This window comes from Breznakibacter xylanolyticus (genome assembly GCF_003254275.1).
Taxonomy (GTDB): Bacteria; Bacteroidota; Bacteroidia; order Bacteroidales; family Marinilabiliaceae; genus Breznakibacter; species Breznakibacter xylanolyticus.
This window is the reverse complement of the sequence record NZ_QKZK01000004.1, coordinates 1-115343: the sequence shown is the minus strand read 5'-3', so window position 1 is coordinate 115343 and position 115343 is coordinate 1. Positions and strand designations below refer to the sequence as shown.

Annotated in this window: 106 protein-coding genes (1 of these 106 running past the window's edge); 43 read left to right on the top strand and 63 right to left on the bottom strand. The window is 45.3% G+C overall.

The window, feature by feature from the left end; translation table 11 throughout:
• Nucleotides 1–14 carry the final stretch of a radical SAM protein gene (locus tag LX69_RS03565; protein ID WP_111444448.1) on the top strand. 1018 nt of this gene lie to the left of the window's left edge, so the window shows 14 of its 1032 coding nt (coding positions 1019–1032); its start codon lies off the left edge, out of view; its stop codon occupies nt 12–14.
• 27 nt (nt 15–41) lie between these two features.
• On the opposite strand, the gene LX69_RS03560 is transcribed toward LX69_RS03565, so the two are convergent.
• Together LX69_RS03560 and LX69_RS03555 are read right to left on the bottom strand one after the other, a co-directional pair.
• The gene (locus tag LX69_RS03560; RefSeq protein ID WP_111444447.1) at nt 42–440 is read right to left on the bottom strand and encodes an HU family DNA-binding protein; all 399 of its coding nucleotides are present in this window, start codon (nt 438–440) and stop codon (nt 42–44) included.
• A gap of 214 nt (nt 441–654) precedes the next feature.
• The gene (locus LX69_RS03555) at nt 655–1359 is read right to left on the bottom strand and encodes a phosphoadenylyl-sulfate reductase (protein WP_111444446.1); all 705 of its coding nucleotides are present in this window, start codon (nt 1357–1359) and stop codon (nt 655–657) included.
• Nucleotides 1360–1514: 155 nt separating this feature from the next.
• Between LX69_RS03555 and LX69_RS03550 the strand changes: the two genes are divergently transcribed.
• Together LX69_RS03550 and LX69_RS03545 are read left to right on the top strand one after the other, a co-directional pair.
• Nucleotides 1515–1757: a hypothetical protein gene (locus LX69_RS03550; RefSeq protein WP_111444445.1), complete on the top strand. Its 243-nt coding sequence runs from the start codon at nt 1515–1517 to the stop codon at nt 1755–1757.
• Complete coding sequence (locus LX69_RS03545) at nt 1754–2062, top strand: hypothetical protein (protein WP_111444444.1); 309 nt, start codon at nt 1754–1756, stop codon at nt 2060–2062. Before LX69_RS03550 ends, LX69_RS03545 begins: the two co-directional genes overlap by 4 nt.
• A gap of 203 nt (nt 2063–2265) precedes the next feature.
• Here LX69_RS03545 and LX69_RS17695 read toward each other — a convergent pair whose 3' ends face one another.
• Nucleotides 2266–2406, bottom strand: coding sequence for a hypothetical protein (locus LX69_RS17695; protein WP_170124219.1), 141 nt, complete (start codon nt 2404–2406; stop codon nt 2266–2268).
• Nucleotides 2407–2445: 39 nt separating this feature from the next.
• A complete protein-coding gene (locus tag LX69_RS03540) occupies nt 2446–2916 on the bottom strand; it encodes a Dps family protein (RefSeq protein ID WP_111444443.1) in 471 nt (156 codons plus the stop codon).
• 183 nt (nt 2917–3099) lie between these two features.
• Here LX69_RS03540 and LX69_RS03535 point away from each other — a divergent pair, with 183 nt between their 5' ends.
• From LX69_RS03535 to LX69_RS03525, 3 genes are all read left to right on the top strand, one after another.
• Nucleotides 3100–4335: a hypothetical protein gene (locus tag LX69_RS03535; RefSeq protein ID WP_111444442.1), complete on the top strand. Its 1236-nt coding sequence runs from the start codon at nt 3100–3102 to the stop codon at nt 4333–4335.
• Nucleotides 4336–4409: 74 nt separating this feature from the next.
• On the top strand, nt 4410–6740 hold the full coding sequence (locus tag LX69_RS03530; protein WP_146260628.1) for a TonB-dependent receptor: 2331 nt from the start codon (nt 4410–4412) through the stop codon (nt 6738–6740).
• 6 nt (nt 6741–6746) lie between these two features.
• Nucleotides 6747–7628, top strand: a complete 882-nt coding sequence (locus tag LX69_RS03525) for a DUF4249 family protein (RefSeq protein ID WP_111444440.1) — start codon at nt 6747–6749, stop codon at nt 7626–7628.
• Here LX69_RS03525 and polA read toward each other — a convergent pair.
• The 4 genes from polA to LX69_RS03505 form a co-directional block, all read right to left on the bottom strand.
• Entirely contained in the window at nt 7622–10390 is a 2769-nt protein-coding gene (gene polA, locus LX69_RS03520) for a DNA polymerase I (RefSeq protein ID WP_111444439.1), read from the bottom strand. The two genes, LX69_RS03525 and polA, sit on opposite strands and share 7 nt — an antisense overlap.
• Nucleotides 10391–10534: 144 nt before the next feature.
• Complete coding sequence (locus tag LX69_RS03515) at nt 10535–11284, bottom strand: RDD family protein (RefSeq protein ID WP_111444438.1); 750 nt, start codon at nt 11282–11284, stop codon at nt 10535–10537.
• A gap of 134 nt (nt 11285–11418) precedes the next feature.
• Nucleotides 11419–12405 (bottom strand): DUF6976 family protein, encoded by a 987-nt coding sequence (locus tag LX69_RS03510; protein ID WP_221621263.1) that lies wholly within the window; start codon nt 12403–12405, stop codon nt 11419–11421.
• Between the two features lie 10 nt (nt 12406–12415).
• Complete coding sequence (locus LX69_RS03505) at nt 12416–12640, bottom strand: hypothetical protein (RefSeq protein ID WP_111444436.1); 225 nt, start codon at nt 12638–12640, stop codon at nt 12416–12418.
• A 181-nt stretch (nt 12641–12821) separates the two neighbouring features.
• On the opposite strand from LX69_RS03505, the gene LX69_RS03500 reads away from it, so the two are divergent.
• The gene (locus tag LX69_RS03500) at nt 12822–15185 is read left to right on the top strand and encodes a penicillin-binding protein 1A (protein ID WP_111444435.1); all 2364 of its coding nucleotides are present in this window, start codon (nt 12822–12824) and stop codon (nt 15183–15185) included.
• A 69-nt stretch (nt 15186–15254) separates the two neighbouring features.
• On the opposite strand, the gene LX69_RS03495 is transcribed toward LX69_RS03500, so the two are convergent.
• Nucleotides 15255–15944 (bottom strand): response regulator transcription factor, encoded by a 690-nt coding sequence (locus LX69_RS03495; protein ID WP_111444434.1) that lies wholly within the window; start codon nt 15942–15944, stop codon nt 15255–15257.
• Entirely contained in the window at nt 15937–17199 is a 1263-nt protein-coding gene (locus LX69_RS03490) for a sensor histidine kinase (protein ID WP_111444433.1), read from the bottom strand. The genes LX69_RS03495 and LX69_RS03490 overlap by 8 nt, the downstream gene beginning before the upstream one ends.
• A gap of 234 nt (nt 17200–17433) precedes the next feature.
• Here LX69_RS03490 and LX69_RS03485 point away from each other — a divergent pair, with 234 nt between their 5' ends.
• The 11 genes from LX69_RS03485 to LX69_RS03435 all read left to right on the top strand — a co-directional run bounded on the left by LX69_RS03485 (nt 17434) and on the right by LX69_RS03435 (nt 27966).
• The gene (locus tag LX69_RS03485; protein ID WP_111444432.1) at nt 17434–17643 is read left to right on the top strand and encodes a hypothetical protein; all 210 of its coding nucleotides are present in this window, start codon (nt 17434–17436) and stop codon (nt 17641–17643) included.
• Between the two features lie 133 nt (nt 17644–17776).
• Nucleotides 17777–18529, top strand: a complete 753-nt coding sequence (locus tag LX69_RS03480; RefSeq protein ID WP_111444431.1) for an SH3 domain-containing protein — start codon at nt 17777–17779, stop codon at nt 18527–18529.
• 360 nt (nt 18530–18889) lie between these two features.
• Nucleotides 18890–20155 carry a glycosyltransferase family 4 protein gene (locus LX69_RS03475; RefSeq protein ID WP_111444430.1) on the top strand — a complete coding sequence of 422 codons (1266 nt, stop codon included), beginning with the start codon at nt 18890–18892 and terminating at the stop codon, nt 20153–20155.
• Nucleotides 20152–20898, top strand: a complete 747-nt coding sequence (locus tag LX69_RS03470; protein ID WP_111444429.1) for a glycosyltransferase family 2 protein — start codon at nt 20152–20154, stop codon at nt 20896–20898. Before LX69_RS03475 ends, LX69_RS03470 begins: the two co-directional genes overlap by 4 nt.
• Before the next feature lie 497 nt (nt 20899–21395).
• Entirely contained in the window at nt 21396–23408 is a 2013-nt protein-coding gene (locus LX69_RS03465) for a methyl-accepting chemotaxis protein (protein WP_111444428.1), read from the top strand.
• 170 nt (nt 23409–23578) lie between these two features.
• Nucleotides 23579–23947 carry a hypothetical protein gene (locus LX69_RS03460; RefSeq protein WP_111444427.1) on the top strand — a complete coding sequence of 123 codons (369 nt, stop codon included), beginning with the start codon at nt 23579–23581 and terminating at the stop codon, nt 23945–23947.
• Nucleotides 23948–24082: 135 nt separating this feature from the next.
• Nucleotides 24083–24706 carry a hypothetical protein gene (locus LX69_RS03455; RefSeq protein ID WP_111444426.1) on the top strand — a complete coding sequence of 208 codons (624 nt, stop codon included), beginning with the start codon at nt 24083–24085 and terminating at the stop codon, nt 24704–24706.
• 22 nt (nt 24707–24728) lie between these two features.
• Complete coding sequence (locus LX69_RS03450) at nt 24729–25349, top strand: TlpA family protein disulfide reductase (protein WP_111444425.1); 621 nt, start codon at nt 24729–24731, stop codon at nt 25347–25349.
• 95 nt (nt 25350–25444) lie between these two features.
• Nucleotides 25445–27280 carry a glutamine--fructose-6-phosphate transaminase (isomerizing) gene (gene glmS / locus LX69_RS03445; RefSeq protein ID WP_111444424.1) on the top strand — a complete coding sequence of 612 codons (1836 nt, stop codon included), beginning with the start codon at nt 25445–25447 and terminating at the stop codon, nt 27278–27280.
• A 138-nt stretch (nt 27281–27418) separates the two neighbouring features.
• Complete coding sequence (locus LX69_RS03440; RefSeq protein ID WP_111444423.1) at nt 27419–27661, top strand: hypothetical protein; 243 nt, start codon at nt 27419–27421, stop codon at nt 27659–27661.
• Nucleotides 27652–27966: a type II toxin-antitoxin system RelE/ParE family toxin gene (locus LX69_RS03435; protein WP_111444422.1), complete on the top strand. Its 315-nt coding sequence runs from the start codon at nt 27652–27654 to the stop codon at nt 27964–27966. The genes LX69_RS03440 and LX69_RS03435 overlap by 10 nt, the downstream gene beginning before the upstream one ends.
• A gap of 156 nt (nt 27967–28122) precedes the next feature.
• On the opposite strand, the gene LX69_RS03430 is transcribed toward LX69_RS03435, so the two are convergent.
• Together LX69_RS03430 and LX69_RS03425 are read right to left on the bottom strand one after the other, a co-directional pair.
• A complete protein-coding gene (locus LX69_RS03430) occupies nt 28123–28572 on the bottom strand; it encodes a 6-pyruvoyl trahydropterin synthase family protein (RefSeq protein ID WP_111444421.1) in 450 nt (149 codons plus the stop codon).
• A gap of 131 nt (nt 28573–28703) precedes the next feature.
• A complete protein-coding gene (locus LX69_RS03425; protein ID WP_111444420.1) occupies nt 28704–29006 on the bottom strand; it encodes an ArsR/SmtB family transcription factor in 303 nt (100 codons plus the stop codon).
• A gap of 264 nt (nt 29007–29270) precedes the next feature.
• On the opposite strand from LX69_RS03425, the gene LX69_RS03420 reads away from it, so the two are divergent.
• Nucleotides 29271–30245 (top strand): polyprenyl synthetase family protein, encoded by a 975-nt coding sequence (locus LX69_RS03420; RefSeq protein WP_111444419.1) that lies wholly within the window; start codon nt 29271–29273, stop codon nt 30243–30245.
• A gap of 12 nt (nt 30246–30257) precedes the next feature.
• Here the strand turns inward: LX69_RS03420 and LX69_RS03415 are convergent, their stop codons facing one another.
• Nucleotides 30258–30878: a YkgJ family cysteine cluster protein gene (locus LX69_RS03415; protein ID WP_111444418.1), complete on the bottom strand. Its 621-nt coding sequence runs from the start codon at nt 30876–30878 to the stop codon at nt 30258–30260.
• 225 nt (nt 30879–31103) lie between these two features.
• Between LX69_RS03415 and LX69_RS03410 the strand changes: the two genes are divergently transcribed.
• Nucleotides 31104–33008, top strand: a complete 1905-nt coding sequence (locus LX69_RS03410) for a DUF4954 family protein (RefSeq protein WP_111444417.1) — start codon at nt 31104–31106, stop codon at nt 33006–33008.
• Between the two features lie 213 nt (nt 33009–33221).
• Nucleotides 33222–34088, top strand: a complete 867-nt coding sequence (locus LX69_RS03405; RefSeq protein ID WP_111444416.1) for a universal stress protein — start codon at nt 33222–33224, stop codon at nt 34086–34088.
• A gap of 75 nt (nt 34089–34163) precedes the next feature.
• Here LX69_RS03405 and LX69_RS03400 read toward each other — a convergent pair whose 3' ends face one another.
• From LX69_RS03400 to LX69_RS03370, 7 genes are all read right to left on the bottom strand, one after another.
• Nucleotides 34164–34925 carry a sulfite exporter TauE/SafE family protein gene (locus tag LX69_RS03400; protein WP_111444415.1) on the bottom strand — a complete coding sequence of 254 codons (762 nt, stop codon included), beginning with the start codon at nt 34923–34925 and terminating at the stop codon, nt 34164–34166.
• A gap of 4 nt (nt 34926–34929) precedes the next feature.
• Nucleotides 34930–35466, bottom strand: a complete 537-nt coding sequence (locus tag LX69_RS03395; RefSeq protein WP_111444414.1) for a GNAT family N-acetyltransferase — start codon at nt 35464–35466, stop codon at nt 34930–34932.
• 10 nt (nt 35467–35476) lie between these two features.
• Entirely contained in the window at nt 35477–36193 is a 717-nt protein-coding gene (locus LX69_RS03390; protein ID WP_111444413.1) for a tRNA threonylcarbamoyladenosine dehydratase, read from the bottom strand.
• Nucleotides 36194–36217: 24 nt separating this feature from the next.
• Nucleotides 36218–36832 carry a TatD family hydrolase gene (locus tag LX69_RS03385; RefSeq protein WP_170124218.1) on the bottom strand — a complete coding sequence of 205 codons (615 nt, stop codon included), beginning with the start codon at nt 36830–36832 and terminating at the stop codon, nt 36218–36220.
• A 51-nt stretch (nt 36833–36883) separates the two neighbouring features.
• Nucleotides 36884–38509 (bottom strand): asparagine synthetase B family protein, encoded by a 1626-nt coding sequence (locus LX69_RS03380; RefSeq protein ID WP_111444411.1) that lies wholly within the window; start codon nt 38507–38509, stop codon nt 36884–36886.
• A 120-nt stretch (nt 38510–38629) separates the two neighbouring features.
• Entirely contained in the window at nt 38630–39532 is a 903-nt protein-coding gene (locus tag LX69_RS03375; RefSeq protein WP_111444410.1) for an AAC(3) family N-acetyltransferase, read from the bottom strand.
• Nucleotides 39533–39577: 45 nt separating this feature from the next.
• Nucleotides 39578–40264, bottom strand: coding sequence for a hypothetical protein (locus tag LX69_RS03370; protein ID WP_111444409.1), 687 nt, complete (start codon nt 40262–40264; stop codon nt 39578–39580).
• A 340-nt stretch (nt 40265–40604) separates the two neighbouring features.
• On the opposite strand from LX69_RS03370, the gene LX69_RS03365 reads away from it, so the two are divergent.
• Nucleotides 40605–41624, top strand: a complete 1020-nt coding sequence (locus LX69_RS03365) for a 6-phosphofructokinase (protein WP_111444408.1) — start codon at nt 40605–40607, stop codon at nt 41622–41624.
• A gap of 81 nt (nt 41625–41705) precedes the next feature.
• Here LX69_RS03365 and deoC read toward each other — a convergent pair whose 3' ends face one another.
• From deoC to dtd, 3 genes are all read right to left on the bottom strand, one after another.
• The gene (gene deoC / locus LX69_RS03360; RefSeq protein WP_245934932.1) at nt 41706–42596 is read right to left on the bottom strand and encodes a deoxyribose-phosphate aldolase; all 891 of its coding nucleotides are present in this window, start codon (nt 42594–42596) and stop codon (nt 41706–41708) included.
• Nucleotides 42597–42726: 130 nt separating this feature from the next.
• Nucleotides 42727–43071, bottom strand: coding sequence for a nucleotide pyrophosphohydrolase (locus tag LX69_RS03355; RefSeq protein WP_221621262.1), 345 nt, complete (start codon nt 43069–43071; stop codon nt 42727–42729).
• A 4-nt stretch (nt 43072–43075) separates the two neighbouring features.
• Nucleotides 43076–43528, bottom strand: coding sequence for a D-aminoacyl-tRNA deacylase (gene dtd, locus LX69_RS03350; RefSeq protein ID WP_111444407.1), 453 nt, complete (start codon nt 43526–43528; stop codon nt 43076–43078).
• 144 nt (nt 43529–43672) lie between these two features.
• Here dtd and LX69_RS03345 point away from each other — a divergent pair, with 144 nt between their 5' ends.
• Entirely contained in the window at nt 43673–44644 is a 972-nt protein-coding gene (locus LX69_RS03345; RefSeq protein WP_111444406.1) for a lipoate--protein ligase family protein, read from the top strand.
• Here the strand turns inward: LX69_RS03345 and uvrC are convergent.
• From uvrC to nadA, 12 genes are all read right to left on the bottom strand, one after another.
• Nucleotides 44641–46458, bottom strand: coding sequence for an excinuclease ABC subunit UvrC (gene uvrC, locus LX69_RS03340; RefSeq protein WP_111444405.1), 1818 nt, complete (start codon nt 46456–46458; stop codon nt 44641–44643). The genes LX69_RS03345 and uvrC overlap by 4 nt on opposite strands.
• Before the next feature lie 6 nt (nt 46459–46464).
• Complete coding sequence (gene ade / locus LX69_RS03335) at nt 46465–48096, bottom strand: adenine deaminase (protein WP_111444404.1); 1632 nt, start codon at nt 48094–48096, stop codon at nt 46465–46467.
• A gap of 69 nt (nt 48097–48165) precedes the next feature.
• Complete coding sequence (gene mnmG / locus LX69_RS03330) at nt 48166–50043, bottom strand: tRNA uridine-5-carboxymethylaminomethyl(34) synthesis enzyme MnmG (protein WP_111444403.1); 1878 nt, start codon at nt 50041–50043, stop codon at nt 48166–48168.
• Nucleotides 50044–50117: 74 nt separating this feature from the next.
• A complete protein-coding gene (gene ybeY, locus LX69_RS03325) occupies nt 50118–50537 on the bottom strand; it encodes an rRNA maturation RNase YbeY (RefSeq protein ID WP_111444402.1) in 420 nt (139 codons plus the stop codon).
• A gap of 3 nt (nt 50538–50540) precedes the next feature.
• Nucleotides 50541–50945, bottom strand: coding sequence for an ATP-binding protein (locus LX69_RS03320; protein WP_245934931.1), 405 nt, complete (start codon nt 50943–50945; stop codon nt 50541–50543).
• 102 nt (nt 50946–51047) lie between these two features.
• Nucleotides 51048–52214, bottom strand: a complete 1167-nt coding sequence (locus LX69_RS03315; protein ID WP_111444401.1) for a murein hydrolase activator EnvC family protein — start codon at nt 52212–52214, stop codon at nt 51048–51050.
• On the bottom strand, nt 52192–53013 hold the full coding sequence (locus tag LX69_RS03310; RefSeq protein WP_111444400.1) for a DUF4292 domain-containing protein: 822 nt from the start codon (nt 53011–53013) through the stop codon (nt 52192–52194). Before LX69_RS03310 ends, LX69_RS03315 begins: the two co-directional genes overlap by 23 nt.
• Nucleotides 53014–53033: 20 nt before the next feature.
• Nucleotides 53034–54806 (bottom strand): tetratricopeptide repeat protein, encoded by a 1773-nt coding sequence (locus LX69_RS03305; RefSeq protein WP_111444399.1) that lies wholly within the window; start codon nt 54804–54806, stop codon nt 53034–53036.
• Nucleotides 54807–54817: 11 nt separating this feature from the next.
• A complete protein-coding gene (gene dut, locus LX69_RS03300) occupies nt 54818–55252 on the bottom strand; it encodes a dUTP diphosphatase (RefSeq protein ID WP_111444398.1) in 435 nt (144 codons plus the stop codon).
• A 9-nt stretch (nt 55253–55261) separates the two neighbouring features.
• Nucleotides 55262–56281 (bottom strand): Holliday junction branch migration DNA helicase RuvB, encoded by a 1020-nt coding sequence (gene ruvB, locus LX69_RS03295; protein ID WP_111444397.1) that lies wholly within the window; start codon nt 56279–56281, stop codon nt 55262–55264.
• Nucleotides 56282–56299: 18 nt separating this feature from the next.
• The gene (locus LX69_RS03290; RefSeq protein WP_111444396.1) at nt 56300–56689 is read right to left on the bottom strand and encodes a response regulator; all 390 of its coding nucleotides are present in this window, start codon (nt 56687–56689) and stop codon (nt 56300–56302) included.
• Between the two features lie 51 nt (nt 56690–56740).
• On the bottom strand, nt 56741–57733 hold the full coding sequence (nadA, locus tag LX69_RS03285; protein ID WP_111444395.1) for a quinolinate synthase NadA: 993 nt from the start codon (nt 57731–57733) through the stop codon (nt 56741–56743).
• A gap of 682 nt (nt 57734–58415) precedes the next feature.
• On the opposite strand from nadA, the gene rpiB reads away from it, so the two are divergent.
• From rpiB to LX69_RS03270, 3 genes are read left to right on the top strand one after another with little or no spacing between them, the layout of a single operon-like run.
• Complete coding sequence (gene rpiB, locus LX69_RS03280; RefSeq protein WP_111444394.1) at nt 58416–58853, top strand: ribose 5-phosphate isomerase B; 438 nt, start codon at nt 58416–58418, stop codon at nt 58851–58853.
• A gap of 32 nt (nt 58854–58885) precedes the next feature.
• Entirely contained in the window at nt 58886–60256 is a 1371-nt protein-coding gene (locus LX69_RS03275; protein ID WP_111444393.1) for a lactate utilization protein B, read from the top strand.
• Nucleotides 60257–60295: 39 nt separating this feature from the next.
• Nucleotides 60296–60739: an RrF2 family transcriptional regulator gene (locus LX69_RS03270; protein WP_111444392.1), complete on the top strand. Its 444-nt coding sequence runs from the start codon at nt 60296–60298 to the stop codon at nt 60737–60739.
• Here LX69_RS03270 and LX69_RS03265 read toward each other — a convergent pair.
• A complete protein-coding gene (locus tag LX69_RS03265; RefSeq protein WP_111444391.1) occupies nt 60729–61136 on the bottom strand; it encodes a VanZ family protein in 408 nt (135 codons plus the stop codon). The two genes, LX69_RS03270 and LX69_RS03265, sit on opposite strands and share 11 nt — an antisense overlap.
• A gap of 106 nt (nt 61137–61242) precedes the next feature.
• On the opposite strand from LX69_RS03265, the gene hemW reads away from it, so the two are divergent.
• Both hemW and LX69_RS03255 read left to right on the top strand, forming a co-directional pair.
• A complete protein-coding gene (gene hemW, locus LX69_RS03260) occupies nt 61243–62370 on the top strand; it encodes a radical SAM family heme chaperone HemW (protein ID WP_111444390.1) in 1128 nt (375 codons plus the stop codon).
• Between the two features lie 112 nt (nt 62371–62482).
• On the top strand, nt 62483–63547 hold the full coding sequence (locus LX69_RS03255; protein WP_111444389.1) for an acyloxyacyl hydrolase: 1065 nt from the start codon (nt 62483–62485) through the stop codon (nt 63545–63547).
• Between the two features lie 8 nt (nt 63548–63555).
• Here LX69_RS03255 and LX69_RS03250 read toward each other — a convergent pair whose 3' ends face one another.
• Nucleotides 63556–64332, bottom strand: coding sequence for a carboxypeptidase-like regulatory domain-containing protein (locus LX69_RS03250; protein ID WP_111444388.1), 777 nt, complete (start codon nt 64330–64332; stop codon nt 63556–63558).
• Between the two features lie 479 nt (nt 64333–64811).
• Here LX69_RS03250 and LX69_RS03245 point away from each other — a divergent pair, with 479 nt between their 5' ends.
• The gene (locus LX69_RS03245) at nt 64812–65642 is read left to right on the top strand and encodes a hypothetical protein (RefSeq protein WP_111444387.1); all 831 of its coding nucleotides are present in this window, start codon (nt 64812–64814) and stop codon (nt 65640–65642) included.
• 145 nt (nt 65643–65787) lie between these two features.
• On the opposite strand, the gene LX69_RS03240 is transcribed toward LX69_RS03245, so the two are convergent.
• From LX69_RS03240 to LX69_RS03210, 7 genes are all read right to left on the bottom strand, one after another.
• Entirely contained in the window at nt 65788–66876 is a 1089-nt protein-coding gene (locus LX69_RS03240; RefSeq protein ID WP_111444386.1) for a 3-oxoacyl-ACP synthase III family protein, read from the bottom strand.
• Nucleotides 66877–66890: 14 nt separating this feature from the next.
• Nucleotides 66891–67682: a UDP-2,3-diacylglucosamine diphosphatase gene (locus LX69_RS03235; protein ID WP_111444385.1), complete on the bottom strand. Its 792-nt coding sequence runs from the start codon at nt 67680–67682 to the stop codon at nt 66891–66893.
• Between the two features lie 193 nt (nt 67683–67875).
• Nucleotides 67876–69228 carry a glycoside hydrolase family 28 protein gene (locus tag LX69_RS03230; protein ID WP_111444384.1) on the bottom strand — a complete coding sequence of 451 codons (1353 nt, stop codon included), beginning with the start codon at nt 69226–69228 and terminating at the stop codon, nt 67876–67878.
• Nucleotides 69229–69600: 372 nt separating this feature from the next.
• On the bottom strand, nt 69601–70065 hold the full coding sequence (locus tag LX69_RS03225; RefSeq protein WP_146260627.1) for a hypothetical protein: 465 nt from the start codon (nt 70063–70065) through the stop codon (nt 69601–69603).
• Between the two features lie 156 nt (nt 70066–70221).
• Nucleotides 70222–71436 (bottom strand): hypothetical protein, encoded by a 1215-nt coding sequence (locus tag LX69_RS03220; RefSeq protein WP_146260626.1) that lies wholly within the window; start codon nt 71434–71436, stop codon nt 70222–70224.
• Nucleotides 71437–71655: 219 nt separating this feature from the next.
• Nucleotides 71656–74073 carry a DUF2339 domain-containing protein gene (locus tag LX69_RS03215; protein ID WP_111444381.1) on the bottom strand — a complete coding sequence of 806 codons (2418 nt, stop codon included), beginning with the start codon at nt 74071–74073 and terminating at the stop codon, nt 71656–71658.
• A 26-nt stretch (nt 74074–74099) separates the two neighbouring features.
• A complete protein-coding gene (locus LX69_RS03210; protein ID WP_111444380.1) occupies nt 74100–74498 on the bottom strand; it encodes a VOC family protein in 399 nt (132 codons plus the stop codon).
• 125 nt (nt 74499–74623) lie between these two features.
• On the opposite strand from LX69_RS03210, the gene LX69_RS03205 reads away from it, so the two are divergent.
• From LX69_RS03205 to LX69_RS03175, 7 genes are all read left to right on the top strand, one after another.
• Nucleotides 74624–75238, top strand: coding sequence for a hypothetical protein (locus tag LX69_RS03205; RefSeq protein WP_146260625.1), 615 nt, complete (start codon nt 74624–74626; stop codon nt 75236–75238).
• A 242-nt stretch (nt 75239–75480) separates the two neighbouring features.
• On the top strand, nt 75481–75984 hold the full coding sequence (locus LX69_RS03200; RefSeq protein ID WP_111444378.1) for a YfiR family protein: 504 nt from the start codon (nt 75481–75483) through the stop codon (nt 75982–75984).
• A gap of 26 nt (nt 75985–76010) precedes the next feature.
• A complete protein-coding gene (locus tag LX69_RS03195) occupies nt 76011–78329 on the top strand; it encodes a TonB-dependent receptor plug domain-containing protein (RefSeq protein WP_146260624.1) in 2319 nt (772 codons plus the stop codon).
• Between the two features lie 204 nt (nt 78330–78533).
• A complete protein-coding gene (locus LX69_RS03190; protein WP_111444376.1) occupies nt 78534–79040 on the top strand; it encodes a YfiR family protein in 507 nt (168 codons plus the stop codon).
• A gap of 31 nt (nt 79041–79071) precedes the next feature.
• A complete protein-coding gene (locus LX69_RS03185) occupies nt 79072–81375 on the top strand; it encodes a TonB-dependent receptor plug domain-containing protein (RefSeq protein WP_111444375.1) in 2304 nt (767 codons plus the stop codon).
• Nucleotides 81376–81529: 154 nt separating this feature from the next.
• A complete protein-coding gene (purE, locus tag LX69_RS03180; RefSeq protein WP_245934930.1) occupies nt 81530–82039 on the top strand; it encodes a 5-(carboxyamino)imidazole ribonucleotide mutase in 510 nt (169 codons plus the stop codon).
• A 143-nt stretch (nt 82040–82182) separates the two neighbouring features.
• Nucleotides 82183–83079: a patatin-like phospholipase family protein gene (locus tag LX69_RS03175; protein WP_111444374.1), complete on the top strand. Its 897-nt coding sequence runs from the start codon at nt 82183–82185 to the stop codon at nt 83077–83079.
• On the opposite strand, the gene LX69_RS03170 is transcribed toward LX69_RS03175, so the two are convergent.
• A complete protein-coding gene (locus LX69_RS03170; protein ID WP_245934929.1) occupies nt 83071–83688 on the bottom strand; it encodes a phosphatase PAP2 family protein in 618 nt (205 codons plus the stop codon). The genes LX69_RS03175 and LX69_RS03170 overlap by 9 nt on opposite strands.
• 19 nt (nt 83689–83707) lie before the next feature.
• On the bottom strand, nt 83708–85159 hold the full coding sequence (gene rpoN / locus LX69_RS03165; protein WP_111444373.1) for an RNA polymerase factor sigma-54: 1452 nt from the start codon (nt 85157–85159) through the stop codon (nt 83708–83710).
• Between the two features lie 75 nt (nt 85160–85234).
• On the opposite strand from rpoN, the gene LX69_RS17690 reads away from it, so the two are divergent.
• Complete coding sequence (locus LX69_RS17690) at nt 85235–85396, top strand: hypothetical protein (protein ID WP_170124217.1); 162 nt, start codon at nt 85235–85237, stop codon at nt 85394–85396.
• Nucleotides 85397–85743: 347 nt separating this feature from the next.
• Entirely contained in the window at nt 85744–88368 is a 2625-nt protein-coding gene (locus LX69_RS03160) for a valine--tRNA ligase (RefSeq protein WP_111444372.1), read from the top strand.
• Nucleotides 88369–88581: 213 nt separating this feature from the next.
• Here LX69_RS03160 and leuB read toward each other — a convergent pair whose 3' ends face one another.
• The 11 genes from leuB to LX69_RS03105 form a co-directional block, all read right to left on the bottom strand.
• Nucleotides 88582–89652, bottom strand: a complete 1071-nt coding sequence (leuB, locus tag LX69_RS03155) for a 3-isopropylmalate dehydrogenase (protein WP_111444371.1) — start codon at nt 89650–89652, stop codon at nt 88582–88584.
• A gap of 116 nt (nt 89653–89768) precedes the next feature.
• A complete protein-coding gene (locus LX69_RS03150; RefSeq protein WP_111444370.1) occupies nt 89769–91304 on the bottom strand; it encodes an alpha-isopropylmalate synthase regulatory domain-containing protein in 1536 nt (511 codons plus the stop codon).
• 137 nt (nt 91305–91441) lie between these two features.
• Complete coding sequence (leuD, locus tag LX69_RS03145; protein WP_111444369.1) at nt 91442–92038, bottom strand: 3-isopropylmalate dehydratase small subunit; 597 nt, start codon at nt 92036–92038, stop codon at nt 91442–91444.
• Between the two features lie 30 nt (nt 92039–92068).
• Nucleotides 92069–93469: a 3-isopropylmalate dehydratase large subunit gene (leuC, locus tag LX69_RS03140; protein WP_111444368.1), complete on the bottom strand. Its 1401-nt coding sequence runs from the start codon at nt 93467–93469 to the stop codon at nt 92069–92071.
• 22 nt (nt 93470–93491) lie between these two features.
• Nucleotides 93492–95000, bottom strand: a complete 1509-nt coding sequence (locus LX69_RS03135; protein WP_111444367.1) for a 2-isopropylmalate synthase — start codon at nt 94998–95000, stop codon at nt 93492–93494.
• Between the two features lie 588 nt (nt 95001–95588).
• The gene (ilvC, locus tag LX69_RS03130) at nt 95589–97064 is read right to left on the bottom strand and encodes a ketol-acid reductoisomerase (RefSeq protein ID WP_111444366.1); all 1476 of its coding nucleotides are present in this window, start codon (nt 97062–97064) and stop codon (nt 95589–95591) included.
• A 237-nt stretch (nt 97065–97301) separates the two neighbouring features.
• A complete protein-coding gene (locus LX69_RS03125; protein ID WP_111444365.1) occupies nt 97302–98192 on the bottom strand; it encodes a helix-turn-helix domain-containing protein in 891 nt (296 codons plus the stop codon).
• Nucleotides 98193–98269: 77 nt separating this feature from the next.
• Complete coding sequence (gene ilvN, locus LX69_RS03120) at nt 98270–98812, bottom strand: acetolactate synthase small subunit (RefSeq protein ID WP_111444364.1); 543 nt, start codon at nt 98810–98812, stop codon at nt 98270–98272.
• Between the two features lie 89 nt (nt 98813–98901).
• Nucleotides 98902–100635, bottom strand: coding sequence for a biosynthetic-type acetolactate synthase large subunit (gene ilvB, locus LX69_RS03115; RefSeq protein ID WP_111444363.1), 1734 nt, complete (start codon nt 100633–100635; stop codon nt 98902–98904).
• A gap of 125 nt (nt 100636–100760) precedes the next feature.
• Entirely contained in the window at nt 100761–102590 is a 1830-nt protein-coding gene (ilvD, locus tag LX69_RS03110; protein WP_111444362.1) for a dihydroxy-acid dehydratase, read from the bottom strand.
• Nucleotides 102591–102695: 105 nt separating this feature from the next.
• Nucleotides 102696–103004: a hypothetical protein gene (locus tag LX69_RS03105; protein WP_111444361.1), complete on the bottom strand. Its 309-nt coding sequence runs from the start codon at nt 103002–103004 to the stop codon at nt 102696–102698.
• A gap of 34 nt (nt 103005–103038) precedes the next feature.
• Here LX69_RS03105 and LX69_RS03100 point away from each other — a divergent pair, with 34 nt between their 5' ends.
• From LX69_RS03100 to murA, 3 genes are all read left to right on the top strand, one after another.
• Nucleotides 103039–105318 (top strand): ATP-dependent helicase, encoded by a 2280-nt coding sequence (locus tag LX69_RS03100; protein ID WP_111444360.1) that lies wholly within the window; start codon nt 103039–103041, stop codon nt 105316–105318.
• Between the two features lie 257 nt (nt 105319–105575).
• Nucleotides 105576–106211 carry a DUF4290 domain-containing protein gene (locus tag LX69_RS03095; RefSeq protein ID WP_111444359.1) on the top strand — a complete coding sequence of 212 codons (636 nt, stop codon included), beginning with the start codon at nt 105576–105578 and terminating at the stop codon, nt 106209–106211.
• Between the two features lie 123 nt (nt 106212–106334).
• A complete protein-coding gene (murA, locus tag LX69_RS03090; protein WP_111444358.1) occupies nt 106335–107639 on the top strand; it encodes a UDP-N-acetylglucosamine 1-carboxyvinyltransferase in 1305 nt (434 codons plus the stop codon).
• 605 nt (nt 107640–108244) lie between these two features.
• On the opposite strand, the gene LX69_RS03085 is transcribed toward murA, so the two are convergent.
• From LX69_RS03085 to LX69_RS03060, 6 genes are all read right to left on the bottom strand, one after another.
• Entirely contained in the window at nt 108245–109525 is a 1281-nt protein-coding gene (locus tag LX69_RS03085) for a peptidylprolyl isomerase (RefSeq protein ID WP_170124216.1), read from the bottom strand.
• Nucleotides 109526–109557: 32 nt separating this feature from the next.
• Nucleotides 109558–110364 carry a peptidylprolyl isomerase gene (locus LX69_RS03080; protein ID WP_111444512.1) on the bottom strand — a complete coding sequence of 269 codons (807 nt, stop codon included), beginning with the start codon at nt 110362–110364 and terminating at the stop codon, nt 109558–109560.
• A gap of 68 nt (nt 110365–110432) precedes the next feature.
• Nucleotides 110433–111242, bottom strand: a complete 810-nt coding sequence (locus LX69_RS03075; protein WP_111444356.1) for a peptidylprolyl isomerase — start codon at nt 111240–111242, stop codon at nt 110433–110435.
• Nucleotides 111239–111589: a hypothetical protein gene (locus LX69_RS03070; RefSeq protein WP_111444355.1), complete on the bottom strand. Its 351-nt coding sequence runs from the start codon at nt 111587–111589 to the stop codon at nt 111239–111241. The genes LX69_RS03075 and LX69_RS03070 overlap by 4 nt, the downstream gene beginning before the upstream one ends.
• A gap of 51 nt (nt 111590–111640) precedes the next feature.
• On the bottom strand, nt 111641–112876 hold the full coding sequence (locus LX69_RS03065) for a T9SS type B sorting domain-containing protein (RefSeq protein ID WP_111444354.1): 1236 nt from the start codon (nt 112874–112876) through the stop codon (nt 111641–111643).
• A gap of 87 nt (nt 112877–112963) precedes the next feature.
• Complete coding sequence (locus tag LX69_RS03060) at nt 112964–113665, bottom strand: phosphatase PAP2 family protein (RefSeq protein WP_146260623.1); 702 nt, start codon at nt 113663–113665, stop codon at nt 112964–112966.
• 126 nt (nt 113666–113791) lie between these two features.
• On the opposite strand from LX69_RS03060, the gene LX69_RS03055 reads away from it, so the two are divergent.
• Entirely contained in the window at nt 113792–114031 is a 240-nt protein-coding gene (locus LX69_RS03055; RefSeq protein ID WP_111444352.1) for a hypothetical protein, read from the top strand.
• A 12-nt stretch (nt 114032–114043) separates the two neighbouring features.
• The gene (locus LX69_RS03050; protein ID WP_111444351.1) at nt 114044–115033 is read left to right on the top strand and encodes a DUF6976 family protein; all 990 of its coding nucleotides are present in this window, start codon (nt 114044–114046) and stop codon (nt 115031–115033) included.
• Nucleotides 115034–115343: the final 310 nt, after the last annotated feature.

Below are 115343 nucleotides of genomic sequence, written 5' to 3'. Positions count from 1 at the left end.
AGGCACGCCGATAAGCGTCATCGCCCCGCATGAGGCAACGGTTATTTGTCGTCATCACTGACCTTGACAAACTTCGCGCCTTTGAGCTCTTTCTGAATTCGCTTGGAGGGACGAAAACGCATTTTCACGGCATTAATCATCCGACTGTTGACCTTGTCGGGGGCATCGACCGATTGCACACTGGCATGCAAACTGAAGGTTCCCAGCTCGTCGAGGTTCACGGTGCACCCCTGCATGAGCAACTCGGGAATGAGCTGCACCAGCCCGTTGACAATCATGAGCACATCGCCCTCGGTAGCACTTGAATTGCGCTGAATTAACCGCGCCACCTCGCGGATGTCCACCCGTTGGGTGCCGGTGATTTTGGGAAACCACACCTTTGAACCTTCTTTTCCTGCGCCCGGGGCGTAGGTGGATGCTACTTTGTATTTGACCGACATGACAGTAGGATGAATGAAACAGATGGTTAAAGGTAATAAATTTCATGCGCATCATTATATTTTTTGATGCGCATGAAAATATTTTTTAATGCGCATCATATTATAATTTCATCAGCATCAAAAAATAAAAACCAAACGTTCCCCTGCCGCACGGGACGCTAAAAAAGGCTGATGAACAAACGTCATCAGCCTTTAACATCGCCCACAGCGACAGTTATTTCTTGTGCAGTCCACACTCTTTGGTGTCGGGGTTTTCCCACCACCAGCGGCCGGCACGCACGTCTTCGCCCTCCATCACGGCACGGGTGCAGGGCAGGCAGCCAATGCTGGGATAGCCCTTGTCGTGCAAGGGGTTGTAGGGAATTTTGTTGGCCTTGATGTAGTCCCACACCTGTTGTTCGGTCCAGTGGGCCAGGGGGTTTATTTTGATGAGTTTGTTGCCTTCGTCCCACTCTACCACACCAATTTGCTGGCGGGTCACGGATTGCTCGGCACGAAGGCCGCAAATCCAGGCCTGAAGGCCGGCAAAGGCGCGTTTGAGGGGCTCGAGCTTGCGCACGCCGCAACAGAGTTTGCGGTGTTCGATGCTGTCGTAAAACAGGTTGATGCCGTGCTTGTTGACCATTTCCTGCACTTTTTCGGCCTCGGGAAAATAAACCTGAATGTTGATTTTATAGCGTTTGGAGGTGCGGTCAATGAGGTCGTACGTTTCGGGAAAAAGACGCCCCGTGTCGAGGGTAAAAATTTTGGTTTCGGGATGGATGCCGGCCACCATGTGGGTGAGCACCTGATCTTCGGCACCCAGGCTCGACGAAAGGGCAATTTTACTGCCCAAGTGCTCAATAAAATAGGTCAGAATGGTTTGCGGGTCGCTGTTGCGAAACCGCTCGTTGAGTATTTGAATATCGGACTGTTGCATAATGAATGGATTTGCCCCCAAAAATACGAAAATTGGGATGCTTAAACAGTGCCCGACACACGAATAATTCATACCACAAGAGAAGCCGAAATGAGGAATTAAAAATTGACAAGCCAGAAGAAAAGGCATAATTTAGCAAAAAAAAGAAACAAGCCATGAACCGCAGCACCCCCACCCCCGACCACCTCAAACAACTGCTTGAGAAAATACAAGCCCTGGCACCCGACGAAAAAGAAACCCTGCTCGACATCTTAGAAACAGATCCCACCAGCAAAACCTACACCATCCCCGAAGCGCAACAAATGATGGTGATGGAACGCATCCGGGCATACGAAAAGCAACCCGACAAATACCTGACGTGGGAGCAACTAGAACAACAACTGCAGTCGGGTAAATGATTTACACCATTGTTTACAACCCGCGTCTATACGATGACGTGAAAGAAGCCGTTGAATGGTACAACGACCATCACCCCGGCTTGGGCGATGAGTTCATGACTCTGTTTAAAAGAAAATCGACCCTGTTGGCCAACTGCTGCCACTTGTTTGCCGTGCGATATCACACGGTGCGATGCATGCCCATGGGCAAATTCCCTTACCTGATTCACTATCGAATAGATAACGCCTTTCAGCTGGTGGTGGTAGAAGGGGTTGTACACACCAGTCGCAACCCCGACAAGGGACGACAACAAAACTCCAAATAGCAAAGCCCGACACGAATATTTTTCGCGCCGGGCTTGTTGTTGATGGGTGGAATGAAAAATTGGCTCTATTCTGATTTGTGTGGGTAATCATAAGTATAAATTCAGACACCCCAATATTTCGTGCCCTCAAGCCGGGCGGGCTCTTACTTTTTGGCTACAGCCCCAAAAAGTAAGCAAAAAAGGCCGCCGCTGACGTAAAATGGCTAAAAATCATAGGCCTTCTCTAAAATCTGCGAACTCGCATGCTCAAACAGCGCATCTTTTTTAACGCTCAGGCCTATGATTTTTTTAACGCCATTTTCCGAAGGCGGCTTAGTTACTTTGTGTTGATTTCGTACTTTCATATTTTGTTTAACCACAGAATTCGACATAGAACCGAAAAATTACCCCCGATTGAGATAAGCCGAATACATCCAAACCAATTTTTCCTGTTCGCGAATGTAATCGCTCATCAGGGCGTTGGTGCCTTCGTCGTTGGCATCGGCAGCCATGGCGAGGAGTTCGCGTTGCAACAGCAGTACTTTTTGAAAACCGTCGAGGATGTTTTCCACGGCTGTTTTGCCGTCGGAAACGCCACTCACGGGCTTCACCACGCTGACCGCCAGATAGTCGGTGTAAGTATGCAGCGGCTCCTTGCCCAGGGTGAGGATGCGCTCAGCGATGTCATCGATCTTTAGCTGAAAATCGTTGTAAAGCTCCTCAAACTTCAGGTGGAGTTCAAAAAATTTCTCGCCCTTGATGTTCCAATGAAAGCCGCGGGCATTCATGTAAAAGACCTGATAGGCCGACAGTAAATGGTTTAATTTGACAGCCAATGCGGCCGATTTGTCGATGTTTAATCCGATTGCATTCATGATGTGATGTTTTAAATTTATCAACTAAGAATCATTCTCTTTCATTGATGACAATTTGAATGGGGGAATTGTTCAGGGGAGGATGAAAAACATCAAAAATTTAATAGCATCCGTCAAAATAAAAGAGCAAACAACGGAACAAAACTCTATTTTCACACACGAAATTTTAAAACTTTAATTCGTATGAAAAAAACACTTTTTTACACAGCACTGTTATTTGCAGGCACTGTGTTGATGACCGGATGTGGAAAAGATGATGAAAAAGGGGAAACTTTTTCAGATCAAACAGTTGAACAACACAAAGCGAATCTTGAAAAAGATGGCATAGCAGTTATTCAAGAAATGGAAGGCATTTCAAATCTTCAAGCCGTAAAAGCAGCACAAGCGTTTATGGAATTGATGAACAACGACAATGCAAACCTGTCAGCAACAAAGGCGATGGCAGCATTGGCCAGTGAAAACGACACCCAACTGCCCCTGAAAGTTGCAGCTGCGTTAACTCAATCTCAGATGGAGTTTAACGAACAAGCGGGTATTTACACCTGGACACCTGCCAAAAATGACTTTGTTAAAACAACAAATACAGGCGAAATCACTTATCTGTTTCCCTCCGAGGGCAGCTCGACCAACGATTTAAGCTTTACCATCAACAATTTGAAAACATCGGTTCCATCAAAAATAACCGAAGATGTGTATGAATTGCTGAAATCGGTCACCATGACCGTAAAATCGAACAACACAGCCATCCTCACGTTCTCAATAATAGGTGAATACAACAGCAACGACGAACCTACGTTACTGAAAGAAAGCTTGTTGTTCACCGAAGGTTATGAATTATCAAACACCATCACCAACAACGGCTCGAAGGTATCAATGGAACAAGCTTTTAAAAAAGGAACCTCGAACATCATCTCCTATTATTTCGAAGTGAATGGAAATATCAACTACAACGATGCCAGCAACACCATGGAGGGAGAAGATTCGAATATGCTGGAACAAGATGTGGTCAACAGCACCCTGATGTACATTGCCGTGGGCAACTTTAAGGCCGAAGGCAGCATCAACATCAATGGCATGCTGAATGATATGAAAAACAACGAAACGATGATCACCAAATTATATGTAGATGAAGAGCAAGCCAATAAAGGCACGTCCATGCTCAACAACTATGTAAATTTGGCAGTTAAGTATTACGACAGCAACGACATCATTTGCAAATGCAAATTCTTTACCGACGAAGAATATGACGAGTGGAGTGAAACAACTTACTATTCTAACGATATGGCCATGGAGTTTGCCGATGGTTCAAAAGTAGATGACTCATTTTTTGGTAAGGGCTTTACCGATTTCATTAACGATGTAAACGAGCTGGTAGATTCCATCAACAATAACTACGAAACAGATCTTGATATTGACTAAAACAATAATATCATACTACGAAAAGATTGAAAGCCTTCGCTTTCAATCTTTTTTTGTTTCAACAAACAAACCACATGGTTCGCTATCTTTTCACCAATATTACTATGCTCTTCATCGTGTGTGGAGCGTTAGTTTCACAACCCTACATCAAAGGACGGGTCACGGAACAAGGCCACGGGATTGGTCTGGCAACGGTGAGAATTGCACATAGCCATGAAGGCACAACCACCGACTCAACCGGCCGTTTTATATTATACCACAATACCGAGCAAACAACTATTCTTCTGGAAGTGTCGCACGCCGCCTACGAAACGGCCTGGATCTCGGTTCCTGCCAATACGACCCAAGAGATACCAATAAATCTCACCCCAAAAAACATACGCACCGACGAAGTTATCATCATCAGTCAAGGCAAGAGTGGCATCCAACAAACCTTTGCCGGCAAACAAACCCTAAGTCAGAAAGAAATATTGGGGTTGCCAACCTTTTTGGGAGAATCGGATGTTATCAAAGCGGTGCAGCTGACCGCCGGGATTCAGTCGGTGAGCGAGGGACATGGCGGGGTTTTCGTGAGAGGAGGTGGTGCCGGTCAAAACCTCTTTTTGCTCGACGACATGGAGCTGCTGAACCCATCGCACCTCATGGGCATCTACTCAGTGTTTAACCCTCTCACGACAGGCGAAGCAGAAATACACAAAGGGCATGCACCCATACACATGCAAGGACGGCTCTCATCGACCATCGCCGTCAGAAGCAGAACACCCCAACCCGAGAGCCAGGGAGTGGAAGGGCACATCGGCAACATCAGCTCAAATGTGGTGTGGTCAACGATTTCGAAGGATAACAAAATAAGTCTGATCACGGGTTTCAGACGTAGTTATCTGGAAGGACTGGGCGCAGTGGCCTCATTATTTATGAAAAATGAAAAAAACTACTTCAAAACAAACCACTATGCCTTTTACGACTGGAACGGAAAAATCAACTTCAAAATGGGTTATTCGTCGCAGTTATCGCTAAGTTGGTACCTGGGAAACGACGATTTTTACATCAAAAACCCGGGCATCACCTACAACGCCGGCACCCAATGGGGCAACCGATGTGCCGCACTGTCATTCAGACATACCACCCCAAGAGGGATGGTGATGAAACACAGTATCGACGTGACCCATGCCTATTCAGGTTTTGAAGGCAGCTTGCTCGAGAATCTCATTGGCATAGACAGTCGAATGACACAATGGAACCAAAAAAACCAATGGACATATTCAAACGAAGCGCATCTGTGTGATTTTGGACTCGAAACAAGTTATCAATCAACCACTCCTGAAGATTTCCGATACATTTACATCAATGATTCAATCAAACGTGAAACATCGTTTCGAAATGCAATCATGAGCATCTATGCAGGAGATAAAATCAAGCTCACGCCCCAAACAGAGCTATATGCAGGCATTCGAGTAGGGACAAACCAATGCCTGGGTCCTTACCAATACCACCACGCCGATGAAACCGACACTGACATAGCGGCATGGAATCAAGCAAAAAACTATATGTATTGGTCAACGGTAGTGGCACTTTCCGTTAAAACACGGGAAAATGAATGGATTAAAGCAGCATTTTCAAAAAATGTGCAACAGGTACATCTGGCTTCCATCAGTTCCATTCCCTTACCCAACGACTTATGGGTCAGTGCCACACCGCGTCTTCGCCCCGAAAACAGTTACCAACTTTCGGCAGGCTACTATTTTAAACACAAACAGATAGAGCTATCAATTGAAGCCTACGGAAAATATCTTGACAACCAACTTATTTATAAAGTCAATCAGAGCAAAGAAGAACGCCAAAACTTTGAAGATGACTTTTTTCATGGAGAAGGATTTGCATACGGAACCGATATTTCCCTGTCAAAAAAGAAAGGCCTATGGACAGGTTCAATCAACTACTCGTTGGCTCAATCGAGGCGATCGTTTCCTGACATATACAACGGTCAATGGTTTGACGATAAATACGATCGAAGACATGACTTAAACTTGACGTCCAATTACAGAATCAACCCGAAGTGGGATATCGGGATGGTATGGATATTTGCAACCGGTAACACCACCACCTTGCCCAGTGGCCGATGGTGGATGATGGGCAGCGTGATGAACGATTATATCGGGTACAACAACTTCCGTTTCCCGCCCTATCACCGACTCGATCTCTCGGTGAATCGAACATTTCAATCAAAACGGTTTAAGGAATCCATTCTCAACTTTTCTATCATCAACCTTTACAGCAGAGCCAACCCCTACTTCATGTTTTACAAAGTGTACAAAGGAACATCGCAATACGACATAGACATCCGTGCCACCCAAATTTCCCTTTTCCCCATCATGCCATCAGTAAGTTGGCGATTTAAATTTTAAGATGACATGAGACACATCTTGATTCTATTATTTAGCATATTAGCTCTTAGCTGTTCCAAAGAAATAGACATAGACCAACCCGACTATCAACCTCAAATTGTGGTGGATGGTTGGATTGAAAGCGACCAGTCAGCACATATCTTTCTCACACAGAGCTCCCCATTCCTGACGCATTATGACTCGGCATCTATTCGCAACACCTTTCTCAACTATGCCAAAATTACCCTCACCTCCTCCGAAGGAGAATCAGAGATCCTCACCCTTTATCGTGAAAAACAGTTTTTCCCTCCCTTTGTGTATAAAAGCGTTGCCATCAAAGGGAAATCAGATGTTCGTTATGACATAAAAATTGAAGTAAAAGGCAAAACACTTGAGGCGAGTACCACCATTCCCAAAAACCCAAATCCCATAAAACTGAGCATGAATGCATCGACCGATAGCAGCGGGATTTTAAACGCGCTCATCACCCCCTCGATTGATTCAACCATCTATTTATATACACAGGTTAAATCACTCAAGAGCAAAGAAAACTACCATGCCTCGTTTATGCCTTGCTACCAGGTTCAACCCACCCACGCCCCTTTTGATTTACCCGTGTGGCGCGTAAGGGAAACAAACCTCTACCTGAGCGACCCTCAAAGCCACCCCTACTACAAATGGCCCCGATATCAATATGCCATTGACGACACCGTCTATGTTAAAATAGGAGCCACTGATGCCACATCTTTCAGGGTGTTGAAAAGCCTTTTTACCGATCATGCCAGCATGGACAATCCCTTTTCCTTTAACGGTTCCCGACTGGAAACAAACATTAAAGGAGGGATTGGTCGTTGGACAGGAATTGCCACCAACAGAATATTAATATATACAGGCCAAGAAAATCAGTGAGCTTCTAACCAATTGTTACCTTGCCCCATATCAGCAACCAACGGCACCTTTAATTCGAATGCAGACTCCATTTCACGTCGAACAATTTCTTTTACCAGGTCAAGCTCCTCGCGCAGCACGTCAAAGTTCAATTCATCATGTACCTGAAGTATCATTCTTGACTGAATATGATGCTCCTGAAAGGCCTTATCAATACGAACCATGGCTATTTTGATAATGTCAGCCGCAGTTCCCTGAATGGGTGCGTTGATGGCGTTACGCTCGGCCACGCCACGAACCACAGCATTACGAGAATTGATATCAGGCAAATAACGTTTGCGACCACTCAGGGTGGTGACAAAACCCAGTTCACGCGCAGTGGCAATGGAGGCATCCATAAAACGCTTCACACCGGGAAAACTCTCAAAATAACCATCAATTAAAGCCTTAGCCTCTCCTCGAGGAATCCCCAATCGTTCCGACAACCCAAAAGCCGAAATCCCGTAAATAATGCCAAAATTGGCTGTCTTGGCCTTGCGCCGCATGTCGGAAGTCACCTCAGCGACCGGCACATTATAAATGCGCGAAGCCGTGGCCGCATGGATGTCTTCACCGCGCTTAAACGCTTCAATCAGATGTTCGTCGTCACTCATGTGCGACATAATGCGAAGCTCAACCTGAGAGTAGTCAGCCGAGAGGAACAGATGATTATCATCAGCAGCCACAAAAGCCTTGCGGATTTCCTTCCCGTCCTCATCACGAATGGGAATGTTTTGCAGATTGGGATTGTTGCTACTCAAACGCCCCGTCACCACAAGAGCCTGGTTATATGATGTATGAATCCGACCGGTTTTAGTATTAATCAAAGTCGGCAAAGCCTCGGCGTATGTCGACAAAAGCTTCTTTAACCCACGATGCGTCAGAATTTCATCCACAATGGGATGCTTACCTTTCAGTTTTTGTAAGGTCTCCTCATCGGTACTGTATTGCCCCGTTTTGGTCTTTTTAGCTTGGGGATCGAGCGACAAACGATCAAAAAGCAGCTCACCCACCTGTTTTGGACTGGCGATATTAAACACCTCACCTGCGAGCTCAAAAATTTGTTGTTCAATGGATTCGATGCGAGCACGCAATTCCCCGGCAAAACGATTTAATTCCCCGGCATCGACCCGCACGCCGGCGTGTTCCATTTTTTCAAGCACCTTCATTAAAGGCATTTCCACCTCATCAAACAATGTCGCAAGACCAGCCTCACTGAGTTCAACAGACAATTTCTGGTACAACTGAAATGTGACATCAGCGTCTTCACCAGCATATTCCTTAATTTTATCTAAAGCAACATGACGCATACTGCCTTGTCCCTTTCCTTTTTTCCCGATCAACTCCTCGATGGCCACCGGTCGATAATTAAGGTAAGTCTCAGCCAGGAAATCCATATTGTGTTTCAACCCCGGATGCAAAAGATGATGCGCCACCATGGTATCGAAAAATGGCCCCTGCACATCAATGCCGTAACGGCGCAGCATCAGCATATCAAACTTAAGGTTTTGACCAATTTTAAGAATAGAACCGTCCTCAAGTATTGGTTTAAACAACAAAAGTAATTCATCAGCCTTATCACGACTTGAAGGCACCGGAACATACCAGGCTTCACCCTGTTTCCAACAAAATGAAAGCCCCACCAGTTCGTCACGCTCCGTATCGAGCCCCGTGGTTTCGGTATCGAAGCAAATGCGCTTTTGCACACTCATCTCGGCCAACAGTGACATCAAGGCCAATTCGCCTTCCACAAGATAATATTGGTGCGCAACGTCAGCAATGGTTTTAAACGATGAAGGCGCATGATGTTCAGCAGGCACCGCCATATCGAATAGGGTGGCTTGACGGGGAGCAGGCATAAACAACTCACGAATGCGCGAGGCCAGGTTTTTAAATTCCAACTCATCGAGCAAAGGATTAAGCAAGTCAAAATCCGGTTTTTGAAACACCAATGACTCATCACTCCACGACAAGGGCACATCGGTACAAATGGTGGCCAAATGACGCGACAACTCAACCTGTGCACGAAACTCTATTAACTTCTCCTTCTGTTTCCCTTTTTGTTGATCAATATTATCATAAATGGCATCAATTGAACCATAAGCTGAAATTAGTTCTTTGGCCTTTTTCTCCCCAATCCCCGGGCACCCGGGGATATTATCAGCCGAATCGCCCCACAATCCAAGGATATCAATCACCTGAGCAGGCTCTTGCACCGAAAAAATTTCACAAACCTGAGGCACCCCGATAATCTCCGCGCCATTTCCCATCGCAGCGGGCTTATAGATGCAAATCCGATCGGTGACCAACTGAGTATAGTCCTTATCGGGCGTCACCATAAACACCTCAAAACCTTGAGCTTCGGCCTGCTTCGCTAAAGTACCAATCACATCATCAGCCTCGTATCCGGGCTGCTCAATCACAGCCACACGAAAAGCCTTAAGCATCTCTTTAATGAGAGGCACGGCACGCTTGATATCCTCAGGCGTTTCATCGCGATGTGCTTTGTACTCGGGGTACATATCGTGCCGAAAAGTCGGCCCCGAAGGATCGAAAGCCACCGCAATGTGCGAGGGTTTCTCCTTGGTCATAATTTCGAGCAGAGAATTCAGAAACCCAAAAACGGCAGAAGTATTCGCACCCTTTGAGTTCACACGAGGATTGCGGATAAAAGCATAATAAGCGCGATAAATCAGCGCGTAAGCATCCAGAAGATAAAGACGTTTAGCAGAAGTTTCACCCATGACGGATTATTTTTAAGAAGGTGAAAATGGGGAAAAATAAACAAACGGCAAACAAAGCCTATCAATAAAGCAGCCGCACCACCAAATGCAAGAAAACATCACATAGAGACAGAAGAAAGCAAACGACGACAATAAAAAGCACACTCACCAATCATAGTGATGATTAAACCCAACCACTTCCCAATTACCTTTAACATCACGACACAATCTGACATCGACCATCACATCGCGTCGATCCCCATCAACCAGCATGCGCACTTTGGCCTGGCCAATGCCATCGACCACCGAAAGTTGACCGGAGGCAAACCAGCCCAGCTGCTTCACACCACCGGCAATTTCATCTATCTGAGCATCGCTCTTTAAAAATGCTGAAGCCACGGCGTAAGGCTCCGACCTCATCAAGAAAGTTTCGGGAGTAACGAGAAAAAAACTAAAAACCGATAAAACAACCACCGCAGCCAAACCAAGACGCACCAAACGCATGGCTCTTTGTGAAGAATAAAGCACCACGGTTCGGGCGAAACGATCGCCCAATCGACGACCATCGCGACGCATCACCACCCATAACAAATCCAAAGGCCACAATAAAGCAAACAGGTTACGCAGCATCAATCGAAAAGTCCCCGGAGAACGATGCGGGATAAATACATCACGCACCACAATGCCGGAAGCGAATCGGCCAATGCTGACCCCATCAAAAGCATCGCGACACAAAAACATCCCTATTGCCCCCATTGCCACCAACAGCCACACCCAACTAAAAAGAGAACTACCGGGCACCAATCGAACCAGGGAATCCATAAATATCATAGCTAACAACATCAATACCAGCGCTAGGATAAACAAATCCAATAAAAATGCAGCGACACGACGACACCAACCAGCAGGATTCATAAAACAGGATTAGATTAGAACATAAAACAGGCTCAGTGGCCAGATAAAAATAAATAAAATAGCCCAAACGAACGAAAAACAAAGCCCGGATGTCGCAAACAACCCGGGCTATGCCAACTATGAATCATCTAACACTAAACCAAATATTCAACAGATAAAACAGAAAGCGTTTGATTGACTAACACATAAGCAATCTCACCAAAAGTAAAAGGTCCGGTCAGAGCGCCTGTTTTTTTGCCCTCCAAATCGGAATACAAATAATTGAGAATGCAATTACAGGCACCCACCACATTGGCAGTAGACTTAGGAATCAATTTTTTGAAATCAGTCACATAATCCTTCACCGGCATGGCAAATTTATAAACCTGATTCTTCACCACGGGGGCATAAAAAGAAACCTTCCCATCATCAACCTGCTGAATGCTGATGTTGATCATGGCACCACTATAATTGGCCACCAATGGGAGACGAGTGTCGATTTTATGCTGCTTCAAATAATCGGCAAAAATCATTTTTTCGCCATTCACCATGCATTGTGTGGCAGAAAAGCCGCTCTCGGGAAACGTAATGATATCGCCATCACCCTGCTGAAAGAGGTTGACAATATCGAGCTTGGCAAACTTACTGTCGGGTAACTGACAATGAAGCGCAATGGCCCTGTTGTCATAAAACTGCCCCGACTCACCATCCAGAATCTTGGGTGAGACCTTGCCAATATCAGCCAAATCGACACCGGTAATCCACCCCATCAGAGGGGCATCGAATACCCCCGGATAATCGTTCACATCGAGGGCAAAGCGAAAGTGAATATCAGAAAACCCGGGCACGAGCAACCACGAGAAACCATTTCGATACCTGTCGGCAGTTAGTCCGAACAACTGTCGATCATCATATCGACGAATGCGAGCATCAGACACCAGATGCGTCAAATCGGTGACAAACACTTTATCATTGGACATGCACCCCCCTTCCACGTCCATGAAATAAGGAATGGTTCCGCCAATCCAACGCCCCTTTTCAATCTGGGCAAGTACGTTTTCATTGGCTGCCAGCACCATAATGTGATTATCCCGCACCAATGCATTAACTTCAGGTAGGGACATTAATTGATTATTCTTCATCAGCTTAAGGTTAGGAAAGATTAAAAATCGTGTTAACATCTTTTTGATACATGTGCGCATTATTGGCACAAAACCGATACAAATCCTCAATGGCCTCGTCAAGACTAATTTTGTTGTACTTGACGGCAAACTTGAGCGCATTGAGTTTCATCTGCAACGACAAACTACTTAAAGTGGGTTGATGCTTTTCGGTGAGCAAATCATTCCACAGTTGATGACTTGAGTTAGGAATCATAGTCAGAAAAATTATAGGTTAGATGCAATACAGAAATCCAAGTTACCGCCGTCAGAAAGAGAAATCAACCCCCCTTTTGTAGGGAAAAGCAGCACAAACAAAAGGGGGCTGAATTAATGATTTTTCACGCCAAATGATTTCATTCCTTTTTACCTTTGCGGCAACAAAAACAATTAGGACAATGGCATTGAAGGAGAAACAGCCCAAGGGAACTAAAAACACGAAGAAAACAGGTAATTGGAAACGCAAAGCACTGATATGGTCACTACGCGTGGTGGCTGCCATGACAGCTTTTTTCTTTTTGCTGATTTTGATGGTTTACATTGGCGTGTTTGGCAAACTGCCTTCAACAGACAAGCTGAAAGGAATTGAGAACTACACGGCATCCATTGTCTATTCTGTTGACGGAAAAATCATGGGGGGTTACTACGTTCAAAACCGCCAAACCATTCCCAAGCAGGAAATACCACAAAGCGTAAAAGACGCGTTAATCGCCACCGAGGATAGCCGATTTTTCGAACACAAGGGGCTCGACTTCATTGGCATAGGGCGCGTGGTGGTGAAAACATTTTTGTTTGGCGATAAAGCCCAGGGCGGTGGCAGCACCATCAGCCAACAGCTGGCCAAGAACCTCTACCCGCGACGCGACCTGGGCATTCTGTCAATGCCGGTCAACAAAATTCGCGAAGGATTCATTGCCGGCCGACTCGAAAAAGTGTTCGAAAAAGAAGACATCCTGGCCATGTACCTCAACACGGTGCCCTTTGGTGAGGACATTTACGGCATTGAAGCCGCCGCGCAACGTTTTTTCAGTAAAAAGGCACGCTTCCTCAACCCGGCCGAATCGGCCACCCTGGTGGGGATGCTGGCGGCCAACACGGCTTACAACCCACGTCTAAACCCCGACAAATCGACCGCTCGCCGCAACATCGTCCTCACCCGCATGGAAACCAACCGCTTTCTGACGAGTGAAGAGGCTGAGAAATGGCGCAACACGCCGATGAAAGTCAACTACACCCGCATCGACCAAAACAGCGGCGTGGCACCTTATTTCAGAGAACGCATCCGCGTGAAAGCGGTCGAAATTTTGAACGATGAATATGGTGACCGCTACGACATCTACACCGACGGTCTCAAAATATACACCACCATTGACTCACGCCTGCAAAATTATGCCGACCAGTCGTCGCAACAACACATGGCTGCGCTGCAAAAAGAATTTAATGATCATTGGAAAAACAAAGAGCCCTGGCACGCAACGCCCAACATATTGAAAGATGCCATCCGAAAAAGTAACCGATACACGGCAGCCAAAAAACAGGGACTGAGTCACGACGACATCATGAAACAAATGAAGCGTCCCGTAAGAATGAACATCCTCGCCCACGACGGATATAAAGTTATGGAGATGAGCCCCATTGACTCCATCAAGCACTATTTAAAAATCCTCAACACCGGCTTCATGGCCATGGATGCCCGCACCGGCTACATCCTGGCTTGGATTGGCGGTGTGGATCACCGAGCCTTTCAATACGATCATGTGACCTCGCAACGACAGGTGGGATCGACCTTTAAGCCATTTGTGTATGCCACTGCGTTGCTCAACGGCGCCGAACCCTGCGACTACTACCCCAACGTGCAGGAGACCTACCGTGAATACAACAATTGGTCGCCGGCCAACTCCGACGGCAAATACGAAGGCTACTACACGCTCAAGGGAGCCCTGGCCAACTCGGTGAACACCATTGCCGCGCAGCTCATTGTCAAAACAGGCCCCGACGAGGTTGCCGACGTGGCTCATGCCATGGGCATTGACAGCGATATCCCGGCTTACCCGTCGATCGCGCTGGGCACAGCTTCGCTTTCGCTCTACGAAATGGTGAAGGCCTATGCTCCCTTTGTCAACCACGGCAAAAAGGTAGAACCCATTGGCTTACTGAAAATTGAAGATAAGAACGGGAACGTCCTTTACAAACATCCGGCACTCAAAGAACAGGAAACCGTGCTCGACCCCGATGTGGCGCGCAGCATGGTCGAAATCATGAAAGGCGTGATTAACGAAGGCACAGCCCGTTCGTTACGGGGCGTATATGGCCTCAACAGCGATCTGATAGGGAAAACCGGCACTACGCAGGACAATACCGACGGCTGGTTCATCGCCTGCACGCCCACTCTGGTCGCCGGAGTGTGGGTGGGCAACGACATCCCGGCCATCCGTTTCCGCAGCACAGCATTGGGACAGGGCGCTCACACGGCACTGCCCATTTTTGCCCGTTTCATGAGACGCGTGGAGGCCGATCCGCGCTTCAACAAGTATTCACAAGCACGTTTCGACTCGCTGCCCGAATACCTTGCGTATCGTTTCGACTGCGAACCTTTTGTGCTCGAAAATCCGGAAAAAGGATTCATCGAACGCCTGTTCGACAAACAGGACAAACCTGCCACCCCAACTGTGCGAAAAGAACAAAACGAAAACAAACCCAAAAGCGAACAAGAGCGTCAATCGTTGCTGGATAAAATGAAGGATTTGTTTAAAAAGAAGTGACAAAGGAACTAAGCAGCAGAGTGCCAAAGCATGAGAGAATAGACATTCGCCCGATTAAAAAATTAACTTTCAGCAATTCAACACAAACCCGACTTTGGGAATATTTTCGATGTTGACGCGAGGATCGTCCTGAAGGTATTTGCGCAGTTTGGTGATGAACACATCCATGCTGCGCCCGTTGAAGTAATCAATTTTGCCCCAAACGGCACCCAATAAATCATCGCGTCGCACCACCTGGTTTTTGTGACGGCAAAGATATTTGAGCACTTCATTCTCCTTTTGGGTCAGGCGACGCGACACCTCATTGATGACAAGCAATTGATTGTCGGCATCAAACCGAAAAGAACCGATGGAATGAACACTATCGGTTTCGGATACAGTGGGTAGCCCCGTCCGATTAAGAATGGCACGGATGCGACAAAGCAGTTCATCCTCATCAAAAGGCTTGGTCACATAATCGTCGACACCCAGGTTGAAACCCTTAATTTTATCGACCTTTAAAGTCCTTGCTGTCAAAAAAATGATAGGCACCGTTTTATTACGGGCTCTGATATTTTCGGCCAGGGTAAACCCATCCATTTCGGGCATCATCACATCAAGAATGCAAAAATGGAACGATCGACTCTGAAAAGCCGCCAATCCATCGCGACCATTGACACACAGAACGACCTCAAAACGGTTCGACTCCAAAAAATCGACCAACAAAAAACCCATCGAAGGGTCGTCTTCAACCAAAAGAATGGACGTGTTATCAGACATAAACCAACGGAAATTTGAGAGTAAAAGTGGTGCCTTTACCCACACGGCTGGACACCTCAACACTACCATGATAAAGTTCCGTGATTTTTTTCACATACGCCAGCCCCAAGCCAAAACCTTTCACATTATGAACATTGCCGGTGGAGACGCGATAATAACGATCGAAAACAAAAGGCAGTTCACGAGCATCGATGCCAATACCGTTGTCACTTACCGTTATCTCAATAAAATGGTTGTCGACTTTCGAGGTAAGGCGAATATGGGGCGTTCCCATAGAATATTTCAATGCATTGTCAATCAAATTGGAGAGCATCAACTCAAAATGCTCCCAGGCACCAAACACCTTGTCGTTGGCGGCATCCCAAGATGTTTCAATGCTCCCATTGCTGTTGGATACCCGAAACATAAACTGCTGCACCACCGAGTCGCCCACCAAGTGCATCGATACAGGTTCAAGAGATTGATCTTCACGATGAAGCGTGGCCAGTTGAAGGATGCGCTTCACGTTGCCTTCCATCTTATTATTCTCATTGACAATCACATCAAGATAATCGTTGATTTTTGATGAGACCGGCAAATCGTTCTTTTTACGAATGAGTCCGGCTGCCAAACGCATATTGGCCAGCGGCGTTTGAAACTCATGCACCATGTTATTGATAAAATCAGTGGTATGAGTCAATTGTGCCTGCTGTCGAACGAACATACGCAGCGTGATAAAAAACGAAGCGGCCACAAATAAAATAAACAAAATAGAAATCACAAACCAACCTTTCATTTGAGCCATGATGAACTCATTACGGTCGGGAAAACGCATGTTGAGACGGATGCCATCCTTTTGTATCAAACCATTGAGCGACTGCACATAACAAACCTGCTTAGGCAAAGACATGGCAGAGAGGGTAACCGAATCGCCAATCATAAATTCGTATTGCAGCTCAATGTGATGAGCTTCCAAATTAGTGCGAATAATGCTGTCTACTTCAGCAACCTTACTTTGCTTGATTTTGTCAGGACAGCTGTTGCCGCTTAAATAATCCATCATTTGATGGCAATCGACAGCCCTTTTCCCAATCTCCTCGCGGACACAGTACATGGCTTTGGCCACCCGATAGTTAAAATTTTTCTGCTCGAGCATGGCCGCACGATGAATCCAGATGACCTGAATAACCACCAATAGCAGCAACACAGCAAACGTAAAAACGGCCACAACCGAAAACCGACCTGTACCGGAAGATAACAAACGCTTCAAAACCATCGACAAGATGCTAAAGGGAAATAACCGACCATTGCATCGGCATACCCGGATTATACGCACAAAAGCAAACGCAAAGTTATGGATTAGAAGGGTGCTACAATAGCATTAACAACAACTTAACACAAAACACCTATTTTCGCACCTAAAACTCCTTTATTTTTACAAAAACGAATTCAACCCTAATTGGGTCATGATTGTTTAAGTTAATGAATCAAATATTTTAAAATTGTTGCCATGAAAAAATTGATGATTGCTGCCATGATGGCATTTATGGTTGCTGCCGTTGCTCCTGCCATTGCACAAGAACCTGCAAAAAAGGAATGCACCAAAGAAGAAAAAAAATGCTGTAAAAAAGATACAGCTGACTGCACAAGTGCAGAGAAAAAAGCATGCGACAAAGCCGAGAAAAAAGCATGTTGCAAAAAAGATGCGGCTCAAAAATAATGAGTCATTACCCCCAAAAAACCCGAAGCGAATGCTTCGGGTTTTTTTATTGGTTGAAACTTACTCCCATTGCCACAAACAATAAAATCATAAATTTGTACCATTAAACAAATTAAAAATAAACTTATATCCTATGAAGTTATTGAACATGATGCTCACCCTCATGGTGCTGAGCCTACTAACAACGTCATGCGGTTCGGGCAAATCCGGCGAAGCCGACACAGCCGTATGTGTTTGGAACAAAGTTTCACTGCGAACAGAACCCAACGAAAGCAGCAAATGGATTACCGCCATTAACTTGGGCGAAAAAGTGACCTATCTAAACGAATCGGCGACCGACTCATCGGGCAAAAAACCCGTTGAATACTACAAAGTAGGTCTTCAAGATGGCAAAGAAGGATGGGTGCGTGCCGATTTTATTGTCCTCAACAGCCAACCGGCCGTGCTCATTTACTCAGCTCCTCTCTACAACCGTCCCGACCTGCTCACCAAAAGTGACAAGAACTTCCTCCCCATGGACATTGTAGCCGTGAAAAATGGAGACCACGAAGGTTGGATAGAAGTGACAGGCAAAAGTAACGAAGGCAAATGGATTGATAAAGGATGGATAAAACCTGAAAATCTCTCATACGTTGATGTAGACATGGCCGTGGCTGTTTTTGCCAAGGCAGCCATTGACGAAAAAAATGACGAGAAAAAACTGACCATGCTTCGTGAAATTGCCAACAACAGCGACCTTTCCAATTCTGCTTTCATGGATCACATTTACGAAATGATTAGCTATCTTGATGGTGGTGAAGAAGAATATTATGAGGCAGAAACAGAAGACGAAACAGCCGTCGTCGCATCCGAAAGTGATTCATCGGAAGTATATGTGGTCGATTAACGATGACTCTAAATACAAACCATGATTATCGAAAAAGGCGCTCAATGAGCGCCTTTTTTACGTCTCCAAGTCATAAACACACTCAATGTTTGGGCTAAACATCAACAAAAAACAGCCATTGGTCAAATTATCCACAGGCACCCACCACAGGAATCGATAACGCTGAAAAAAGGACTATCAAGCAATGAATCAACACAAAACAAGCGCCGGCAATCAAATCCACACAACATAGAGGTCTCATTCCGAAAGAGAACCGAGACGGCAAAAGCATCACCACCTTTGTTTTGTCCGATTAAATGGGATAATTTTGATTTCTGAAAAAATCTGCACAACCTTCACAACGAACCAAAGCAACCAATCGTGAAAGTAGTATTGATCAACAAGAGCGATAGCGTGGGCGGAGCTGCTGTAGCGGCCTTTCGACTAACCGCCGCCTTGCATAACCAAAACGTTGATGCCCGCATGTTGGTTTCCGATGGCATGGACGGCATGCTGGTTGAAGTGGCCAACAAAACCATGTGGTCACACAAAATGGCCTATGCCCGTTTTTTATGGGAACGCCTGCGTTTTTGGCCATACGAAAAAAGTGCCCTCGAGCGATTTGCCTTTTCACCGGCCAATACAGGCATGGATTTGTCGGTGCATCCATTGGTGAAAGAAGCGGACATCATTCACCTCCACTGGGTCAACCAAGGGTATTTGTCGCTCAACAGCATTCAAAAACTTCTGAACATGGGTAAACCCGTGGTGTGGACCCTTCATGATATGTGGCCTTTCACCGGCGGATGCCATTACAACGGCAACTGTCATGAATTTCTGGAATCGTGCGGCCATTGTCCATTTTTGAAAAACCCTTCGGCCAAAGACCTCTCGTGGCAACAATTAGCTACCAAAAAGAAAATATACAAATCGGCCAACCTGCACATTGTCACCTGCAGCAAATGGCTCAAATCGCTGGCCAGCGAAAGCACGTTGTTCCGCAACAAGCCTTGCACGGTGATTCCCAACCCCATCGACACCGACTTTTACCATCCGATGGACAAGCAGGAATGCCGCGCCAAGCTCAAACTACCGGCAGATAAAAAGTTGCTCATGTTTGGTGCCGCCAACATCAATGATCCGCGTAAAGGAATCCGCTATCTGGTGGAAGCCCTCAACTTGTTGCACGATAATTTTCCGGTACTACACGACAAGCTCGAAGTCATCATTTTTGGAAAAACCAAGCATGGTGAGCACCTCAACATTCCCTTTAAAACGCATTTTATGCGTTACATCACCAACACCAAAACGCTGGTGCAGCTATATAGCGCAGCCGATGCTTACGTGTTGCCATCGTTACAGGACAACCTGCCCAACACCGTGATGGAAGCCATGTCGTGTGCCACGCCCGTAATCGGGTTCCGCATTGGAGGCGTTCCCGAGATGATTGAACACGAAAAATCGGGCTACCTGAGCGAAGTGCGCAACTCTTTGAGTCTGTCAAACGGCATCTACCAAACCCTGTTTATCAACGACACCGATAAAATGGCCGACGCAGCACGCACCCGGGTCCTCGACAATTATTCGGAACAGAAAGTGGCTGCCCGCTACATCGACATTTACCGACAAGCATTAGCCAATTCATGACACAACCGGTCATCAGCATCATCACCATCGTTTACAACGGCGCTGCCACACTGGAGAAAACCATTCAAAGCGTGGCAGCCTTGCATTACAAAGGCATTGAATACATTGTGGTTGATGGCGGTTCACGCGATGGAACCCTTGACATTATTCGCCGCCACGAAGCATCTATCACGCGGTGGATCAGCGAACCCGATCGAGGCCTGTACGATGCCATGAACAAAGGCATCGACCTGGCCACGGGCGATTACCTGTGGTTCATCAATTCGGGCGACGAACCCGCTTCGCCCGATGTCATCGAGCGTATGCTGACCGCCTGCCCCAATGCCGATGTGTATTACGGCGATACGATGATGATTGATGATAACGGGCAGGCGTTAGGAAAGCGCCGCCTCACACCTCCGGCGAAACTTACCTGGCGTGACTTTCGCAATGGCATGCGCGTGAGCCACCAGTCGTTTATTTGCAAAAAAACGTTGGCACCCTATTACAACCTTCAGTACCACTTTTCGGCCGATTACGAATGGTGTTTACTGGTGCTCAAAAAATCGCAACACATTTGTAACACGCAACTTGTGCTGTCACACTTCTTAGATGGCGGTCTGACTAAAAAAAACATCGTGCCGGGGCTCAAAGAACGTTTCCGCATTATGCGACAACATTTTGGATTACTGCCAACCATCGCCACACACATCCCACTGGGCATCAACCTCATCGGGTACATTTTGCGACACAAAAGGTTTTAAACACAACCGGAATCACACCCGGCAGGATCAAACTTTTTTTCCACTTGTAATTCAATGTCGTTTAGTTAAGAGAAAAAGACATAAGACGATGAGACGATGATGAGATGAAAACAGATGTTTAGATGCGTTCTCTTCGTCTCTTCAGTCTAATCTATCTGTCTTTAGTCTAATCATCTTCTTGTCTCTTTTGTGAATCGCATTCACTTAACGACATCCACTTGTAATTACAAAAAGCCAGAAAATACAAGGGAAAGAACCTTATATGCGCATTTAATACCTGTTTTACCTAATCACAACACGCTATATCATAACACATTAAACGCTTGCCTGAACTTTTGAACATTTGGCGTAAAAGTCAGAACGATTGGTGTAAAAAATACATTTCATATCTGTTTTACGAATACTTTCGCAGACATAACCCCTTGCCGTTATTTACTGATGGAGCAATTTGCCCAAGAATTAAATATCAGTAAAAACAATCCATTACACCCTCAGGCATGAAAGGGATGACACTCAAAACCCGCATCAACACACTGATTGCCAGCATTCTGGTAATCATCTTCACCTCATTAGGCATCACGCTGTTTCAAACCATTCGACACGATTTGGTAACTGAGACCGACCAACGCATGCGCGACCTCGTGGAGGACTTGCACACCATTTTGAACGACCACGTGAAGATGAAACAGGAACAGGTCAACATTTCAATGAACCTGGCACAGGAGATGATGAAAAGTGCAGGCACGCTGAAGGCCTCATCCGATCTGTTAATGATTAATGGCACCAACCAATCCACTGGAGGCACAAAGGCCTACAGCGTCAATCGCTGGGTCATCGGGAACGAAACCATCCATGGAAGCAACCGATTGGTGGATCTGATTCAGTCGCAGTCGGTGGAAGCGGTTACCATTTTCCAAAAAATTGATGATGGCTACCTTCGCATTGCCACCAACGTTAAAAACCATGACGGCAGCAGAGCCATCAACACCTTTATTCCCAACGATTCGGACGTCATCAAAACCGTTGAAAAAGGAGAAACCTACCGAGGACGTGCCTGGGTGGTGAACGATTGGTACCTCACTGCTTATCAGCCCATCGTGATGGACGGAATGGTAAAAGGGATGCTCTTTGTGGGTGTGCGCGAGAAGAACTACGAAACATTGAAAGGCATTTTTGCCTCAAAAAAATATTACAACAATGGATACCCATTCATTGTAGACGAAACGGGAACCTTTGTGATCCATCCAAACCAGGAAGGGAAAAATATGGCCGAAGCCAGCTTTTTTCAACAATTAAAAACAGCATCGCCCAACGAATTTAAAACCGAATACCGCTGGCCCGACAACAAGGATGGCAAAATGAAAACTCAGTATTTCAAATATTTTGCACCCTACAAATGTTACATCTCCACATCAATATACAACGACGACCTTTACGCTCGTATTTCACGATTGATGAACGTATTGCTCATCGGCATGGTGGTTAGCCTGGTGCTCTTTTTTGCCTTGCTGAGCTGGGTGCTCAACCCCATCATCAACAAAATTAAAGAGATGGCAGCCATGGCCAAACGCATTGCCGAAGGAGATCTCACGGTTCATATTGTAAACGATCGCCACGACGAAATAGGGGTGTTGGCGATTGCCTTGCAACAGATGAGTGAGCGCTTAAAGGACATCGTGAGCAATCTGAACGTGAGCATACAAACCCTGGCACAGGCGAGCGAGGAACTAAACGTGGCCGCCCAAAAAGTCTCCATTGGCTCAAATGAGCAGGCCTCGTCGGCCGAGGAGGTGTCGTCGGCCATGGAAGAAATGGCATCGGCCATCGACCAAAATGCCGAAAACGCTTATAAAACCAGCAGTGCAGCTACCCTATCGAGCCAAAACATCGAAAAAGGGAATCTTATTGTGCAGGAAACAGTAAAGTCGATGAGCCAGATCGCCGACAAAATAAAAAACATCAACAACATCGCCATGCAAACCAACATATTGGCGCTAAATGCGGCCGTGGAAGCTGCCCGTGCCGGCGAACATGGCCGAGGCTTTGCCGTGGTGGCAGACGAGGTATGCAAACTGGCCGAAATGAGCCGTGGTGCCGCCGACGACATTTTAAAATTATCATCGCAAGGGGTCACCATCTCCACACAGGCGGGCGATATCCTCAACCAGTTGGTACCCGAAATGCAAAAAACATCTGCCATGGTGGATGAAATAGCAGCATCGAGCCTGCAACAGCAAAGTGGTGCCGAGCAAATCAACGTGGCTGTGAACCAACTATCGAGCATCATCCAGCAAAACTCAGCATCAGCCGAAGAGATGGCCGCCACCTCCGAAGAACTCACCCAACAGGCCGAGGAGCTGAGCAAACTGATCGGGTTTTTCAAAACCGATCAGCTACATTCAGCCCCCATTACGGTTAACGAACCTCCCCTCTCCTACCGCCCCCCTCAGAAACCGGGTGGCATCAACCGCAAAAAACTCAAACAGGAACTCATTCTCGAAATGAACTAAATATTGAAACGCCCGCAGAATATCACTTCTGCGGGTATTTTATTGTTTGTTTTCAATGCTAAAACATGAAAGCGAGGCGCTTTTGAATCTGTAAATTTATAATGAAGATTATAGGACTCCCCAAGCAAAGATGTAACTTCGCAGACAAAAGATAAAAAAGCGCGAAAAGCATGATGACACCCGAAGAGCTCCATTACATGGGCATCAAAGTGGCTTACAAAGAACTGGTTGACAAAGGCTACGAAGTTCTGAACGTTCGTAAAGAAATAGACGTAAATCCACAGATATTGGCACGCAAGAACGATCGCTACATTCTGGTGGTGGTCAAAACAGCCTGCTACCCACACATGGGCATCTTAGAACCTGAAGTCGCCGCCGAGGTGGCTAAGCTGGCAATTAAACACCAAGCTCTCTGCTATTTTGCATCCGTTGGCATTGCCAATGCCAACGGAGAAACCGAGGAGGAAATGGCACGCCCGATCGTTGGGGGTGAATATTACATCAACTATGATGGAATGCAACCGCTGCCCATTGGTTAAGGAGAGTGAATGAGGGAGGAAAGTGCAGGAGTGAAAGAGTGCAAAAGGACAGAAGTGAAAGAGTAATATAAATTAAAAATCAAGCCCTCATCGTCTTGTATCCTGATAATCAAATCTTAATACTTATATAAACAGATGAATACCTTGCGTCAAATTGCAGAATTCTATAAAAAAAACAGGCTACTGATTCTGAGTGCACTCACCATCATGGTGGTGGTTCATTGGTGCAGCCGCCAGGGTGAAAATATCCGCGAGAAGGTGGTGACACCATCGGAACAGGTTACGGGGACATTGACAGACAAATTGGCTCCCACACCGGAAGCACCGCTGACAAACTGGCTCCCCTACCTGTTGATGGTAGGTGTGGTGTTGCTGGTGTTCGTGGCCAAACGTCGTGGATGGATCGAAAAACTAATTCCCGGAATGGTATTGGTGCGGACATCAATTTTCCGGTCGAAAGAAAACAAAAGACGCATGATGCGGTTATTTATTCTGAACACCACACGCAGTGGTCAGACATTTTCGAATCCGGTGGTTGAATTCATCCGACCGGGAGGCAAAAAAGCCTTTGTGATACACGTTACCGGGTCAGCCGCCTTCCCCATCACGCTCACCACACAAACCAGCCACATGTTGGTCATTGACCTGGATCGATTTTACGACAAGGTGCCGGAGCTGAAAAAAAACCGCTGGGTGAAGATAAAGATGACAGTGAACGGAACACGAGAAAAAACCTCGATGCTGCGTTGGGTTCGATAACCACATCATCAAAAAAAGAAAGATGAGCAACCTGATTACCAAACGATGGGCCAAATACGTGGCTCGAAAAAGCAAATGGGGCATAGCCCTGGACTTCCTTTTCGTCATTGCATTGCTGTTGCTCATCATCCCACAGAGCCGTACATCCATTACAGGTTTTATCATCCGCAACACCTTGTTTCAACCACGCGAAACCAAGGAGGTGATATATTTGCCCGAATCGCAACTGCAATGGTCAATGTTATCGCAGCACGGTGACACCATCACTCTGAAGGAGTTGCAGGGGAAAGTACTGTTCATTAACCTATGGGCCACCTGGTGCCCGCCGTGCGTGGCCGAAATGCCATCCATTGCCAAACTTCACGAACAATGGAAAGACAACGTGATGTTTTTGCTCATCAACGATGAGGATCCTGACAAAGTATCGCGGTTCATGAGCGAACGAGGGCTCAACCTGCCGGTTTATCGTCCCATAGGCACCACACCGGAATTATTGAATTCGGAAAGCATTCCGGCCACGTTCATCGTCACCCCTAACCACCGCATTGTACTGCGCAAAATTGGAGCCGCTGACTGGAACGGGCGTCGCATTCACAAAATTTTGAGCAAATACACCAAAGCAAACGTAAATGGTGAACAATAAACACGCTTCGGTCAAACAAAAAAACGATTGAGGATTCCTAAAAAACAGTATTTTTGGGGCTCAAAATAATAGATTAAACCAAACACGACCATCACATGTGCGGAATTGTAGCATACGTGGGAGAACGCACTGCCTATCCCATCCTGATCAAAGGTCTTCAACGCCTGGAATACCGTGGATACGACTCGGCGGGCATCGCCCTGATTAACCACGGCACCAAAGTGTACAAATGCAAAGGCAAGGTGAAAGACCTGGAAGAACACTCCAAAGGGAAAGACATCACCGGCACCATCGGCATGGGGCACACCCGTTGGGCCACGCATGGCGAACCCAGTGATGCCAACGCACACCCGCACACCTCGATGAACGGGAAATTCACCGTCATTCACAACGGCATCATCGAAAATTATGCCCACCTGAAACGGGAACTCACCGCACGCGGATATGCCTTTCAAAGCCAAACCGATACCGAGGTGCTGGCCAACTTCATCGAAAGCATCTACTCCGAAAACCAGGTGGATGCCGAACTGGCAGTGCGACTGGCTCTCACCAAAGTGATTGGTGCGTATGGTCTGGTGATTTCGTGCATCGACGAACCCGGTAAACTCATCGCCGCCCGCAAAGGATCGCCCTTGGTGATTGGCGTGGGGAAAGGGGAATATTTTCTGGCATCAGACGCCACCCCCATCATCGAATACACCGACCAGGTGATATTTATGAACGATGAAGATGTGGCTGTCATCACTCGCGACCATCTGGATTTGAAAAACATCCAGAATGACATGCTGGTTCCCAAAGTCCAGAAAATAGAACTGAGCATCGATGAAATCGACAAATGCGGTTACGAACACTTCATGCTCAAAGAGATACACGAACAGCCGCACACCATTTCGGACACCTTCAGGGGTCGCATCTCCATGGATCAGTCGAACCTGTTCCTGGGCGGCATCACCGACGTACTGCCCCGATTGGTGCAGGCGCGCCGCATCATCATCATTGCCTGTGGGACATCGTGGCATGCAGGACTGGTGGGCGAATATCTTTTCGAGGAGTATGCCCGCATCCCTGTGGAAGTGGAATATGCCTCGGAATTCCGCTATCGCAACCCGGTCATCTATGCCGATGACGTGATTATCGCCATCAGCCAGAGCGGCGAAACAGCCGACACGCTGGCTGCCATCAAGATGGCCAAGGAATCGGGCGCACTCATTCTGGGCGTGTGCAACGTGGCCGGATCGTCCATCGCTCGCGAAACCGACGCCGGCGTTTATACCCATGCAGGCATCGAAATTGGCGTGGCATCTACCAAGGCATTCACCTCGCAGGTAACCGTGCTGATGATGATGGCCTTTTTGCTGGGCAAAAAACGCAACCTCATTAGTCAGGAAGCCTACGAAGAATTGATCGCCGGCCTCACACAAATACCGGACAAAATACAGGAAATCCTCTCGGACGAGCAATACATCAAAGGCATTGGCGAGACCTACAAAGATGCCACCAACGCCCTTTACCTGGGACGTGGCAACCTCTACCCCGTTGCCCTCGAAGGAGCTCTGAAACTGAAAGAGATTTCGTACATCCACGCCGAAGGGTATCCCGCAGCCGAGATGAAACACGGCCCCATCGCCCTCATCGACGAAAACATGCCCGTGTTCATCATCGCCACCAAGGACAAATCGTACGAGAAAATCGTGAGTAACATCCAGGAGGTGAAAGCCCGTAACGGCAAGGTGATTGCTGTGGTAACTAAAGGCGATGACGTGATTGTAAAAATGGCCGACCACGTGATTGAGGTGCCCGAATGCCACGAAGCACTGGCACCACTGGTGACCATCATCCCATTGCAAATCATCTCGTACTACATTGCCGTGCTTCGCGGCTGTAACGTTGACCAACCCAGGAATTTGGCGAAGTCGGTGACGGTGGAGTAAACATCTATATCACCATAACTAAATGGCCCGTATTGAACAATGCTCAATACGGGTCATTTTATATTAGCCACAAGCATAGGAATAAAAAACTTGATACTTCGTCCTGATTTTTTGTAATTTTACTCAAAATTGATTGTCATGGATTTGCAAGCTAGAAAAATTGAATTTGTGCAAGAATTCCTTAAAATCCAAAGTGAGGATATCGTAGTTAGATTGGAGAAATGTTTAAAAAAGGAAACCACAAAAGCTGAAAAAGAAGGTCTTAAACCATTTTCAATAGAAGAGCTACACAATAGAATTAATAAATCTCTGCATGACTCTAAACACAACAGATTGATTGAAAATACAGACCTCTTAGCAGAAATGCACAAATGGCGCTAAAAATCTATTGGACTGATTTTGCAAAATCAGCATTGTATGAAATATTTGATTTTAACAAGAAAAAAGCAGGGATTCAAACCTCACAAAAACTTGTTGAAGGCATTGTAAAATCAACAAATATACTTTCAAAACAACCATTTACCGGACAGAAAGAAGAACTACTCTCTGACAGACCTGAAAGTTTTAGATATGTAGTTTTCAAAAACTACAAGATTATCTACTGGATTAATCAAACAACTCAAAGAGTTGAAGTTGTTGACGTGTTTGACACAAGGCAGAATCCAGAAAAGATAAACAGAAAATAAAATGCCAGTAGCTAATATTGTGTAGCATTAATGCCGGGTGAAGCACGTACTGCAATATTCATTTCCCACATCAACCATCAAACGGTTTGAAATGAGATTCGCCCGCATTCTGCCACTAATGCTACACTACCCGCTATAATTGAACGAAATGTCCACTCACCCATTATCCTCAGCAAACCACTCGGCATACGAAGTGGCCGTTTCATTGAGACGCAAGCTGTGCAGCATCACACGCTCGGGCAATCGGGCGGCAATGCGTTGGGCAAAATCGACAAGCATATTCTCGCACGTGGGCTGATAATCGACCACAATAAGGCGTTCGGCCATTTGAGAAAGATTGGCGATGTCATTTACCGGAGCACGGTCGCTTACCAGGATGGCATGATCAAGACGGTCAAGAATTTCGTCCTTGACAATGGCCTTGAGCTCGCCAAAATCCATCACCATGCCACATTTGGGGTGATTGGCGTCGGCATTGGGCATCCCCTTCACCGTGACACGAAGAATGTATGAATGCCCATGCAAATTACGACAAAGGCCATCGTAATTCCACAAGGCATGAGCCATCTCGAAACGAAACTCTTTGGTGAGGCGAATGGAAGTCATATTTTTTAGTGAAAAAGTGCAAAAGTACAAGAGTGAAAAAGTGCAAGAGTGAATAAAGAACAAGAGAAAGTATCCAAAAGAGGACTCCTATAGAATCATAAACATTTGACGCGTATGAATGTTCAAAAACATCAGGCTGAGACAGAGCAATGGCTGATGCAGTTGATGATGTTGGCAAGGTTTTCGTGCTTGAGAAAATAGTAAGTATTTTTCCCATCGCGAGTGGCACCCAAAACCCCTTTATCTTTAAGAATTCCAAGATGGTGAGAAGCGGTGGACTGCTCAATGTTGAGGGTCTGGTGAATTTCGGTGACCGACAAACGTGCGCCTTCTTCCAACAAGCTCATGATGGAAATGCGCATGGGATGAGCAATGGCCTTAAGCATGTTGGCCGCACGCTCGAGTTGTTCGGGGTTGAGTTCGTTGATTTTCATGAATTTTTATATTTACCCCACATCCCCCAAGGAGGATTAGAGTCAGTTATTTTTATAAATCAAAGGGTTAGACACGATCAGAAATCTGGAATAGCAAACGAGAAATCTACAACAAATTGAACGCATGCAAATATATCAATACATAGAACACAAAAACAACAAAAGGGGCGAAAAAATGGGCGATGGAAAAGAAATGCGGCAAATCGGGAAAAAAAACTAATTTTGGTACTTTAAAAACAAAAGCCAACGGGATTAGCAAGCATCATGTCAGAGACATCGTTCATCAAGAAATGCATCCGCGAGGAGATGGAAGCCTTTGAGCCATTTTTTAAGGCAAGGCTCAAAACCAAAATCCCGCTTTTGGACATCATCACCACCTATTTACTGCGTCGCAAAGGCAAGCAAATGCGTCCGATGCTGGTGTTTTTATCGGCCAAGCTCAACGGCACCGTTTGCGAAAGCACTTACGTAGCGGCCTCACTCATCGAAATACTGCACACAGCGACCCTCATCCACGACGATGTGGTGGACGAAACCTACCAACGGCGCGGATTTTTTTCGATCAACGCGCTATGGAAGAGCAAAATTGCTGTGCTGGTGGGCGACTACTTCCTCTCGAAAGGTTTGTTGACAGCCCTTGACGCCAACGAAACCGGCATCCTCAAAATTGTGTCAGAAGCCGTGCGCGAGATGAGCGAAGGTGAACTGTTACAAATCGAAAAATCGCGCAAGCTCAACATCACCGAGGAGATCTATTTTGAAGTCATCGGCAAAAAAACAGCCAGTCTGTTGGCTTCATGTACTGCTGCAGGTGCACATTCGGTAAAAGCTGATGAAGAAACCATTGCCAAAATGAAGGAATTTGGTCAAAACCTGGGCATCGCCTTCCAAATACGCGACGACCTTTTCGACTTTGAGCAAAGCGGCCTTATTGGCAAACCCACCGGCAACGACATCAAGGAAAAGAAACTCACGTTGCCACTGATTTACGTCCTGAACCAATCCAACCCGGGAGAAAAGCGACAACTGTTGTCGACCATTCGCAAACATCATCGCAACGACAAAAAGGTACAGGAAATTATCAAAACCGTGATTGATAAAGGGGGAATGGAATATGCACGCGAAAAAATGAACGATTATGCCAACCGCGCCAAAGATATTTTGAACCAATACCCCGAAAGCGACGTTCGCAAAGCCATGGAAATGTTGGTGGATTATACCATCAACCGCAAGAAATAAAAAAACACCTCATTAAGAAACGCCTTCCATGGAGGCATAATACCACTTGGTCAAAATCAAGTCGAGTGCCTGTCGGATAGCCTCATTGATGGGCAACAATCGTTGAGATAAATCGGGGTTAAGATCGCGCACCTCGGTGCAATAATCCCGCACAATGGGAAGCGTCTGCATGAGTTCATCCACCAATTGAGATTGAGGCAGATATACATCTTTCATTAAGTGACATAACAACAAATCTTTTTTACCGGCTTTCCCCACGTGAATGCCACCACCAAACATCCGGCATATCAAAGGACGCTGGGGATGCATGGAACAATACCCACGTTTTCCATCATCCGAAAGTTTGTGATAAATCACACAAACCGACTCCGAAGTATCCAAGCCCTCCAAACGGTCGTAAAACTCATCGGCCAGGCCGCGACGAAACAACTCAATGGCCAAGGGGAGCACCTCAAAAACCGACACCTCAAGGTTAAGCGAAGAGGTCATGCAACAGGCACCGCAACCATCAATACACTTAAATCCCTTATCAGCCTGAATGGCAGACGAAAAACGGTCGTATTCGGCATATTTCTCGATAAGCGCCTCTAAACCTTCAATTTGCAGGGAACGGATAAACAGTTCGCGATCCATAAAATGTGTTGTTGTTGGATGGCAAAGATATTGACGGGAAGCATCGTTGATACCGTCAAAGAAGAATTATTTCGGAGGGTCAAGGAGAGGGGTTATCAAGAAATATTAAAACGCAGATTCACAAAGACAAAGAGTTTTTATTAGGCTTAAAAAACCATCCGTGGCGATTTCCCAACAAAATGCTTAATTTGCACGAAAAGGAATCTGAAAAACCATACATACAAAATGACCTACAGATCACTCACCCCCACGGAGCAAGAACAACTGGAACGGCAAGGCTGTTCGTCGGACAACTGGCAATGGATAAGCGTAAAAGATAACTTTACCGCAAGTAAAATACGAAGAACACACTTCAGCGGCCACGTACAAATTGGCAAGCTGAACGGGCACGATAAACCAGAGGGGATTCACGACAGCACCATCGACAACTGCACGCTTGAAGATCATGTGCTGGTGAGCCAGGTGGGGCGTCTGAGTCATTACATCGTGCGATCGCACGCGGTGATAGAGAACTGTGGCACCATAGAGGCAATTGGCAAGTCAACCTTCGGAAACGGAACCCGCGCCTCGGTTATCAACGAAGCCGGCGGTCGCGAGGTGCCCCTCTATGAGGGACTGACAGCACAAACAGCGTGGCTGATGGCCTTTATGCGCCATCGCAAAAACTTTACCGAACAATTCACCCGCCTGATCGACGAAAAATGTTCCAAAGCGCTGTTGGACAACGGAATTATAGGACATCACGCCCGTGTGTCCAATTGCAACACCATCACCAACGTTTACATTGGCGACCACGCCCGCGTAGAAGGATCACTGCATCTTAAAAACGGCACCATTAATTCAACCGAGTCAGCCCCTACCCGCTGCGGACACGGAGTGATGGCCGAAAACTTCATGATGGCAGCAGGCAGCGTTACCAACAACGCATCCATCGTGAAAAACAGCTTCATTGGTCAAGGGTGCATCGTGGATCGACAATTTTCAGCCGATCACACCGTGTGCTTCGCCAACAGCCAACTATACCACGGAGAGGCCTGTTCTGCGTTTTGCGCCCCCTATACGGTGTCACACCACAAATCGACCCTGCTGATAGCCGGCTACTTCGCCTTTATGAACGCCGGCAGCGGCTCGAACCAGAGCAACCACATGTACAAACTGGGGCCTGTGCACCAAGGCGTTACCGAACGAGGCTGTAAACTCTCGAGTGATTCATATTTGCTATGGCCGGCAAAAATCGGGGCATTCACCTTCGTGATGGGTCGCCATTACAGCAACCCTGACATTGGCGACTTTCCCTTCTCATACCTGTTGGACGAGGAGGGCATCAGCTCACTGGTGCCCGGCGCCAACTTCCGCAGCATCGGCACCTTGCGCGACAGCGACAAATGGCCGGGACGCGACATCCGCACCGGCACCAAAGCCGATCGCATTCACTACAACATGCTGCATGCCTACACTGTAAGCAAAGCACTGAAAGGAAAACAACGCCTCACAGCCATCGAACAGAATCAGGAAGCCCCCAATGGCTATTACACCATTGGAGACGTGCGCATCAAGAAACCGGCATTGCGTCGCGGCATCGACATTTACAATGAAATTGCCACCATCTACACCGGAAACATTATTGATAGAATATCAAAAGAAAGGAACCTTTCAATAGAACAATTGGTTGAAGAAATACGAACACACGGCAGCATTGACACTTTTGGATGGGTGGACATGGCCGGAATGCTGATGCCCGAATACAAACTGATGCAATTGGTCAACGAAGTAGAGAGCGGACAACTGGCAAGCCTGTCGAAAATAGATGCCTTTTTAGACGAGGCCTTCGATCAGTCACCGCAAGACGAATGGCAATGGGTGCTTTCTCGGTGGGATGAACTTACGGGGATGTCGATCGTCGACATCAATGCTGACAAGCTGAGCCAGTTTATGCAAAACAGCCACTCAGCCCACCAACGGTTTACCATGATGTTGGTAAAAGATGCCCAAAAAGAGTACAGCGAACGGTCGAAAATCAGCTTTGGATACAACGATGATCCCAAAATTCGATTTGATGAATTCACGGCCATCCGCGGGACATGCGACGACAACTCATTTGTTCAAAAATTAAAGCAAGAATCGAAATAATCATCATTAATAAACATTCATCCAACAATAAACACTGAGGTATTTTAATCAAATACCGAACAAATGAATCATGTTCGAATCATATCCTTAAAAAATTCATGGTCTCCGTGTTCATTGAAAACTCTGATTTATTAAGAGATTCAGTGAAGAAGCGCAAAAAAACTCTTTCCAACGGCTCGTTCTGTGCGTAACTTAGATAGAAAGTTCGAGACCATGAACCCGTTACGCATCCTCATCGCGGTAAATTTTACCACCAGCTCGGACAAAGCCATGGCTTTTGCCGTTCAGTTACTACACACCCTGGATTGTCACATCCGTCTCATATATTGCTATTCCGACTTTATTGAACTGGAGGAATACGCGCAAATCAAACTCAATGCCGAAACATCAGCAAAAGACGTAAAGGAAGTATTTGTCAATCGCCTGATGAATCAAGAAGCCGAAGTGAAACGCTTATGGGAAGCTACCGGCACCACAGCGTTGCTCACCCTGTCATCGATGTCGGTAAAAGGGGAAGTGGAAAGCATGGTGAGTTACGAAGCCGACACATGGCACCCCAGCTTGGTGGTGGTGGGTTCATCGGTTGAAAAAAACACGTTTACCGAACTAATGGAGAGCACCGCCTCGGATGTGATTGATAAAACCCAATCGCCCGTGTTGGTGGTTCCCAGAAACACCGAGATTGTGGCTGAGAAAATGAATCACATCCTATTTTTGACCAACTTTAAATCGGAAGAATACATATCACTGCACCGTCTCATTGAATTGCTGCCCGGCCACGGAGCGACCCTGCATTGCGTGCGCTATCTTCACGACCATCCCGACCAATGGGATCACATGCGGTTGGAAGCACTCAGGGAATACATCAACCAAACTTATCCCAATCATGACATCGTTTGCGAAACACTCACGGGAGATCATCATTTGGAAGCCCTCAACCACTACGTGAAAGAAAAAAACATGGGCATATTGGCACTGACTCGGCGAAAAAGAAAAGCCATCTTTAAGTTTTTACACCCCGACATTTCACACAAACTGTTACACCATGCGCAAATGCCGGTGTTGGTGTTCAACGAATAATTTCAATGCCCCCAAACGGGAAAAGTTGCTGAAAAAAAATTCATCAACACTTCATTAACAACACAAATTAGTGCTTCATTTAAAATAAAGCGTGAAGGCTGAAATAAATGTAACAATCAACACAAAATAACGATAGGCACTTTCAGGAATTAATCGCACAATGCGGCTTCCGACAAAAAAGCCAAGCAACAAGGCAGGCAACATGACAAGGTTCATTTGTGCAGATGGCAGAGAAATGGTTTTCCACGACCACACATGAAAAGGAATTTTGAAAAAATTGAGCGTCAAATAAAACATGGCACCCGTGCCAATAAACTCCTTTTTGGGCAATTTAAGCGTCAATAAATACAAACTAAACACAGGGCCGGCCAAGTTGCCAATCATGGTTGCAAAACCGCCTAAAAGTCCAAACAACGGCAACACCCGGGGGTGCTGAAGCAAATTATTGTCACGCTTTCGAACATCATTCCACAAAATCAGGACCACACTCATGAGCAAAATGGAGGCCATACACACCCGAAAAAGAGCATCATCAAGATATTTTCCCACAAACACAGCCACCAACACGCCCACCACAGCCCATGGCAATAATCGCACCACATGCCGCCACTGTGCGTGTTTCCAATAAAAACGAATGGCTAACAAATCGCCCATAATTAAAAAAGGGAGTAAGATGCCGGTGGATTCGCGTGCCCCGTAAAGAACCGCTAAAACAGGAATCCCCAACATGATGGCTCCCTTCATTCCACTCTTTGATAATCCGGCTAAAAAAGCGATGGACAACGTAATTGTCCAAACACTCCACGTGAGCGACATGGGATTGATGAATTCAAGCATCTGTTTAAATATTTTTCTTCAAATAAAATAAGGCTGAGCAGTTACAAGGGGGAGCCCCACACAAGTCACAATGATAACCCTTTGCGAGACTGTCGTTATACCAAAACATGGGCATCTCCATCATCGGCAAAAAGCCATGGCGAACAAACTGATGATGCACCGGCACCCGGTCGACCTGTTTCCATGCATAACCAACCACATAAGCACACGATGACAATTGCGGCAAAGCAAGTGAAGCACTCAACAAACCATCCCCCAATCCCTGATGACGAAATTCAGGTAAAACGGCAATGCTCTTGACCAAATGAACAGGCAAATCGGGTTTCATCACTTCCAAATCATCAGGCCACGTAAACAATGAAATGCACTGATTGAGCGCAAACCCCACCAACTGCCCACCTATGAAGCCCCCCAGGCAAACTGCCTGTTGAGACTGAAAATCGGGAAATCCCAAATAACCCTTTCCAAAACAAACATCCGACACAAAAATCAATTCTGTGAGATGTTGAGATGGTTCAATGAAACGAATTGACTCAATCATTGGAGTTATATTAAACCCTATCAACGATATCACGAATCACTTCGGATGCCAAATAACATCCAAACATGGCCGGAAAGTACGAAATGGTTCCCACGGTAGTTTTTTTATTCTGCTCGCCTTCGGTGAGAATGATGACATCCTTGTCGACCAGTTCGGGCGAGAAAACCACCTTAAAACCGCTGCGAATTCCAAATTTTGTCAAACGTTTGCGCACCATGCGAGCCAGATTGCAGTTATAACTCTTGCTGATGTCGGCCACACGAATAAGCGAAGGATCGAGTTTGCCACCGGCTCCCAAACTACTAATAAGGGGCAGCTGACGTTGTAAAGCGTTAACAATTAGAAAAACCTTAGGACTAAGGGTATCAATGGCATCAACTACATAATCGTAATCATCACTTAAAATCTCAGGAATTCGTTCATCACGAATAAACTCCTGCAGAACCGTTAGACTGATCTCGGGATTAATGTCCCTCAACCGGTCGGCCATCACCTGACTCTTGGGCAACCCCTGGGTACTGCAAAGTGCCGGAAGCTGACGATTACGATTACTCGGTTGCACCACATCACCATCGATAATGGTGAGATGCCCGATACCGGCGCGAGCCAGTTGTTCAACCGCGTAGGCACCTACCCCTCCCAAGCCGGCCACCAAAACACGAGCCTTCTTCAATTTATCCAAATTTTCGGCACCTAGCAGAATTTCAGTGCGTTGCAACCAACTCATATCTTAATTATAAAATCAAAAAATTCAAAACAATGATCGACCCAAAAAGGTTTGCACGTTCACAACCACACGGGCTTCCAATGCCTCAATCGACATACCCAGAATCGCTGCAGCCTTCCCAAACACTTCACCAATGGGATGCGGGTCATCGTCAGTTTCGAGCAACAGACGATCAGCAGGAATCCCACGTAAACGAACCATCCCGCTGTCCCCCTCCATCTGTCGCAAGCCAACCGACAAATAAAACCCCATGCGACAAAGCTGAATCGCCATTTGCGGTGATCCATGAAAAGCATGAAGTGCCCATTGTTGCGACAAATGACTTTTTTTCAAACGAATAAGTTCATCAAAAGCCCTCACACAATGCACGACCAAAGGTTTTGACGCAATTTGTGACAAATCAATTTGCCGCTGAAAAGCAGTTAGTTGCACATTCAAATCAGGACCTTTAGTTTTATCTATACCACACTCCCCTATCATCAACAAGCGAGTATGATGGATTACCGAAAGCATCGTCTCTAACTCGTCCACCATCGAATCTTCACGAAGCAGCCAAGGATGAATGCCCATCGAAAAATAACCATTATCAGGGATTACCTCTGACGGAAAACAATTATGAATGGCAGATAAACTTCCCACCCGATGAGTATGAAAATCAAATAACATTGAAAGATAGATAATGTGATTAAATCACTTCAAGTTATTATTAAATTGATTGAACATCTTGGTGAATTCAGACAATCCATAATACATCCTGGAATTATCGCCTAGGAAACGGGGAACATTCCATTTAGCGGGCAGACAATCGGGCAATACAAAATCGCCTGATATCTTTTGCCAGTCGATGGTTTCATCGTACATGCGCACCTTTTTGCCGCGGTCGAACAACGATGCCAACTTGTAACCATACTCACCAACAGTACCGCTAATTAAGGGTTTCACTCGACGCCCATTGGCCGGAAGACGATCGAAAGGCGACACACCACGATACAAATGATCCATTTGGGCGTGACGATATAACTTGGTGTCGAGAAGAAATTCAAAAGGAAGATATACAAAAAAATCGAACAGTTGGTAATCGAAAAAAGGCATCACCACAAGCGGTACTTCTTGCGGATTTTGTGACAAGGCTGAGCGCATGATAAACCGCCGTTGACGTTGCTGCAAATCCCAATTCATAAATGCATTGAGCCAATCGGGATAACCACACAAGCACTCGGTCAATGAAGCCGTGATGAGATCGCGATAGTCGTTGTCGTTGAAAAATAGATGTTTCCCAAGTGGCGTACCCTTAAAGCGAACGATGTATTCAATTACGGAATCGACTGATTTCCAATATTTCATGCGCGTGCGCAAATGACTTCCAGCCATGAAATCGCCTGAATGCCCCGAAAAAAAGAACCCCACTTCGTGATTAAAATGCGAGGGAAACCATAAATCCTTTTCAGCAAAATGAGCGGTGGTAAGCCGATAAGGGCCTGGCGCTGAAGAAATCAGATGCCGAAAATTGGCCTCATTAAGGTACATCACATAATGACCAAGCGTATGACGAAGTGAACGACTGACTGTAGAAGCCACATTAATTTCACGACTCTCAATACCGGAACCAAAAGTTAAATTGATTTGCGGAACAGACAAACTATCAAGTTCAAATGCAATCAATCGACTATCCAATCCTGCTGAGAGGGGGGTATAGCAAACCTTGCCGGAACGCTGAACCCCATCGGCAAAAATTTTCATTCGTTGATGCCACAAATCGATGAAAGCATGGGAGGAAGCACGAAAATCTGCCGAAGGAAAATTTAAATGATAAGTCCAGTAATCAGTTTGCTTAAAATCAATGTTACCAAACCCGTCGAGCTGACAGCTGCACCAATGATGCGGAATCAATTCATTAACACCATCAACCAGGGTTTTATTCCCCATCACGTGACCGAAAGTTAAGATTTCAGCAACAGCATCGTGACGCATCATTCGCCCCGCAGATGTAAGAAATGGCTCAGCACTGTCACTAAAACGCCATGAGCCGGCATCGTGCGACCAAAAAACCGGATAACTGCCCCATCGATCCTGAATAAAAATGGCTTTATTCTCAAATCGGTCAACAATAGACAATTGAAACACTCCACTTAAAACAGGAATAGAAGATATAAGAAGACCATCGGCAGCCGCCTTAACGGCCCATCGACATAAATCGTCGCCCCACACCATACAGCCATCAACGACAAAATAGCCACGCGACCAGCACGCAAAACGCTCATTTGAAAAATGGGGCTCAGAAAAAACAAAACCAGATGGGGCAATTTCTATATTCATATTCAACAAGATAGGCAATACTTATAAAACAAAAAACGCAAAGCAAGATATGAAAAACCATCAAATGAAAAGCGACACCTTACAACCATAAATGATCACAAGAAGCATGGTTCAGCACATTCACTTCATTGATAATGAAAACCTTTTAGCAGCACGCTTTAGAATCACTAAAAATGAATGCCACTTCACCCCCACCCATGAACCCTGCGAATGATTCCACCGCAATCGGCAATCCTTACAAGTAAGATCGTCACAAAAAAACGAGGAGGGATCACGGGCAATCATGTCGCGATCGACAGCCAAAGTTCCTTGCATATCGGTGAGCATGGCATCGGCATGTCCAATAATACCTCGCTTAACAAATCCATTTTTTTCATACTCTTCAACAAACTTAATGGCACCTTTAATGCATCCACCATTCCAGTTAACTCGAAATAATTGAACAGCACCATCCTCATCACGATAATAAACCCCTTTGGGAGGATTTCGCTTAACCAAGGATGTTTCCTCAATCGCCACATGCGTAGTGGCCACACCAATGATATTTTTGCCAATATTAAGATTCTTGCCACCGCGAATGGCCATTTGTTCTAACACATCATAAGCAGGCGACTGAGCCGTATGACCATCCATCAGGAGATGCGCCAATGCCCCGATGGCGGCAAATCGATGCACCGGATGACGGCTGCGAACCGACAAGGGATGTTGTATAAATTTTTGATTAAAATAACCAGTATAAGTATCAGAATTTTTGTCGCTTATAAATTCCTTATCATGTGAAGTCATTGGTAGCTTAAAACAATAAGTAAAGGCATCCACCACCAGGGTTCCTTCTGGTCCAACGACCTCAATCAGGGCATCGAGCAACGCGTCAATGCCGCCTTGAACAGGGCCAAGCGAGCGAGATGAAACTTTCACATGCAACAAATCGCCGCGACCAATGGACATTGCCCGGATTTGTTCAATCAATTGAGCCCGGGAAACCGGAATTCGGTTCACATATTTGGGGTGCTGATGTGCCATTGTGAAGAAAAAAGGAAAGAGTGCAAAAATAAAGAAAGAAACGGGTCAGTCCCACTTGAAAAGCAGGCCAATGGTAAAATTAAAATGGTTTTGGTTGCCATGGGGGTTCTGAACCACCACATCGGCCGTGTAACCATACACATCCGTCACCGGAACATACTCAGGGCGCATGTCGGGCAAAACCACAAAAGCACAAGTGACATAAAAGAACGTTTTGGGGGAAGCTTCCATAACGAAACCCACCTCCGGACTAAATAAAGGTTTAAACTGACGGTTGATGTAATCGATAGAATTATCTACCAAAGTACCACTTAACGATGATTCATAATTCAACGAATTAGACAGCCAGCCCACTCCAAAGGACATCCCTGCAAAAGGACGAAACGCATCATCAGAAAAATAATAATGCCCCTTGGCCACGGCCGAAAGCATGGTGTACGAAGCTGATACACGCCCCTTGTTACGAAGCACCCAAAAATCGTCGTTCTGAGCCAAAAAAGACGCAGACAAGGCTCCTCCGAGACTGAGTCGTGAGGCATAGAACCAACGCCCCTCGGCCTGAGCCTGAAAACCGGGCACCGCAACCGTCGAAAAGCCCAATGTAGAGGCCTTGTTACCCAAATTGGAGGGCATCGACAACCCCAATCCACCCCCAAACCAAACTCCATCGGGACGCCGAGCTGAAGCGGAAATGGCCGCAAATATTAAAGCAATGGTAAAAATAAACCTCATAAAACGATATGATTAAAACACAAAATACAAACATCATCACAAATAAAGCATAAGCACTTGGAGGCAGAAAATTATCGAAAAATTAACGGTAATTCATAGTGACTGGTGCCATTATTTCGTTAAAATTGGGTCATTGAACAAACAAAGGGCGGAGAAAAACATTCAAAACCCGGCGAATAAAAAACTTGTCAAGCGGAAGCAGATTGAGTAAATTGAATGAACGAAATTCCATCGCTTCGCACGACTCCCAAAAAATCGAACGAAAGCGGTTCTCCGAACAAGCCAATTGACGGCCTTTATCATCAGAACCTCTTGACAAAAAGCCAAAACATACAACATTATGCGCATAGGAATTTTATCGGCCGGCGGGGATTGTCCCGGCATTAACGCAGCAATCCGCGGGGTAGGCAAAACGGCCATCATCGAGTATGGCATGGAAGTCGTTGGTATTGCCAACGGCTTTTCGGGTCTTATCAACCTGGAAACCATCCCCCTTCAAGAGCATCTATTATCGGGCATTCTCACGCTGGGTGGAACCATTCTTGGAACATCGCGCATGAAACCCTTCCGCAAACAGGAAGGCGACCCGGTAGAGAACAAACCGGAAGCCATCAAAATGAACTATGAAAAATTGGGACTCGATGCGCTTGTGTGCATTGGGGGCAATGGCACCCAAAAAACAGCGCATCTGCTATCACTGGAGGGGCTCAACGTAATTGGCATCCCCAAAACAATCGACAATGACGTATGGGGAACCGATACCACCTTTGGTTTCGATTCGGCGGTCAACATCGCCACCGATGCCATCGACCGCCTCCACTCGACTGCCAACTCACACAAACGCGTGATGGTGATTGAGGTGATGGGTCATACGGCCGGATGGATTGCCCTTTATGCAGGAATGGCTTCAGGGGGTGACATCATTTTGATTCCGGAGATTGAATACGACATGGACAGGGTTGCCGAAGTACTGCTCGAACGAAGTCATAAAGGCAAAGCTTACTCCATTGTTGTGGTAGCCGAGGGCATCGAAAACCCCAAAAAGAAAAGTGCAGGTTCACACATTGCCAAACAAATCACTAAAATGACCAATCTGGAAGTAAGGGAAACCATTTTGGGTTACACCCAACGCGGCGGGAGCCCTTCACCGCACGACCGTATTCTGGCGACCCAATATGGAGCACACGCGGCTGAACTGATCTACAACCGCAAATTCGGCAACATGGTTTCACTGCAAGGCAACGACATCACCCACATTCCATTATCGGAAGTCGGCGGAAAAGTCAAACTGGTGCCATCCAACCACGAACTCATTCAACGGGGACGTTACATGGGCGTGAGTTTTGGAGAGAAACGCTAAAAAAAGAACGATTACACGATAATAAACCCCTGTCATTCACTCGAATAACAGGGGTTTCATATAATTCAGTAAACAATCAACTTAAAAGAAAGCAATTTCATTGCATTTACCAGACTCAAGAAGCTGAATTTCAGTCAATAGATGATTGGCCAATCGACTGGCACCAATGCGAAACCACTGAGGATTGAGCCAGGCATCACCCAATATCACACTCACCAATGAATAATAAAGAAGTGCATCGGCAGGAGTTACGATGCCGCCAGCGGGCTTAAAACCCACTTTTTTGCCCGTTACAACCCCGAAAGCACGAATGGCATGCAACATCACAAAAGCTGCCTCAGGCGTGGCCGAAACGGGCGATTTTCCGGTTGATGTTTTAATAAAATCGGCACCTGCTTCCATCGCCAATAAAGATGCCCGCCATATAGACTGAATATCAGGCAGTAACCCGGTTTCAAGAATCACCTTGAGATGAGCTTCCCCGACAGCATCCCTGATGAGTCTGATCTCTTCAAGAATAAACTCGTGATTACCATCCAGAAACTCGCCTACTGAAATGACCACATCCACTTCATCGACACCAAAATCGACGGCTTTACGAATTTCCAAAACTTTAATGTCGGTAAAAGTCTGTGACGACGGAAAACCGGCAGCCACAACGGCTCGTTTAACTCCCGGCGCAACCAACGATGATTTAATAACCGGCGCAAAAACAGGATATACGCACACAGCAGCCACGTTGGACATCGAAGGGAAAGTATCGGTGAACCGATTCACCTTATTGCAAAATTCCCTCACAGAAAAAGCAGAATCAGCAGTATTTAAAGTCGTTAAATCAATACATGAAAACACACTCTTTAAAACATCTGAACTGAACTGAACTTGGCTATTCTGCATGCGAATAGCATCCAGCGATGATGCTATATCGGTTTCATTAAAAGGCAAAGGATAATTGGCAAAAAATTGTTCCATATAAGTGAGGGCATTAAAAAGGTAAATTCAATCAAAAATTATTAAACACTAAAAATCACCACACGAACACCTATCAACTAGAATTAGCGCATTGAATAATCAATAGGAAAACCCAACTAACATTTATATATCAGTGATTTAGCTTTACATTATTTTTATGTCGCTGATGATCACGCAAGGTCTTTTTATCAATATTTCGAAGCATCGCCTCATTCAAATCGACTCCGGTTTGATTGGCAAGGCAACAAAGCACCCAAAGCACATCGGCCATTTCATCGGCCAAATCACATTTTTCGCCCTCTTTGAAAGACTGTTCTCCATAAGTACGCGACATAATGCGTGACAACTCCCCCACCTCTTCCATTAAAATAGCCAAATTGGTCAATTCACCAAAATAGCGCACCCCATGTTGATGAATCCAATCATCAATTAGCTTCTGTAATTCACTTAATTTCAATGTATAAGGATTATTCATAAAATCAGAGTTTATTTTTTGTATCGATAATAATGGTAACAGGACCGTCATTTTCAAGAGCCACTTTCATATCGGCACCAAACACACCCGTTTGTATTGACTTACCCAACTCACGCTGAGCTGCTTTGACAAACAATTCATAAAGAGGCACAGCAATAGGGGGAGCTGCTGCATCAATATAAGAAGGGCGATTACCCTTCTTCGTCCTGGCCATTAAAGTAAACTGACTCACAACCAGCATCTCACCATCCACATCGAGTAACGAGCGATTCATGACCCCGTCAGCATCATTGAAAATACGCAGATTAACAATCTTCGGTACCAACCAACTTACATCTTCCTCATTGTCTGCAGGTTCAATTCCAACCAGAACCATGAGACCCTTTTGAATAGAAGAATGGATCACCCCATCAATGGTCACAGAAGCATGGTTAACACGCTGAAGCACAGCTTTCATAAAATTAATATTAACATATTAAAATAAACGCAAATACTTACAAATAGAATACATTAAGCCTCACATTTACTTACTCAACAAAAATGGTGAATTTGTGTTGAATATAAATCAAAGAAACCAAGGAACAAGTAAAAACACTTAAAAATGATTGGTTACATAAGCACGACCAACGATGCGGCATATAATTTAGCCACAGAAGAATACTTCCTAAAAAACAGATGTGAAGATATTTTTTTCCTGTATATAAACGAACCCTCTATTATTGCAGGAAAACATCAAAACATACTGGCAGAAATCAATTTTAAAGCAGCAAAACGACTCAACCTAAAGATATTCAGAAGATTATCAGGCGGAGGAACCGTTTATCATGACCTCGGGAATATCAATTATTGCTTTATATTAAACACCAAAGAAGGGCGATTGATTAACTTCAGAGATCACTCGTTACTCATTGCCGAAGCATTGGAAAAGTTGGGATTGAAACCGACCATTGGTAAAAGAAATGAAATTAATGTAAATGGCTTTAAAGTATCGGGAAATGCCTCACATGTGTATAAAAATCGCTCACTTCACCACGGTACACTACTATATAGCAGCGACTTAAACAACCTTAATGAATGTCTAAATAACAATCCCAATAACTATATCGATCAAGCGGTGAAATCTGTAAAAAGCGAAGTAACCAATATATCAGAACAACTACAAATCAATATGAGTATACACGAATTTACGTTACAAGTATTTCAGTTACTCACAAACGACAAACAAAAACCAATAAAATTAACTCCAACAGAAGATGGAATCATTAGCCAATTGGCCGAAAATAAATATCAAAAATGGGAATGGAATTTTGGATACAGCCCAAAATTCATCATCAAAAAGAGAATTTCATTACCAAAAAAATCCGGTGAATTATGGATTGAAATCACCGTTGAAAAAGGAATCATTACAGGTATAAAATGCCAATCGCAAAACAGCTTTATCGCGACATTGCTCGAAAAGAAACTTCATGGCATTTCTCATAATCCCATCTCAATCAAACAGGAAATAGATGAAGAGTTAATGACCATCTTCAATACGTACGAAATAGAAGAACTGATTGATGAATTGTTTTAGGAAGAAGGATGATGGTAATAATCATAAACCAACTGCGCTTTTGATTTTCCTAACGCTTGGGTTAGTTGAGTCAAATCAGCCAGCCGAATGTCGTCAATGGATTGAAAAGAGGACAGTAACTTCTTCACGGTAGAGTCTCCAATGCCCTTAATATGATCTAACTCAGACTTTAAAAAATCAGATGAGCGTTTATTCCGGTGAAAAGTAATCCCAAAACGGTGAGCCTCGTTCCTTAAATACTGAATGATTTTTAACGATTCTGAATTCTTATCGAGGTAGAGAGGTACAGGGTCACCGGGGAAAAATATTTCTTCGAGCCGCTTGGCAATACCAATAATGGCCACATCACGAATACCCAAATCGTTTAAAATTTGTACTGCACTTCCCAATTGCCCCTTTCCTCCATCAATAACAATTAACTGAGGCAACGAACTACCCTCGTCAAGTAATCGACGATAGCGCCGATGAATAATCTCACGCATAGACGCAAAATCATCAGGCCCTTCAACCGTTTTTACATTAAAATGACGATAATCCTTTTTGCTGGGCTTACCGTTTTTAAAAACCACACACGCAGCCACAGCGTGTGTGCCTTGAATGTTAGAGTTATCGAAACACTCAATGTGCACTGGCATTTTCTCCAATCTTAAATCCTTTTTCAACGTGGACATGATGCGTTCCTCATTGGTCTCACGTTTCATGATGGACTGTTGGCGTAGTTTTTCTAATCGATAATGAATGACATTACGTTCGGATAGTTCAAGCAACTTTTTTTTATCACCTATTTTAGGCACAACAAATTCAACACCCTTTAAAATAACATCAGGTACGAAAGGGACAATAATTTCAGGAGAACGACTCCCCATCTGTTCACGAAGCTCTACAATGGCCATCGGAAACAATTCATCACAAGTCTCGTTAAGGCGTTTACGATATTCAACAGTATGCGCCTGAATAATTGACCCATTGGCAACTTTGAGAAAATTAACGTATGCCGATTTATCATCGTCAATGATGGACAACACATCCACATCATTGATTTTAGGGTTGACAATGGTCGATTTTGACTGAAAATTTTCAATCGCAGCAATTTTTTGCTTGATATCATGTGCCAACTCAAATTGAAAACTATCAGCATAATCAGTCATCAAGCCTTTCATATATTTCAACACAGAAGCAACATTTCCCTTCAATATGGAACGAATAGACTCAATGTTCCTTGAATATGATTGAACATCATATTCTCCCACACAAGGACCCTTACAGTTCCCTAAATGATATTCCAAACAGACTTTGAATTTTCCAGCTGCTATATTTTCGGAATAAAGAGCATGGTTACAAGTTCGTAATGGATATAACTGTTTAAAAAGATCAAGCAGAGTTCTCACCATAGTCCCGGATGTATAAGGTCCAAAATATGAACTCCCATCACGTACCAATTGACGGGTTTGAAACACACGCGGGAAAGGCTCATTTTTTACGACAATCCATGGATAAGTCTTGTCGTCTTTCAACAATACATTATAACGAGGCTGATGCTTCTTAATCAGATTATTTTCGAGTAACAAAGCATCTTCTTCGGTATCGACCACAATATGCTGAATGTCGACAACCTTTCGAACCAATACCCTTGTTTTTGGATGATCAGCAATTCGATTAAAATACGATGAAACTCTTCGCTTTAAGTTTTTAGCTTTCCCTACATAAATAATAACACCTTCATCATTAAAAAACTGATAAATACCCGGATACTCGGGCAAAGTGCTTAGTATTGCCCGGATACGTTCACTCGTATCAAGTTCGTTATCATCCATGATAAATTATAAAAACAAATCTACAAATTGAAAATCGTTACCATTAAATAATCCCCGATCACTCATTTTTAGTTCAGGGATTACCAAAAGAGACATAAACGACAATGTCATAAAAGGGGATTGAAGCGTGCTTCCCAATGATGAAGCGCAGCATTGCAAAAAGCGGTACTTAGTAGCAACAGCTTCACCAGATTTATCACTCATTATTCCAGCAATAGGCAGTGGCAACAAATCACGCTTCTCACCATCAACCACCGCAATACCACCTTTTGATTCGATGAGTAAATTCATACACGCTAAAATATCATCATCACTCACCCCCACCACAATTAAATGATGGCTATCGTGAGCAACAGAACACCCAATGCCACCCTTTTTTAACCCAAAACCGTGAATAAAACCAACAGCTGGCGGCTGTCCTTTCAAATATCTATTTAAAACCACTATTTTTAAAACATCGTCATCAACCGATGATAAAACAAGACGATTATTAGAAAGTTGGGGAATCCATTTCATTTCACCAGTTACTAACTCACCATCGGTAACCCTAATCACGCGAACGGCCTCTTTATCATGGGGCAACATCACATCAATGCAATCAACAAATGTTGCTTCAAAATAATTCACAACAGCAATAGGTAATTTGGGCAAATGAATATTTCCAGCATCATAAACCAATGTCCCATTGATATAAGTTTGGACAATATGAAATTCATCCAATCGATCAACCACAATCATATCTGCAGGGTCACCAACGCGCAACAAACCGACAGGAAGTCTATAATGAAGAACAGGATTCACAACAGCCGCCTGCAATAAATCAAATATAGACACTCCTTTTTTCAAGCCCATTGCAATGATTTTATCAATATGTCCACGCTCAATTAAATCATCGGGATGACTATCATCCGTGCACAACATGACAGAAGATGGATGAGAAGAAATTAATGAATAAAGAGCTTCAAAATTTCGAGCGGCACTTCCCTCCCTTATTTGAATCTTCATGCCGCAAGAAATCTTAAACAGCGCTTCATCAATGGTAGAACATTCATGATCAGTCGAAATACCTGATTGTGCATATTTCATTAAATCACGACCAACCAAACCAGGAGCATGTCCATCTACAGGTTTTCCATTGCGCTGAGCCGCATGAATTTTATTCATCACAACAGGATCAGAAACCAACACTCCGGGATAATTCATCACTTCAGAAAGGCAACACACTTCCTTCCGGGCAATTAAACGACTCACTGCTTCAGAATCCAATACAAATCCAGATCGATCAAAATCAGAAGCAGGAACACACGAGGGAACCCCAAAAAAACATTTCAAAGGAGTTAGCAAACTATCCTCAATCATATAATTAAAACCCTCCTCCCCCATTACATTCACAATCTCATGAGGATCGGCCACCACAGCGACTGTTCCACGTGGAACAACTAAACGAGAAAACTCACTTGGAACGAGCATAGAACTCTCAATATGAACATGAGAATCGACCAAACCCGGGAAAATATAACAATCAGGAACAGATTCAAAAGTAGGTACTATAGAAATGATAGCCTCAGCAAAATTAATTTCACCTGGAAAAAAACATTTATTGGCGATATCGACTATATAACCTCGAATTAAATTCATGAAATCTGCTTTAAAATAAATTCTTATAAAAATATTATAGGAATAAAAAAAGACGTTCCACGTGGAACATTACCTACCCATGAGTACCAATAATACATTTACATCACTGGGCGATACCCCAGAAATACGACTGGCTTGTCCAATGGTTTCGGGATCAATCAAAGCCAATTTTTGACGTCCTTCAGTCGAAATGGATTTAATAGAACCATAATCAAACTTACCTTTGATGCGAATGGACTCCAAACGCTTCAGTTTATCAGCAATGGCTCTTTCTCTATCGATATACCCTTGATATTTAATATGAATTTCTGAAGAGTCCAAAACCTCCTCACGTAAAAAATCAGGGATATGAGAAATGATATTTTCTAACTTTGATGAAAATGGAAGTATGTCTCTTAATACAATTTGAGGTCGTGCAACCAAATCAATCAACTTTACTCGATTCTTAATTTCTGAAGTACCTCTCTCAATAAGAAGGGTATTAATGTTCTCAGGCTTAACTGACTCAGATTGTAATATATCGAGGACTTGCTGTCGAAAACTCACTTTTGACTGAACCAAATCTAATCGTTCTTGTGTAGCAAGTCCCACTTTATAACTGCGATGAGTTAGCCTTTCATCGGCATCATCCTGACGTAACAAAATTCGATATTCTGCACGAGATGTAAACATGCGATACGGCTCATCGACACCTTTTATCACCAAATCATCAATCAAAACACCAATATATGCTTCATCTCGATGCAAAATAAACTCTTCTTGTTGATGAATTTTCAAATGTGCATTCATAGCTGCAATCATTCCTTGCGCTGCGGCTTCTTCGTATCCGGTAGTTCCATTAATTTGACCTGCAAAATACAAGTTCGAAACCAACTTAGTTTCTAGTGTATGATTCAATTGCGTAGGTGGAAAATAATCATATTCAATGGCATAACCAGGTCTAAAAATTTTAGCATTTTCTAATCCTGGTATTCTTTTGAGGGCCTCTACTTGAGTTGAGAGAGGTAACGATGAACTAAACCCGTTCAAATAATACTCAATGGTTGTCTCCCCTTCCGGTTCAAGATACAATTGATGCTTATCTTTATCAGCAAATGTTACAATCTTAGTTTCGATACTCGGACAATAGCGAGGACCCAAACTTTGAATAGTCCCATTATACATTGGTGAATCAGCAAAACCTTGTTTGAGAGAATCATGAACATTTGGATTGGTATAAGTTAAAAAACAACTTTTTTGCTCAAGATAACGATTATGGCCAGGTAGGTAAGAAAACTTGTGGTAGCCGTCATCACCTCTTTGTTCTTCAGTTTTTGAAAAGTCGATCGTTCGGGCATCAATACGAACGGGTGTCCCAGTTTTCATACGATCTGACTTAAATCCTAAACTAACAAGTTGTTCAACAATACCGCGCGAAGCAGGTTCCGAAATACGACCTCCCTCTAATTGAACACGACCGATATGCATTAAACCATTCAAAAAAGTACCGTTGGTCAACACAACTGCAGAACAATAAAATTCGGCACCTTGAATAGTCCTCACACCAGTAACTTTACCTTCGGTAATGATCAATTCATTAACGGAATCCTGCCAAAAAGAGACGTTAGAATTGTTCTCTAACAATTCACGCCAATAGGCAGAATAAACCATCCTATCACACTGAGAACGCGGACTCCACATGGCAGGACCCTTAGAACGATTGAGCATACGGAATTGTATAGAAGCACGATCAGTGACTATACCCATTAATCCTCCTAAAGCATCTATTTCACGAACAATTTGCCCCTTGGCAATACCTCCGACAGCAGGATTACACGACATTTGTGCCATTTTATTCATATCCATGGTAATCAATAACACTTTTGACCCCATATTAGCTGCTGCTGCTGCTGCTTCACAACCGGCATGACCGGCACCTACAACAATGATATCGTAAGTAAATTCCATGTATAATTAAAAAAGAAACCCTGATAGGATATCAACCTGTCAGGGAAATGAATGAATATAATATGATAAAACAATTAATTTAACAACAACTCTAAAGAAGAATTCTCCATTTTTGTCATTTCTAATTGATGTACTTCAGATTTATCGTCAAAACCTATCAAATGAAGAACCCCGTGAATCATCACACGATGGAGTTCATTCAAGTAATCAACGCCAAACTCCTGACTATTAGACAAAACTGTATCTACACTTATGAATAAATCACCGGATACTGTTTTTTCTTCAGTATAGTCGAAAGTAATAATGTCAGTATAATAATCATGGTCAAGGTATTGGTTATTCATTTCAAGTAAATAATTATCTGAAACAAAAACAATAGTAATATCACCAACCACAAAACCTTGGTTTTCAACCACCTGAGCAAACCATTGTTCACATTTATTGATATCAATTTTGGGTAAATCAACATCTTCGGAATAGAATTCTATTGCCACAGGTTACAAATTAAAAACTAATTTAACAATACGACCATTTTCAAGAAACTCAATAGAATCAGCTAAATGATTCATTAAAAAAATGCCACGTCCATGTGACTTTTCAATATTCTCAGGTACAGTAGGATCCGGTACATTTGTATAATCAAAACCTCCGCCCTCGTCCATTATAATAAACTCAGCCTTATCACTGTCGATAAAATAATGTAAGGTTACAACTTTATCAATATCTAATTTATTTCCATGAACAATTGAATTGTTAACACCTTCTACCACAGCTAACAATATTTTGCCATAAACATCCTCGTGAATACCATGAGCAGAAGAAATTTCATCAATCAGTTTCTCAACAAGATTAATGTTCTTGATATCCGACTTAAAAACGATTTTATCCACGATGATTTCCATTTTTTCTGTTTTAAAAATAGTAAAAAAAGAGTTCCGAAAACAGATTAACCCTATGATTTTGAATTTTTATACTGCATGATGGTGATGAATGTTTCCAAAAAGTCATCTTTTTAACCAATCAAGGGGATTAACTTTCTTATTCTCATTCCAAATTTCAAAATGAAGGATCTTAGAACTACTATCATTACTGGAAAAAACAACTCCTAACAAGTCATTGGTAGCCACTTTTTGACCCTGTTTGACCTGAATTTCAGCCAAATTAGCATAGACCGTTAAAAACATACCATGCCTAATAATTACAGCCTTATTATAACCCGGAATGGCTACCACACGACTAACTTCACCAGAAAAAATAGAATGAACATTCAAATTTTGAGAAACCTGAATATCAATACCATTATTTTTAACCATTACCCCTTTTAAAACAGGATGTTCATGTTCACCATATTGATTGACCACTACACCATTAATGACAGGCCATATCAATTTACCCTTATTCTTTTCAAAATCAGAAGATTTACCCTTTGATGAAGATTTTGAAGCCAACTCACGAATTAACTCAACAATACGCTGCTCTAACACTTCTTGTTGCTTCTTTTTAACTTCTAAATCTGATAAAAGTCGCTTTTCACGTCCTTTTAAATCCTGCAATGACTTCTGTAAAACCTTTTTTTCAGTTTCTAAAGATCTTGTTTGATGGGAAACGCCATTTAATAAATCATTCACTTGAGCCTTTAAAAGAACTAATTTATCACGTTCTTTACTAATTATCGTTGTCGATTCGCTCATCATTTTTACCTGCCCTTTGCGGTATGAATTGATTTCATTAATCATTCGATAACGTTGATATGCTTGATTAAAAGATTCAGAACTGAACAAATAAACAGCAAAATCAAAAGAATGACGACGAAGATATGTATCTTGAATTAAACGCTCATATTCACGTTTAGAAAGAATGATATGCTGATTTAATGCTGATATAGTAGAATCAATTTTTTGAATAAGCCCATTATAATGAATAATTTGCTGATGATAAGCCGCAATCAATTGCTGGCGCGATTGTATTTGAGTATTTAATAAAACAACAGATTGAGCTGCATTATTTTGCTGAATTTTATTTTCATCAATAAGCTTTCCTGTTAATTCAATTTCTCTCGTTAAGCGTTCTTTCTCACGATTATATTTTGATAAATCCTGTGAAAACAAAGAAAATGAAAAGAAAAATATCAGACTAATGAATAATACCTTATTGGATATAAATAACTTCATACTTTTCAGGTACTTTAAAACCGATTGAATTAGATGAATTGAACTCTATTTGTAAATAAGTAACACCAACTTTTGCAATAGTGCCTTTGGAACTACCATCAACATCAATTTTTGTGGGAAAAATATTTCCATTAAATTCTTTGAAATCATTGTAATGAACATTCATTAAATCACCAGATTTGGTTTGTTCTATATGAAAAGATTTAACAGTAAAATTCAATGGATCAAATAAATACTGAATAAACAGATCATTTACAACTCTTGATTTTATACGTCTACTATTTTGTTTCTGCTTATAATTTTTTAAAAAATACATACCATCCTGAATACCATGATCAAAATCTTTAAAGCATTCATAATCAATTGATTTGTCACAATAAACTTGATTGATAAACAATGATTGAATCATACTAAAATTAAGAGGCATACCCAACTTTTTTGAAAGTAAAGCATAATCAGAATAGTAAATTTTCTTTTTAGTTCTATCTATCAAGACCAACTGTGATGGAGAAATCAAAGCACGAGCAACCTCAATACCCAATAAAGGGGTAACAGATACTACAATTTGAGAATCTGTTTGTATAAACATTGATCCCCTCAACGTCATATTTATTCCAGGTACATCCAAATCGATATCAAACTTTTTGATGTAAAGATTGTCGAAAACGAATTGATTCTCAGATATACCATCCAATAATTTACTCGCTGATATCGGTTTAACATCAATAACTCCAGCTATTTTCTTCTTAGAAGCACAAGAAGTTAAAATAATTAAAAAAAAAATATAATAAAATTTCATTGAAAATCGTTGAATAAAAATTAATCAATAAAGCGCCTATTGAGAATCTTTTGCTGAATGGTATGAAGTCTTTTGGAATCTATGGATTCATCTGTGTGACTTTGCATAAGGATATGAGCCTTTTCCCATTGAATAATTGCATTTTGAACATCTCCATTAAAATATAAAATATCACCATAATGTTCAACAATTTCAAAATTAGTATCTCCCCCATTATCAATAGCTCGTTCAATTATAAATTTAGCTTCTAAGTAACGACCTTTTTTGAATAGAATCCATGCATAAGTATCTAAAAATGTGCTATTACCTGGTTCTAGTTCAATGGTACGACTGCTCATTTTTTCAGCTTTATCGAGATCACGATTATCGAGCGATAAATAATAGCTATAATTGTTTAGCACACCCAAATTTCGATCGTTAATTTTTAAAGCTTCATCGTAAGCTACAAAGGCAGTATCAGAAAGCCCAGCTTTATAGGCAGCGTCTCCTAATAATGCATATAACTGCCCTTTAAGAGGGGGATTATTAGTGATTGTATCAATTATCGCATTTATGACAGAAACAGCCTCATTTGCCTTATTACATTGCATTAACGCGGAACTATAAAGCAAAGTAATCACCCCATTGGAAGGAAAATACGACAAAGCATTATTTCCGGTAAGGAGCATATCAGTGAATAAACGCAATTCAGCCTGTAAAAACAAAATATCCTGCCACAACTGTTCATTAGTAGGTTCTAACTCTATTGCGGTTTGAAATTTTACTAACGCTAAATCTGATTTTCCTCTATTTCGCAAAAAATTACCATAAAGTATGTATCCTTGAGAATCAAAGGGATGCAAAATAAGAAGTTGCTGAAAAAACTGTTCTAATTCATTATCATTAAATGAAGAAGATTCAGGATTATCAGAGATTAAAAAAGGAATCAGTTTTTGAATTTTTTGCTCCAATGCTACATGTTTTGAATTAATAGCCTTAGAGTAATTAGTTTTAAAAAGCAAAGTATCATTACGTTGATAATAAATACTTGCCATAGAAAAATAGACTGATTCATAAGTGGGATCCATGGAAAGCATCTTAGTATAAGTGGTTATTGCTTTATCATATTTCTTAAAATAAGAATACAAATCAGCTAAATAACCCAAATATATAACCTGACCAGGATATTTTTTGATGAGTTTTTCAACTTCAGCATAAGACAATTTTTCATTATTTAGATGAATATAAATTTTCATCTTTTCCATGATAATGGTCTCGTTAAAGCCAATTTCAGACTCTAAACGATCTAAAGTTTTTAAAGCCAAAGTAAATTGGTTAGACTGAGCGTACAACTGTGACAAAGTGTAAAGATATTCTTCACTTTGCGGCTTAATTTTTACAAGATGTTCATAAATTTTAATCGCTTCAGATATCTTTTCTGTTCGATGGAACAAATCTGCCAAAGCCAACTGATACCATTCGTTCAAAGGATTAAAGTGAACAGCCTTTTGCATCAATTCAGCAGCTTTTCCATATTGGTTTATACCCGAATAAATATTGGCTAATTCATACAAGCAAACACTTGAAGTAGAATCAATTCTCAAACATTCTGCATAATAAGTAACCGACTTTTCATAATTACCAAGAAATTTTTCTTTATTGGCTTCATAAAAGAAATAATCGAATTTTCGTGCATTCTCTTCAGTTAAATCTACCTTAGGAACTGGGGGATAAGAATGAATAGAAAAACTGCGATTAGATTTACATCCAAAAAGAATAAGTAATAAAGTAAAGCCAAGAAAGAATAAACGCATAGGGATAAAAATTAATGTTTGCCTGTATGACCAAACCCACCTATACCACGCTCTGTATCAGATAAAACCTCAACATTTGTCCAGTCAACACGTGTATAGGGCGCAACAATCATTTGACAGATTCTTTCGCCATCATGAATGGTAAAATCCTCATTTGACAAATTAATCAAAATAATTCCAATTTCACCACGATAATCAGCATCAATTGTGCCAGGAGAATTCAAAACAGTGATACCATGCTTAAAGGCTAAACCACTACGTGGACGAATTTGAGCTTCGAATCCTTCGGGCAATTGCATATATAAACCTGTAGGAATCAAAACTCTTTGTAAAGGTTTTAAAACCACAGGAGCATTTAAAAAAGCCCTTATATCCATACCTGCAGAATGAAAGGTACTATACGAAGGTAAAGAATGATGACTTTTATTAATAATTTGAATAGTCATAATAAAGAACTAACTATTTGAAAATAAATCAGCTTGAGAATAGCTGGCTTGTTTACCAAAATGCTGATATGCTAACAAAGTTGAAACCCTACCACGTGAGGTACGCTTAATAAAACCTTCTTTAATCAAAAAAGGTTCATATACTTCTTCAATGGTACCGGCATCTTCACCAATTGCAGTTGCAATGGTAGAGACACCAACAGGGCCTCCTTGAAACTTATCAATGAGAGTTAACAATATTTTGTGATCCATTTCATCTAATCCATATCTATCTATAGATAAAGCATCTAATGAATAAAGAGCAATTTCTACATCAATATGGCCAGTCCCTTTAACTTGGGCAAAGTCGCGTACCCGACGCAGCAAGGCATTGGCAATCCTTGGTGTGCCGCGACTTCTCCTGGCAATTTCATGTGAAGCATTGGCATCAATGCCCACTTTTAACAAATTAGCAGATCTATTGATAATAGATTCGATAATAGAACAATCGTAATATTCTAAATGACAATTAATACCAAAACGTGCACGCAATGGACTTGTTAATAAACCACTACGAGTAGTTGCACCTATTAATGTAAAGGGACTCAAATTCAATTGAATACTTCTCGCACCAGGTCCTTTATCAATAACAATATCAATTCGATAATCTTCCATCGCCGAATAAAGATACTCTTCAACAACAGGGGACAAACGATGAATTTCATCTATGAAAAGAACATCCTTTTCCTCAAGGCTTGTTAAAATACCTGCCAAATCACCAGGTTTATCCAATACAGGACCACTGGTGATTTTGAGGCCTACGCCTAATTCATTAGCAATAATTTGACTTAAAGTTGTTTTTCCTAATCCGGGAGGTCCATGTAAAAGCACATGATCAAGAGAATCACCCCGGAGAGAAGCAGCTTTAACGAAAACTTCAAGATTTTGAACAACTTTGGGTTGACCCTTAAAATCATCAAAAGATAAAGGTCTCAAACTGCGTTCAAATTCAGCATCAGTAGAATTGTTTTTCCGTATGTCGAAATCCATGATGGAATTATAAGTAAATCAAATAATTTGGAGTTTCGTTAAAATACGGTTAAACTCTTCCATATCAAAAGGTTTTGCCATATACTCATCCATCCCGTGCATCAGGCATTTTTCACGGTCAGCATCAAAAGTATTTGCTGTTAAGCCAATGATCTTAGTATATTTGAAAACAGTCTTTTCATACTCACTAATTTTAAGAGTAGCATCAAGACCATCCATCACAGGCATCATTAAATCCATCAGCACTAAATCATAAGTTCGTGATTGAATTTTCTCGAAAGCCTCTAAGCCATTATTAGCCACATCAATTTCAAAACCTACCTTTGCAAGGTATAAGAAAATCAATTTTTGATTAAGAATATTATCCTCAACCAACAAAATATGAAGCTTTGATGCTAAATTGATCATTAAAAATAGAGGTTTCAAAAATAAATGTCTGTGAAAATACTGAAGAAATATTTATAAACCAAGTTTGTTTGAAATAGCCAACATTTTTTCAATTGAACCCAAAGCTTTTAAACGCAAAGACTCCTCAAGCTCAATCGTAGGCCATTCAAATTTTAAGGTATTGTAAATCTTTGATAAGGTATTTAATTTCATAAATTCACAATCATTGCATCCACAAGTAGAATCGACAGGTGGTGCTGGAATAAAAGTTTTATGAGGCTGAGCTAATTGCATTTGATGCAAAATACCGGATTCGGTAGCGACAATAAAAGTTTGTACATCTGATTGAGACACATATTTCAACAATGCAGCTGTACTACCCACAAAATCAGACACAAGTAACAAAGGTTTTTTACATTCGGGATGAGCAATAATTTGAGCTTGAGGAAATTCTTTCTTTAATTGCAATATGCCTTCTAACGAAAATTTCTCATGCACATGACAAGCTCCATCCCATAACAACATGTCGCGTCCTGTTACACTATTAATATAATTGCCCAGGTTACGATCGGGTCCGAAAATGATTTTTGCATCTTTTGGCAAACTATCAACAATGGCTTTGGCATTTGTTGAAGTAACAACAACGTCAGACAATGCTTTAATTTCAGCAGAAGTATTGACATAGGTTACAACGATGTGATCGGGGTGCTTCTTTAAAAATGTTTCAAACATATCGCGAGGACAGCTGTCAGCAAGGCTACAACCGGCATTTAAGTCGGGAACGAGCACCTTCTTTGACGGAGATATGATTTTAGCTGTTTCGCCCATAAAATGAACACCTGCAAGCAAAATGATATCAGCAGATGTTTTGGCAGCCTGTTGCGCCAAAGCCAAACTGTCACCTATAAAATCAGCAATATCTTGTATTTCGTTGGTTTGATAATAATGAGCCATGATTACGGCATTCTTTTCTCTTTTTAAGCGTGCGATTTCATCAACCAGATTCAGATCCTTAGAAACAGGTTCATTTACATATCCGGCTTTTAACCAACTATTATTATTCATATTAAGATATTTAAAAAATATAAAAGAATAAGAATAAAGGGTGTTGAAACTGTTGGTAAAAAAATGACAAAGCATGTTGTCATCTCAATAATCCATTAAAGTAACAACCCTTTTAGGGGGTTATCAACAACCCTTTTCTATGTAATGGTACTGATATTATAGTATTTAGGTTTGCTATTCACAATCGGTTAATAGCGCACAAATTTAATAAATAAATGAAGCAAGCTTGTTGAAACAACCCTTTTGGGGTGTTGAAAGAATGCTACGAAAAAAGGGCTAATCCTTTTGGTGGTTTGATAACTCAAATGGTGTATTCAACTTTTTTAATTGCCCAAATAAAGTTTTCATGATTTTTCATTTTCAATGAACCAATTATTAACACTGATATTCACAATTTTCTCAACAATCGATTTGGGTGTTGATAACGTTGTAAACATCAAAATATCATTACTTTAATATATTTAATCAAGGGATATTCGTATGAATGGGGCAAGAAGTATTTTTTCACTTTTATAATCACAGGGCTCTTTTCATATTACAATTGTGAATAACTAAGGAAACAGTTGATTGTTCAACGGAAAAAAGTACTTAAAGATACATTGATATCTGATTTAGAGCGTATCTTTGCCCAATGTGTTAAAATTGGTGATAAAAGCATTTTACAATTTATAAACATCAGAATATGAAAACAATAGCTCTTGCGAGTGATCATGCAGGATTTGACTTAAAAGAAAAAATTAAAGTGCTGTTAACAGCGAAAGGCTATACTTTTATTGATTTTGGAACCAATTCTGCAGAGAGTTGCGATTATGCAGATTATGCACATCCCATGGCCGATTCGGTTGAAAAGGGGGATTGCGATTTTGGTATATCTGTATGTGGCAGCGGAAATGGCATTAACATGACTGTCAATAAACATCAGGGTATTCGTGCTGCTTTATGCTGGAATAGTGAGATTTCTTCGTTAGCACGTTCGCATAACAATGCTAACATTTGCAGTTTACCAGCTCGTTTCATTTCTGAACAGGAAGCTTTTGATATTGTTGATGCTTTTATGAATACCGGTTTTGAAGGGGGTCGCCATCAAACGCGTATTGATAAAATACCTGTTAAAAAGTAATCATTAGGTTATCACACTAATCAATCAGGTAGATGAGTAAACAATCACATCAGTTTCTTAACGATGCACAGCGAGTAGCTTTTGATTTAGAGCATCGTAGGAAAATTAAATTCAATATTGGCAAGTATGATTTGGCCGTTGAAAAGGGTCGTGAAAGATACTCGCATCAACCTTTGGCTAAGCAAAGAGCTGCTTTTTTGAAGCGTCGTGTGTTGAATCGCTTACCTGAATTGCTCGAAGAACTTGAAAACAATCTGGTTAGAAACGGAGCTGAAGTTCATTGGGCTCAAACCGATGCTGATGTTCTAAAGATAATTGGAGAAGTCGCTCGTCGTGAACAGGTTAAGTGTGTGGTAAAAAGTAAATCGATGACCACCGAAGAAGTGGAGTTGAACCATTTTTTTGAGTCGATGAACGTTGAACCACTCGAAACTGACTTGGGAGAATTTATTGTGCAAGTTGCCGGCGAAAAACCCTATCATATTGTGACGCCGGCCATGCACAAGTCTAAGGAAGACATTGATGCATTGTTTCATCAAAAATTTAAAACCCCATCGGGAAGTACACCTCAAGAGTTAACAGCTTGGGTGAGAAATTTTTTGCGTCAAAAGTTTGTGACGTCAGAAATGGGCGTTACAGGCGCTAATTTTTTAGTGGCCGATACTGGCTCTGTCTGCCTCACCGAAAACGAAGGAAATGCCCTTTTAACGGCTTCTTTGCCCCGCATTCATGTTGTGATTGCCGCTATCGAAAAGGTGATCCCATCGGCTAAATATTTGGGGTTAATGTGGCCACTGTTATCGGCTCTGGGTACCGGGCAACAAATGACAGTGTATAATTCCATTTTTTCGTCACCGCGTAAACCGTGCGAATCTGATGGTCCTGAAAAAATGATTGTCATTTTGATGGATAACGGGCGTACGAATTTATATGCTGATCATCATTTGTACGAAGCTTTATCGTGCATTCGTTGTGGAGCTTGTTTAAATGCTTGTCCCGTTTACAAAAATGTTGGCGGTTACACTTATGGTGCTACATACAGCGGACCTATAGGGAGTTTAATTACCCCACATTTTAAAGGAATGCAGGCATTTAAGCATTTGAGTTTTGCCAGTTCATTGTGTGGTAAATGTGCTGAAGTATGTCCGGTTCAGATTCCTATACCCGATTTGTTGCTCGAAAATCGTCGTAAGAGCGTTGAGTCAGGGTGTGCACCTGTTGGCGAAACTATCATGTTTAATATGGCTACTTTGGTTATGAAAAGAAGGGCTTTATTCAATATGAATGGAAATCTTAAAACAATGGTAAGTGGATTAACCATGAGTAAGATGCTTGGCAATCAGAAGAAGTTTCCAAAGTTTGCTGCCAAATCTTTTAGTGTGCAGTGGAATAATAAGAGGTAATTTTTAATTACTATTTTTGTTTTATCAAATCATTATTTTATGCTTTCAAATACCTGCAAATATGCCATTCGAGCCATTATTTATTTAGCTATAAATAAAGGAGATGAGAAGAAAATTGGGATTAAGGAAATCTCTAAAGAGTTGGACATCCCCACCCCATTTTTAGGTAAAATATTGCAATCGCTTGCTAAGCATAAATTATTGACTTCGACCAAAGGACCCCATGGTGGTTTTGGATTTGCACGACCTGTAAATGATATTTCGTTGTACGATATTGTTACAATTATTGATGGTCGCGATTTATTTGAAAACTGTTTAATTGGGATGCAGCCCTGCAAATCTAACGAAGAGGATTCGTTGCGTTGCCCGGTTCATGATCAGTTTAGTGAAATACGTGCCAAATTATTGGATTTATTTAAAAATGAGACTATTGGAAACATTGTGTCCAAAATGGATGGCAAGTTGGACTTTTTTAAGCTTTGAAAATTTTTGATTTGATGTAATGATTGGTTTTGGTGATTCTGAATAAAATCATACCCATCATTAATCCTGCCGAATTGGCCATGGCATCACCCACACTCCCACTGCGCGAAACGGTAAAGTTGGCTTGTAGCCATTCAATCATTACTCCCATAGCCACCACCGCGATGATGATGATGATGAATCGTGATAAGATAAAATGATATTGATGTCGGCAGTAGTTTTCCCACATAAATGTGAAAGTAAGGGTAAGGTACATGCCAAAATGAACGACCTTATCGAGGTGTGGAATATTTGGAATTTTGTCGGGTTCGATATTTTTAAAATTCATTAAGCTCACCATGGTAATCAGGATGATTAAAATGATGGTTTTTTTATAAAAACTAAAAAATTTCATCATATCTGTTGATAAAAGAGTGTGTATTTGTTTATAACTTGTTGATAAACCTATTTAATTGAGTTTTTTAAAGTAGTGTTTCACGTGAAACACTTTGATTTTACTGGGTATGGCGGGTGTTTATGTTCATGTTCCTTTTTGTAAACGCAAGTGTTTTTACTGCGATTTTTATAAGAGTACAAATTTGCGTCTTAAAAATGATTTTCTAAATGCCTTAAAGAAAGAAATTGCATTGAAACAGGAGTTGTTTCAGTCGCGTGTGTTTGATACTTTTTATGTGGGGGGTGGTACACCAAGTGTTTTGTCGGGTGATGAGTTGATTTTGTTGTTTGATTTATTTCGAGGATGTGTTGATTTTAATCGATCTGTTGAAGTGACGATTGAAATTAATCCTGATGATTTTACGGATGATTTTGTTTTGTCGTTAAAACAGACTCCTGTAAACCGTATTAGTTTTGGTTTGCAAACACAATCTGATGATTTGTTGAAGCTGATGAATCGACGTCATTTGTTTCAACAGTCGGTGGATGCTGTGAATCGCGCTGTTGAAAATGGATATCACAATATTAGTGTTGATTTGATATATGGTTTACCCAGTTTGTCGCTTGATATGTGGAAATCGACATTACTTTGTGTGGTTCAATTGCCCATTGTTCATTTGTCTGCATATCATTTAACTTATGAAAGTGGAACCGAATTTTATCGTCGCCTTCAGTGTGGCGATTTAAAAGAGATTGATGAAGATGAGAGTTTGCAGCAATATCGGTTAATGGTTGATATTTTGCAACAATACGGTTTTGAACAATACGAAGTTTCGGCTTTTGCAAAACGCGGTTTTTATTCTCGTCACAATACGCTTTACTGGGAAGGTGGCGATTATATTGGATTCGGACCCTCGGCTCATTCATTTTATCAAGGGAGCCGGTTTTGGAATGTGTCGGATGTTGATGCGTATATTCAGTGTTTGAATGGCAGTGAATCTTTTTATGCTGAAGAAAAATTGACTGATCGTGATTGTTATAATGAAAGGATCATGCTTGGTTTGCGAACCGTTAAAGGTTTTTTGATGCAAGATATCCTGGCTATGTCTGTGTATTTTTCTGATTATTTTATTCTTCAATCTAAAAAATACTTCGATACCGGTGTGTTGATTCTTGATAATGGTTGGTGTCGAATTTCATCTGAACACCGTTTTATTACCGATAAGGTGATTGAAGATTTGTTTTTTGTCGAGTGAATTTTGATGAAAGAATGGTGGTCATGTTTAAAATGCCCACTTTGTAGGGTCGAAAAATTACCCCCTCTCCCCCTTTTGATAGTAATTTGATAGTGTTTCTATCTGTAGGGAGATGAAAAAATCATTGCTTCATATTCTTTTATTTGTGTTGGTACCCATTGTAGCACAGCAGCGTGTGGCTGATTATAACCGCTATGTGTCAGTGATGCCCGCTTATGGTAAAGTTCAAATCCATTCACGCCATGTCAATAATTTATTGGGAGCTTATCCCCTCGGTTTAGAAATCGATTTTGGACGCCATTATTTTCATTCCTCTGCGAAGCAAACTTACGGTTGTTATCCGCGTAGTGGCTTCTCTTTTACGGTTTGGGATTTTAACAGCGATGTGTTGGGATATGGATTATCCGGAATGTTTTATTTTGAACCCTTTTTGTTCGCGTCCAATCGTTTTATGTGTTCTTTAAAAGGGGGTATTGGAATAATCCTTTTAACCGATCCTTACGATGCTGAAGATCATCCGCAAAATCTGGCTTATAGTCTCCCTGTTTCATTTCCTTTGTCTGTTGGACTCAATGTGTATGTTCCATTGTCGTACAAGTGGTCGTTGAAAGGGAGTGGTTATTTGAGTCATTTTTCGAATGGGGGAATCAAACAACCTAATTATGGAGTCAATTACCCGGTTTTATCTTTTGGGGTTGAATATGCACTGGATCGGTATCGGGTGCCACCACGAGAGCATTCACAAATGTTACGTGTCGATCCCGGCATGCGGCGGCATTGGATTGAAACGGTGGCAGGCATAGGGTCTAAGGATGTGTCGGGTACCGGTATCGAAAATACTCAATTTATCCTCTATTTTCATTCCCGATACATTCATCAGTGGACGCGTATAAATGGATGGTCGGCCGGTGGACTCTTTGAATTTGAAAACCCTGTTGCGACGCCTCAGGGATTTCTCTTCTCCCCGCTTTTGGGGCATGTTTTTATGTTGGGCGATTTTATCTTTAGCCAAGAAATTGGTTATTCATTTGTGATGGCCGGTGATGCCTATCATCGGATGATGCAGCTTTATGCTCTTCAATATCATTTTTTTCAACGTTGGGTTGTGGGCTTTAATTTAAAAGCGCAAGCCAACGTGGCCGATTATGTGGGACTGCGTTTTGGTTATTCGTGGTAATGCTGATGTTATTGAATGGTGTCTTTGATGTCGCTCTCGTTCATGGCCAAATAGTTTTCGTAAGCAGCCTTCACGCAAAGCATGATGTTGTAATCGTCCCAATCGGGGTTGATTTTTTTTCGTGAGCGTAGGTACACGATAAAGCTGTCGAGAGATTTTCCGGTCAGCCCTGTAAACGATTGTATGTTGTCGTGCGAAACCAACCGGTTGTATCGTTCCATCTTATTCTCATAATCCTTAATGGCGTTGGCTTTCTTTTGTTCCTGCGTGAGGTATTTTCCGCCCGGCGTAAAGGTAATGCCCGACGTGCCCGAATTCAATTTTGAAGCTGCCATCAGCTCGCTTTTATTGATGGGAATGTCGTACTTAAACGATTTGTTTTTGTCGTCCAATTTGAGATTTTTAAACGCATGTTTAAAGGCAGCGTATGAATAAAACCATCGTACCTCTACCTCGCCCAGTACATAGCTTTGTTGTTGTACGTCAAAAATGGGAACCATCATAGCCGCTGTTTGGGCATCCACCACAAAGGTGGTGTCCTTGTATCCCAGACAACGAAAATGCAGCGTGTCGCCCAGGTTGGTTTCCATTTTAAACAGCCCCTCCTCTTGGGTCTCTGTAGCTGTTTGCGTCCTTTTGTTGATGATGTAGGCAAATTCCACCGGTGATTCGTTCGCTACCACTTTCCCTTTTATCAGCTGGTACTGAGCCTTACACTCATTTGTAAATGATGCTGCCAATAGTGTTGCCATCAGTGTGGCGCCTGCGATGAATATGCGGTTCATATAATCTTTGTTTTAAGCGATTTTAAAAGTATGATTTTTAGCGTTACGTTGCACTGTGTGGATGTGTAATTAACTATTATTCAGAATTGTAATCGGTGTGATGACGTCTATGGTTGAGCTTTTTTTACGGTTGGTTTAGTACTGACTGTTGTTAATTGATATTTTTTGAGTTTTGTGTGTATCTCTTTTTTCCGTTGTCATTGAAATAGCTGCCTTATCATTCGTCTTTTTTTTTAGGTTGGAAGCCTCATCAATGTTGATGAATTGGTTTAAAGATGTTCGTTTTTGTTTCTTGTTATTTTTTCGCTTGACGAACTATTATTTGTATTAATTATCATTAAATCAGAGCTTAAGTGATTTTTCATTGGTTTTATCCCGATAATTTCACCCCCTTTTACAGCCATTTTGTTAACCCTTGTTAAAACAACCCTTCCCTACTTTTACCATAGTTCTTTTTTAATCATTTAAATTTTATAACTATGAAAAAATTGTACGCTTTAGTGGCCGCTGTGGCTATGATGGGGGCAGTGAATGCCCAAAATTGGACATTATATGATTGTTCTGTATTACCAGAAAATGCATTTCCTGTATGGGGACTCGGTGATAAAGGCACTGTCTATGCTCAATATTCTGTAACTGATGGTGTTTTAATGGAAACATCCACAGGCGATGATGATAAATTGTCTTATAAACTCAAAATCACTCAGCCTGTGAATGCTACATGGATGTTCAAATTGAAGGCTGGTGAGAAGAAAAATAGTCCTGAATTTGAAATTAATACAAAAGACGCATCCGGAACTGTGTATCGTATAAATTTAAAATTATATAATGACGGTGCTTCTAAGTATATTGGTTTGAATTATACTGATTTGGCTGATGCTACTTTTCCATCTGCAAAAGATTTTTCAGTAACTGATTGGCATATTTATAGAATTACCATTAAGAATGGTAAGGAATTCAGTTTGTATGTTGATGAAAATGTTACTCCAGTTTTAACTGGAAATGCTTCTACTTCAAATCAAACCCAATTTTTAAGATTTGGTGATTTTGGTTCTACTTTAACTGAAGGATATATTGATTGGATGGCTTGGGAAGTTGAAACCGGTTATGCTCCTGGCGAAGGAACTAATCCTACTGCAGTGAAAGAGAAAATTTCAAATTTAGATATTGTTTCAGTCGAGTACTTCACCCTCACCGGCGTCGCTTCGGGCAGTAACTACGAGGCTTTGCCTGCAGGTGTTTACATACAAAAATCAACTTATGCCAACGGTGCTGTAGAGTCGGTAAAAATTAGCAAGTCAAAAAAGTGATTTAGAGAGTGTTTTTGTGTAGATAATTTCTGTCCGGTCGTTGCCCTTGGTGATGACCGGTTTTTTTATGCATAGGCTTTTAAAACAAAGAAAAAGGGAACCCAAAACAAGGTTCCCTTTTTTTTGAAATGCGTTGAATGTCTGATTACGGCATTTTATACATGAAAGCGTTGATGTTCATCCCCGCTCCTACCGAAGTCATCATCACGTAGTCGCCCGATTGCAGCGAGTGACCGTCAATTTTGCCACGCACAATGAGGTCGAAAAGCGTGGGCACGGTGGCCACACTGCTGTTACCCAGCGTGTCGATGGTCATGGGCATTACGTTCATGTCCATATCTTTTTCGCCGTAAAGTTTAAACAGGCGTTTGAGGATGGCCTCATCCATTTTGGCATTTGCTTGGTGGATGAGCACTTTTTTCACGTCGTGCAGGTGCAAGCCGTTGATGTCCAAGCACTCTTTGGCCAGCAGGGGCACGTTGCTCAGTGCATAGTTGTACACCAGTCGACCCTTCATTTTGAGGTACGAGCAGGGGTTTTTGTCCTCGGGGTTGTTGCTGGCACCCATGGCCAGCATGTCGAGTTGTTCCAATGCATCGGTGCGGGTCACGTGCTTGAGCATGCCCACGGGCTCGTCGCTTTCGCGAGCTTCAAAGATGGCAGCACCGGCACCGTCGGCAAAAATCATGGTGTCGCGGTCGTGTATGTCAACCGAGCGGCTCAGGGTGTCGCCACCCACCACCAGCACGGCTTTGGCATCGCCCGATTTGATGTAATAATTGGCCTGAATGGCGGCCTGAATCCATCCGGGACAACCAAAGGTGATGTCGTAACACACCGTTTTGTGGTTTTTGATGCCCAGTTTTTGTTTGATGCGCGAGGCCAGCGTGGGCAAAATGTCGGGATAGTTGGAACCTTCGTGAATGTCGCCCAGGTTGTGAGCCATGATGATGTAATCGAGACGCTCGGGGTCGAAATTGGCGGCTTCCAGCGCCTGACGGGCAGCAATCACGGCCATGTCGGAGGTGGTTTGACCCGGCTCGGCATAGCGGCGCTCGCGGATGTCGGTGATTTGCTGGAATTTTTCAACAATTTCTTCGCCCGGAGTTTCAATGCGGGTCCCATCTTCGTTCATGAAGGGGTAGTTCACAAAATGATCGTTTTTAACAACCACTGACGGGATGCAGCATCCGGTGCCGGTTGCCACGGCGTAAATATGTGTCTTCGATTTCATTGGTTTATTAAAATCTATTGGTATTTAAATTTTTCGAGTCGTAATTCATGGCCGTCCCACATGGCATAGGTGCATTGGTTGATCCAGTCGCCAAGGTAAATAAGGCGGCTGCCTTGTCCCAAATCTTTGTCGAGGGCAATGTGACGATGTCCAAACACAAAATAGTCCACCGGGGTGGTTTTCAGAGTCTCATTGGCATATAGTACCAACCATTCTTTGTCGTCACCCAGGTATTGTGAACCGTATTTCACCAGGTTTTTTTCGCGGCTTTGTTTCGACCACATGGTGGCAAAGCCAATGCCCCAATTTGGGTGAATGTGACCAAACATCCATTGGGCAAAGGGGTTGGTGAATATGGCCTTTAAAAAGTTAAACTTCTTATCGTATCCTCCCAAACCGTCGCCGTGAGCCAGGTAAAAAGTTTTGTTGCCCCATTGTTGCATCAGGGGTTCGCGATGAACGATCACGCCTGTTTCGGAGGGCAGGTAATCGAACACCCAAATGTCGTGGTTGCCCGTGAAAAAGTGTACGGGAATGCCACAGTCGGTGATCTCGGCCAGTTTGCCCATCAGGCGGGTGTAACCGCGCGGAACCACCCTTTTGTATTCAAACCAAAAGTCGAATACATCGCCCAGCAAATAAATTTCGGAAGCGGTGCTTTTAACGGCATCGAGCCATGCCACAAACCTTTTTTCATGCTCACGCGGGTTGCGAATGGTGGGTGCCCCCAAATGGACATCTGATGCGAAATATATTTTTTTATCCTGATCCAAATTCTTGGTGCTTATCTGCTTGAGGATGTCCATCAATCCGTTTGACCCGATGTCCGTTTATCGTCATTCAAGGGGAAAAACAAACGGCATTATCGTTTGTAAAACAGTTATTTATGATGATCGCGAGCCTCTGTCTGACCTGTCATAGTTCGACGGCAAATATATTGGTATTTTTTTCAATCGTCAAAGAAGTAGCAAAATCTTGACCATCTGTGATTCTGATGGCTTATTGTACATGCGATGGGGCGGTAGCGGGTTTTCCCAGCGTGACGTTGCTCAGCACAATGTCGCGGGTATATTCCATGCTGATGGCGTTGGCGGCTGTGTCGATGGTGATGTTGCTCAGGTGGACATCGCTCAGGGGCTTGTCGGCGAAGCCCTGCAGTACAATGCCCGTTCCGTGTGCCCTTTGGCAGCGTATGTTGCTAAAGTTGATGTTCCCAATGTGGGTGGCGTGGCCGCTCCCTTCGTTGTGGTAATAAGAGGTGATGTAGATGCAATCCTCAACGTTGTCGAAGGTCACTTGATCGACATAAATGTCGCGAATATAGCCGCCACGGTCTGGGTTCGACTTGAGGTAGATGCCACGTTTGAGGTAGCCGGCGTAGGTACAGTTGCTCACGTACACGTTGTGCACGCCGGCCGACATTTCGCTGCCAATCACCAGGGCGTGAAGCCCCTTGAAGTGGCAGTTGCGCACCACAATGTTGTGTGAGGCGTGGGAGGCATGGTCGCGTCCCTCGTGGTCGCGTCCGGCTTTGATGGCCACGTTGTCGTCGGCATTGTTAAATTGCACGCCTTCAATGAGCACGTTGCGCGAATATTCGGGGTCGATGCCGTCGTTGTTTTTGTTGTGGGCGTTGTAGCGCACGTTGCGCACCACCACATTGTCGCACATAAGCAGGTGAAGGCACCAAAAGGGTGAATCTTCAATCATCACCCCTTCGACCTTCACGTTTTGACAACCGTAAAACTGAATCATTTGGGGTCGAAGGTAGTGTCCCTGCCCAAAAATGCGTTCGTCTAATGGCACCCGGTTGTGGTTCATGTGGCGGCTCAGTTGCTGATCGTCCTTTTGACGGGCGTGCCAGGTGGCCCAGGTTTGCGCGGCCTCGCCATCGAGAGTGCCTTGCCCGGTGATGGCCACATCGTGACAGTCGAGGGCGTAAATCATGGGGCTGTAGTTGTACAGGAACGTGCCTTCCCAGCTGGTTTTCACCACGGGCAGATAATCGGCGGGGTTCGATCCGAAGCGCACCACCGCGCCGCTGTCGAGGTGCAGCGCCATGCGGCTCACCATGTGAATAGGGCCGTTGACGGTGTATGTACCGGGCGTAAAACGGAGTGTTCCCCCACCCTTTTGGGACAGATGGGCAATGGCGGCATCAATGGCCGGTTTGCAGTCGGTGAGCGAGTCGCCCACAGCGCCGTAGTCGGTCACCAGCAGCGTGAGGGCGGGAATAACGGGTTCAACAATGCTTTGAGCTATGGTTTGGGCATCGGCGGTTTTTGGGGCTTGGTGGCAGGCGCTCAGATTCATCATCATGGCCAACATTAACGGAGCAAATCGTTTGTTCATCGTTGGTTGTTTTTAGTTGCCCTAAGGTACAATGCTTTGTAGGGAGGCGAAATGGGTCAAAACGGTGGTTTTGGGTGGACATTTAGGGGTGTTGACGGGGCAAAAAATGTTTGTGCATGTTGTAATGGCTTTCAGGGGGGCAAGAAAACTTGCCATAAAGATGGGATTGATTGAAATGACTATGTGAATGATTGAAATATTGGCCACGAAATGCAATGCTGGACATGGCCAGTCTTACAAAAATGACATATAGCTGAATTATATGGTTAATGGTCAACAAACTTTTAATAATTTGCGAAACGACAAACCAACGAGAGGTAATTATTTTTGATAAACGACATTGCATGCATACCTGCACCCGGAATGTCGTTATTACTTCCCAATCTGATAAATACCTCCCCCCGTTGTCAAATCCACCCCGTTGTACTCCAGAGCCGTCATAGTATAAAAGGAACAGCACTCATTGCTGCCCCGGGTCACATCCACATAAAGAGTATCCACATCGGCATTGCTGAGTTTCAAATACCAGGTTTTTATGCCGTTGGCACTTTGCCAGGCCATGGCTGTGGCTACGATGTAATGTTTGGCATCGGCATTCACAACTTCACAATCAACGATGGTACTGTCAACGTTATTCGCTTTGTAATAAAGGCGAATGTCGGCCGGTTGGTAAACGCCCGACCCGATTAAATCGGAGGCATCGGCAGTGCTGAGCAGTTGTAATGCGATGTCCGGGGGCGGAGTCATGCACTCGGGACATTCCTTTACGCGATGGCATTGGGTCAATAAAACGATGGGCAGGGTAGCGAGTAGCAGTAGACGGATCGTTGGCTTCATAAGATATTGGGATGATTAAGTCAAAGTAAAAACAGAAAATTCAGACAAAAAGGGAGAAGAAGATGTTTAGACATCAGACAGAGAGAATAAAAAGATCTTGCGTCATTTTATCGTTTGACGTTTTCTTCTCATAACGTAACAACATGGATGACTCAATTATGATTTCTCTTTCATCAACACATAAGTAAAATACCCCAGCAAGGCCATTACCAACACGATGGCCGCCCAAATGAAGCGTTCATCTTTAAAAAATGAAGGTTTCACGGGAGGCTTCACCTCATTGGGCAAAAGCATGGGAGGCTGCGCCATAACCACTGGCAAGAGGGCATCGTTGCGAGCATTGAAGTGTTGTATGTCGTAGTCGGGAGCGCGGGTGTATTGGTTGCCAAAAACCAGACTGCAACTGTCGTCCTGTTCGAGCCAGGCCAGCAGGTAACGTTTTTTTTGGAAAACACTGATGTGGGTCACCTCCAGAGGGGGGTTGTCTTTGTTGGCAATCACCAACGCAAATCCGTCGCCCCTGACCGAAGCAGGGTACATCACAATGGGCTCGCCCGAAGCAAACACGGCGCCCATGTGGTAACGCTCACGAAGGATGGCCGCCGTGTCGCGTTCGATCACGTAAAAATCGACTTCACGCCTGAAAAAAGGGGGCGCCTGCACTTGCACTTCCACACGATCCAACCAATGCGTCCCGTCGAATAATACCTGCACGCGGGTGGTTTTGGCAGATGCATCTTCGGTACAGCTCATGCGCAGCGGCAGGGTATCGCAAGGCACCACCGGCATTTCGGATCGGGTGAGATAAATGCCGCCCCTCATCACATTGACTGGGCTGGTGCGTCGGTCATCAATTTCGAGCCGCAACCAGGCGTAATTAACCAACGGACAGTCGATGAGCTTCATCTGGCTCACATCGTCGGGGTTGCTCACGGTGCTGAACATGGCATTTTCGCGCACCGAAAACCACGTCACGCGGTCGTTACTGCCCGTGAGCCGCATCTGTTTTTCGACCCCCGCATTGCCAATTTGCAATGCCAAATGGTCGATGCGCCGCTGATCGGCATTGTGAAAAACCAAAATGGTGACCGAGTCGGGCAACATCTGCTGTTCCACTAGGGGCAGGGTCATGAAGTCGGCCGTTTGGTAGGGCGCACGTTCCGACAGCGGCTTGTATGGCACCTCGCGCCCCTGCTGGTTCAAAATCCGCATATTGCAATAATCGGGCGCCATCAAACCCACGCCATCGCGCGGCAACTCAATTTTGTAAAAACCCGATGAGTCAACAGTCGAAAAATGTGACACCCGGTTTTGAGCCCAAGCCCCCATCGACAGGAGACATCCTGCCATCATCCAAAGAAATGGTTTCATGTATTTAATAAAGTATTAAGATGTGAGTTTCAAGACACAAGACGATGTGTGTAAACATTCATACTCCACTTTATCGCATGTTATCGTCTAATATATTCATGTGTCTCATATTAAAGCCCCCCCTAAATCCCCCAAAGGGGGACTTTGGCATTATTTCTTTAGATACTCTGGCGTAGCACTTCCGCACTCCTGCACTCTTGCACTTTGCCACTTCTCTTCTCATTCATCACTCAACATCTTTTTCAGCTTTTGGTACATAAACGAAACCACCAGCAGCAGCACGCCCAGCAACACGAACGACAATATTTTGCCACCCTCGTTCATGCCCCATACATCGTACAAAAACAATTTGATGACGATGAAGGTGAAAAGCGTTAACCCCACCAGGCGTAGGGTTCGGACTTTGTGGCGCATGCCGCACACCACCAGCCCAAATGACAGGCATCCCCATAAAATGGGATAACCAATGCGATGAACCTGTGTCAACAAGGTGCCAGCATTATCTGCGGCAGGTCGTATCAACCCCAGCATCACATGGTCGAGCTCGGCACTGAGCACGATCACCAACATGGGAATCATGTACCACCAGGCGTTTTCGGGCTGATGACTGGCCATCCATAGCGACAACCTGCGCCTTAACTCAAAAAGCAAACCCACCAAAACAGCCGAAAAAATAAAATGAAGCGTAAAAAGAATGGCTGCAATGCCCGAGCCATCAAGCCATTCGTGACGAAGGGTGATGACTGCCCTATTAAATACAAACAGGTACATCAACCATAACACCCCAATGGCAACGGTAAAGGAGATGGTGACATATTGTTGAACTCGATGACGCATGAAATAGGCCAACACCGCCACAAACAGAAAATTGTAACTCCACAACAACATCGGTGCTGCGGCAAATATCATGATGCGGTCAGTAACCTGCTGATTGAGTTCAAAAAGCCCCACCCAATACAACAACACAACACTTGCCACTGAAAAAATGGTGCGCTGCAGGGGTAACGAAATGCTCGCGAACAACACATCGGTTCCCTCATCGCGTTTCAAAAGCAAATAATAACCCACCAGAGAAGCCACGCCAATAAATCCGGTCATGAAAATCCGATTGAAAATGATGGGTTGAATTTCGTTTTGATGATACCCGCCCCAATCCATCATCAAACTGATGAGCATCAACGACGCGATGACCAACGATGCCGCCCTGATGATGGTGATGCCCGACTTTTGCGACAACCAAAGCAATAATACGGCCTCGGCCGCCCAAAACAGCGTGATGTGGTTCCCCTTCAACTGAATGGGTGCTGCCAAACTGATGAAGGTCAGCACCAGCCCGATCATGAGGTAAAACAAATTGCGATCGACCGACCGTCGCCGGTGCAGCACCAATGCAATGAGATAGTTGACCACGCCCATCACCACCGTGAATAGACCCTGGTAAAGCCCTTCGTTCCACTGACGAAGAATGAGCATCCCTGCCAAATAATATAAAAAGGTGTTGCTGATGAGAATCATGAATTCCGGCGCTTCAAACTTCTCCTTGTTGCGGATGTTATTGGCCAGATTCATCATCCAAAACATGGCGTAAAAAATGGTTCCGAACACAAAATCACCCATCAGGTGGGGCGCGTCGGATGTCAGATCCTTGATGAGCCATCCGCCGTAAAGCATCACTGTAAAGGCGTAGGAGAAGATGTTGACCAGTCCCCACTTTTTGAACCACGCCAACACCAGCATGCCCGTGTTAAGAATTATCAGATATGTAAACAACACCACGTAATTTCCTTCGCCCGTGCTGACAAAAAAAGGCGTGCCAAAACCACCAATGAGCGCCAACACAGCCAGTTCGATGCGATTGTATAACAACGACAACACCACCGCAAACGACGTAATCACCACCATGATGCCAAAGGCGGCCGGCTGCGACAGCAAATGATACATCGAAAAAGCAATGCCAATGGTAAAATATAACACCGATAGGCCACCCCCGATGAGCACTGTACTAAAGCCCGGAAAATTTTTTCTCATTTTATGTGCCAGTCCAATCAGCCCGCCCCCACACAAAATGCCAATGAACACACGACCAATTTCGTTGATCCAATCCTGATCGATGGCATACTTCACAAAAAAACCGATGCCCAATACCAGAATGCCAATGCCTATTTTGTTGATGAGATTTTCGCCCACAAATTTTTCAAAATCGGGATATCTCTCAGCGAACGTGGAGGTGGGTTTGTCAATAATAGCTCCTTCGCGCGAAAATACCCATTCTGATTGCGACATGTGAGCCATGACAGGGGATATCATTTCAGGTTCATCCTCTTCTGTTGATTCGGGCTGTGAAGCTTCAAATGTCTCAACATAATCGGGCTCAAATGGAGGTTCTGATTCAAACGAGGGTTCAGAATCCGGTTCCTCAACCACGCCTTCGAGAGAAGCCTCGGACTCATCAAATGATGCTTCACCCGCTTTTTGAAGGTCATCTGACATGGATGACATTGAATTGTGTTTACGGCGGATTTCCTTCAAATCAACAGCCATATATGAAATCAACACCTCAAGGTTCTTAATCCTCGAAAGAATACTACTGCCCATCACCAACATGATGATGCCCAGTACAATAAAACCAAATATCATATAAATGTAGAATAAGGGTTAAACAATTAATGTTGCTGACACACCAGCATCGGCTTGGCACGACGACACAACTGAATGGCCAGTCCCCACGGGTCACGCAACATGGCCAGATGGGTACCATCGGCCAAATGCGTGTGATCAATCAAGGTGGCACCAGCATCTACCAGGCGAATGGCATCACCATCAACATCGGTCGATGCAAAGGCCAAATGGCATATTAGCGGGTTCATGTTCGCATAATCGGGAACCAAATCGGGCGGAGTGTTATAAATCTCAATCATGACGTTGCCACTTTCATCGGCCAAAAAGTGAGTGAAAGGCGCAGCAGGAAGTGCACTCACCACCGACATTCCAAGATGTAAAGTGTACCACTGCGCCATGGCAAGCGGGTTGGCCACATTGATGGCAAAATGTTCGATTTTCATGGTCGTTTAAGTAAATGAATTGAGAAATAAAGATATACAATGTTATCAAACTAACCGAAATATCTATGTCAAAGATAAATTATCCCTTTTCCTTCCGGGAAAAAGTTCATAAATTGACAAAAAAAATGGCCACACAACATCTGAAACTGCCCATTGAAGGCGGCAAGTTTTACCACATCTATAAATCGGCCAGTATTGGCGACCACATATTTTTCACGCCTGGGAACTACGCGTTTTTTTTGCGAAAGATGGATTTGATCATTGGCGACATGGTTGATTTGATGGCATTTTGTTTGCTACCCAATCATTTTCACCTTTTTTTCAGGGCACGGGAAGTCATCACCATCAAAGAAGAATATGTGGATCATCCCGTTGAAATTGGCCATTTTATAGGCGAAGGGCTCCGAAAATTATTTGCCGTCTATTCAGCCAATCTCACCAAGCAGGAAGGGATTGCCGATCCACTGCTCGACAACAACTTTTCACGCATCTTTATCCCCAATGATGACATTGCACGTCAAATGATTGTTTACATCCATCAAAACAGTCAATTTCATAATGTCACTGATAACTTCACAAACTACCCACACAGTTCATACCCCCTTATGATGGGTAAACACAAAACATTAATTGACAAAGACAGCATCATGACCCTTTTTGCTGATATGCAAACATTTATTGATTTGCACCAACAACCTACCGATTGGGGCTCATTGCATGAATATCTAATAGAATCATAGAGCAAACATTCAACCAATTCGCTCAATCAATACACATAAGTAAAACACTCCTCAAATAATTAAAGCATTCAGTCGAATCGTTGAATATCCTTACTTCTTTCGTTCATGGCTTAAATTATACCATTCGTCAATCATTTGTAGGCCTACATCAAATTCTGCGCAACATTTAGTTAATGGGTCATCAAGGGTAGAAATATTTTTTTCAGATTTGCATCAATATTTTGATAACCCTAACTTTAAACATGAACAAATTATTGATGCTCGTGCTGTTTGCAGGCATCATGACAGGAGCAAACGCCCAAAAAGAGAGATTTAAAGCGCTCTTTATTTACAATTTCACCAAAAACATTGAGTGGCCTCCACAGGTTAAAAGCAACCACTTCATCATTGGAGTGGTTGGAAATTCGGACATCGCAGCCGAATTACAAACCATTGCCCAAACCCAAAAAGTGGGCAACCAAACTATCAAAGTCATCAACGGCAACTCAACCGATGAACTGGAATTCTGCCATCTGGTATTCCTCTCCGGCAACAAAACAGCACAATTGCCTCATTTACTGACCAAACTTTCGGGCAAACAAACGCTCATCATCACCGATGGCAAAAATTTGGCTGCCAAAGGTTCAGGCATCAGCTTCGTGCAGGATGGCGACAAGCTCAAGTTTGAAATTTGTCGCCGCAACATCGAAAAGCAAGGACTCAAAAGCAGTTCGGCACTGGCCAACCTGGGCATTGTTGTCGATTGATTCACCAACCCATAACCCAATTTATCATGATTGATTATCGTAACGCAAGCCGACGATGGCTTGCCGGCATGCTCATGACGGCATGCGTCGCATTTTCCGCCTATGCCCAAGACTCGGCGCCTAGCGTGTCGCAAATGAATGAAGAGCAAATTCACCAACTCTCGTACAACGACTTGCTCCAACTCTCACTGGAGGATTTGCTTACTGTGGCCAACCGATTTGGCATGTCGGCCGACGAAATTCTGGAGTATTTTTTGAACAAAGACATCGTGGCAGCATCCAAAAAATCGGAAAAAACCATGGAAGCTCCCATGTCATCGACCGTTATCTCGAAGGAACAAATTGAGCATTCGGGCGCCACCAACATTCCCGAGGCGTTACGTCTGGCTCCCGGCGTGATTGTGCGGGAAAAAACTCCGGGTAACTACGATGTGCACCTTCGCGGCTACGACAATGTGCCGTCGAATAACATCATGACCTACTCCGAAAATCAGCTCACATTATTGATGATTGATAATCGCCCCGTGTACAGCCACACGTTTGGAGGTACTTTTTGGGAGATGCTGCCCGTGGAGGTGAGTGACGTGGAGCGCATCGAAATTGTGCGCGGCCCATCAAGCGCTCTCTATGGCCCAAATGCCGTGACAGGCGCCATCAACATCATCACTAAACGAGCCACCGACAAAAAAGTGGCCGTCAACTTCGACAATGCCCTTGGGAACAATAACAGCCACCTGGCCAACATTGCTACTTCGTTTGGCGTGGGCAACAAACTGCTGGCACGCGTGTCGGGTAACTACCAATGGAATGGCCGTTTCAACAACGACTTTTACACTTTTTACGATTCGCAATACCACACACAAGAGTTTCTCGAAACGACGCTTGACCCTGAGGATATCACAAAAAGAACCGTTTTGAAGGAAAATGCTTCGGCACGCGAACCAAACGTGCGTCGCGCCGGTGAAAAGTATGGAGCAAATGTGGCTCTAACTTATCCGGCATCAGATAAAATCAACTTCACCCTGATGGCCGGTGCGCAAAAATCGGCTGTGCTCACGTCGATGCTCGGGAATCGTTGGGCACCATTAAGCACCCGTGAGTCGCAAACTCAGTACATCGATTTGCATGCTGATATTCATGGTTTTCAGGCGCAAATCAACTATAACACCGGAGTGAACGAATATGAAAAATTGGTACATGGCTTCAAGTGCGACATCGATGTGATCAATGCCTCACTTGAATATGATTATACCATCCACAATTTGACACTACGTCCGGGGGTGAGTTTTCAAAAAGCCAATTACAACGACATGCCCTATGTAAATGTGGACTTGCACGACGGATACATGAATGCTGATTGCGAAATGAGCACCAAAGCCGCTTCGTTACGTGCCGATTATACGGCATTTGGCAAATGGCGTCTCATTGGTGCGCTGCGCTGGGATCAGTACAACATCCCTGATGTCAATCACTTCACATACCAGTTTATGACGTCGTTTAAAATCAACGACAATCACCTGCTCCGCGCAAGCTATTCGCGAGCCAACCGCGGCCCTTTCATCACCGATACTTATTCGAATTACACCTGGTATAAAATTCCCAACGTGTTTCACATTTACTATATGGGTAACAAAAACCTGAAACTGCCCGTGATGGATATGATGGAAGTGGGTTACCGCGTGAAGCCCGTTAAGTACATCCAGGCCGATTTTGAGCTGTACCGAACCGAGATGAATGATTTCAGTTGGTTCACAGACGACAGCCTTCAATATACCGGGAAAACGTTCCCCGACCCGGCCATGCTGGCTTGGATCAATTACCACAATTTTGACCTTAAGGTGATACAATCGGGATTTTCGGCCAACATACAGGTTGCCATCAACAAAAACTTGACAATGGATTTGCACGGGAGCATCCAACAGACGGAGCTGAAGGATTTTTTCCCCGTCACCACTTTTGCCATGATACAGCAGTTGCAAGCCGATGCCATGGTCAGCCCCTATAAAAAAGCGGCGTATACCATTGACCCTTCTACATTTGTTGACCAAAGCCATGAGGCCACCCCTTCGTTTTATGGTGGTGCCAGTATCAACTACGTCTTGCGCGACAAGTGGAACCTCAACACCAGTATTTATCACTATGGCAAACAGACCTTTGCCATGAACCGCGAATCGACGGTGATTGATGCAAAAACGCTGGTGAATTTAAAGGTATCGTACAATTTTGCCAAGCAAAACAAGGTGTTTATCAACATCCGTAATCTGCTGGGCGACGACAGCAATGAGTTTGCTTTTGCCGATAAAATAGGAACCAAGTTTTTTGCAGGCGTGCAGCTGCAATTCTAACAAAACAGTTCATGATATTCATTCAAGGCTGCTTCGATGCATTTCGAGGCAGCTTTTTTATTGCCCTAATTTCTCCGTTTATCGTTGACTCCTATCAATTCATCAAAAAAACCAATGGCATCCTTTGAATATTTAACCCATAACATTCAATTATTCAACAAAAATCATCAGTTTTGAAGCCTATTTATAAAAAATTCTGTGTTTATGAAGAGATTAATGATGTTAGTCATGGTACTTGTGACCATTAGTGTGGGAGCAAGTGCACAGAAAGAGAAGTTTAAGGCCTTGTTTATCTACAACTTTACCAAAAATGTGGACTGGCCTGCGCAACTCAAGAATAACCAATTTGTAATTGGAGTGATTGGCAATTCACAAATGGCTGCCGAGTTGCAAACCATTGCACTGACCCAAAAAGTGGGCAACCTGCCTATTAAAGTGGTCAACAGCGCCTCGCCCGACGAGCTGGAATTTTGCCATCTGGTGTTCCTCTCGTCCAGCAAAACTGCGCAATTGCCCAATTTGCTTGGCAAACTGAGCGGTAAGCAAACCTTGGTAATTACCGACGGTAAAAATTTGGCTACCAAAGGATCGGCCATCAGTTTTATTCAGGATGGTGATAAACTCAAATTCGAAATCAGTCGCCGCAACATTGAGAAACAAGGATTAAAAAGCAGCTCAGCACTGGCAAATCTCGGCATCTTGGTTGATTAAAATGATAACCCATTGTAACCCGTAAAAAAATATGACAATTAACTCCTTCCTCAGCCGTCGTTGGCTGACAGCATTGGCGTTCTCAGCATCGTGCCTTGTGGCAGTAAATGCTCAAGAAGCCACCTCAACGGTTTCGGAGATGACTTCGGAACAAATACAACAACTCTCTTACAACGATTTGTTGCAACTCTCACTGGAAGATCTCATTACCGTGGCCAACAAGTTTGGCATGTCGGCCGACGAAATGCTCGAGTACTTCCTCAACAAAGACATTGTGGCCGCCTCAAAAAAGGCTGAAAAGTCTATGGAATCGCCCCTTTCATCGACCGTTATTTCAAAAGAACAGATTGAACGGTCGGGTGTAACCAACATCCCCGAGGCACTGCGATTAGCGCCGGGCGTGATTGTGCGCGAAAAAACGCCGGGCAACTACGATGTGCATGTGCGTGGGTACGACAACATTCCGTCGAACAACATTCTCACCTATTCCGAGAACATGCTCACCCTACTGATGATCGACAATCGTCCCGTGTACAGCTACGCCTTTGGCGGAACATTTTGGGAAACACTGCCCATTGAGGTGAGCGATGTGGAACGCATCGAAATCATTCGCGGACCTTCCAGTGCCCTTTATGGCCCCAATGCTGTGTCGGGTGCCATCAACATCATCACCAAAAAAGCCACTTCTAAATCAGTGGCGGTTAGCTTTGACAACGCGCTGGGCAACAACAACACCAACATTGCCAACATTGCCTCCACTTTTGGCATTGGCAACAAATTGTTGGCACGTGTGTCGGGGAACTACCAGTGGAACGGGCGTTTTCAGAACGACTTTTTTACTTTTTACGATTCCCGTTATCACACTCAGGATTTTTTGGAGATCACCAAGGATAAAGATGGCATGTATTTGAAAGAAAATGCCTCAGACATTGAACCCAACCCACGTCGTGCTGGCGAAAAATTTGGTGGCAATGTTGCACTTTACTATCCTGTAAATGATAAGGTGAATTTTGAACTGGCAGCCGGCGCACAAAAATCAGCCGTGCTCACCTCCATGCTTGGAAACCGCATGGTTCCCTTCAGTATTCGTGAATCGCAAACCCAATACATCGATTTTAAAGCAAATGCAGGCGGTTTGCAGGCTCAGGTTAACTACATGGCTGGTGACCAGGAATACGAAAAAATGGTGAAAGGTTTCCACATCGACCTGCAATCGTTTAATGCCAACCTGGAGTACGATTACAAGATTCAAAACCTCAGCCTCCGTCCGGGCGTGAGCTATCAACAGGCTTCGTACGACGACAGCAAATACGTCAACACCGCCATCAAAGAGGGCTATCTCAACGGCAAGTGCGTACTGAGCACCGTGGCCGCCTTTATGCGTGCCGATTATACTGCTTTTGATAAACTACGTCTCGTTGGTGCCGTGCGTTGGGATAAATACAACAAACCCGATGTCACCCACATGACCTATCAATTTATCACCTCATACAAAATTAACGATAATCATCTGGTGCGCGGGGTGTATTCACGAGCCAACCGCGGTCCGTTTATGACCGATACCTACTCGGATTTTACATGGCAACGGATTCCCGGTGCATTTAATATTCTTTACCTTGGTAATGAAAACCTCAAACTTCCTGTGATGGACATGATTGAATTTGGGTACCGCGTGAAACCTGTCAAATACATCCAGGCCGATTTTGAAGTGTTCCAAACAAAAACTAAAGACTACAGTTGGTTTATGCCCCAAAGCATAGCTATTAAATTATCAGAGTCAGGTAAACCAATGATGGAAGGTATTATTGGTTATGACAATTTTGACATGACGACAACACAAATAGGGTTTTCAGGTAATATCCAAATTGCCGTTAATAAAAATTTAACTATGAATGTGTTTGGTAATATCCAAAAAACTGAACTCGATCATTTTTATGCAAGAAAGGCTTCTGAAATATTAGAGGAAATGGTAGGTAAATTGCAAACTCCCGATCAACCTGTTAATAATGAAGTAAAAGATGCCGATTTCGTTGATCAAACCCACAAATCAACCCCCAGCTATTATGGTGGTGGCAGCGTCAACTACATCTTTAAAGAAAAGTGGAACATCAACACCAGCTTTTACTATTACGGCAAACAGACCTTTGCAATGACCTTTATGGATACCGAGATTCCGGCCAAAACGCTGGTAAATGCCAAGGTATCGTACAACTTTGCCAAGGAAAACAAAGTGTTTGTGAACGTACGCAACCTGCTGAACGACGACAGCAATGAGTTCGCATTTGCCGATCAAATCGGGACCAAGTTTTTTGCCGGTGTGCAACTGAACTTTTAAATATAAGTGTGTATTCTGAAGAGGGCTGTCGCTGGATTTCCAGCGATGGCCCTTTTTTTTGTGGGCAAAAATATTTTCGCATAATTGATGCGTAACTCTTTTTTTTGGAAGGCTGAGCCCTTATTTTTGCATCAAACCAATTAATGAACTCGTTATGATGCAACCCCAAGTGAGTATCATCATGGGCAGCACTTCCGACCTCAAGGTGATGGAAAAAGCTGCTCAATTGCTCAACGACCTGAAGGTACCGTTTGAGATTAACGCCCTGTCAGCGCACCGAACCCCCGAAGCCGTTGAATCGTTTGCCAAAGGCGCCGAAGCACGCGGCATCAAAGTGATCATTGCCGCCGCCGGCATGGCTGCCCATTTACCGGGTGTGATCGCCTCGATGACCAAGCTCCCCGTCATTGGGGTGCCCATCAAAGCCTCGCTCGACGGCCTGGATGCCCTGCTGGCCATTGTGCAAATGCCTCCCGGCATCCCCGTGGCCACCGTAGGCATTGATGGCGCCCAAAACGCCGGCATCCTGGCTGTGCAAATGCTTTCGCTGGCCGACAAAGATTTGGCTACTCGTCTGGATGCCTTCAAAGAAGGTCTTAAGGAAAAAATTGTGAAAGCCAACGACGAACTCAAAGCCATCAGCTACGAGTTCAAAACAAATTGATTTTCGATAACATTCCTTAAAAAAGGGAGGTGCACATCACGCACCTCCCTTTTTTATTAAATATCACATTCCCTGTTTTATGAATGATACAAATTATTAATTTTAAAATCTGAGAAACAAACCATCAACCAAAATCCTTTGAAATGATACAAACCAACAGCATCGCCCTTGTGCTAGAGGGTGGTGGCTTTAGAGGCATGTTTACAGCAGGCATCTTAGATGTTTTAATTCATGAAAACATCTTCTTTAATTATATCATTGCCGTTTCGGCAGGTGCCGCCTGTGGAATTTCTTATGTAACTAAACAAGCCGGACGGTCACTCGAACAAAATAAATACATTCGAGACAAACGCTATTGCAGCCTGACACATTTGGTGAAACACGGAAGTTACTTTAATTGGGATTTCATTTTTCACACCATCCCCACGCAACTGGTTCCGCTGGATTATGGCATGATGAACAATCAACAGTCACGCATGAAAGTCGTTGTGTCGAACATTATCACGGGGCAGCCCGAGTACATAGAAATTTCCCTTCAATCGCCTCAAATAATTAAAGAGTTACTCACAGCCACGTCATCGCTTCCCATTATTTCGAAACCCTGCCAAATCAACAAATATCTTTACATGGATGGCGGACTGACCGACTCCATTCCCATCCGTCACGCACTCGAAGACGGCAACCAAAGGGCGGTGGTTATTTTGACGAGAGAAAAAGGATATCGGAAGAAATCTATGAAACTGGCTTTTGTGCTTCGGTTTATGTACCATAAATACCCTAAACTGGTTGAAATGATGCTCAACCGGGTACATCAATACAATCAATCACTCGATTTAATTGACCAACTGGAGCGAGAAGGAAAAATATTTGTTATTCGTCCCGAAAACCCCATTCCGGTGTCGAGGTTAGAGAATAACCCCGAAAACCTTCATAAAGCACATCACGAAGCCATCATTCAAATGAAACATACTCTCTCATCATTGCAGAAATGGCTTCATTCGACCGAACACAAAACAATCGACATTCTAGAATTAGAATAGCGACACCACCCCCACCGCCAAAAATCCCGTTACGAATCCCGCCAGCGTTTGAGCCGGGGTGTGAGCGTTGAGGTAAAGACGAGCCATTGCCACCAATGCGCTGGCCACAATGAGCAACAGAAAGAAAGGGTGGATTCCCAGCCCCAGGCGAAACGACAAGGCCACCATCATGCCCGTAACACCCCCAATGCCGGTGAGGTGAAGGCTAATTTTCCACCAATGGCTCACCACCAATGTCACCATCAAGGCCACCATGGAACCAATGATGAACTTGAGCATAAACACGGGCAGATGCAGCCGTTTGAGCACCACAAAACCCAGGTAATAAAACACGCCCGTCAGCAATACGGGAATCACCCGCTCGCGGGCGGTCTCCATTTTAAAACTCTTGATGAGCTTAAACTGCAACAGCAAAGGCAAGGTGCTCAGGGGTAACAAACATCCCGATGCAAACACCACCAGATAAACCATGCGGCGGTACTCGAAAGGCAAAAAGGCCAGATGTGTGCCCGACTGAAAAATCATGAAAATGCCTAACAACGGCATCAGCATGGGATGAAACACAACCGAGGCTCCCACGGCCAAATACTTACGGATATCTGATTTCAAAGGATGGTGATTTAGCTGATTACAATTCTTTGCGCAGGCGAGCCACGGGAATGTTGAGCTGCTCGCGATACTTGGCCACCGTGCGTCGGGCAATGTTGTACGATTTTTCCTTAAGGATATCGGCCAGCTGATCGTCGGTGAGGGGCTTGCGTTTGTTTTCCCCGGCAATGCACTCCTCCAAAATTTTCTTGATTTCGCGGGTGCTCACCTCTTCGCCCGAATCGGTTTGCATCCCCTCCGAAAAGAAATACTTGAGCGGGAAAATGCCAAAATGCGTCTGGATGTACTTGCTGTTCGACACGCGCGAAATGGTCGAAATGTCGAGCCCCGTCATTTCGGCAATGTCCTTGAGAATCATGGGGCGAAGACGCATCTCGTCGCCCTCCTTGAAGTACTCGTTTTGATATTTGAGGATGGCATTCATCACCAGCAACAGGGTGTTTTGACGTTGCCTGATGGCATCGATAAACCATTTGGCCGAGTCGAGCTTTTGCTTCACAAACATCACGGCCTCTTTTTGATCCTTGCTTTGGTTCTTTTTGTTGCTGCTGTATTCCTGTAACATCTCGGCGTAAGTGGCGCTGATGCGCAACTCGGGAATGTTGCGCTGATTGAGCTCCAGGTTAAACTCATCGCCATCCATGTCGAGGATAAAGTCGGGGATGATGTGCGCCACGGTTTTGGTGAGCGGGTTGCTGTACGAGCTGCCCGGCTTGGGGTTGAGATGCAGAATTTCGTCCATGGCCTCCTTCAAATCCTCGTCCTCGAGGTGGAGGCGTTTCAATATTTTATCGTAATGCTTGCGGGTGAACTCCTCAAAATGATGCTTGAGAATGTTGTATGCCGTTTCAATCACGGGGTCGCTCATGTCCTTGCGCACCATTTGCAACAGCAGGCACTCCTGCAGGTCGCGGGCAGCCACGCCGGGAGGGTCGAAGTTTTGCACCACACGCAGCACCTCAAAAGCCTCTTCTTCGGTCACCTCAATGTTTTGAGCAAAAGCCATGTCGTCAACAATCTCCTCGATTTGGCGGCGCAAATAGCCGTCTTCGTCGATGTTGCCGATGATGTATTCGGCAATGACCTGCTGCTTTTCGGTAAGAATTTGCAGGCCGAGCTGCGAAATCAGGTTTTCGTGAAACGACGAGCCCACCGAAAAGGGGATGTCCTCGTGCTTATCGTCTTTTGAGTAGTTGCGCTCCTGAAGGCGATAGGCGGGGATGTCATCGTTTTGCAGATAATCGTCAATGGTGGTTTCGTTCTTATCCTGGTCGGGTTCGTTACGATCGGCCGGTTCATCGCTGTCGGGGTCATCGGCGGGACGCTCGAGCTCCAACACAGGATTTTCTTCCAGCTCTTGCTTGATGCGCTGTTCGAGCTGCATGGCCGGAATTTCCAAAAGTTTAATCACCTGTATTTGCAGGGGCGAAAGCTTTTGAAGTAATTTTTGTTGAAGGCTTTGTTTTAACATACCCGGTAGTTTTGGTTGAATCAGGTGCGATGTCACAAAATTAGGCTTAATTCACCAAAAGGCCAAGGGGCACAAATGGGTTTGAAAGCACCCCGTTCTCCTGATTACGACATACAACACTTCAATGCTCAGAACGATGCCCTCTTGCCGGTGGTCATGGCGCAGCCTCCCGTATTGCTGCCCGATGAGGTGAGGCCACCCGTGAAACCTTCATTTGGGTGGCCATTCTGTTGGTGATGGCTTTTACTTATGTGTTGAAGAATGAGAAATCATAATTCCTTAACTTCCACTTTCTCGCATCTACATTGTGTGATGTTCATTCCACGACTCCCTTGGAGTCAAACGTTCAAGGCGTTGGTTAATTAACAGACATTTGTCAAATAAAAAAAAAGCGTCGGAACATGCTCCGACGCCTTTTTTGTGACGTTTTATTTTGGCAGGCACAGGACATGCCCTGTGCCTACGAATTATCCCGTTGCACAACCCCCACCTTAATTGACAATCCTGCACGCCCACACGCATCTTTTTTATATTTTTGCCCCTTCAATAAATTCATTGAAGCGAAGCTAAATAAACGATCAAACATGGAACCAGCAGGCAAGTACAACCCCTCGGCATCGGAACAAAAATGGTATCAGTATTGGATGGAGAAAGGATTTTTCCGCTCCACCCCCGACCATCGTGAACCCTACACCATTGTGATTCCGCCGCCCAACGTCACCGGGGTGCTGCACATGGGTCACATGCTCAACAACACCATTCAGGACATCTTGATTCGTCGTGCGCGCATGTTGGGCAAAAATGCCTGTTGGGTGCCGGGTACCGACCATGCTTCCATTGCCACCGAAGCCAAGGTGGTGAACAAGCTGCGCGATCAGGGCATCGAAAAAACCAGTCTCACCCGCGACGCCTTTTTGGGGCACGCCTGGGATTGGACCGATAAGCACGGTGGCATCATCCTCGAGCAGCTCAAAAAACTGGGCGCCTCGTGCGACTGGGATCGCACCTCCTTCACCATGGACGAAGTGCGCAGCCGGGGCGTCATCAAAGTGTTTGTCGACCTTTACAACAAAGGGCTCGTTTACCGCGGCATCCGCATGGTCAACTGGGATCCCAAAGCCAAAACCGCCCTCAGCGACGAGGAGGTCATCTACAAAGAAGTTCAGTCGAAACTTTACTACCTCAAATATCAAATCGAAGGCACCTCGGAGTTTGTGACCGTGGCCACCACCCGTCCCGAAACCATTTTGGGCGATACGGCCGTGTGTGTCAACCCCAACGACGACCGCTTTAAACACCTCGTTGGCAAACGCGTGCTGGTGCCTCTCATCAACCGCTCCATCCCCGTGCTGGCCGACGATTACGTGGACATGGAGTTTGGAACCGGCTGCCTCAAAATCACCCCGGCACACGACATCAACGACTACGAAATTGGCATGCGCTTCAACCTCGAAAGCATCGACATCCTCAACGATGACGGTACTTTGAGCGACAAAGCCGGCATGTATGTGGGCATGGATCGTTTTGATGTGCGCACCCAAATTGCCAAAGACCTCGACAAGGCCGGCAACCTGCTCAAAACCGAAGACTACACCAACAAGGTGGGCTTTTCGGAACGCACCGATGCCGTGATCGAACCCAAACTCAGCACCCAGTGGTTCCTCAAAATGAGCGAACTGGCCAAACCGGCCCTCGACGCGGTGATGAACGACGACATTGAGTTCCATCCCAAAAAATTCAAAAACCTGTACCGCCACTGGATGGAAAACGTCAAGGATTGGTGCATCTCCCGTCAGCTGTGGTGGGGGCATCGCATCCCCGTTTACTACCTGGCTGATGGCGGCTTTGTGGTGGCCGAAACCGAGGCCGAAGCCCTGGCGGCTGCCAAAGCCAAAACCGGCAACAACGCCCTCACCTTGGCCGACCTCCGTCAGGACGAAGACGTGCTCGACACCTGGGCCTCGTCGTGGCTGTGGCCCATCACCGTGTTCGACGGCTTTGGCGACGATCAAAAAGAAATCGACTACTACTACCCCACCAACGACCTGGTGACGGGTCACGACATCATCTTCTTCTGGGTAGCCCGCATGATCATGGCCGGATATGCCTTTAAAGGCAAATATCCCTTCAAAAACGTGTACTTCACCGGCATGGTGCGCGACAAAATTGGCCGCAAGATGAGCAAATCGCTCGGCAACAGCCCCGACCCCCTCGACCTGATTGAGAAGTTTGGTGCCGATGGCGTGCGCGTGGGCATGTTGCTCTGCTCTCCTGCCGGCGGCGACCTCCGTTTCGACGAGAGTTTGCCCGAACAGGGGCGCAACTTCGCCAACAAAATCTGGAACGCTTTCCGTCTGGTCAACAATCAAACCATCGAAACTTCCATTGCCCAGCCCCAAAGTGCTGCCCTGGCCGTTGAATGGTTTGGTCACAAACTCAACGAAACCATTGAGGTGATGAACGATCACTTCGACAAATACCGCATCTCCGATGCCCTTATGACCATCTACACCGTGTTTTGGCAAGAGTTTTCGAGCTGGTACCTCGAGATGATCAAGCCTGGTTATCAGCAACCCATCGATGCCAAAACCTATGAGGCGACCATGAACTATTTTGAGCAACTGCTCAAACTGTTGCATCCCTTTATGCCTTTCATCAGCGAAGATTTGTGGCAGCAAATGGGGCATCGTGCCGATGGTCAGTCGGTGATGGTGGCGCAGTGGCCAGCGGGCGGCAGCTACGACAAGGCACTGCTCGACCGCTTTGAGCAATTCAAAGAGGTGACCGGCGCCATCCGCACCATCCGTCTCGAGAAAAACATCCCTCAAAAAGATGCCCTCAAACTGCAGGTGTTGGCTAATGGCGATGCTTTTGATGCCTACTACAACGCCATCCTTCTTAAGCTGAACAACCTCAGCACCATCGACATGGTGACCGACAAACCGGCCGATGCCATGTCGTTCCTGGTCAAGACCAACGAGTTCTTCATCCCCATGGAGGGTCTCATCGATGTGGAAGCCGAACTCAAGCGCATGCGCGAGGAACTGGCTTACCAGGAGGGTTTCCTCGTTTCGGTGATGAAGAAACTGAGCAACGAACGCTTTGTGGCCGGCGCGCCCAAAGATGTGTTGGCAAAAGAGCAACAGAAACAGGCCGATGCCGAAGCCAAAATCAAGGCTCTGAAGGAGGGCATCGAACGCCTCTCGTAAGGAGTATCAATCCTCAGGGTTTCATCCAAATAAAAGCCCCCATCGACACAGGTTTCGATGGGGGCTTTTCACATTTTATTATTGCAGGATGGTTGAATTTTGTTCGTGCATTTGATGATGAGGAAACAAAAGGCTGTCACCCCAATTGGGGTAACAGTCTTTTCAATTACTATTTCTCCTGTCTCCCCTCCTTTGGAGGGGTTGGGGGAGGCTTTATTTCTTATTGATATAGTTCACAATCCACTCGCCCACGGCCGATGTGCTCAGGGCTTTGTCTTTGTTGTCGGCAATGTCGATGGTCACGGCCTGCGCAGTCATCGATGCAGCAACGGCTTCGCGAATCAGGGCACCTTCGTCCATCAGGTTAAAGGCCGATTCGAGCATCATGGCAGCCGAAAGAATGGTAGCCAATGGGTTGGCAATGTTTTTGCCGGCCGCCTGCGGGTACGATCCGTGAATGGGCTCGAACACCGACGTGTGAATACCCACCGATGCCGAGGGCAACAGACCCATAGAGCCGGTAATAACGCTTGCCTCGTCGGTGAGGATGTCGCCAAACATGTTTTCGGTCACCATCACGTCGAAGTTGGTGGGCCATTGAATGATTTGCATGGCCGCGTTGTCCACAAACATATATTCGGTGGTCACTTCGGGGTATTGGGGAGCCATTTCCTGAGCCACTTCGCGCCACAGGCGTGAACTTTCCAACACGTTGGCTTTGTCGACCACGGTGAGTTTTTTGCGGCGTTTCATGGCAAATTCGTAACCTAATTTGAGGATGCGTTCCACCTCGGCACGGGTGTATGTACAAGTATCGAAAGCGGTATTGCCATTGTCGGTACGTCCTTTTTCGCCAAAATAAATGCCACCGGTGAGCTCGCGGATGGCCACAAAATCGGCTCCTTCAACCAACTCGCGGCGCAGGGGCGACTTGTGCAGCAACGACGCAAATGTTTCTACCGGACGGATGTTGGCATACAGTCCCAGTTTTTTGCGCATGGCCAAAAGACCTTGCTCGGGACGTACTTTGGCCTTGGGATCGTTATCGAATTTGGGGTCGCCAATGGCACCAAAAAGCACGGCATCACTTTGCATGCAAAGCTCGTGGGTGTCGTCGGGATAAGGGTTGCCCACCTGATCGATGGCGCAAGCACCGACAATACCATATTTATAAGTCAGTTCGTGACCTTTTTTTTGACAAACGGCTTTCACCACGTTCAAAGCCTGCTCCATGATTTCCGGGCCAATACCGTCGCCGGGAAGGACTGCAATGTTTAGTTTCATTTATTTATCTTTTTAGTATCAAGTATCAAGACATGAGTATCAAGATGTGAGTATCAAGTATCAAGATGTGAACATTAGGAGTTTTGTTTCTTGACACTTTCGTCTTGCGACGATATCTACAGCTCATCCCTCCAACTCTTTTTTAACTTAAGGGTTCCGCTCTCCACCATGTTGAGCATTTTGACGGTGGCTTTGATGGCGGCCTCTATCTGGTCGGCATCCAGACCCCGTGTTTTAAATTCGGTGCCCTTGTAGTTCCAGGTAATGATGTTTTCAACCAGGGCATCGGTTTTTCCTCCCGGGGGGATGCTGACCCAGTAATCGGTGAGGGTTGGATAGGCTTTGCCCAGTCGGTCGTAAATTTTCCAGATGCACTTCATAAAGGCATCATATTGACCATCGCCGGGCGAGTACTCCTGATAGGTCTCATTGTCGATGGTGAGGCTCACCGAGGCGACCGGCTTGAGACCGCGAGCCACCGACAGGCTGTAATTTTCGACCTTTATTTTTTGATGAATGGCACTGGTTTGCAGCACGTCGGAGATGATGTAGGGCAAATCTTCGGTGGTGACCGTTTCCTTGCGGTCGCCCAGTTCAATAACGCGTTGGGTGACCAGTTTCATCTCCTCGGTCGACAAGTCGATGCCGAGTTCCTGTAAATTCTTAAGAATGTTGGCACGTCCCGACGTTTTGCCCAGGGCATACTTGCGGATGCGCCCAAAACGCTCGGGCAACAGGTTGTTGTAATACAAGTTGTCCTTGTTGTCGCCGTCGGCGTGGATGCCTGCGCATTGGGTAAACACATATTCACCCGTGATGGGCTTGTTGCTGGGAATGCGAATCCCGCTAAATGTTTCCACCACATGACTCACTTTGGTGAGTTTACTTTCCACCAGGTTCGATTCAAATTTCAGGTGGTCGTTAATCACACCAATCACCGAAGCAAGTGGCGTGTTGCCGGCGCGTTCTCCCAAACCGTTTACGGTGGTGTGGGCTCCGCGTGCACCGCATTTAAGGGCTTCGTACACGTTGGCCACGGCAAAGTCGTAGTCATTGTGAGCATGAAAATCAAAGTGCAGTTCGGGGTAACGGGTCACCATGTCGGTGATGAAATCGCGTGTTTGGTCGGGGTTGAGGATGCCCAGGGTATCGGGCAGCATAAATCGGCGGATGTTGGTGTCACGCAACTCGTCGATGAGAAAATAGACGTAGTCGGGCGACTTCATCATGCCATTGGACCAATCTTCGAGGTAGATGTTCACATCAATGTCCATCTGCGCAGCCAATGCCAAATTGGCCTTGATGTCGGCCACATGCTCCTGGGGGGATTTGCGCAGCTGACTGGTCACATGCTTGAGCGACCCTTTGGTGAGCAGGTTGATGACACGGGCACCAGAGTCTTTAATCCATTTGAGCGAAACACCGTTGTCAACAAAACCCAGCACTTCAACCTTATTGATGCATTGGTTGCGTCGTGCCCACTCGGCGATGCGCTGCACGCCGTGAAATTCGCCTTCCGACACGCGTGCCGAGGCGACTTCAATCCGGTCAACCCCTACTTCCTCGAGGAGAAGACGGGCGATGGCCAGCTTTTCTGCTTCGTTAAACGACACTCCGGTGGTTTGCTCACCATCGCGAAGTGTGGTGTCCATGATTTCTACTCGCATCTGTTACCTAAAAAAAGGTCGGCATCACCGGCATGAAAACCGGTGATGCCGGCCATGTTTGATTTCGAAAAAAAAGGGAGCTCATCATCGTTACAGACGATGCACTCCCATTCTTGACATCATTAGTTTTGACGGTTTTTTTCAAACGCTTCAATATCGCCTTTAATGCTCAGCAAAAAGTCGATATCATCGTATCCGTTCAACAGGCAATTGCGTTTGTAGCTGTTGATTTCAAAACTCTCAACCACCCCTGTTGTCATGTTGGTGATGGTTTTGGCTTCCAAATCAACTTTTACTTTGGCCTTGGGATCTTTGTTGACGCAGTCGAACAACGATGCCAAAAAACCTTCGCTCACCACCACGGGCAACACACCATTGTTGAGGGCGTTACCGCGGAAAATGTCGGCGAAAAAGCTTGACACGACCACCTTAAAACCATATCCGGCGATGGCCCAGGCGGCATGCTCGCGGCTCGATCCCGAACCGAAGTTTTTGCCGGCTACCAGTACGCTTCCCGAGTAAATGGGGTTATTGAGGACGAAGTCCTTTTTGGGTGAGCCATCCTTTTCGTAGCGCCAGTCGCAAAACAGGTTGTTTCCAAAACCTTCTTTGGTGGTGGCTTTCAAAAAGCGGGCAGGAATAATCTGGTCAGTATCCACATTCTCAATCGGAAGGGGTACAAATGTCGACTCGAGGGTCGTAAATTTTTCTATAGGCATGATGCTTCCTTCGTTTTTAAAGTGATACCATTAAATAATCGTTCGCGGATCGGTAATCACACCGGTGATGGCGGCAGCAGCAGCGGTGAGCGGGCTGGCCAGCATGGTGCGAGATCCGGGACCCTGACGGCCTTCGAAGTTGCGGTTAGATGTAGATACTGCAACCATTCCGGCTGGCACTTTATCGTCGTTCATGGCCAAACATGCCGAGCAACCCGGCTGGCGGAATTCAAAACCGGCTTCGTTCAGAATTTTCTCAATACCTTCTTCTTTGGCCTGTTTTTCAACCTGCCGGCTACCGGGAACAATCCAGGCAACTACGTTAGCTGCTTTTTTCTTCCCTTTCACGGCTTCGGCAAACATGCGCAAATCTTCAATACGACCATTGGTACAGCTGCCCACGAACACGTAGTCCACTTTTTTACCAATCAATTGATCGCCGGGAGCAAAACCCATGTAATCCATCGACTTGTTGAAGGTGATGTGTGAAGCTGGTTCGATTGAATCCAAGGTTGGGATATTGGCTGTGATGCCAGCACCCATACCCGGGTTCGTTCCATAGGTAATCATGGGCTCAATGTCTTCGGCCTTGTAGGTGTATTCTTTGTCGAATACGGCATCTGCATCTGAATGCAGCGTGCGCCAGTAGGCCACTGCTTTGTCCCAATCGGCACCTTTGGGGGCGTATTCACGACCTTTCACATACTCAATGGTCACTTCATCAGCCGCAATCATGCCGCCGCGCGCGCCTAACTCGATGCTCATGTTACACAGGGTCATCCGGGCTTCCATCGAAAGGCTGCGAATGGCCGAACCTGCAAACTCAACGAAATATCCGGTGCCACCACCGGTGGTCAATTGCGCGATGATGTAAAGAGCGATGTCTTTTGAAGTCACCCCTTTGCCCAGCTGACCTTCTACGTTGATGCGCATCTTTTTGGGTTTGGGCTGCATGATGCATTGGGTAGAAAGCACCATTTCAACCTCGCTGGTTCCAATACCGAAAGCGATGGCACCAAAAGCACCATGGGTCGATGTGTGGCTGTCGCCGCATACAATGGTCATCCCGGGTTGTGTGATGCCCAATTCGGGGCCTACCACGTGAACGATGCCGTTATAAGGATGCCCCAAGCCAAATTGTGTAACGCCAAATTCTTCGCAGTTTTTGGCCAACGTTTGCACCTGGTGGCGAGACAATTCTTCGCGGATTGGCAAATGCTGCTCCAGCGTTGGAATGTTGTGGTCGGGTGTGGCAAAGGTTTGGTTCGGACGGAACACCTTGATGCCACGGGCTCTTACACCTGCAAAAGCCTGGGGACTGGTCACTTCGTGAACAAAGTGACGGTCGATATACACGACAGAGGGTCCGTCTTCAACGGACTTCACCACGTGTGCGTCCCAAATCTTGTCGAAAAGCGTTTTTCCAGCCAATTTTCAACGTTTTAAAAGGTTATTACTCTATTGTTTTTCCAATTTTCGAAATGGCATCGAGGAACGCTTCCACCGATGCGGTGACAATGTCGGTATTAGCACCAAAACCATAGTAGGTTTGTTCTTTGTGCTCCAATTCAACATGCACTTTTCCCAAATCATCGCTGCCGCGTGTAATGGCTTGCACCAAAAATTCTTCGAGATGCACTTTACGTTTCACCAAGCGTTTCACGGCGGTGAAAGCCGCATCAATGGGGCCGTTACCGGTGGCGGTTTCTGTAAACAAATCGCCATTGAAGCTGAGTTGAACCGTTGCCGTGGGGATGGTTGATTTTCCGCACAACACCTGAAGGGCGGTCAGTTTCATGGACGATTCGCCACGTTCCTTATCTAACCCAACCAATGCAATTACATCTTCGTCCGACACATCTTTTTTGCGGTCGGCCAACTCCAGGAATTTCTGGTAGATGTCGTCCAGTTCGGTACCGTCCAATTTGTAACCGTTCACTTCCAGGCGGTGTTTCAGGGCTGCACGGCCACTGCGGGCTGTGAGGACAATGCTCGATTCTTTCACGCCTACTTCGGCCGGGTCGATGATTTCGTATGTTTCGCGGTCTTTCAACACACCATCCTGGTGGATGCCCGATGAGTGCGCAAACGCGTTGCGTCCCACAATGGCTTTGTTGGCTTGTACCGGCATGCGCATTAAGGTCGATACCAGCTTGCTGGTTTTCATGATTTGCTTAGTGTCGATACCGGTCTTGTAAGGCATATTTTTATGGCACTGAATGGCCATCACCACTTCTTCGAGCGAGGTGTTTCCTGCGCGTTCACCAATTCCATTGATGGTCACTTCAACCTGACGAGCTCCATTGATAACACCCGACAGGGTATTGGCTGTTGCCATGCCTAAATCGTTGTGACAGTGAGTTGACAATATCGCTTTGTCAATGTTGGGCACATTGTTCATCAGGTAGGCAATTTTTTCGCCATATTCATGGGGAAGGCAGTATCCGGTTGTGTCGGGAATGTTGACAACAGTCGCACCCGCATTGATGACGGCCTCTACCACGCGCGCCAAATACTCATTATCGGAGCGCCCGGCGTCTTCGGCATAAAACTCCACTTCAGCCACTAAATTGCGTGCAAACTTCACCGCAGTGATGGCGCGCTCAATAATTGCATCGGGATTGGAGTTTAACTTTTGGTAAATGTGATAAGGCGATGTGCCGATACCGGTGTGAATCCGGCCATTCTTAGCAAATTTCAGCGCATCGGCGGCGACTTCAATATCTTTTGAAACAGCACGTGTTAACGCACAAATGGTTGGATTGGAAACCGCTTTGGAAATGGCAACCACTGAGTTGAAATCGCCAGGACTTGAAACCGGGAAACCCGCTTCGATGATGTCCACTCCCAACTTCTCGAGTTGCCGGGCAACCTCGATTTTCTCGATGGTATTCAACTGACAGCCGGGAACCTGTTCGCCGTCTCTAAGCGTCGTATCAAAAATGTACAATTTATCACTCATGATGCAATGAATTTATGATTGCTATTTCTTTTTAAGACATCAAAAAAGCCACTCTCAGCTGAGAATGGCTCTATGTTGTTTATTTGTTATCATATACACATACCATTCTCAGTCCCGCACCCAAAGTAGAATACAGAGAAGAATACTGAGAATATAAAGAGAGTTGACTTTTGTCATCTTTATGAAGGTATGCTGCAAATATCACAATTAAATTTTTAAAATGAAAACAATTCATCCGATAATTTCATCACCTTGAGGATAAGATTTTGTTTGCTTATCTGTTTCATTTTCGATTACTTACCCAATAACAACAATTCACACCTTCAAAAGGTTTACCTAATAGGAAAATTAAAAATTTAATTGTCTTTAGTGTTATTCTGAAGCGTTGTTTAAGTTTGGTTTTGTAAGTTGATGTCGATATTGAATTGGTCTTATTTTCAGATGGTGTAATTGTCGAAATTTTAGTTCTAAAAGGACTTGCATCTATATGACAACCAAGGTTTTTATGAATGGAACCTTTTTGTCTTTTGGTTAAAAACTAATCCCAAATAAACAGTCGCGCTTATTTAGGATTAGTGATCAAATAGCTTAAACAATTTTTTTCATTGCAGTCATTGATTCGCGCAATTCAGCACCAATCAATTCAACAGGGTGGAAACGAATGATTTCGTTTACTGCAATCAGGTTTTTGTTGTCAACGCCATTGTCTTTTCCTTTACCGTAAGTGGTTCCAATCACATCCACATCAATGGATTTCATGAAATCGGCCAACAGAGGTTTGCAAGCATGGTCGAACAAGTAACAACCGTATTCAGCAGTGTCGGAAATCACACGATTCATTTCGAACAGTTTTTTGCGAGCAATGGTGTTGGCGATCAAAGGGGTTTCGTGCAACGACTCGTAATATGCCGATTCTTCTTTGATGCCGGCTTCGGTCATGGTTTCGAAGGCCAATTCAACGCCCGACTTAACAAAGGCTACCATCAACACACCGTTGTCGAAGTACTCCTGCTCGCTGATTTCCATGTTGCCGGCAGGTGTTTTTTCGAATGCGGTTTCACCAGTGGCAGCACGCCAGGTCAACAGGTTTTTGTCGTCGTTGGCCCAGTCTTCCATCATGGTTTTTGAGAATTCGCCGCTCATGATGTCGTCCATGTGTTTTTGAAACAAAGGACGCATGATGTGCTTCAATTCTTCAGAAAGTTCAAATGCCTTAATTTTGGCAGGGTTCGACAAGCGATCCATCATATTGGTGATACCACCATGTTTTAACGCTTCGGTAATCACTTCCCAACCATATTGAATCAATTTTGAAGCATAACCCGGGTCGATGCCTTTTTCAATCATTTTGTTGAACGAAAGGATAGAACCAGTTTGCAACAAACCGCAAAGAATGGTTTGTTCACCCATCAAATCCGATTTTACTTCGGCAACAAATGATGAATGTAACACACCGGCACGGTCGCCACCTGTACCCACGCAATATGCTTTTGCAATTTCTAAGCCATCGCCATTGGGATCGTTTTCAGGGTGAACCGCAATGAGGGTGGGAACGCCAAAACCGCGTTTGTACTCTTCGCGAACTTCAGAACCCGGAGACTTTGGAGCCACCATTACCACAGTGATATCTTTACGGATTTGCATGCCTTCTTCAACGATGTTGAATCCGTGTGAGTAAGAAAGAGCAGAACCTTGTTTCATCAAAGGCATCACAGCGTTGATCACGCTGGTGTGTTGTTTGTCGGGGGTGAGGTTGATTACTAAATCAGCAGTAGGAATCAACTCTTCGTATGTGCCAACTTTAAAGCCGTTTTCAGAAGCGTTTTTGTATGATTGGCGTTTTTCGGTGATGGCCTCTTTGCGGAGTGCATAAGAAATGTCCAGACCACTGTCGCGCATATTTAAACCTTGGTTTAAACCTTGAGCACCGCAACCTACGATGACGATTTTTTTACCGATCAACTTTTTTACACCGTCAGCAAATTCTGATTTGTCCATGAATTCGCAGGTACCAAGCTGAGCCAACTGAAGGCGCAAGGGAAGTGTGTTAAAATAATTTGCCATTTTTTTATTTGTATAAGTATTTGTTTATATCTGTATTTCAGTAAAATGTGACATAAATTAGTGGTTTCAATCCAACATTGCAAATCAAGCGAATGTTTTGATAACGCCATGCGTAAAAACCATGGCATTTTTGGTAATTATCATGGATTGTTTGGGGGGTTGAAATTTTTGAGTTGTAAAACATACAGAAAATCTGTCATATAAAAAGGAAGTTGGATTTTCTGCAAATGGTAATTTTTAAGTATTTGTTGTGCGGTTGCGGTACTGAAGCGGTAAATATCCGCTTTCGCGCTTAAAAAATTTGGTGAAGTACGATTGGTCATCGAAATTGAGTTGATGGGCAATTTCTGCGACACTCAGATTGGTATGTACCAACAACCGCTTTATTTCTAATATTTGCTTGGCCTTAATAATTTGACTCGATGTTTTACCGGTCAATAATTTGACCGTTTGGGTGAGATGGTTTGGCGTTACTGCCAATCGATCGGCGTATTCTTTGAGGGAAAGATTTTTTAGGTTGTTTTCTTCGACCAAATGATAAAATTGCTTCACCAAAATGTGCCCCCTCCCCTTTTTGTCGATGTTCTCAACGGTTTTATATCGGCTACTGCAGGTCATCAGGATGATGTCTAGCAGCGATCGCAACAGGTCGAGCTTGTGATCTCCGTTGTGGTCTCGTTCCGAAATGCTTCGTTTGAAGAGTTCTTCTAAAAAACGGATGTCGCTTTCGTTTTCAAGCAAAAGCGGCGGGTTTTCCTGCTTAAGATTGTAAAAGAACGGAAACTCAATCAAGCTGTTTTGGTTGCTTCGGTTGGCCAAATAAAAGTCGGCTGTGAAAATGAATAAATAGCCGTCGATGTCGTGCGAAAATTCAATTTTATGTGCTTGCCCCGGTGACATAAAAAACACACAAGGGGGCTTTATCTCATAGCGATTTCCATCAATCACGTGAAAACCAGACCCTCTCATGAGGTATAGGACTTCGAAAAAATCGTGCCGGTGAGGGTACTTCACGCTAAAGTGCCGTCGGGCATCAAAAACCTCAACCTGAAATTGTTGGCTTTTAAGCTCCTGCGAAATGAAGTTGTCAAGGCTGTAAACCGGTATGTGCTCGTTGATTGACTTCATCACAGGATCATTGCATTAAATGAGCGAAGGTTCAGCAGTAGGTCATGCCTCACCCACGCTTGGCGCTTTTCACATAATTATTCAGTCACTTTGTTTCGACCTTCTAATGAACGTAAATAAGTGGCCAGCTGCTCCCAGTTGGTTTTGGTAACGGCCACCCGTCCACTGCGTACAAACTGAAGCACTTCAAATTTGTCGAGTTTCTCAAACAATTCCTGAGTTTCGTGCTTGTGACCGGTTTTTTGAATGACCGTGTAGTCGCGATGAACCTCCAGAATCTGAGCCCCGTATTGACGCACCAAATTCTCCACTTCGTTGCCGTTCATCAATGCTTCTGTGTGCACTTTGTATAAGGCAATCTCCTGGTGTACAATCTCGTCGGAGGTAAACACGAAGGCTTTAAGTACATCGATTCGCTTTTCAATTTGTCCAATAAGCTTGTCCACCTGTTCGCGAGTGGTTACAACCACCACCGTAAACTTGTGAATGCCTGTAATGGCCGACTCAGAGGTATTGAGGCTCTCGATGTTGATGTTTCGGCGTGTGAAAACAGTGGTGACCTGATTGAGCAAGCCCACATGGTTCTCCGAAAATATGATGATGGTAAATTCTTGTTTCATTTTTTTAGTATCAAGATGTTAGTATCAGGTATCAAGATTTATACTGTTAATTTAAAAAGTCTTGCGTCTTGATACTTGTGTCTTTTAATCTATTCAAGCCTGATATCCGATACCGAGGCTCCGGCCGGAACCATCGGGAACACGTTACCTTCTTTTTCGACCACAACCTCCAACAAGAAAGCATCTTCACTGTTCACTAACTTTAAGATGGCTTCATCAAGTTGATCACGTGATGTAACTTTTTCTGACATGATGCCATATCCTTTGGAAATCAACTGAAAATCAGGGTTAATCAATTCAGTTGAAGCATAACGTTTGTCGAAGAACAACTCCTGCCACTGACGTACCATTCCCAGGAAGTTGTTGTTCAGCAACACAATTTTAACCGGAATTTTGGTTTGGAAAATGGTTCCCAGCTCCTGAATAGTCATCTGGAAACCGCCATCGCCCACAAACAAAACCACCTGACGGTCGGGACGTCCCATTTTAGCGCCGATGGCTGCGGGGAGTCCAAAGCCCATGGTTCCCAAACCTCCTGATGTTACCACGCTGCGCGACTGGCGAAACTTGAAATACCGTGAGGCCATCATTTGATGCTGACCCACATCGGTGACTAAAATGGCATCGTGGTTCATGGCTTCGCTCACCCGTCTGATCACTTCGCCCATGGTGATGCCCTCTTTGGTGGGGTAAAGCTCGGGTTGGATGATTTTTTGAGTTTCGATTTTATCACACGCCCGAAATTCCTTCACCCACGTCTCGTGCGTGTTATTCGACACCATGTGTGTCAACATAGGCAGGGTTTCTTTAATGTCGCCCAGTACCGGCACATCGGCATAAATGATTTTGTTGATTTCGGCCGGGTCGATATCGAAGTGAATCACTTTGGCGTTCACGGCATAGGCCTTGGTGTTGCCTGTGACGCGGTCGTCAAAGCGCATTCCGAAACTGATGATGAGGTCGGCTTCGTTGGTTTTAACGTTTGGTCCCACGTTGCCATGCATGCCCAACATGCCTACGTTCAATGGGTGATCCGATGGCATTACCGACATGCCTAATAAAGTCCATGCAGCAGGGACACCAGATTTTTCGAGAAATTTGAGCAGTTCTTTTTCTGCCCCGCCCAGCATCACGCCTTGACCTACCAATGCAAGTGGTTTCTTGGAGAGGTTGATTAATCGAGCCGCTTCAGCAATTTTGTCACTGTCGGGGGTGGGAACGGGTTGATAGCTGCGCACTTGTGTCACAGGGACGTAGTCAAACTCCATCATGTTGGCCTGTGCATCTTTGGTAATGTCGACCAGTACAGGTCCGGGACGACCGGATCTGGCAATGTAAAAAGCTTTGGCAATTGCAGCCGGAATCTCTTCGGCCTTTTTTACCTGACAGCTCCACTTGGTGACGGGTTGTGAAATGCCAATGACATCGGTTTCCTGAAAAGCATCGGTACCCAATAATGGAGAGCCAACCTGTCCCGAAATTACCACCATGGGGGTCGAATCAATCATGGCATCAGCAATTCCGGTGATGGTATTGGTGGCGCCAGGTCCCGACGTGACAATGGCTACCCCTACTTTCCCGGTCACACGAGCGAAACCTTGTGCGGCGTGTACAGCTCCCTGTTCGTGACGAACCAGAACGTGGTGCAACCTGTCGTGATAATCGTAAAGGGCATCGTACACCGGCATGATGGCACCTCCCGGGTATCCAAACACCAAGTTAACGCCTTCTTTTAATAGCGATTGTATCACGGCATGAGAGCCGGACATCTGTATTTTTTTAGCTTCATCCTTTTCCACGATCAATTCTGTTTTTGTCTCCATGATTGGTTGTTGCAAAGCTGCCCGGAGGCAGCATATTAAACCATTGGGTAGTTATTTCGATAAACCACCGGATTACTATTAACAATCAAGCAGGCCAATAGGTTTTAAATAATATGGCTGCTATTTTATTGAATCATCCGCACAGCACCCAAATCGGCTGAGCTCACGAAATGTGCGTAGGCTTTGAGAGCTTTAGAGACGTAACGCATCCGGTTCACCGGTGTAAAGGCGTTGTCACCACGTCCCAATTCCTGCTTGCGACGAGATTCCATCTCCGTTGATGAAATGTTTACCTGTATTATACGGTTTGGGATGTCAATTTCAATTTCGTCGCCGTTACGTACCAGCGCAATGTCGCCACCGGCAGCCGCTTCGGGCGAGACGTGACCGATGCTCAGCCCCGATGTACCCCCCGAGAAACGGCCATCGGTAATGAGAGCGCATTGGGTTCCCAAGTGACGCGACTTGATGTAAGAGGTGGGGTAAAGCATCTCCTGCATGCCCGGGCCGCCTTTGGGGCCTTCGTAACGAATCACCACCACGTCACCGGCTTCGACCTCTCCGCTGAGGATTCCGGCACAAGCATCGTCTTGCGATTCAAATACTTTGGCTTTGCCTACGAAATGGAAAATGGATTCGTCCACCCCGGCGGTTTTCACAATACAACCATTTTTGGCAATGTTACCGTAAAGCACGGCCAAGCCACCATCTTTGGTGTAAGCGTTTTCCCACGAACGGATGCAACCTTTGGCGCGGTCGGTATCCAGTTCTTTATATTGTGTTCGTTGTGAGCCCATGGTGAGGTTCACCACTCCAGCGGGAGCGCTGCCATACACGTCAAAGGCTTCGGCAATGGCAGTGGGGCGCATGATGTCGTAAGCTTCGATGGCATCTTTCAGCGAAGCGAAATCCACACGTTTCACAGATGTGTCAATCATTTTTTGACGCTCGAGTTCACCCAAAATGCCAATGATGCCACCGGCACGGTTCACGTCCTGAATGTGGTACGACGAGTTGGGAGCCACTTTACTCAACACGCGGGTTTTGCGTGAAAGCTGGTCAATGTCCTTCATGGTGAAGTCAACGCCGGCTTCCTGAGCAATGGCCAACAGGTGAAGCACGGTGTTGGTGGATCCACCCATGGCAATGTCGAGCGTCATGGCGTTCATGAACGCGGTTTTGGTGGCGATGGAACGGGGCAACACGCTGTCGTCGCCGTCCTGATAATATTTATAAGTGTTTTCGACAATGAGTCGAGCCGCTTTTTCAAACAGTTTTTTGCGGTTGGCGTGAGTGGCCACGATGGTGCCGTTACCGGGCAGCGCCAAGCCAATGGCTTCGTTGAGGCAGTTCATAGAGTTGGCTGTGAACATGCCCGAGCAAGATCCGCAGGTGGGGCAAGCATTGCGTTCCACAGCGCTCACCATATCGTCCGACACCGAGTCGTCGGCAGCCATGACCATGGCATCCACCAGGTCGAGGGCTTTGTCGCCCACTTTGCCGGCTTCCATGGGGCCACCCGAAACAAAAATGGTAGGGATATTTAAGCGCATGGTTGCCATGAGCATACCCGGGGTGATTTTGTCGCAGTTGCTGATGCAAATCATGGCATCGGCGGTGTGGGCGTTGACCATGTACTCCACGCTGTCGGCGATGATGTCGCGCGAGGGCAGGGAATAAAGCATCCCGTCGTGACCCATGGCGATGCCATCGTCGATGGCGATGGTGTTAAATTCGGCCGCGAAACAGCCCATGCTTTCGATGATGCGTTTCACGTCCTGCCCAATTTCGTGCAGGTGAACGTGCCCGGGTACGAATTGGGTAAACGAGTTGACAATGGCAATAATGGGCTTCTTCATTTGTTCTTCGCTACGTCCGTTGGCGCGCCACAAACTACGGGCTCCGGCCATTTTGCGTCCTTCGGATGAAGTGGCGCTTCTGAGTCTGTTCTTCATTGTCATATTGTTGTAATTTTTTAAAGTCGTTGAAATATCAATAAAAAAAGCCTTCCTCTTCTCTTTTCAGAGAAGTGAGAAAGGCTTGTTCATTATCTTCTTCAGTTATCGAAATCTACACACCAATCTCACTTTCCGGAGGTTTTGACCACGAGAATAATGACTAGACTGAGAATTAGTGAGATAGAAAACTTCATCGCGTTGAGCTTTTCCTATGATTGAATCGCAAAAATATAACTTTATCATCAAAGCACAAATGTTTTCTTTTCTTTTATTGGATTGGGGGTCAAAGATTCCTTTTTGGGTAATGGACTGATGAACAGCAAGTGATTTCTCACCATTTTTTTCAATCAATCTATCAACAATCAACAAAGATGCCGGCATATCGTTATTTTTGCAGTTCGATTTTTTCATTTTGGGAATCCGTTTTCCGTAAAGTCTCTTATCTGTGCAACATTATTTAGATGAACTCAATACCCCGCAGCGCGACGCAGTGGTAAACACCGATGGTCCTACGCTGGTGATTGCCGGTGCCGGGTCGGGTAAGACGCGCGTGCTTACCTATCGCATCGCTCACTTGCTTGAAAAGGGCGTGCGTCCGCAACAGGTTTTGGCGCTCACATTTACCAACAAAGCCGCGCGCGAAATGCAGCATCGCATCGCCGCCATCGTGGGCGAAGCGAATGCGCGTAATTTGTGGATGGGTACTTTTCACTCCATTTTTGCCCGTATTTTGCGCATCGAATCAGAGAAGCTGGGTTACCCATCGTCGTTTACCATTTACGATACAGCAGACTCAAAAAGCCTGATCAAGTCGATTCTCAAAGAGATGAAACTGAGCGATAAGGAATACAAGCCCGGCGATGTGTTGGGACGCATATCATCGGCCAAGAACGATTTGGTGACCCCGCCTGCTTATGCTCGCGATGTGGCGCGCATGTCGGCCGATCAGGCTGCGAAAAAACCCTTGGTGTATGAGATTTATGCCCGATACATGAAACATTGTTATCAGGCCAAATCGATGGATTTTGACGATTTGCTGTTGAACACCAATATATTGTTTCGCGATTTTCCCGATGTGCTGCAACGCTATCAACAACGTTTTCAATACATTTTGGTCGATGAGTATCAGGATACCAACTTGTCGCAGTACCGCATCATTAAAAAACTGGCCGAAGGGCATCAAAACATTTGCGTGGTGGGCGACGATGCCCAGAGTATTTATAGTTTCAGGGGGGCGAAAATCGAGAACATTCTCAATTTCAGGAACGACTACCCGGGCTACAAAATTTTTAAGCTGGAGCAGAATTACCGTTCCACACAAACCATTGTGAATGCGGCCAACAGCATCATCGCCAAAAATAAGGGTCAGATACAGAAAAACGTCTTTTCGGAAAAAGAGAGCGGCCATCCCATTCGGGTGATGGAGTCGTATTCCGATGTGGAAGAGGGCTATCGTGTGGCCGACGACATTGCCGAACGACGTCGCGAACATCATTATACCTATCAGGATTTTGCCATATTGTACCGCACCAACGCTCAGTCGCGGATTTTTGAAGAGGCGCTTCGCAAGCGCGGGTTCGCTTACAAGATATATGGAGGTTTGTCGTTTTACCAGCGCAAGGAAATCAAGGATTTGATCGCCTATTTTCGGATGACGGTGAACCCCAACGATCAGGAGTCGCTCAAGCGGGTGATCAACTACCCGGCGCGCGGCATCGGCAGCACCACCATGGACAAGCTTGAGGCCATTTCGGCACAAACGGGATATTCCATCTGGCAGCTCATCAACGGCTATACGCCCGAGCAGTTGGGCATCAATGCCGGAACCATGAAGAAACTGCATGGTTTTGTGCAGCTCATCCGGGGCTTTGGCATGAAGTTGCTCGACAGTCAGGCGGCCGATTTGGCTCGCGAAATTGCCACCGCCTCGGGCATCATGGCCGATCTGATGGCCGACAAGAGCGTGGAAGGACAGTCGCGCGCCGAGAACGTGGAGGAATTGATGAACGCCATTCGGGAGTTTACCACCAACAAGCTCGAGTCGGGCGAACCGGCGCGTTTGGATGTGTTTTTGGAAGATGTGGCATTGCTCACCGATCAGGACTCGGAGAAACCTGAGGACAACGACAAGGTGACGCTCATGACCATTCACAGTGCCAAAGGGCTGGAGTTTAAAAACGTGTACATTGTGGGCGTTGAAGAAGGGTTGTTTCCCTCGCAGATGACCATCGACAGCGAGCAGGGCGTTGAAGAAGAGCGCCGCCTGTTTTACGTGGCATTGACCCGTGCCGAGGAGTATGCCGTGATGTCGTATGCCAAAACGCGTTATAAATATGGTGAGCTGAAAAATTCAACTGCCAGCCGGTTCATCCGTGAGGTGGATTCACAATATTTGGAAGTATTGGGCAACAGTCCGTTTACCTCGCCGGCTTCACGGCCCATGGGCATTCCCGTTCGTCAACCCGAGCGGCCGGCGGTTCCGTCGCGCTTCAAGCCCAAGGCGTCGCTCACGCAGCGACCGGCCACGCCATCCATCCAGTTTAACTATCAAACCTCGGGCGGTGACTATCAGGCCGGGATGTTGGTTGAGCACGAGCGATTTGGGCGCGGGGTAATCGACAATATCGAAGGGAGCTTCCCCAATACAAAAGTGACCGTAACCTTCGAACATTCAGGGACCAAACAATTATTATTAAAATTTGCCAAACTAAAAATTTTGCGTTAGTTTTGGCACCTGAATCTGCTGGTAACACTGCACGTTTTAAACAGCACACACTGTTTGTCAGGCCAATGAAGGTTATTCGTCTTTCAACTCCAACAAAAGACATTCATTGACACACCGCCTGCCACTGATTAATGACGGCATTACCCAACAAGTATTTTAATCTGAAGAAGCCAACTGCGTACGCAAGTATGCCATCTGATCATGTTGGCTAAGAGCAGAAATCGTTTCATGCACAACGACGACAACAAACACAATTAATGGATTACAATTCGAACCGAAAGAAACTGGTTCTTCCCGAGTATGGACGGCATATTCAGCAAATGGTGGATCATGCCCTGACCATTGAGGACCGCGAAGAACGGATGCGTTGCTCCCGTTCCATCATCGCCATTATGGGAACGCTGTTCCCCCACCTGCGCGACGTGAGTGATTTTAAGCACAAGCTGTGGGATCATTTGGCCATTATGGCCGATTTTAAACTCGACATCGATTTTCCTTACGACATTCCACAGGCATCGAGCTTTAACCAGCCGCCCATGAAGGTGCCCTACCAGCACAACAAGGTGCGTTACATGCAGTACGGACGTCTGGTTCAGGATATGATTGAACGCGCCATCGAGCTTGAAAATGAAGACGAGAAGCGCGAACTGGTGAAGCTGATCATCGGCCACATGAAAAAATCGTTGCTGGGCTACAACCGCGACAATGCTTCGGATGAGCGGGTATTTGAGGATTTAAAAACCCTGTCGCATGGTCGTTTGCAGGCCGAGCCCGAGATGAAAATCCCCGAGTTTAAGGACGATGGCCCCATACAGCAGTATCCATCCAAAAATTACAATCAGAAAAACCGGTTTAAGCGGAAAAAGACCCCGCAGTTAAAGCACCGTAAGTGAACTGATGAGAGCTGCCATGATGATGCGCAGCTTTTTTTGCGAATATCAGCAGCCGCTGACGCGCTTTCAACAAAAAAATTGGATATCATTGCCGTGATTAAAAAAGAAGAAGAAAAATAACGTATGAGCAGCTTTGAAATTGAAGGAGGCCGTTTCCTCAAGGGGGAACTGGAACCGCAGGGAGCCAAAAACGAGGCGCTGCAAGTGATTTGCGCCGTGTTGTTGACCAACGAATCTGTCACCATCAGCAACATCCCCGACATTATTGATGTCAACAGCCTGATTGACCTGTTGGGATGTCTGGGGGTTGACATTGACCGACACACCCGCCACGAGTGTACTTTTAAAGCCGAAAACATCGATCTCACCTATCTGCAAAGTGCCGATTTTAAAAAACGTGCATCTTCGTTGCGTGGTTCCATCATGATCATGGGCCCATTGTTGGCGCGCTTTGGGAAAGCTTATTTCCCAAAACCAGGAGGGGATAAAATTGGCCGTCGTCGCCTCGATACTCACTTTATCGGATTTGAAAAACTGGGTGCCAAATTTGTGTTTAACCCCGATGAGATTTTTTATACCGTCGAAGCACAGCACCTCAAGGGCACTTACATGTTGCTCGACGAGGCTTCGGTGACCGGAACGGCCAACATTGTGATGGCCGCAGTGCTCACCCCCGGAACCACCACCATCTACAACGCCGCCTGCGAACCTTACGTGCAGCAGCTGTGTCGAATGCTGGTGAGCATGGGCGCCAAAATCAACGGCATTGGTTCGAACCTGCTCACCATCGAAGGCGTGAGTGAACTGGGCGGATGCCGTCACACCATCCTGCCCGACATGATTGAGATAGGCAGCTTCATTGGCCTGGCCGCCATGACCGGATCTGAAATCACCATTAAGAATTGCCGGGTCGACCAGCTGGGCATCATCCCGTTTGCCTTTAGCCGCATGGGCATTCAAATGGACATCATCAACGATGACATACACATTCCCGCGCAGGATCATTACGAGATTGATTCGTTTATCGACGGCAGCGTGATGACCATTGCCGATGCGCCCTGGCCGGGTCTCACGCCCGATTTGCTGAGCGTGTTTCTGGTGGTGGCCACACAGGCCAAGGGAAGCGTGCTCATTCACCAAAAAATGTTCGAGAGCCGCCTCTTCTTTGTCGATAAACTCATCGACATGGGTGCGCGCATCATTTTGTGCGATCCGCACCGTGCCTCGGTGAACGGCCTCAACCGCGAAACACCGCTGCGGGCACAAATTATGAGCTCGCCCGACATTCGCGCGGGCGTGGCACTGCTCATCGCAGCCATGTCGGCACAGGGCAAGAGCGTGATTCATAACATCGAGCAGATTGACCGTGGTTACCAGAACATTGATGCACGACTGAATAAAATTGGCGCCAACATTCGGCGGATTTAACCCAAATGTAAGGCGACGCTGAGACATCGTCCGAAAAATGGCAACACCACAAGGCTGTCGGGAAGGGAAACCTTCGTGGCAGCCTTTTTTATGGTGTGTGCGGCGAAACCGACTGTTGGGGGATGCCGTTGATGTTGGTTGATGATGTCACGTGAGCATGCGGCAGCCTGTCATTTCCGGACGAACGGGTCTCTCGTTGATGCACGCCATCTTCGTCACGGGACGAATGGGTGAAGTTGCTTTGCACAGCACTTTCGTCCCGGGACGAAATGGTTGTGCACGCTTGCACGATACATTCGTCCCGGGACGAAACGGCTGTGCAACCTTACATACTACTTTCGTCCCGGGACGAAAAGCGTGTGCAAGCTTACATATCCCTTTCGTCCCGGGACGAAAGATGTGTGCATAGCTGCATCATCACTTCGTCCCGGGATGATAGAGGCGTGCAGGCTTGTGTAATGATTATGTCTTGCGACGATGATGATGTGCAAGGCGACAATACTGCTTTGTCCGTCGTTGACGTTCAGCCGCAATGCGACCACACCCCTTCTGCGTTCGTTGGCGAGTCGCAGAAGGGGTGTGTTTGATGAGTGTGGGATGATGTTTTACCGCATCATCTTCACGGTACGGATGCGGATGTCGTTGACGGGGCGATCGCCGGTGCCGGTTTCCACGCGGGCAATGTTGTCGGCCACTTCCATGCCGGCGGTTACTTCGCCAAACACGGTGTAGTCGCCGTCGAGGTGCGGGGCGCCGCCAATGGTGGTGTAGGCTTGTCGCTGCGCGGGAGTGAATTTGGTTTTGCGTTCCTTCTCCAGGTCGTCGAGTTCGGCGTGTGTCCACACGCGCCCCGACACGATGTAAAACTGCGACCCGTCGCAGCGGTTGCGGGGGTTACGGTCGGCCGGCAGCTTGGCCGCAGCCACGGCGCCCCGTTTGTGAAACAGGTGCGGTTTCACCACCACGGGCAGGGTATATCCGGGGCCCTGCCATCCCACCACGTCGTGCTTGCCGGCATATTTGGTGTCGGCCGCGCCGGCTTGAATAAGGAATCCTTTGATGACGCGGTGAATGAGCAGGCTGTCGTAAAAACCGTCGCTCACCAGGCGGATGAAGTTATCGCGGTACTCGGGCGTGTCGTTGTACAGCCGAATGGCGATGTTGCCCCGGTCGGTGACGATGTTAAAGCCCTTGATGGTGGTGTACGAGGGGTAGGTTTTGTTGCTTTTGGTGGCCAGGTCGTACACCGAGCGAAGTTCGTTTTGTCGGGAGAGCATTAGCGCGATGGCTTTGGCCGGCAATATGGCTGTCATCACCGAGTCGCCCATCGTTACCTGTTGCACCATGCCCGCGAAAGCGTGCGTGGGGGTGAAGAGTGCTTCGCCCGCTGCGGCCTTTCCTGCGATGGCAACCCACCCCAGCGTGTCTCCCGGCAATGGCTTGCCGGGGGTAGATTTGTTGAAGTAAAGCTGGCGATTGTTCCAAAAGAGCGACAGCAGGGTGTCGCCGGGCGCCTGCGCTTTAGCCAGGTTGACGGGTGCCTTGCATCGGTTCACGGCTTGCATCACAATCAGGTCGTGATCAAAACTGTGAGCCGTGAAACCTTCCACGTCGCTAAAGTTATCGGTGCCGATGGGCGATACTTTCACTCTGAAACTGCCTTTGACCAGGCTCAGGGGGGCCACCACCTTGTTTTTTTCGACATAAATGCCGTACCCCTCCGCCATTTTTTGGTTGTAGTGATTGTAGGTGTTTATCCGCACCAAAGCACGGGCGTTGTCGTAGGGAGATGCCACGGGACGGGCAACTTGTTGTTGTTTATCTTTTGATCCGGATGAGCAGCCCAGTAAAACAAAAAATACAAGCGGGAAGATTTGACGAAACATGTGAAGCGACATTTAGTTGGTTATGTAGAACATCATTTTGCAACAACCGACATGGTGATTTTCACATCCTTGAGCGGACGATCATTTTTATCTGTTTGCAAAACGGCAATTTTGTCTACCACATCCAGTCCTTCCACCACTTCGCCAAACACGGTGTAGTCGCCATCCAAATCGGGACACCCCCCCACGGTGGTATAGGCATGACGCTGCTCGGGGGTAAACTCGAGCTTGCGCGATACGCTGTAGTCGAAGTCAATTTGCTGCTTGATGGCGCGCAGTCGTTTGTTAAATTCGGCAGGGTCGCTTGCCTTTAGTTGATCGAGCTCCTCTTTGTAGGGCAGGTAATGTTTGCGCTTGAGATCAATCATGATGGGGTTGTTGCGGGCTTTCTCCATCAGGTCGAGTTCCTGGGTGGTGTATTTGCGCCCTTTGACAATGTAAAACTGGCTCACGTCCGACATCTTGAAGTGGTTGATGGCCTCGGGCTGACGCGGCGCGCACAGGGCTCCTTTTTTGTGGAAGCGGGTTTTCACAAACTCCGAGCTGATGATTTCGGCATCGGTGCCGTAACCGATGTGCTGCCCCGGTGCGGCGTTGCGCGAGTCGGACGAGCCGCCTTGTATCACAAAGTTTTTCACCACGCGGTAAAACAGCGTGCCGTCGAAATGCTTCTTCTCAACCAATTGCAGAAAACGGTCGCGATGAAAGGGGGTGTCGTTGTACAATCGCACCTTTATGTTGCCCAGGTTGGTGGCAATCAGCACATAGTCATCGGTTGGTGATTGGGCTGAAACGGACATTCCCCACAGCATCGTCAGCAAATAGAAGAGTCTTTTCATACTTGTCATTTGCATTTTATAAATAATAAAACCCCGAAGGTTTTGAAAACCGTCGGGGTTTGTGTTGACTATTTCACAATTTCAATCCACATTTTCACATCCTGCAGGGGGCGGTTGTTTTCGTCCACGGGCAGGGCTGCAATGGCATCAATTACTTCGAGGCCGCTCACCACCTGGCCAAACACGGTGTATTCGCCATCCAGATGGGGAGATCCCCCCACCGTTTGATACACCTGCTTGTGTGCCTCGGGCATCACAAAGGGGGGAACGGTCGATGCGGCCATTTCGGCAGCGGCCACGGCTTTGTCGCGCACCAGTGCAAAACGCACCGAATCGCGCTGGGTGCTGTAATGGCGCAGGCTGTCGGTGTAGGCGGCAATGGCTTTTTGGCCGGTTGCCCGTTGTTGCGTTTGGGTTTTTTGGGCTTCCACCTGCCTGAGCATGTCGGCAGTAAACACCTGACCGTGCACAATGTAGAACTGCGAGCCCGACGACTTGCGTTGCGGGTTCATGGGGTCGCCCAGGCGGGCTGCGCACAAAGCCCCCTTTTGGTGGATGTGGGCGGGATAAACAATTTCTGCATCAAGGGTGTAACCGGGGCTGCCGTTGCCCAGTTTCGTGCCGGCTTGAGCCCCGCGAGACTGCGGGTCGCCCCCTTGCAGCATAAATTGGTGAATGACGCGATGGAACAACAGGCTGTCGTAATAATGTTCGCGCACCAGTTTCAAAAAGTTATCGCGGTGCACCGGGGTGTCGTTAAATAATTCCACCACCATGTCACCATGGTTGGTGTGAATCACCACGCGGGTGTTCGATTGTGAATGGGCACAGGCACACATCAATGCCAATGCCAGCAGCGATGCAAAAAAACGTGTCATGACTGGTTAAAAACGTTGGTTTCGAAATATTGCATAATGCCCTCGCGCATCATCCGGTTGTGTTGCAACGGGGGCATGACCTGATGGTTTTTGATGGTTTCAAACAGGGGCCATCCTTCGGGATCGTTGCCTGATTGACGCATGTAGCCTTTTATTTCGAGTATGCGGCAAATGCCCAGCGAGATGAGGTCGGTTTTCTCTTGTTTTGAGAAGTTGCCAAATCCCTTGCCCGATTCCTGTATGCCGATGATGAACAGCAGAAACTCGTAGTTGGCCATCACGTTGAAGTATTGGCCGGCTTTGAGCAAAAAGGTTTCCCACTGGTCGGTAAATGTCTGGTAACTCATGTTGATGAATGGTTGGTTGAGGGAGCATAACAGCCCGTGCAACTGAAAAGTTTACTGTTTGCCTACCAGCAAATGCAGGAATCCTTTGCGGTGAAAGGATTCATCTTTGTTGTACCCGGTGGCTTTCACGTCGTAAAAGTAGACTCCCGGCGCTGCATCCTGCTTGCCGATTTTTCCGTCCCAGCCCTCGTCGGGGTTGGTCGATTCGTACACCACCCGACCCCAGCGGTTCACAATTATCATGCTGAACGATTTGATGGAACGGTAGGCCACGCGGAACTCGTCGTTTTGCCCGTCGCCGTTGGGGGTAAACACGTTGGGGACTTCTACAAAGGCCTCTTTCACGATGATATTTACGGGTTCTGAAGTGCTTGAGCATCCACTTTCAGAGTTCTCTACCGTCAGAATTACCGGAAACGTGCCGGCTTCCTGAAACACAAAGGTGGGGTCGGCCGTGAAATCTTTACCGGCTTCGCCAAATTCCCACGAGTAGTTATTGATGTGTCCCTGACTGCGGTCGGTGGTTCCATCGGGCGATGCCTTAAAAAGCAGACGCATGGGTGCCGAGCCTTCGGTGTCGGTGTGTAATTCGTTTTCGGCTTTGTCCTTGGTGTTGGTATAGGTGAAGGCTGCTTTTACGGCAATGGCCTTCACGGCCACCGGGCTTGCAGAGGATGCTGCCGTGTTGAGCAGGCGTGTGGATACTTTTAAACCATATTCGGTGTCGTCGTAAGGAGCCTGCAATTCGGCTGTTGCCACATCGGTGACGGCAAGCGTTTCGTCGCCCATGTGCCACTGATACGAGGGTTGATAGCCTACCTGATAGGTTGTTCCATTGGCTGGGTCGTAATAGTTGAGCGGTTCAAAGTCGCACGTCCCGGAGAGAATGACCCGCTCACAGCTGCTGCGTTCCAGGGCAATGGCCACGTTGTTGATGGTGGGCACCATCACCCAACACTGATGGGTTTGTGTCGTGGCACCGTCATTTATCACCAATCGGTATAACCCGGCGTTGATGCCGGTCAGTGACGAATTCATCCCGCTTTCACTTTTGATAGATTGCCATCCGCTTTGTGAGTGGGTGCTCCAGGTAAATGTGGCCGGTGCGGTTCCGGGTGCGGTGGCATCGAGCTGCGCAAGCGATGCGTTGGAATAAAAATATAGCAGATCGCTTCCGTAAGCGGCTTGTTCGGCCAAATAGGCATTGGTGCCGTTGATTTGTGCCATGACCGGCACAAAGGTGAATGCGAGCAGCAGTGCAACAATATTTTTTTGAATCAGATGCATGTTGATATCTTTCTGATAGTTGGGTTCAAAACTATGAATTTTTATTCAAACGGCGGGTTCGCGTGGTCATTTGCATCGCTTGAAAAGTTAAAACCAGATGACCAGTCCGCCGGGGCCTATCACAATTTTCTTGTTAGAATGGGTCAACAGGTAACCGCTGATCCACCCGAGTCCGCCGCCCACCATCACATCGGTGAGCCAGTGTTTTTGCTGATACACGCGTCCGATGGCCACCGTTGCCGGCATCAGATAAATCCAACGCGAGTATTTTTCGGCAAAGGGCGTGAAGATGGCAAAGGCCAGCGATGTGTGACCCGATGGCATGGATTTGTATCTATCGTCGGTATTGAAGGGGCTGAACCGGCTGTGGTCTCCCTCTACAAATGGTCGCTGGCGGCCGGCCATGATTTTGATGCCTTCGGTAGCCATGGCTGTGAGGGCAACCGACTTGATGGCCGTCCACGACGTGGTTTTCAGTTTTTCGTCCTTTAGCAGATAACTGCCGGCAAAGGTGGTGAGCAATGCAGGTACCACAATGGTTTTCTCCCCCAGGGCATCTGAAAACTCGCTGGCACGGTGTCCAAATTCGCATGGGTGGTTTTTGCTCCATTGCCATGCCGGTTTGTCGAGCAGCCATCCGGTGCCTAACAACGCACCTGCTGCAATCACTTTACCCCATGTGGGCATTGACTTAATGGAGTCGGGAGCGGATGTTTGGGCTGTTAACTGGTAAGGCAGTACAAGAATTATCAGGGCAATGGTCAACCCTGCTTGAGAGATTGTGAGCAACCACTTGTAGGGTTTTTTTATTTTTTTAACAATTTGTGCGGCCAAGTGAAAAATAACTATTAATTTAAAGTTCGTTTCTGAAATCAGAACGCCAAATTAACCTTAATCGTACATAAAACCTTGTTTATGAAACCCGGAAAATCAATTCCCCCTAAAAGCAGAAAGGAATGGTTGGATATGGTCAACGGACACATTGACTATCCGTTTAAAAACTATGTCCTTCAAATGCGTGTTCATCAGGCACAAAAAGAGATTAAAGAAGGGACGGTAACGCCTGCTGCTGCCATTAATGGTCTTTATACCTTGTGCGAGAAATACGCCATGGCATGTAAAAATGATTTGATAGCCATTTTTAAAACCTGGTAAACCCTCAACCCTATGATTAAAAAGAAACTTTACCCTGTTGAAGAAGTCTGTCAGTTTATCCGGCAAGGCAAAAAAATGGTGCTCTCGGGCGATGAACGCCTGTTGCGCCAACTGCCCAAGGGCAACTGGATTGGCGGATCCACCCCTTACTTTATGGATCGCGAGGGTGGCACTTGTTCGCATGACCTGATTTTTGTGGACGATTTTACGCCCTATGCGCTCAATTTCAAAATCATGTCGTTTAATCGACAGAACCTTCCAATGGTGACGTCTAATGGGTTTTCCAATGGATTTATCTTTTTGATTCTACCCTTTGCCAAGCCCATCGTTTTCGACTTTACCCTCCATTCGTTGAGTTATGCCGATATTTTTAAAAATCCGCTGCTGGGGTTTGTGGCCGGCATCGATTTGGATCAAATTGGTGTGGCCGAGGCTTGTGTGTTCAACGGCCTCACTGGGCAGGTGAGTGCCGATGGCGCTGTGGCGCTGTTTGTAGAGTTGCCCGATCATTATATCGCCCGGGTCGAAATTATCAACATCTTTGACCAAGATCCTGGGAGTGACGAAATCCATTTCCTCACCGATTCAAACGTTCAGTCCGAATGCCTTATTAATGGTCGTCCTGCAAATATTTACGACTATTTGGCCGATCGCAACTGGAGCCTTCAGCTGCCATTGATTGCCAACTGTTCGGGCGCGTTTATCAATCGTGACCTACAAGCCATGGATGAAAAAAACCGCAGTGTCACTTTTTTTGCGCCTGTGATGAGGGGCGAGACTTATAAATTGGCCGTTCCCATTGATAACTATTCTAAGACGTTTGTCGAGCGTAGCCCTGTGAATACCGGGGAGGTGATGTACTCGTGTAATTGTGTGTCCAATTATGTTTACGGCAAGCTGAATGGCAAAAAAATCAGTTTGTTGGGTGGCATGGGCTTTGGCGAAATCGCTTATCAGTTGCTCAACATGACTCAGATTTATTTGGCCATCGACGAAATTTGACCCATTTTGCAGCTATCCTAAAGCCAGCGCCTGTATTTCAATGAATTGTTCATTTTCGAGTTCGGATTTGTGTACTACAGATTTTCGCTTTGTAAAGGTAGCGTAATGACGCTAGCTCTCCACTAAACACGGTAATAACCGCTATAGATTCCCGTTTCGGGGTTGGTGCGCATGGATACTTTGAAATACATGCCCCAAAGTAAACATGTAAACCGCTGATATACAATACCCCCTTGTGTACTACAAATGATTTTTCGAAAATTCAGACACTGATTATCAATGTATTACAAAAGCAAATAGAGCAAAAGAG

Excerpts from the sequence above, each read along its gene's own strand:
- LX69_RS03560 (WP_111444447.1), bottom strand. The coding sequence starts at position 440 with ATGTCGGTCAAATACAAAGTAGCATCCACCTACGCCCCGGGCGCAGGA.
- LX69_RS03555 (WP_111444446.1), bottom strand. The coding sequence starts at position 1,359 with ATGCAACAGTCCGATATTCAAATACTCAACGAGCGGTTTCGCAACAGC.
- LX69_RS03550 (WP_111444445.1), top strand. The coding sequence starts at position 1,515 with ATGAACCGCAGCACCCCCACCCCCGACCACCTCAAACAACTGCTTGAG.
- LX69_RS03545 (WP_111444444.1), top strand. The coding sequence starts at position 1,754 with ATGATTTACACCATTGTTTACAACCCGCGTCTATACGATGACGTGAAA.
- LX69_RS17695 (WP_170124219.1), bottom strand. The coding sequence starts at position 2,406 with ATGAAAGTACGAAATCAACACAAAGTAACTAAGCCGCCTTCGGAAAAT.
- LX69_RS03540 (WP_111444443.1), bottom strand. The coding sequence starts at position 2,916 with ATGAATGCAATCGGATTAAACATCGACAAATCGGCCGCATTGGCTGTC.
- LX69_RS03535 (WP_111444442.1), top strand. The coding sequence starts at position 3,100 with ATGAAAAAAACACTTTTTTACACAGCACTGTTATTTGCAGGCACTGTG.
- LX69_RS03530 (WP_146260628.1), top strand. The coding sequence starts at position 4,410 with ATGGTTCGCTATCTTTTCACCAATATTACTATGCTCTTCATCGTGTGT.
- LX69_RS03525 (WP_111444440.1), top strand. The coding sequence starts at position 6,747 with ATGAGACACATCTTGATTCTATTATTTAGCATATTAGCTCTTAGCTGT.
- polA (WP_111444439.1), bottom strand. The coding sequence starts at position 10,390 with ATGGGTGAAACTTCTGCTAAACGTCTTTATCTTCTGGATGCTTACGCG.
- LX69_RS03515 (WP_111444438.1), bottom strand. The coding sequence starts at position 11,284 with ATGAATCCTGCTGGTTGGTGTCGTCGTGTCGCTGCATTTTTATTGGAT.
- LX69_RS03510 (WP_221621263.1), bottom strand. The coding sequence starts at position 12,405 with ATGAAGAATAATCAATTAATGTCCCTACCTGAAGTTAATGCATTGGTG.
- LX69_RS03505 (WP_111444436.1), bottom strand. The coding sequence starts at position 12,640 with ATGATTCCTAACTCAAGTCATCAACTGTGGAATGATTTGCTCACCGAA.
- LX69_RS03500 (WP_111444435.1), top strand. The coding sequence starts at position 12,822 with ATGGCATTGAAGGAGAAACAGCCCAAGGGAACTAAAAACACGAAGAAA.
- LX69_RS03495 (WP_111444434.1), bottom strand. The coding sequence starts at position 15,944 with ATGTCTGATAACACGTCCATTCTTTTGGTTGAAGACGACCCTTCGATG.
- LX69_RS03490 (WP_111444433.1), bottom strand. The coding sequence starts at position 17,199 with ATGGTTTTGAAGCGTTTGTTATCTTCCGGTACAGGTCGGTTTTCGGTT.
- LX69_RS03485 (WP_111444432.1), top strand. The coding sequence starts at position 17,434 with ATGAAAAAATTGATGATTGCTGCCATGATGGCATTTATGGTTGCTGCC.
- LX69_RS03480 (WP_111444431.1), top strand. The coding sequence starts at position 17,777 with ATGAAGTTATTGAACATGATGCTCACCCTCATGGTGCTGAGCCTACTA.
- LX69_RS03470 (WP_111444429.1), top strand. The coding sequence starts at position 20,152 with ATGACACAACCGGTCATCAGCATCATCACCATCGTTTACAACGGCGCT.
- LX69_RS03465 (WP_111444428.1), top strand. The coding sequence starts at position 21,396 with ATGAAAGGGATGACACTCAAAACCCGCATCAACACACTGATTGCCAGC.
- LX69_RS03460 (WP_111444427.1), top strand. The coding sequence starts at position 23,579 with ATGATGACACCCGAAGAGCTCCATTACATGGGCATCAAAGTGGCTTAC.
- LX69_RS03455 (WP_111444426.1), top strand. The coding sequence starts at position 24,083 with ATGAATACCTTGCGTCAAATTGCAGAATTCTATAAAAAAAACAGGCTA.
- LX69_RS03450 (WP_111444425.1), top strand. The coding sequence starts at position 24,729 with ATGAGCAACCTGATTACCAAACGATGGGCCAAATACGTGGCTCGAAAA.
- glmS (WP_111444424.1), top strand. The coding sequence starts at position 25,445 with ATGTGCGGAATTGTAGCATACGTGGGAGAACGCACTGCCTATCCCATC.
- LX69_RS03440 (WP_111444423.1), top strand. The coding sequence starts at position 27,419 with ATGGATTTGCAAGCTAGAAAAATTGAATTTGTGCAAGAATTCCTTAAA.
- LX69_RS03435 (WP_111444422.1), top strand. The coding sequence starts at position 27,652 with ATGGCGCTAAAAATCTATTGGACTGATTTTGCAAAATCAGCATTGTAT.
- LX69_RS03430 (WP_111444421.1), bottom strand. The coding sequence starts at position 28,572 with ATGACTTCCATTCGCCTCACCAAAGAGTTTCGTTTCGAGATGGCTCAT.
- LX69_RS03425 (WP_111444420.1), bottom strand. The coding sequence starts at position 29,006 with ATGAAAATCAACGAACTCAACCCCGAACAACTCGAGCGTGCGGCCAAC.
- LX69_RS03420 (WP_111444419.1), top strand. The coding sequence starts at position 29,271 with ATGTCAGAGACATCGTTCATCAAGAAATGCATCCGCGAGGAGATGGAA.
- LX69_RS03415 (WP_111444418.1), bottom strand. The coding sequence starts at position 30,878 with ATGGATCGCGAACTGTTTATCCGTTCCCTGCAAATTGAAGGTTTAGAG.
- LX69_RS03410 (WP_111444417.1), top strand. The coding sequence starts at position 31,104 with ATGACCTACAGATCACTCACCCCCACGGAGCAAGAACAACTGGAACGG.
- LX69_RS03405 (WP_111444416.1), top strand. The coding sequence starts at position 33,222 with ATGAACCCGTTACGCATCCTCATCGCGGTAAATTTTACCACCAGCTCG.
- LX69_RS03400 (WP_111444415.1), bottom strand. The coding sequence starts at position 34,925 with ATGCTTGAATTCATCAATCCCATGTCGCTCACGTGGAGTGTTTGGACA.
- LX69_RS03395 (WP_111444414.1), bottom strand. The coding sequence starts at position 35,466 with ATGATTGAGTCAATTCGTTTCATTGAACCATCTCAACATCTCACAGAA.
- LX69_RS03390 (WP_111444413.1), bottom strand. The coding sequence starts at position 36,193 with ATGAGTTGGTTGCAACGCACTGAAATTCTGCTAGGTGCCGAAAATTTG.
- LX69_RS03380 (WP_111444411.1), bottom strand. The coding sequence starts at position 38,509 with ATGAATATAGAAATTGCCCCATCTGGTTTTGTTTTTTCTGAGCCCCAT.
- LX69_RS03375 (WP_111444410.1), bottom strand. The coding sequence starts at position 39,532 with ATGGCACATCAGCACCCCAAATATGTGAACCGAATTCCGGTTTCCCGG.
- LX69_RS03370 (WP_111444409.1), bottom strand. The coding sequence starts at position 40,264 with ATGAGGTTTATTTTTACCATTGCTTTAATATTTGCGGCCATTTCCGCT.
- LX69_RS03365 (WP_111444408.1), top strand. The coding sequence starts at position 40,605 with ATGCGCATAGGAATTTTATCGGCCGGCGGGGATTGTCCCGGCATTAAC.
- deoC (WP_245934932.1), bottom strand. The coding sequence starts at position 42,596 with ATGGAACAATTTTTTGCCAATTATCCTTTGCCTTTTAATGAAACCGAT.
- LX69_RS03355 (WP_221621262.1), bottom strand. The coding sequence starts at position 43,071 with ATGAATAATCCTTATACATTGAAATTAAGTGAATTACAGAAGCTAATT.
- dtd (WP_111444407.1), bottom strand. The coding sequence starts at position 43,528 with ATGAAAGCTGTGCTTCAGCGTGTTAACCATGCTTCTGTGACCATTGAT.
- LX69_RS03345 (WP_111444406.1), top strand. The coding sequence starts at position 43,673 with ATGATTGGTTACATAAGCACGACCAACGATGCGGCATATAATTTAGCC.
- uvrC (WP_111444405.1), bottom strand. The coding sequence starts at position 46,458 with ATGGATGATAACGAACTTGATACGAGTGAACGTATCCGGGCAATACTA.
- ade (WP_111444404.1), bottom strand. The coding sequence starts at position 48,096 with ATGAATTTAATTCGAGGTTATATAGTCGATATCGCCAATAAATGTTTT.
- mnmG (WP_111444403.1), bottom strand. The coding sequence starts at position 50,043 with ATGGAATTTACTTACGATATCATTGTTGTAGGTGCCGGTCATGCCGGT.
- LX69_RS03320 (WP_245934931.1), bottom strand. The coding sequence starts at position 50,945 with ATGGAAATCATCGTGGATAAAATCGTTTTTAAGTCGGATATCAAGAAC.
- LX69_RS03315 (WP_111444401.1), bottom strand. The coding sequence starts at position 52,214 with ATGAAGTTATTTATATCCAATAAGGTATTATTCATTAGTCTGATATTT.
- LX69_RS03310 (WP_111444400.1), bottom strand. The coding sequence starts at position 53,013 with ATGAAATTTTATTATATTTTTTTTTTAATTATTTTAACTTCTTGTGCT.
- LX69_RS03305 (WP_111444399.1), bottom strand. The coding sequence starts at position 54,806 with ATGCGTTTATTCTTTCTTGGCTTTACTTTATTACTTATTCTTTTTGGA.
- dut (WP_111444398.1), bottom strand. The coding sequence starts at position 55,252 with ATGACTATTCAAATTATTAATAAAAGTCATCATTCTTTACCTTCGTAT.
- ruvB (WP_111444397.1), bottom strand. The coding sequence starts at position 56,281 with ATGGATTTCGACATACGGAAAAACAATTCTACTGATGCTGAATTTGAA.
- LX69_RS03290 (WP_111444396.1), bottom strand. The coding sequence starts at position 56,689 with ATGATCAATTTAGCATCAAAGCTTCATATTTTGTTGGTTGAGGATAAT.
- nadA (WP_111444395.1), bottom strand. The coding sequence starts at position 57,733 with ATGAATAATAATAGTTGGTTAAAAGCCGGATATGTAAATGAACCTGTT.
- rpiB (WP_111444394.1), top strand. The coding sequence starts at position 58,416 with ATGAAAACAATAGCTCTTGCGAGTGATCATGCAGGATTTGACTTAAAA.
- LX69_RS03275 (WP_111444393.1), top strand. The coding sequence starts at position 58,886 with ATGAGTAAACAATCACATCAGTTTCTTAACGATGCACAGCGAGTAGCT.
- LX69_RS03270 (WP_111444392.1), top strand. The coding sequence starts at position 60,296 with ATGCTTTCAAATACCTGCAAATATGCCATTCGAGCCATTATTTATTTA.
- LX69_RS03265 (WP_111444391.1), bottom strand. The coding sequence starts at position 61,136 with ATGATGAAATTTTTTAGTTTTTATAAAAAAACCATCATTTTAATCATC.
- hemW (WP_111444390.1), top strand. The coding sequence starts at position 61,243 with ATGGCGGGTGTTTATGTTCATGTTCCTTTTTGTAAACGCAAGTGTTTT.
- LX69_RS03255 (WP_111444389.1), top strand. The coding sequence starts at position 62,483 with ATGAAAAAATCATTGCTTCATATTCTTTTATTTGTGTTGGTACCCATT.
- LX69_RS03250 (WP_111444388.1), bottom strand. The coding sequence starts at position 64,332 with ATGAACCGCATATTCATCGCAGGCGCCACACTGATGGCAACACTATTG.
- LX69_RS03245 (WP_111444387.1), top strand. The coding sequence starts at position 64,812 with ATGAAAAAATTGTACGCTTTAGTGGCCGCTGTGGCTATGATGGGGGCA.
- LX69_RS03240 (WP_111444386.1), bottom strand. The coding sequence starts at position 66,876 with ATGAAATCGAAGACACATATTTACGCCGTGGCAACCGGCACCGGATGC.
- LX69_RS03235 (WP_111444385.1), bottom strand. The coding sequence starts at position 67,682 with ATGGACATCCTCAAGCAGATAAGCACCAAGAATTTGGATCAGGATAAA.
- LX69_RS03230 (WP_111444384.1), bottom strand. The coding sequence starts at position 69,228 with ATGAACAAACGATTTGCTCCGTTAATGTTGGCCATGATGATGAATCTG.
- LX69_RS03225 (WP_146260627.1), bottom strand. The coding sequence starts at position 70,065 with ATGAAGCCAACGATCCGTCTACTGCTACTCGCTACCCTGCCCATCGTT.
- LX69_RS03220 (WP_146260626.1), bottom strand. The coding sequence starts at position 71,436 with ATGAAACCATTTCTTTGGATGATGGCAGGATGTCTCCTGTCGATGGGG.
- LX69_RS03215 (WP_111444381.1), bottom strand. The coding sequence starts at position 74,073 with ATGATATTTGGTTTTATTGTACTGGGCATCATCATGTTGGTGATGGGC.
- LX69_RS03210 (WP_111444380.1), bottom strand. The coding sequence starts at position 74,498 with ATGAAAATCGAACATTTTGCCATCAATGTGGCCAACCCGCTTGCCATG.
- LX69_RS03205 (WP_146260625.1), top strand. The coding sequence starts at position 74,624 with ATGGCCACACAACATCTGAAACTGCCCATTGAAGGCGGCAAGTTTTAC.
- LX69_RS03200 (WP_111444378.1), top strand. The coding sequence starts at position 75,481 with ATGAACAAATTATTGATGCTCGTGCTGTTTGCAGGCATCATGACAGGA.
- LX69_RS03195 (WP_146260624.1), top strand. The coding sequence starts at position 76,011 with ATGATTGATTATCGTAACGCAAGCCGACGATGGCTTGCCGGCATGCTC.
- LX69_RS03190 (WP_111444376.1), top strand. The coding sequence starts at position 78,534 with ATGAAGAGATTAATGATGTTAGTCATGGTACTTGTGACCATTAGTGTG.
- LX69_RS03185 (WP_111444375.1), top strand. The coding sequence starts at position 79,072 with ATGACAATTAACTCCTTCCTCAGCCGTCGTTGGCTGACAGCATTGGCG.
- purE (WP_245934930.1), top strand. The coding sequence starts at position 81,530 with ATGATGCAACCCCAAGTGAGTATCATCATGGGCAGCACTTCCGACCTC.
- LX69_RS03175 (WP_111444374.1), top strand. The coding sequence starts at position 82,183 with ATGATACAAACCAACAGCATCGCCCTTGTGCTAGAGGGTGGTGGCTTT.
- rpoN (WP_111444373.1), bottom strand. The coding sequence starts at position 85,159 with ATGTTAAAACAAAGCCTTCAACAAAAATTACTTCAAAAGCTTTCGCCC.
- LX69_RS17690 (WP_170124217.1), top strand. The coding sequence starts at position 85,235 with ATGGGTTTGAAAGCACCCCGTTCTCCTGATTACGACATACAACACTTC.
- LX69_RS03160 (WP_111444372.1), top strand. The coding sequence starts at position 85,744 with ATGGAACCAGCAGGCAAGTACAACCCCTCGGCATCGGAACAAAAATGG.
- leuB (WP_111444371.1), bottom strand. The coding sequence starts at position 89,652 with ATGAAACTAAACATTGCAGTCCTTCCCGGCGACGGTATTGGCCCGGAA.
- LX69_RS03150 (WP_111444370.1), bottom strand. The coding sequence starts at position 91,304 with ATGGACACCACACTTCGCGATGGTGAGCAAACCACCGGAGTGTCGTTT.
- leuD (WP_111444369.1), bottom strand. The coding sequence starts at position 92,038 with ATGCCTATAGAAAAATTTACGACCCTCGAGTCGACATTTGTACCCCTT.
- LX69_RS03135 (WP_111444367.1), bottom strand. The coding sequence starts at position 95,000 with ATGAGTGATAAATTGTACATTTTTGATACGACGCTTAGAGACGGCGAA.
- ilvC (WP_111444366.1), bottom strand. The coding sequence starts at position 97,064 with ATGGCAAATTATTTTAACACACTTCCCTTGCGCCTTCAGTTGGCTCAG.
- LX69_RS03125 (WP_111444365.1), bottom strand. The coding sequence starts at position 98,192 with ATGAAGTCAATCAACGAGCACATACCGGTTTACAGCCTTGACAACTTC.
- ilvN (WP_111444364.1), bottom strand. The coding sequence starts at position 98,812 with ATGAAACAAGAATTTACCATCATCATATTTTCGGAGAACCATGTGGGC.
- ilvB (WP_111444363.1), bottom strand. The coding sequence starts at position 100,635 with ATGGAGACAAAAACAGAATTGATCGTGGAAAAGGATGAAGCTAAAAAA.
- ilvD (WP_111444362.1), bottom strand. The coding sequence starts at position 102,590 with ATGAAGAACAGACTCAGAAGCGCCACTTCATCCGAAGGACGCAAAATG.
- LX69_RS03105 (WP_111444361.1), bottom strand. The coding sequence starts at position 103,004 with ATGAAAAAATCGAACTGCAAAAATAACGATATGCCGGCATCTTTGTTG.
- LX69_RS03095 (WP_111444359.1), top strand. The coding sequence starts at position 105,576 with ATGGATTACAATTCGAACCGAAAGAAACTGGTTCTTCCCGAGTATGGA.
- murA (WP_111444358.1), top strand. The coding sequence starts at position 106,335 with ATGAGCAGCTTTGAAATTGAAGGAGGCCGTTTCCTCAAGGGGGAACTG.
- LX69_RS03085 (WP_170124216.1), bottom strand. The coding sequence starts at position 109,525 with ATGTTTCGTCAAATCTTCCCGCTTGTATTTTTTGTTTTACTGGGCTGC.
- LX69_RS03080 (WP_111444512.1), bottom strand. The coding sequence starts at position 110,364 with ATGAAAAGACTCTTCTATTTGCTGACGATGCTGTGGGGAATGTCCGTT.
- LX69_RS03075 (WP_111444356.1), bottom strand. The coding sequence starts at position 111,242 with ATGACACGTTTTTTTGCATCGCTGCTGGCATTGGCATTGATGTGTGCC.
- LX69_RS03070 (WP_111444355.1), bottom strand. The coding sequence starts at position 111,589 with ATGAGTTACCAGACATTTACCGACCAGTGGGAAACCTTTTTGCTCAAA.
- LX69_RS03065 (WP_111444354.1), bottom strand. The coding sequence starts at position 112,876 with ATGCATCTGATTCAAAAAAATATTGTTGCACTGCTGCTCGCATTCACC.
- LX69_RS03055 (WP_111444352.1), top strand. The coding sequence starts at position 113,792 with ATGAAACCCGGAAAATCAATTCCCCCTAAAAGCAGAAAGGAATGGTTG.
- LX69_RS03050 (WP_111444351.1), top strand. The coding sequence starts at position 114,044 with ATGATTAAAAAGAAACTTTACCCTGTTGAAGAAGTCTGTCAGTTTATC.